The sequence below is a fragment of the Kribbella sp. NPDC006257 genome (assembly GCF_040613535.1).
In the GTDB taxonomy this organism is placed as follows: Bacteria; Actinomycetota; Actinomycetes; order Propionibacteriales; family Kribbellaceae; genus Kribbella.
The window spans coordinates 1-86171 of sequence record NZ_JBEXSJ010000038.1; the positions used below are offsets into that span (position 1 = coordinate 1).

At 67.6% G+C, this 86171-nt stretch carries 74 protein-coding genes; 39 read left to right on the forward strand and 35 right to left on the reverse strand.

What is annotated here, in order from left to right; translation table 11 throughout:
* The first annotated feature begins 681 nt into the window (after positions 1-681).
* The 6 genes from ABZ004_RS33105 to ABZ004_RS33130 all read left to right on the forward strand — a co-directional run bounded on the left by ABZ004_RS33105 (position 682) and on the right by ABZ004_RS33130 (position 7408).
* Positions 682-2109: an extracellular solute-binding protein gene (locus ABZ004_RS33105; protein ID WP_355685170.1), complete on the forward strand. Its 1428-nt coding sequence runs from the start codon at positions 682-684 to the stop codon at positions 2107-2109.
* The gene (locus ABZ004_RS33110; RefSeq protein ID WP_355685171.1) at positions 2109-3032 is read left to right on the forward strand and encodes a sugar ABC transporter permease; all 924 of its coding nucleotides are present in this window, start codon (positions 2109-2111) and stop codon (positions 3030-3032) included. The genes ABZ004_RS33105 and ABZ004_RS33110 overlap by 1 nt, the downstream gene beginning before the upstream one ends.
* A complete protein-coding gene (locus ABZ004_RS33115) occupies positions 3029-3850 on the forward strand; it encodes a carbohydrate ABC transporter permease (RefSeq protein WP_355685173.1) in 822 nt (273 codons plus the stop codon). Before ABZ004_RS33110 ends, ABZ004_RS33115 begins: the two co-directional genes overlap by 4 nt.
* Entirely contained in the window at positions 3850-4938 is a 1089-nt protein-coding gene (locus ABZ004_RS33120; protein WP_355685174.1) for an ABC transporter ATP-binding protein, read from the forward strand. The genes ABZ004_RS33115 and ABZ004_RS33120 overlap by 1 nt, the downstream gene beginning before the upstream one ends.
* Entirely contained in the window at positions 4938-6188 is a 1251-nt protein-coding gene (locus tag ABZ004_RS33125; RefSeq protein WP_355685176.1) for a CehA/McbA family metallohydrolase, read from the forward strand. Before ABZ004_RS33120 ends, ABZ004_RS33125 begins: the two co-directional genes overlap by 1 nt.
* Positions 6189-6787: 599 nt before the next feature.
* Positions 6788-7408 (forward strand): response regulator transcription factor, encoded by a 621-nt coding sequence (locus ABZ004_RS33130; RefSeq protein WP_355685177.1) that lies wholly within the window; start codon positions 6788-6790, stop codon positions 7406-7408.
* A 228-nt stretch (positions 7409-7636) separates the two neighbouring features.
* Here the strand turns inward: ABZ004_RS33130 and ABZ004_RS33135 are convergent, their stop codons facing one another.
* From ABZ004_RS33135 to ABZ004_RS33150, 4 genes are all read right to left on the reverse strand, one after another.
* On the reverse strand, positions 7637-8041 hold the full coding sequence (locus tag ABZ004_RS33135; RefSeq protein WP_355685179.1) for an NYN domain-containing protein: 405 nt from the start codon (positions 8039-8041) through the stop codon (positions 7637-7639).
* 559 nt (positions 8042-8600) lie between these two features.
* The gene (locus tag ABZ004_RS33140) at positions 8601-8972 is read right to left on the reverse strand and encodes an Rv3654c family TadE-like protein (RefSeq protein ID WP_355685181.1); all 372 of its coding nucleotides are present in this window, start codon (positions 8970-8972) and stop codon (positions 8601-8603) included.
* Complete coding sequence (locus tag ABZ004_RS33145) at positions 8969-9316, reverse strand: TadE family type IV pilus minor pilin (RefSeq protein ID WP_355685182.1); 348 nt, start codon at positions 9314-9316, stop codon at positions 8969-8971. Before ABZ004_RS33145 ends, ABZ004_RS33140 begins: the two co-directional genes overlap by 4 nt.
* Positions 9317-9718: 402 nt before the next feature.
* Positions 9719-9925 (reverse strand): DUF4244 domain-containing protein, encoded by a 207-nt coding sequence (locus ABZ004_RS33150; protein WP_355685183.1) that lies wholly within the window; start codon positions 9923-9925, stop codon positions 9719-9721.
* Positions 9926-10407: 482 nt separating this feature from the next.
* On the opposite strand from ABZ004_RS33150, the gene ABZ004_RS33155 reads away from it, so the two are divergent.
* On the forward strand, positions 10408-13080 hold the full coding sequence (locus ABZ004_RS33155; RefSeq protein WP_355685185.1) for a DUF222 domain-containing protein: 2673 nt from the start codon (positions 10408-10410) through the stop codon (positions 13078-13080).
* A 779-nt stretch (positions 13081-13859) separates the two neighbouring features.
* Positions 13860-14156, forward strand: a complete 297-nt coding sequence (locus ABZ004_RS33160) for a YciI family protein (protein WP_355685186.1) — start codon at positions 13860-13862, stop codon at positions 14154-14156.
* Here the strand turns inward: ABZ004_RS33160 and ABZ004_RS33165 are convergent.
* From ABZ004_RS33165 to ssd, 4 genes are all read right to left on the reverse strand, one after another.
* Entirely contained in the window at positions 14149-14874 is a 726-nt protein-coding gene (locus ABZ004_RS33165; protein ID WP_355685188.1) for a type II secretion system F family protein, read from the reverse strand. The two genes, ABZ004_RS33160 and ABZ004_RS33165, sit on opposite strands and share 8 nt — an antisense overlap.
* Entirely contained in the window at positions 14874-15557 is a 684-nt protein-coding gene (locus ABZ004_RS33170) for a type II secretion system F family protein (protein ID WP_355685189.1), read from the reverse strand. The genes ABZ004_RS33165 and ABZ004_RS33170 overlap by 1 nt, the downstream gene beginning before the upstream one ends.
* Before the next feature lie 296 nt (positions 15558-15853).
* On the reverse strand, positions 15854-17011 hold the full coding sequence (locus tag ABZ004_RS33175; RefSeq protein WP_355685191.1) for a TadA family conjugal transfer-associated ATPase: 1158 nt from the start codon (positions 17009-17011) through the stop codon (positions 15854-15856).
* The gene (gene ssd, locus ABZ004_RS33180; RefSeq protein ID WP_355685192.1) at positions 17008-18087 is read right to left on the reverse strand and encodes a septum site-determining protein Ssd; all 1080 of its coding nucleotides are present in this window, start codon (positions 18085-18087) and stop codon (positions 17008-17010) included. The genes ABZ004_RS33175 and ssd overlap by 4 nt, the downstream gene beginning before the upstream one ends.
* A 199-nt stretch (positions 18088-18286) precedes the next feature.
* Between ssd and ABZ004_RS33185 the strand changes: the two genes are divergently transcribed.
* Positions 18287-20038 carry a glycosyl hydrolase family 18 protein gene (locus ABZ004_RS33185; protein WP_355685194.1) on the forward strand — a complete coding sequence of 584 codons (1752 nt, stop codon included), beginning with the start codon at positions 18287-18289 and terminating at the stop codon, positions 20036-20038.
* A gap of 28 nt (positions 20039-20066) precedes the next feature.
* The gene (locus ABZ004_RS33190) at positions 20067-21623 is read left to right on the forward strand and encodes a cellulose binding domain-containing protein (RefSeq protein WP_355685196.1); all 1557 of its coding nucleotides are present in this window, start codon (positions 20067-20069) and stop codon (positions 21621-21623) included.
* Between the two features lie 66 nt (positions 21624-21689).
* Here ABZ004_RS33190 and ABZ004_RS33195 read toward each other — a convergent pair whose 3' ends face one another.
* Complete coding sequence (locus tag ABZ004_RS33195; RefSeq protein WP_355685197.1) at positions 21690-22424, reverse strand: hypothetical protein; 735 nt, start codon at positions 22422-22424, stop codon at positions 21690-21692.
* A gap of 63 nt (positions 22425-22487) precedes the next feature.
* Positions 22488-23360, reverse strand: coding sequence for a LysR family transcriptional regulator (locus ABZ004_RS33200; RefSeq protein ID WP_355685199.1), 873 nt, complete (start codon positions 23358-23360; stop codon positions 22488-22490).
* 71 nt (positions 23361-23431) lie between these two features.
* Between ABZ004_RS33200 and ABZ004_RS33205 the strand changes: the two genes are divergently transcribed.
* The gene (locus ABZ004_RS33205) at positions 23432-24655 is read left to right on the forward strand and encodes an MFS transporter (RefSeq protein ID WP_355685200.1); all 1224 of its coding nucleotides are present in this window, start codon (positions 23432-23434) and stop codon (positions 24653-24655) included.
* Here the strand turns inward: ABZ004_RS33205 and ABZ004_RS33210 are convergent.
* On the reverse strand, positions 24644-25573 hold the full coding sequence (locus tag ABZ004_RS33210; RefSeq protein WP_355685202.1) for a helix-turn-helix domain-containing protein: 930 nt from the start codon (positions 25571-25573) through the stop codon (positions 24644-24646). The two genes, ABZ004_RS33205 and ABZ004_RS33210, sit on opposite strands and share 12 nt — an antisense overlap.
* 5 nt (positions 25574-25578) lie before the next feature.
* A complete protein-coding gene (locus ABZ004_RS33215) occupies positions 25579-27300 on the reverse strand; it encodes a glycoside hydrolase family 18 protein (RefSeq protein WP_355685204.1) in 1722 nt (573 codons plus the stop codon).
* Positions 27301-27731: 431 nt separating this feature from the next.
* Between ABZ004_RS33215 and ABZ004_RS33220 the strand changes: the two genes are divergently transcribed.
* Positions 27732-28553: an HAD-IB family hydrolase gene (locus ABZ004_RS33220; protein ID WP_355685206.1), complete on the forward strand. Its 822-nt coding sequence runs from the start codon at positions 27732-27734 to the stop codon at positions 28551-28553.
* 303 nt (positions 28554-28856) lie between these two features.
* Here ABZ004_RS33220 and ABZ004_RS33225 read toward each other — a convergent pair whose 3' ends face one another.
* A complete protein-coding gene (locus tag ABZ004_RS33225) occupies positions 28857-29648 on the reverse strand; it encodes a cell filamentation protein Fic (protein ID WP_355685208.1) in 792 nt (263 codons plus the stop codon).
* Between the two features lie 26 nt (positions 29649-29674).
* On the opposite strand from ABZ004_RS33225, the gene ABZ004_RS33230 reads away from it, so the two are divergent.
* Together ABZ004_RS33230 and argS are read left to right on the forward strand one after the other, a co-directional pair.
* Complete coding sequence (locus tag ABZ004_RS33230) at positions 29675-31909, forward strand: CDP-glycerol glycerophosphotransferase family protein (RefSeq protein ID WP_355685210.1); 2235 nt, start codon at positions 29675-29677, stop codon at positions 31907-31909.
* A gap of 135 nt (positions 31910-32044) precedes the next feature.
* Positions 32045-33745 carry an arginine--tRNA ligase gene (gene argS, locus ABZ004_RS33235; RefSeq protein WP_355685212.1) on the forward strand — a complete coding sequence of 567 codons (1701 nt, stop codon included), beginning with the start codon at positions 32045-32047 and terminating at the stop codon, positions 33743-33745.
* A gap of 11 nt (positions 33746-33756) precedes the next feature.
* On the opposite strand, the gene ABZ004_RS33240 is transcribed toward argS, so the two are convergent.
* Positions 33757-34920: a serine hydrolase domain-containing protein gene (locus ABZ004_RS33240; RefSeq protein ID WP_355685214.1), complete on the reverse strand. Its 1164-nt coding sequence runs from the start codon at positions 34918-34920 to the stop codon at positions 33757-33759.
* Between the two features lie 176 nt (positions 34921-35096).
* Here ABZ004_RS33240 and ABZ004_RS33245 point away from each other — a divergent pair, with 176 nt between their 5' ends.
* Entirely contained in the window at positions 35097-36080 is a 984-nt protein-coding gene (locus ABZ004_RS33245; protein WP_355685216.1) for a GNAT family N-acetyltransferase, read from the forward strand.
* 61 nt (positions 36081-36141) lie between these two features.
* Here ABZ004_RS33245 and ABZ004_RS33250 read toward each other — a convergent pair whose 3' ends face one another.
* Positions 36142-37659, reverse strand: coding sequence for an MFS transporter (locus ABZ004_RS33250; protein WP_355685218.1), 1518 nt, complete (start codon positions 37657-37659; stop codon positions 36142-36144).
* A 134-nt stretch (positions 37660-37793) separates the two neighbouring features.
* Here ABZ004_RS33250 and ABZ004_RS33255 point away from each other — a divergent pair, with 134 nt between their 5' ends.
* Complete coding sequence (locus ABZ004_RS33255; protein WP_355685220.1) at positions 37794-38390, forward strand: helix-turn-helix domain-containing protein; 597 nt, start codon at positions 37794-37796, stop codon at positions 38388-38390.
* Here the strand turns inward: ABZ004_RS33255 and ABZ004_RS33260 are convergent.
* The 3 genes from ABZ004_RS33260 to ABZ004_RS33270 are packed head-to-tail and all read right to left on the reverse strand — an operon-like array spanning position 38361 to position 42003.
* Positions 38361-39575: a DUF2786 domain-containing protein gene (locus ABZ004_RS33260; protein ID WP_355685221.1), complete on the reverse strand. Its 1215-nt coding sequence runs from the start codon at positions 39573-39575 to the stop codon at positions 38361-38363. The two genes, ABZ004_RS33255 and ABZ004_RS33260, sit on opposite strands and share 30 nt — an antisense overlap.
* 47 nt (positions 39576-39622) lie before the next feature.
* The gene (locus ABZ004_RS33265) at positions 39623-40576 is read right to left on the reverse strand and encodes a sigma-70 family RNA polymerase sigma factor (protein WP_355685223.1); all 954 of its coding nucleotides are present in this window, start codon (positions 40574-40576) and stop codon (positions 39623-39625) included.
* Complete coding sequence (locus tag ABZ004_RS33270; RefSeq protein ID WP_355685225.1) at positions 40573-42003, reverse strand: MFS transporter; 1431 nt, start codon at positions 42001-42003, stop codon at positions 40573-40575. Before ABZ004_RS33270 ends, ABZ004_RS33265 begins: the two co-directional genes overlap by 4 nt.
* A 246-nt stretch (positions 42004-42249) precedes the next feature.
* Here ABZ004_RS33270 and ABZ004_RS33275 point away from each other — a divergent pair, with 246 nt between their 5' ends.
* A complete protein-coding gene (locus ABZ004_RS33275; protein ID WP_355685227.1) occupies positions 42250-43644 on the forward strand; it encodes an FAD-binding oxidoreductase in 1395 nt (464 codons plus the stop codon).
* Positions 43645-43752: 108 nt separating this feature from the next.
* On the forward strand, positions 43753-45147 hold the full coding sequence (locus tag ABZ004_RS33280) for an FAD-binding oxidoreductase (protein ID WP_355685228.1): 1395 nt from the start codon (positions 43753-43755) through the stop codon (positions 45145-45147).
* Here the strand turns inward: ABZ004_RS33280 and ABZ004_RS33285 are convergent.
* From ABZ004_RS33285 to ABZ004_RS33300, 4 genes are read right to left on the reverse strand one after another with little or no spacing between them, the layout of a single operon-like run.
* Positions 45134-45529 carry a hypothetical protein gene (locus ABZ004_RS33285; RefSeq protein ID WP_355685230.1) on the reverse strand — a complete coding sequence of 132 codons (396 nt, stop codon included), beginning with the start codon at positions 45527-45529 and terminating at the stop codon, positions 45134-45136. The genes ABZ004_RS33280 and ABZ004_RS33285 overlap by 14 nt on opposite strands.
* A complete protein-coding gene (locus tag ABZ004_RS33290; RefSeq protein WP_112241448.1) occupies positions 45510-46256 on the reverse strand; it encodes an SDR family NAD(P)-dependent oxidoreductase in 747 nt (248 codons plus the stop codon). Before ABZ004_RS33290 ends, ABZ004_RS33285 begins: the two co-directional genes overlap by 20 nt.
* Entirely contained in the window at positions 46249-47517 is a 1269-nt protein-coding gene (locus ABZ004_RS33295; protein ID WP_355685232.1) for a class I adenylate-forming enzyme family protein, read from the reverse strand. The genes ABZ004_RS33290 and ABZ004_RS33295 overlap by 8 nt, the downstream gene beginning before the upstream one ends.
* Positions 47514-47765: an acyl carrier protein gene (locus ABZ004_RS33300; protein ID WP_185442428.1), complete on the reverse strand. Its 252-nt coding sequence runs from the start codon at positions 47763-47765 to the stop codon at positions 47514-47516. Before ABZ004_RS33300 ends, ABZ004_RS33295 begins: the two co-directional genes overlap by 4 nt.
* 178 nt (positions 47766-47943) lie before the next feature.
* Here ABZ004_RS33300 and ABZ004_RS33305 point away from each other — a divergent pair, with 178 nt between their 5' ends.
* Positions 47944-50202 carry a hypothetical protein gene (locus tag ABZ004_RS33305; protein ID WP_355685234.1) on the forward strand — a complete coding sequence of 753 codons (2259 nt, stop codon included), beginning with the start codon at positions 47944-47946 and terminating at the stop codon, positions 50200-50202.
* Here the strand turns inward: ABZ004_RS33305 and ABZ004_RS33310 are convergent.
* A complete protein-coding gene (locus ABZ004_RS33310) occupies positions 50199-51749 on the reverse strand; it encodes a family 10 glycosylhydrolase (RefSeq protein ID WP_355685235.1) in 1551 nt (516 codons plus the stop codon). The two genes, ABZ004_RS33305 and ABZ004_RS33310, sit on opposite strands and share 4 nt — an antisense overlap.
* 89 nt (positions 51750-51838) lie before the next feature.
* Between ABZ004_RS33310 and ABZ004_RS33315 the strand changes: the two genes are divergently transcribed.
* Complete coding sequence (locus ABZ004_RS33315) at positions 51839-52459, forward strand: GNAT family N-acetyltransferase (protein WP_355685237.1); 621 nt, start codon at positions 51839-51841, stop codon at positions 52457-52459.
* Positions 52456-53514, forward strand: a complete 1059-nt coding sequence (gene pseI / locus ABZ004_RS33320) for a pseudaminic acid synthase (RefSeq protein ID WP_355685239.1) — start codon at positions 52456-52458, stop codon at positions 53512-53514. Before ABZ004_RS33315 ends, pseI begins: the two co-directional genes overlap by 4 nt.
* 44 nt (positions 53515-53558) lie before the next feature.
* Here pseI and ABZ004_RS33325 read toward each other — a convergent pair whose 3' ends face one another.
* Genes ABZ004_RS33325 through ABZ004_RS33335 form a run of 3 tightly spaced genes read right to left on the reverse strand, consistent with a single transcriptional unit; the run spans position 53559 to position 55252 of the window.
* On the reverse strand, positions 53559-54050 hold the full coding sequence (locus ABZ004_RS33325) for a hypothetical protein (protein WP_355685240.1): 492 nt from the start codon (positions 54048-54050) through the stop codon (positions 53559-53561).
* Positions 54050-54772: a hypothetical protein gene (locus ABZ004_RS33330; protein WP_355685241.1), complete on the reverse strand. Its 723-nt coding sequence runs from the start codon at positions 54770-54772 to the stop codon at positions 54050-54052. The genes ABZ004_RS33325 and ABZ004_RS33330 overlap by 1 nt, the downstream gene beginning before the upstream one ends.
* Before the next feature lie 3 nt (positions 54773-54775).
* Complete coding sequence (locus ABZ004_RS33335; RefSeq protein WP_355685243.1) at positions 54776-55252, reverse strand: GtrA family protein; 477 nt, start codon at positions 55250-55252, stop codon at positions 54776-54778.
* 45 nt (positions 55253-55297) lie between these two features.
* Between ABZ004_RS33335 and ABZ004_RS33340 the strand changes: the two genes are divergently transcribed.
* Both ABZ004_RS33340 and ABZ004_RS33345 read left to right on the forward strand, forming a co-directional pair.
* Positions 55298-56251 (forward strand): glycosyltransferase family 2 protein, encoded by a 954-nt coding sequence (locus ABZ004_RS33340; protein ID WP_355685245.1) that lies wholly within the window; start codon positions 55298-55300, stop codon positions 56249-56251.
* Positions 56252-57742, forward strand: coding sequence for a class I SAM-dependent methyltransferase (locus ABZ004_RS33345; protein WP_355685247.1), 1491 nt, complete (start codon positions 56252-56254; stop codon positions 57740-57742).
* 5 nt (positions 57743-57747) lie between these two features.
* On the opposite strand, the gene ABZ004_RS33350 is transcribed toward ABZ004_RS33345, so the two are convergent.
* The 6 genes from ABZ004_RS33350 to ABZ004_RS33375 form a co-directional block, all read right to left on the reverse strand.
* On the reverse strand, positions 57748-59517 hold the full coding sequence (locus ABZ004_RS33350) for a hypothetical protein (protein WP_355685249.1): 1770 nt from the start codon (positions 59515-59517) through the stop codon (positions 57748-57750).
* Positions 59510-60340 (reverse strand): hypothetical protein, encoded by an 831-nt coding sequence (locus tag ABZ004_RS33355; RefSeq protein WP_355685251.1) that lies wholly within the window; start codon positions 60338-60340, stop codon positions 59510-59512. Before ABZ004_RS33355 ends, ABZ004_RS33350 begins: the two co-directional genes overlap by 8 nt.
* Positions 60340-62667, reverse strand: coding sequence for a glycosyltransferase family 2 protein (locus tag ABZ004_RS33360; protein ID WP_355685252.1), 2328 nt, complete (start codon positions 62665-62667; stop codon positions 60340-60342). The genes ABZ004_RS33355 and ABZ004_RS33360 overlap by 1 nt, the downstream gene beginning before the upstream one ends.
* 174 nt (positions 62668-62841) lie before the next feature.
* Positions 62842-63624 carry an N-acetyltransferase gene (locus ABZ004_RS33365; protein ID WP_355685253.1) on the reverse strand — a complete coding sequence of 261 codons (783 nt, stop codon included), beginning with the start codon at positions 63622-63624 and terminating at the stop codon, positions 62842-62844.
* Positions 63624-64769, reverse strand: coding sequence for a dTDP-4-amino-4,6-dideoxygalactose transaminase (rffA, locus tag ABZ004_RS33370; RefSeq protein ID WP_355685255.1), 1146 nt, complete (start codon positions 64767-64769; stop codon positions 63624-63626). The genes ABZ004_RS33365 and rffA overlap by 1 nt, the downstream gene beginning before the upstream one ends.
* Before the next feature lie 9 nt (positions 64770-64778).
* A complete protein-coding gene (locus tag ABZ004_RS33375) occupies positions 64779-65786 on the reverse strand; it encodes a glycosyltransferase family 2 protein (RefSeq protein WP_355685257.1) in 1008 nt (335 codons plus the stop codon).
* 198 nt (positions 65787-65984) lie between these two features.
* On the opposite strand from ABZ004_RS33375, the gene ABZ004_RS33380 reads away from it, so the two are divergent.
* Positions 65985-68201 (forward strand): hypothetical protein, encoded by a 2217-nt coding sequence (locus ABZ004_RS33380; protein WP_355685259.1) that lies wholly within the window; start codon positions 65985-65987, stop codon positions 68199-68201.
* Here the strand turns inward: ABZ004_RS33380 and ABZ004_RS33385 are convergent.
* Entirely contained in the window at positions 68186-69214 is a 1029-nt protein-coding gene (locus ABZ004_RS33385; RefSeq protein WP_355685261.1) for a spore coat protein, read from the reverse strand. The two genes, ABZ004_RS33380 and ABZ004_RS33385, sit on opposite strands and share 16 nt — an antisense overlap.
* Before the next feature lie 70 nt (positions 69215-69284).
* Between ABZ004_RS33385 and ABZ004_RS33390 the strand changes: the two genes are divergently transcribed.
* The 10 genes from ABZ004_RS33390 to ABZ004_RS33435 all read left to right on the forward strand — a co-directional run bounded on the left by ABZ004_RS33390 (position 69285) and on the right by ABZ004_RS33435 (position 78165).
* Complete coding sequence (locus ABZ004_RS33390; RefSeq protein ID WP_355685263.1) at positions 69285-69515, forward strand: AbrB/MazE/SpoVT family DNA-binding domain-containing protein; 231 nt, start codon at positions 69285-69287, stop codon at positions 69513-69515.
* Positions 69508-69942, forward strand: coding sequence for a type II toxin-antitoxin system VapC family toxin (locus ABZ004_RS33395; protein WP_355685264.1), 435 nt, complete (start codon positions 69508-69510; stop codon positions 69940-69942). The genes ABZ004_RS33390 and ABZ004_RS33395 overlap by 8 nt, the downstream gene beginning before the upstream one ends.
* Before the next feature lie 127 nt (positions 69943-70069).
* The gene (gene pseB / locus ABZ004_RS33400; RefSeq protein WP_355685266.1) at positions 70070-71053 is read left to right on the forward strand and encodes a UDP-N-acetylglucosamine 4,6-dehydratase (inverting); all 984 of its coding nucleotides are present in this window, start codon (positions 70070-70072) and stop codon (positions 71051-71053) included.
* A 5-nt stretch (positions 71054-71058) separates the two neighbouring features.
* Positions 71059-72183: a UDP-4-amino-4,6-dideoxy-N-acetyl-beta-L-altrosamine transaminase gene (pseC, locus tag ABZ004_RS33405; protein ID WP_355685267.1), complete on the forward strand. Its 1125-nt coding sequence runs from the start codon at positions 71059-71061 to the stop codon at positions 72181-72183.
* A gap of 34 nt (positions 72184-72217) precedes the next feature.
* The gene (locus tag ABZ004_RS33410) at positions 72218-73675 is read left to right on the forward strand and encodes a hypothetical protein (RefSeq protein WP_355685269.1); all 1458 of its coding nucleotides are present in this window, start codon (positions 72218-72220) and stop codon (positions 73673-73675) included.
* Entirely contained in the window at positions 73675-74517 is an 843-nt protein-coding gene (locus tag ABZ004_RS33415; protein ID WP_355685271.1) for a hypothetical protein, read from the forward strand. Before ABZ004_RS33410 ends, ABZ004_RS33415 begins: the two co-directional genes overlap by 1 nt.
* Complete coding sequence (locus ABZ004_RS33420; RefSeq protein ID WP_355685273.1) at positions 74514-75242, forward strand: glycosyltransferase family protein; 729 nt, start codon at positions 74514-74516, stop codon at positions 75240-75242. The genes ABZ004_RS33415 and ABZ004_RS33420 overlap by 4 nt, the downstream gene beginning before the upstream one ends.
* 38 nt (positions 75243-75280) lie before the next feature.
* Positions 75281-76075 (forward strand): class I SAM-dependent methyltransferase, encoded by a 795-nt coding sequence (locus ABZ004_RS33425; protein ID WP_355685274.1) that lies wholly within the window; start codon positions 75281-75283, stop codon positions 76073-76075.
* 108 nt (positions 76076-76183) lie between these two features.
* The gene (locus ABZ004_RS33430; protein WP_355685276.1) at positions 76184-76528 is read left to right on the forward strand and encodes a DUF485 domain-containing protein; all 345 of its coding nucleotides are present in this window, start codon (positions 76184-76186) and stop codon (positions 76526-76528) included.
* On the forward strand, positions 76525-78165 hold the full coding sequence (locus ABZ004_RS33435) for a cation acetate symporter (protein ID WP_355685277.1): 1641 nt from the start codon (positions 76525-76527) through the stop codon (positions 78163-78165). The genes ABZ004_RS33430 and ABZ004_RS33435 overlap by 4 nt, the downstream gene beginning before the upstream one ends.
* Before the next feature lie 4 nt (positions 78166-78169).
* Here ABZ004_RS33435 and ABZ004_RS33440 read toward each other — a convergent pair whose 3' ends face one another.
* Positions 78170-78793 carry a helix-turn-helix domain-containing protein gene (locus tag ABZ004_RS33440; RefSeq protein ID WP_355685279.1) on the reverse strand — a complete coding sequence of 208 codons (624 nt, stop codon included), beginning with the start codon at positions 78791-78793 and terminating at the stop codon, positions 78170-78172.
* Between the two features lie 80 nt (positions 78794-78873).
* On the opposite strand from ABZ004_RS33440, the gene ABZ004_RS33445 reads away from it, so the two are divergent.
* The 5 genes from ABZ004_RS33445 (at position 78874) to ABZ004_RS33465 (ending at position 85201) form a co-directional block, all read left to right on the forward strand.
* On the forward strand, positions 78874-79311 hold the full coding sequence (locus ABZ004_RS33445) for a pyridoxamine 5'-phosphate oxidase (protein ID WP_355685281.1): 438 nt from the start codon (positions 78874-78876) through the stop codon (positions 79309-79311).
* Positions 79312-79338: 27 nt separating this feature from the next.
* Entirely contained in the window at positions 79339-80538 is a 1200-nt protein-coding gene (locus ABZ004_RS33450) for a hypothetical protein (protein ID WP_355685282.1), read from the forward strand.
* A gap of 191 nt (positions 80539-80729) precedes the next feature.
* Positions 80730-84326 carry a discoidin domain-containing protein gene (locus ABZ004_RS33455; protein ID WP_355685284.1) on the forward strand — a complete coding sequence of 1199 codons (3597 nt, stop codon included), beginning with the start codon at positions 80730-80732 and terminating at the stop codon, positions 84324-84326.
* 149 nt (positions 84327-84475) lie between these two features.
* Complete coding sequence (locus ABZ004_RS33460; protein WP_355685286.1) at positions 84476-84775, forward strand: hypothetical protein; 300 nt, start codon at positions 84476-84478, stop codon at positions 84773-84775.
* A 276-nt stretch (positions 84776-85051) separates the two neighbouring features.
* On the forward strand, positions 85052-85201 hold the full coding sequence (locus tag ABZ004_RS33465) for a hypothetical protein (protein WP_355685287.1): 150 nt from the start codon (positions 85052-85054) through the stop codon (positions 85199-85201).
* 108 nt (positions 85202-85309) lie between these two features.
* Here ABZ004_RS33465 and ABZ004_RS33470 read toward each other — a convergent pair.
* A partial coding sequence (locus ABZ004_RS33470; protein ID WP_355685289.1) for a winged helix-turn-helix domain-containing protein occupies positions 85310-86171 on the reverse strand: 862 nt, incomplete at its 5' end.

Below are 86171 nucleotides of genomic sequence, written 5' to 3' on the forward strand. Positions count from 1 at the left end.
TCTCCCCCGCGGGGCGGGCTCCCGGGGGGCGCGCGGCCCCCGCTCCCCCCCCCCCCCCCCATTATCTGCCTGGTGCCCGGCCTTTCTCGAACACCAAACCCCCCCACCCCCTCCGCCGGCCCGCCCCCCCCACCGGGGCGCCCGGCCGCTTCTTTTCGGTCCTTTCTGTGCGAACCGTTGTCTTCAGTTGTGAACCGTTGCGGGTTCGAGTTGTGGAGCGGTGGGTCCGGCCGGCATCCGCTGCTTGCGCGTCAGCGGAGACTCCCGATCACCGCCGGGCGATCACCACCAGCAGTGGTGGTGCCAGTGGTGCCAGTAGTGGCCACACCCGAGAAGGTCGTCCAGAAGTCCGAGCAACATTTCGTCACCTCCGTTCCAGGGAACCCGATCGGCACTGACGCTACCTCCCGCTGTCACCCTGTGTATCTAGCCCTGAACCCTTTGTGACGGAACCGCGAGCTAACTTCAACTTCACCGCAATGCTTGCCGCCTGCATCCGATTTGACGGAATCCCGCTGATCCGGGAAGTGGCCACCGGCAACGGTCGGTGACTGCAACCGAGGGCCACGGTAAGAAAGTCACAACATTTTGCCGATCGCCGTAGTTATTGTCTTCACATAGTTCCCCGCTAGTGCCAAGGTGGACCGGCATCGCCTGCACCGACCCGCAAGGAGCCCCCTGATGCGACGAATCTCGCGGTTGTCCCGGCTGGCCGTCCTCGGCTCGGCCGCCACCCTGCTGCTCACCGGCTGCCTCGGTTCGTCCGGTGACAAATCCGGCGACCAGGACGCGAACCGGAACGCCGATGCCAAGAAGGTCGAGCTGACGATCGGCGCCAACTCGATCAAAGGCGGCAAGGGCAGCGCCGGCGCGACCTTCACCGAGGACGTGCTGATCCCCAAGTTCGTCGCCGACCAGAAGGCCAAGGGCGTCGACGTCACGGTGAAGTTCCAGGGCGACGGCTCGGACGACGAGGTCTACAAGCAGAAGCTTGCACTCGGCCTCTCCCAGAAGACCGGTCCCGACCTGTTCAGCGTCGACGGCATCTGGGTGGGTGAGTTCGCCCAGGCCGGCTACATCAAGCCGTTGACCGACACGGTCGGCGACGCCGCCAAGGTGAACGACTGGGACGGCTGGAAGCAGATCCCGGAGTCGGTCCAGCAGCTCGGCTCGTACGACGGCAAGCGGTACGGCGTACCGGGTGGCACCGACGGCCGCGTGCTGTTCTTCAACAAGAAGCTCTTTCAGCAGGCCGGGTTGCCAGCCGACTGGCAACCCAAGTCGTGGGACGAGATCATCAGCGCCGGCCAGGTGCTGAAGAAGCTCCCCGGCGTCACCCCGATCCAGCTCAACGCCGGTACGGCGATGGGCGAGGCAACCACGATGCAGGGCGTGCTGCCGCTCCTGGTGGGCACCGGCGCCACCATCAACAGCGACGGCAAGTGGCTCGGCAACAGCCCGCAGATCCGGCAGGTGCTCGACTTCTACAAGAGCATCTACAGCAGCGGACTCGGTGACCCGGTGCTGCAGCGTGAGGCCAAGGGGCGGGACAAGTCGTTCAGCGAGTTCGCCGCGAACAAGATCGGCATCCTGCTCGAGAGCGACTATTTCTGGCGTGGTGTCGTGGAGCCCAAGGAAGGCGTGGCCAAGATGGCCGACCGGAACACCGCGGTGGGCTACGCGCTGATCCCGGCCAGCAAGCCGGGCAGCGGCATCAAGGGGCAGGACTTCGTCTCGATGTCCGGTGGCGGCGCGACCGCGATCAACCCGAACACCAAGTTCCCACAGCAGGCCTGGGAGCTGCTGCAGTTCATGAACTCGGCGGAGATGGTCAAGGCCTCCCTGAACGGCGCCGCGAAGATCACCCAGCGCACGGACGTCAACACCGAGGTGCTGGCGAGCGACCCGATGCTCAACTTCGTGGCAACCAAGGTGCTGCCGATCACGCAGTACCGGCCGGGCCTGGCGGAGTACCCGAAGATCTCTGCCGCGCTCCAGCAGGCCACCGCGGACGTGGTCGGTGGCAAGTCGACGGACGCCGCAGCGAAGAGCTACGAGACGGCGGTCGAGGCCGCCGCGGGTAGCAAGGACAAGGTCACCACCAGCTGATGGCGACGACGACCGCACCCGCGCCGGAACGCCCGGCGCGGGTCCGGGCTCCGGCCCAGGACGTCGCGGGTCTCGGCATCGGCCGGGCCTTCGGCTTCCTGGCCCCGGCCCTGCTGCTGATCGGTGCGTTCCTGGTCTTCCCGGCCCTGTGGACGATCTACATCGGCATCACCAACTACCGGCTGACCGGTGTCGAGGCGGTGTCGCCGTCGATCGTCGGGCTGGCCAACTACACGAAGGCCCTGAACGACGCGCTGTTCCACAACGCGCTCTGGCTGACGGTGCTCTTCGTACTCGGCTCGGCGATCGTCGGCCAGAACATCCTCGGGTTCGCGCTGGCCTGGACGATGCGGCGCGCCCGACCGGCCGTACGCCGTACGGTGGAAGCCCTTGTCCTGCTGGCCTGGATCCTGCCGTCCACGGTTGTGGCGTACTTGTGGATCGCCTTCTTCGACCGCGACACCGGCACGTTGAACAGCATCCTCGGGACGCAGGGTACGGCGTGGTTGATCGACTACCCGATGGTCTGCTTGATCGTGTTCAACACGTGGCGCGGTACGGCGTTCTCGATGATGCTCTACTCGTCAGCACTGCAGGCGGTGCCACCGTCGCAACTGGAGTCGGCCCGAATGGTGGGCGCCTCTGGATGGCAGACGCTGCGGGACGTGGTGTTTCCGCACATCCGCGGGCACGTGCTGACGAACACGCTGCTGATCTCTTTGTGGACCGCCAACGACTTCTCGCCGTTCCTGCTTACCAAGGGCGGCCCGAACCACGAGTCGGAGACAGTACCGGTCTACATCTACAACGTCGCGCTTCAAGGCGGTGAGCTCGGCTACTCGTCGGCCATCTCGTTCCTGCTGCTGATTGCGAACCTGCTGGTTGCACTGCTCTACCTGCGACTGCTGAGGAGGAGGTCATGACGCCTGCCTTCGTCGTACGCCGGATCGGCTTCTACGTGTTGATCTGTGCGATCACGCTGTTCTTCGCAGTACCGATGCTGTGGGTCGCCTCGGCGCCGTTCGACAAGTCGCCCGGACTGGGAGTGCGCTGGCCGGACTGGACGCTCGACAACGTCCGCAAGACGCTGGACCATCCGTATGCGATGCACTCGATGGTGAACTCACTACTGATCTGCATCACTACGGCAGTAGCTGTCACTGCCTTTGCTGCTTTGGCTAGCTATGCACTGTCACGCGTGCGGATCCCGGGGCGGGATGCCTTGCTGTACGGACTCCTGCTGCTGTCCTCTGTAGTCACCGGTACCGCAGCGATGGTGCCGATCTTCGTGATGATGTTCCAGCTCGGGCTGATCGACTCCCGGTTCGGTGTGGCTTTGGTGATGACTGGTGGGCTGTTGCCGGCAGCAATCTTCATCCTGAAGGACTTCGTCGACGCCGTACCGAAGAGCTATGAGGAGTCGGCTCGGGTGTTCGGCGCCTCGACGCTGCAGATCCTGCGGGACGTCGTACTGCCGGTCGCCCGGCCCGGGCTGGCCACGATCATGGTCTGGGCTTTCGTGAACTCGTGGGGCAACTTCCTGGTGCCGTTCCTGTTGATCCGGTCGATCGACAAGCAGCCGGGCGCGGTGCTGCTGCAGACCTTCACCGATGAGGGCGGCAGCGCCAATCTCTCGGTGATCCCGGTGTTCTCGTTGCTGTTCTCGATCCCGGTGGTCGTGCTTTATCTGTTGGTGAACTCGCGGTATGGGTTCCGCTTCCATGGAGGGATCAAGAGCTGATGGCGGGCATCGACATCGAAGGTCTGGCGACGGTCTACCCCAACGGCGTCCGCGCCGTCGACGGGCTGGACCTGACAGTTGCCGACGGCGAGTTCTTCGCCCTCCTGGGTCCGTCCGGCTGCGGCAAAACGACTCTCCTGCGGACCATCGCCGGGCTGGAGTCCGCCTCTGAGGGAACAGTTCGGATCGACTCTTCGGATGTGACTCGGGTAGAGCCCGGCAAGCGTGGGGTCGCGATGGTCTTCCAGGACTACGCGCTCTTCCCGCACATGACCGTCTCGGAGAACATCACCTATCCCCTGAAGGTACGACGTGTTGCCGCGGCGACGCGTGCTTCGGTCGCCTCGAAGACCGGCGACGAACTGTCGCTTCAGGGCCTGCTCGAGCGGCGACCTGGACAGCTGTCGGGCGGTCAGCAACAGCGGGTCGCTCTGGCTCGGGCGATCGCTTCCGAAGGCAAGGTGTTGCTGCTCGACGAGCCGCTGTCGAACCTCGACGCACGACTCCGGCTCGAAGCGCGAACGTTCCTCAAGAAGCTGCAGAAGGATCTGGGCATCACCACGGTCTTCGTCACGCACGACCAGGCCGAGGCGCTCGCCCTCGCCGACCGGATCGCCGTGATGCAGTCGGGGAAGCTGCGGCAGCTCGGCAGCCCGCGCGAGGTGTTCGCCCGGCCGGCCAACACGTTCGTGGCCAACTTCATCGGGTCGACGCCGATGAACCTGCTGCCCGGGACGGTCGCGTCTGCCGGAGTGTTGGTCGCCGGCGGATCGTTGCCTGCGGCTACTGGTTCGGTGCCGGTCGGTGCGGAGGTGACGGTCGGCGTGCGGCCGGAGTACCTGACCTTGTCTGTTGGTGACGTGAGCGGGCCGGCGATTCGCGGGACGGTGGTCGTGACCGAGAACCTCGGGACGCAGTCGCTCGTCAGTGTGGATTGCTCGGGCACATTGATCGGCGCCACCGTGCCGGAGGAGGACGAGCCGCCGCCTGGCACTCCGGTCGCCCTCACTGCTTCGGTGCAGCGCGTGCTGCTGTACGACAAGGAGTCCGGCGAGCTGCTGGCCCGGCAACCGGTTGCGGCTGCCTGATGGCTGTCACGACCTACCGCCAGCGCTGGACCCTCGACGATCGCGCGGCGTCGGTCTGGCATTCGTTGCCGGTCGATATCCCACCTGGCTGCCCTGGCCTCTCGGTGACTCTGACTGTGCCTGCTGTCGAGGGTGCGGTGATCGATCTGGGGTGCGAAGGTGCCGGCGGCTGGCGTGGGTGGTCCGGCGGTGCGCGACAGTCCTTCGCGATCACTCCTGCTGCTGCGACGCCAGGTTATGTGGCCGGTGAGTTGGAGGCCGGGACCTGGTTCGTGGTCATCGGATTGCACCGGATCCCTGTCGAAGGGGTCGAGCTGGTCGTCGAGGCAGTGACCGGCCCGGCCTCGGTGATCCCAGGACTGGACGAGTACGCGGCGTTGACGGCTGCTGTCGGCGTACCGGCTCGTCCGCCGCGCCGAGTGTTGCCCGCCGCCGACGGGCTTCGGTGGGTCGCGGGTGACTTCCATGCGCACTCGTTGCATTCGGACGGCTCGACGCCTGTGGCCAACCTTGCGGCCCTCGCAGTCTCGGCCGGGCTCGACGTACTGGCGATCACCGACCACAACACCGAAGCGCATCACGGCGAGTTGCCCGGGCTCGGACGACAATTCGGCGTTGGGCTCATTCCGGGGCAGGAAGTGACCACCGACACCGGTCACGCGAATGCCTTCGGCCCGATCGGCGTCATCGACTTCCGCCAGCCGGCTTCGACCTGGGTTACCGAGGTCGCTCGTCGCGGCGGCTTGCTGTCGATCAACCACCCACTCGGCGGCGATTGCTCGTGGCGCCAGCTGCTGCCCGAGCATCCACCGCTGGCCGAGATCTGGCATTCGTCCTGGCTCGACCACACCTGGGGCGGACCGGTCGCCTGGTGGCAGGCGTGGGGTCTTGAGTCGACCACTCCCATCGGTGGCAGCGACTTCCACAACCCGTCTTCGCTGACGACGCCCGGAATCCCCACCACCTGGATCGCCATCGACGCATCGGCCGAGGGTCCGGACGAACTGGTCCCCGCCGTACTGGAGGGCCTGGCCGCCGGCCGCACCGCCATCTCCGCCGGCTACGACGCCCCCGTTGTCCTCCGCAACGGCAACGACCTGGTCGTGATCGACGCCCCCAACACCCTGCTCCTGACCGCAGACGGCGACCGCCACGCCATCCGCACCCCCTACGAGACCATCCCCGCCCCCACCCCCTCCGGCACCGCCCTGATAACCCACAACAACCGCTTCCTCTCCCTCACCACCTAATCCACTCCTCACCCGCCTCGCCAGCACCCCTTCTCGCCCGCTCGGCCGCCTCACCAGCCCGTCGCTCTCGGCCGCCCGGCCCGTCACGCCAAGCCGGTCAATCCCCCCTGGCCACATCCGCTCGCCCCCGCCACGCCACACTCCACTCACCAACCTCGCCACCCTCGCCCGGCCCCTCACCAGCTTCGCCTCCTCACTCAGCCCCCGCCACCTCGTCCGCCCCTCACCAGCGCCACGTCCGTTCGCCCCGCCATACCCGCTCGCCTCAACTCACCCGCTGGCGTCACCTCCCCCGCTCGCCCCGCCGCCCGCACGCCCGCTCGCCCTGCTCCGTCCGCCCCGCACCAAGAGCCCGCGCGCTGCAGATCCCCCACCGCCTGTCAGTCCGTGCTGTTGTCCTCACACCACCGTCACCCAAGCGGTTTGTTGCTACGGGCCCGAGGCCGAGGTCATGCTGATCGGGTCGCGATCTGGTCGCAATCTGATAGAGATGGGGCGTTCATGTGGACGGCACCAACCGGCTGCGTTCATGATCTGTCCTGCCCAACTCCTCCCGGACGCACTTCCCCGGCGCCCGGACGGTCACCCCGGAGGCTCGTTTGCCCGACCGCATCCGGCTGCTCCTGGTCGACGACCAGATCCTCAGCCGAGGCGTCCTCAGAAGCGGTCTGGAACGCGAACGTGATCTGGAGATCGTCGCCGAGATGAACCGGACCGACGACGTCGTCGGTGCCGCCAAACGCCACCGCGCGAACGTCGCCTTGCTGGACGCCGCCGGACCGGGGTACGACAGCATCCACGTGACGACCGAGCTGCGTACCTCGATGCCCGAGTGCCGGGTTCTGATGCTCACCACCTACGGTCGCCCCGGCCACCTCCGCCGCGGTCTCGAAGCCGGCGCCAAAGGTTTCGCCCTCAAAGGCTCCCCGACCCCACAGCTGGCCGACGCCGTACGCCGGGTGCATCTCGGCCTCCGCGTCGTCGACGCCAACCTGGCCGCCGAGACCCTCCAGTACACCGAGACCCCTTTGAACGAAGGCGAGACCGACACCCTCCGGGCCGCCCGCGACGGCGGCTCGGTCGCCCTGATGGCCCAGAAACTCGCCGTCTCCGAACGCGTTGTCCGCACCCGCCTCTGGTCCGCCATCGGCAAAACCGGCGCCCGCACCCGAGCCGACGCCATCCAAATAGCCGAACACAACGGCTGGCTAGCCGACTAGCCGACAGGGTTCGCCGGAGCTGCTGATCCTCGACCGCCGATCACGGACCACCGATCATCGACCGCCAGCACGGAATGCCGATCATCGACCGCCAGCACGGAATGCCGATCATCGACCGCCAGCACGGAATGCCGATCATCGACCGCTGAGCGCGGGCTACCGATCGTCGGCCGCTGATCATGGACTTCTGATGATCGACTGGTGATAGCGGACTACTTCACAGCGCCCCTACTGATCCAGGAGCTCCCATAGCCAGCGGGGACCTACCGATTCGGCGCCGTAGGCATCAATCCGTTCGCGCAGCCCTCGATCGGCCGTCACCACTGTGATAGCCCGGTCCGAATCTTCGGCGGCCGCGTCTCGCACGACATCAACAATGGCGTCATCACCGGACCCGTCAGCGAGCACGACCCGCACCTCACCAAGTTGTGGCGCATCGTCCACCGCCCTCCGCGCGGCCCCTTCGAATACGACGACGACCTCGATCGCTTCAGACACCTTCTGATCGAGAACCGCCAACTTCTCCAGCAGCCGACGCGCAGCCCCAGCCCGATCACGCCACCACCCATCCGGCCGCGACCCCACCACATTCGCCGCGTCCACCACGATCAACCGCTCCCGCTCACCCGTCACCCTCCCAAGTCTCCTCCTCCACTACTCAACCGTCACGGCCAGCCGCAGCACAGACGACCAAACCAAGTCACCAGCCCCACGGCGACACCCGCCGGCCACGCACGCAACAAGGTGGGACGCTGCCGCGGTGGGCAGGAGGCCCGCCACCTGCACGGGACCTCTCCTTGCGGATAGCTACCGGACCGACCACAGATGCCAAACGAGTCGCCCGACAAGCGCGAGCGAACACGATCATGGATCGAGTACCGAACCAACCGAGCCCGCGCGACGGACAAGCGACGGCAGCCAAACCAAATCCCGATCAAGTCGTCCAACCAACCCCAGGCGCCACGCCCAGCGTCGGGAACCGACCGAACCCCGCGTCGCACCAGCCCCAGGTAGTAGGCGATGCCGAAGCCGGAACAACCAGGAAGCCTTCATCGGGAGGCCGCTGGCAGAGAGTGGCCTGGCGACGAGTGGCCTGGCGACGCGCCGCGGCGAACGGGATCAGATGAGTGAGCCCTCGACTGCGAAGTCTCCCCCTATAGGTCTTCGTCGTCCGGCGTTGGCTTCGGCGAACCTAACCGGAAGGGCCTGCGCGGGCGAGGCTGGTGACAACCGGCGAACCGAGTACACCGAGTCGGACGATCACTCCCACCTCGACAGCAACCGTTTCGCCTTCGACCTGGCAGCGTCGCAGGTCGACCCGCTGAGCCGCGGCGATCCGCTGAGCGGTAAGGCATGGATCACCTGCCCCGACTTGCAGGGCTTGCGCCGCACTCAGGGCAACCAAATCCGCAGCAGTGGCTACTCGATGATTACCGACCGAGATCACTCCCCAGATAACAACGACCGCACCAGCCCCGAGGATCATCACTGCTACCCACAAGGCCATCAACGTTCCGGCACCATCCTCCGAACGACGAGTCCACCCCAAAGACTGCCTTCTCATGGCGCGGCACCGGAAATGCTCGGCTCGGCTTGGATCGTTGCCTTGCCCTCGACCTTGATGGGCGGGAGTTTGGCGAGCAACGGCCAGTGCGGAGTGACGTCAGCAGTGACCGCGACGTGGATGTCTGGACCATCCCTGGTGATGGAGAAGGTAGCCCCCTCCGGCGCAGTACGTCTGACCAGTTGCTGGGCCGACTCAGGCGGTTCGCCTCTAGCTACTGCTCGAGCTACGTCCCTCGCCGCGTCGATACAGCGGATGTTCTCTATCACCACCCCTGCCATCCAGACACCCAACACCACCATTGCCAACAGCACCGGCAGCACCATCGCAACCTCAGCCGTCACAGCACCACACTCATCCCGCCTCGCAAACCGCATCCTGCGCCCTACCGACATCTCCGTCACCCCCGCCATCTCAAACACCTCGCCAATTCGTCATCCCATAACCCGGCCAACCGTCAGCAAACACCCCACAAACCTCCAACCGTCGAGCTACTCAGCCACCCAGCACATCGTCAGCACACGCGCCCCGCCAGACCGCTGACCGACGCATCCGGCGCACCGGTGGCATGCGCATTTCTTCCACGTCACCCCAGGCATCCAGCTCACTCCGGCCTCGCAGCTTCAGGACGTCGGGACTAGCCGAGGCGAGCCCAGGTATCCGTGTCTCTCTCGGGAACATCCGGGCGGTCTCCGTCTTCCGGACCCGCCGCGGCGTCAAGGGGTTTCGCCGCGGCGGGTCCTCGGTCAGATCTGGACGTCGAGACCGGCGGCCTTGAGGGCGAAGTTGATGATTGCCTTGAGCAAAGACAGCATCGCGGGCGATTTCAGCAGTGCAATGAGGATGCCGCCGATCCCGCAGGCAGCGACCATCGTCACCGCGTACTCGGCGGTCGCCGCGCCACGCTCATTGAGCTTGCGGAGACGACGGAAGGGCACCAACGCCTTGGACATGTGAAACCTCCTGATCTGCCGACCGGCCGTTCCGATCGACTCACTGACAAGGTGCCGTCGTCGAACCCCTTGCAGGGAAAGAGATTTCAACCTGGGGAAAACTACCTCGCCGAGGATCTCTGGCGAGGCTCCGCGGCCCCACCGATGCCAAGCACCTACGTTGTTAGAAACGAACAGGCGACCGCGAGACCACCCGAAGCAGGACGACGCCGTCGCGACACATTCAGAAGCTAAAGGTGCTCAACGAACCTCAGCTCCGCACCTACCTGAGCGAGATCGCAGAACCACTCGATCTACACCGCGAGTGCCCCGGTCGCCGAGCATCGATGCTTAAGGCAACCATCGTGTCAACCGGGTGGAACTCACCTGAACACCAACGCTGCTACTACTCACGGCAACTTTCATCCGGCGACATCCGCCCTTGATCACATCGCCCGACAACTGATTTGCTACTGAGTGTATTCGAACATAGTATCGATTGCATGAGCAGACTACCCGGCGACGAACCAGCAGACAGGCCGCACCTCGCGGTCCCGCTGAGGCCTGCCCGGCTGGGTCCTGCCGGGCAGTCTGCTGAGGATCGGCGCCGCCGGAGTCTGCTGTGTCATGACATCGCCGATGATCCTGCTGGCGGGGTCGCGTTGTATGAGGCGGTCGCGTCGCAGGACACGACCGGGTTGTCGGCGGATGGGTGGGCGGATCGGCTCGAGGCGCTGGCACGGATGAACTCACGCGTAGCGGCATGGAAGTCCGAAGCGATCGCCGGGTTCGATGACGCCCTGCACGGTGTCTCGGCTGATCTCGGCCACCGTCACCCGCGGCCCGGCGACCGGGCAGCGGCCCCGGGGGAGCGCCGCTGGCACGCCGGTGACCTGCGTTCGGTCGCCGACGAGATCGCGCTGATCCTCAACCTCCGCAAGCCGCACGCCACCACCCGGATCCACACCTCGTGCGAACTCGTCCACAACTTCCCCGCCACCCTCCACGCGCTGCGGGAAGGGTGGCTGACCGAACGCGCCGCCTTCACCATCGTTGACCAGCTATCGGTCCTGGACGGCCTCGATGATCTCCGCGCCGCCGAGACCGCCGTCCTGGCCTGGGCCCGCATCCACCCGTTGGCCGACCTCAAGCAGGAATGCCGACGCGAAACCGCGCGCCGCTGCCCGGCCGCCAGCAGCAGGCGCCACCAACGCGCCCACGACGAACGCTCCGTGCGGATGATTCCCGACGGCGACGGCCGCGCGGTGCTGATCCTCGACCAAGACGCCATCGACGCCGCCGCGGTCTCCACCAGCCTGTCGCGTGCAGCCGCCCGAGCCCGCCGCAACGGCGACCCCCGCACCACCGGCCAACTCCGCGCCGACATCGCCCTCAACCGCCTCCTCCCACGCACCCAACGCCAAACCCCAGATCCCGCCGCCGGCACCGCCACCCGCGCGGGCGAACAGGCCTCGGCTGAACCCGGCGCCAACACCACCCACGAACCACGTCACCGCAACCAACGAACCCACACCGCCTCCAACAGCCACCCCCACGACTCCAAGCCACCCACCGCCACCGAACCACCCCACCACCCCAGCACCGAACCGCCCGACGACTGCCGCTACGACCCGTTCGACGGCCTCAGCAGCGGACAGCCCACCGACCCGCGCAGTGAACCGTTTGATGCCGCCACCGGCGAACCCTTCCACGACCCTGCCCACGAGCCAGCCGACGCCAAAGACGAGGATCCGTTCGACGACCGTGGCCACCAGTCGCCCCGCGAGCGTGACCACGAGCCGTTCCACGACGGGGAACACGAGCCGCCCCACGACCTTGGCGACGAGCCGCCTCATGACCCTGGCCAGGATCCGTTCGACGACCGCGCAGACGAGCCGCCCCACGACCGGGGACACGAGCCGCCCCACGACCTCGGACACGAGCCGTCCCGCGACCCTGGCCAGGATCCGTTCGACGACCGTGGCCACCGGCCGCCCCGCGAGCGTGATCACGAGTCGCCCGACCTCGGGCACGAGCCGTCCCGCGACCCTGGCCAGGATCCGTTCGATCACGGTGGCCACCAGTCGCTCGACAATCGCGGTTATGAGCCGTTCGACGACGCCGGCGGCGATCCGTGCGGCGATCGCGACTACGAGCCTGAGGACTACTCGGCGGCCGAGCACCCCGACGACGACCGCGCCGACGACCTTGGTGAGGCCACAGCCCGGCCGGATCCCGAGATACCGGACGAGGCATCGATCGGTGCCGAAGCCCTGGTGGTGATCCACGCCACCGCCGCCGAAGTGACCGCATTGATCAACGGCGAACCAGCAACCGGTGGAGAAGCAGACCACCACGGCCCCATCCCGCGAAGCTCCCTGCGCAAGCACCTCATCAAAGCCCTCACCCAAGCCCTCCTACCGAACCTCCCCACCACCCCCAACAGCCCCCACCCCGGCGCCACCACCCGCCGCCCCCGCACCAACACCACCACGGCAACCGCGCCACATGACACCCGCCCCACCAACACCACCACGCCGCACGACCCGCACCCCAGCAACACCCGCGCCGGTACCACCGCGACGCACGACCCGCACTCCACCAATACCCAGGCCGACACCACCGCGGCGCAGGACAGCCACCCCACGAACGCCCACGCCAACCCCGAGACGGACACCGACGCCGACATCGGCTTCGACACCGACGCCGGCGCCGGCGCCGATGGTGCTGCTACTGGCTCCGTCGAGACCCGCGGTACGGGTGCGGGTACGCGGATCGAGTTGCGGATCACCGACCGGCCACCACCCAGTGACCCTGACCGGTACACGCCATCGGCTGCGCTGGACAGGTATGTCCGGTGGCGGGATCGCACCTGCCAATTCCCGGGCTGCAACCGGCCCGCGGAATTCACTGACCTTGACCATCGGACGGCGTTCGCGGCCGGTGGGCGGACGACCGCGGCCAACTCATGGTGCCTGTGCCGGCATCATCACCGCCTCAAGCACGAAGGCGGCTGGGAGATCGCCGCCAACCCGGATGGCAGTTGGACCTGGACCAGCCCCACCGGTCGCAGCTACCGCAACAACCCCACGATCTACCATCCGCCGCCACGGCCATCCGGGCAGCCTCGCGCTTCCGATCCCGCCGAACATGGTCGCCCGCCCGACACAGCATGACCATCCGACCTTCACGCGCCGATGCAAGCGAACCAGAACGGCCTCGCAGGACGGGGAGGACGAACAGGACGCCCGGGACGCGGGACCGCGGGATCCGCGGGATGGTCGGGGTGGGCTGGGATGCGCGGGACGGCGATGGTTCGAGAGATTGTGGCGATCCGGGACGAGACGGGGTGGGCGCGCTGTCGAGGTTGGACTGGCCGTACCAGCTTGAGCCTTGGCTTCGGCCCTGCGCGGGCTTCGGCTAGGTCCACTGGCCTTGAGCTTTAGATCTGGTCTGGCGGTCGTGCGGGATCGCAAGGGGTCGCGCCGTGGGGGCTATTAGCGGGTGTCATCGCTGGCGTCGAGCGGGTCGGGCGGGGTCGCAGCGGTTGGCTTCGAGCCGGCCATCGCGGGGCGGGAGGAAGGCGTCGAGCGGGTTCGGGCGAGGTCGCGACGGTTGGCTTCGAGCCGGCCATCGCGGGGCGGGAGGAAAAGGCGTCGAGCGGGTTCGGGCGAGGTCGCGACGGTTGGCTTCGAGCCGGCCATCGCGGGGCGGAGGAAGGGCGTCGAGTGGGCCATCGCGGGGCGGGAGGGATTGGTGTGGGGGCGGGCTGTCGCGGGCGGGAGGGGTTGCGTGGGCGGGAATCGTGCAGGGTCGGGCTGGTGCCGGGTGAGGGCAGCGGGTTGGGTGGGGTAGGGGGCTTCTTGGGTGGGACGGGGGCCTGTTGGGTGGGGATGGCTGGGACTGGGGGCTTAGGCAGGACGGGGTGGGATGGTGGGCGAATTAGGGTGGGGGGATGTTTGTTTTGGAGTTGAGTTATGTGGCGGCGTTGGAGCGGGTGGAAGAGGTGTTGGGTGAGCATTTGGTGTGGTTGAGGGGGCAGTACGAGGCGGGGGTGTTTCTGGCTTCTGGGCGGAAGGAGCCTCGGGACGGTGGCATTATTCTTGCTGTGGGCAACGATGTGGCGGCGGTGCGGGAATTGGTGAAGAGTGATCCGTTCATGGTTGCGGGAGTCTGCGAGTACCGGGTGACGCAGTTCTACGCGACTAATGTGGCTGCCGGGCTGGAGCAGTATCGCGAGACGGTCAGCTGAACAGGTGCAGGATTCCGTGGAGGGATCCTGCGACTGTTGGCAGTACGCCGAGGAGGACGAAGGCGGGGAGGAAGCACAAGCCGAGGGGTACGACGGCTCGGGATTCGACGGCTCGGGCGTGTTCTTCTACGGTCCAGCGTCGTGCTTGGCGGGCGTCGTCGGCCAGGTGTTCGAGGGATCGCGCCAAGGGGGCACCGGAGCGAAGGGCGCGGCGTACGGCGCGGGCCAGAGGTGCGCAAGCTGGTTCTTTGAGGAGATCGGACCAGGCGTCGATCGGGTCGATTCCTAGGGCTAGTCGGTGACCTACTCCGGCCAGTAGGTCAGCCAGAGGGCCGACGGCGGTTGCGGTGGCGACTGTTGCCACGGCGGCTTGGGGTGGGCGGCCGGCTCGTAGGCAGGCCGCCAGGAGGTCGACGGTCAGGGGTAGGTCGGCTGCGATTCGGGCTCGGCGTCGGCGGACGGCGGCGGGCTCCAACCGGTTGAGGGCGAGCGGGAGGCCGACGGCGATGGCGGGAGCGATCACGAGGCCTAGGGGGAAACCGAAGAGCAGTAGCGCGGCGAGTGCTGCGACTGCGGCTGACCAACGATGGATGGGTGGGGAAGCCGGACAGTTGAATCGTTGGGTCAGTCGACTGCGGCGGTTCAGGCGTCGTGAGGCTGGTTTGCTGGGCATCAAGAGGGCGACTGTTAGGCCCGCGAAGAAGACTGGTGTCAGCATCAGAGTGCCTTGTCTTCGGCGAGGCGATCGGTCCAGGCTAGGCCGGCGATGGAGAGAGTGAGGCCGGCGGCTAGGGCGATCCAACCTATCTTGGTGTCGGTGAGGAACGCGATGGGGTCGGCGCCTAAGGCATAGCCGAGGGCTGCTCCGAAGAAGGGCAGGACGGCGAGGAGTCGGGCGGTTGAGCGGGCGCCGGCGAGACTTGCTGCGGTTTGGCGGCGTATGGCTTCGTCGGCTCGCAGGGAGTCGGAGAGACGATCGACGATGCCTGCGAAGGCGGCGCCGGATTCCTCGGCTACGCGCCAGGCGGAGGCGAGGGCGCGGAGGCCTTCTGCACCGGGGGATTCGGCGGCTAGGTCGAGGGTGGCGGGGACGTCGCCGCCGAGTCGGCAGGCTGCTGAGGCGATCTTGAGGTCGGGGCAGATCGTGGCCGCGCCTTCGAGGGCTTCGGCTGGTGGGCGGCCTGCGGTGAGGTCTGCACTGAGAACGTCGCAGGCCTCGATGATCTGGGCTCGTAGGGCTGCGCCGGCTGAGCGACGGCGATGCTCAGACCGTTGCCAGAGCACGGTCCATGTGATGGCGGTCAGAGCTGCGACGACTACGAGCACCTGCATTCCGAGTGAGCTCACGAGAAGCGCTGCGATGACGAGAGCCGCGGTGAGGATGCCAAGCCGCCGAGTCACCGTGCGGGCGAGATCAGCTCGGCCGGTAGACAACACTTGACGTCGCTCTACCACCCCGGATGTCCATCCAGGCGCCGCGACCGGGCCCGGCCGGGCGCTGTCGGGGCGAGCGGAGGTGGGGCGGCCGGCGGCGGGGTGGCCGGGGGCGGCGCGGGAAGGGGTGGGGTGGGCGGAGGTGGCTCGGGAGGGGGTGGGGTGGCGGCTGGCTGCGGTTAGGCGGTGGGTGCCTTGGGTGGGGGGTGGGCGGAGGATGAGGATGGTTAGGAGGATTAGGGCTGCTGCGGCGGCTGTGGGGGTCATGCGGCGCCTGCCAGGAGTTTGGTGAAGCGGTTGGCTCCGTCGCAGAGTTCGAGGTTGCCGTCGGCAACGAATCGGACGGCGGGCAAGGTGGTTGCGTGGCCGGTGGGGGTTCGGCCGATGACGCGTACTTCCGAGATGCGTCGTCTGCCGTCGGGGGCACGTACTAGGTGGATCACGGCCTGCAGGGCTGACGACAGCTGGCTGTGGAGGGCATCACGGTTCAGGCCGGCCATGGCGCCCAGCGCCTCCAGTCGAGTTGGTACGTCGGAGGCCGAGTTCGCGTGCACGGTGCCGCAGCCACCCTCGTGGCCGGTGTTCAGGGCACTCAGCAGATCGACCACTTCGGCGCCACGGACCTCGCCGACGACGAGGCGATCCGGGCGCATTCGGAGTGCCTGGCGCACCAGGTCGCGCATGGTGATCTCGCCGGTTCCCTCGACGTTGGGCGGTCGAGCCTCCAGCCGGATCACGTGCGGATGGTCCGGACGCAACTCACTCGAATCCTCGACAAGCACCAGCCGCTCGCTCTCGTCCACCAATGACAGAAGGCAGTTGAGTAGCGTCGTCTTCCCCGTACCGGTGCCGCCGCTGACCAAGAAGGCCAGTCGCGCATCCAGCAGATCTCGCAGAACCGAAGCGCCTGCGGGAGGAATGGACCCGGCGGAAATCAAGTCGTCCAGGTGGAAGAGATGACGTGAGGGCACTCGCAGCGACAGGCATGTCCCGGGTGCGGCGATCGGCGATAGCACTGCATGGAAGCGTGTTCCGTCTGGCAGCCGGACGTCGACGTACGGCGATGCGTCGTCCAACCGGCGGCCGGCCGAGGCGGCGAGGCGAGCTGCGAGTTTGCGTACGGCGGCCTCGTCGCCGGTGCGGAGGACTATTTGTTCGAGGCCGGAACCGCGGTCGACGTAGACCTCGTCCGCACCGTTGACCAGGATGTCGGTGATGTCGGGCTCGGACAGCAAGCCCTCGAGTGGTCCGGCTCCCATGGCCTCCCGACGAAGGGCCTCGACCACCTCGAGGACGATGGGGCCTCCGGCGATGCCGCCGTTGGCTCGAAGGACAGCGGCGACTCGCGTGGGGGTCGGCTCGGCTCCCTCTGCCGCAAGCGTTGCGCGGACCCGCTCCAGCAGGTCGGGCGAGACGGTCATGCGGCCATCGATCCGTGCAGGCCGAAGTGTTCGAGCAGTTCGGCGGAGGCGCGTCCGAGGCTGGTGCGTGGTCGTGGATCGAACTGGCCCTCGTCCATCTTGCTGGGCAGATCCCGGTCCTGGGCGACCTTGGCGGCCAGCGGTAGCGAGAGGTGATCGGCGACGTCCAGGGCCGTCATGCCGTTGAGACCGGGCTCCCGCGCCACTACCCGCAGATCGGTGGCGACCTCTCGCAGCGGAGCGATCAGCCGGGCCGCCGCGGCGCAGGACCGCACGTCTCGGGGCACGACGACCAACGTCGAGGTCGCCTGGAGGAAGCCCTCGTCGCCGGCCGGATCCACCTGGCGCGGCAGATCGAGCACCACCAGGTCGCTGCTTCGTTGCGCCGCTCCCAGCACCGAACGCATCGCCTCGGGCGGCAACGTGGTCACACCGGATCGGTCCCAGGACAGAACGGCCAGCTCGTCCAGCAGGGGAAGAGCAGCTCGGAGAGCGCTGGCGCTGACCCGGCCGGCGGCGTTGAGCAGCTCCGGCCAGCGGGACCCGATGTCGGCCTCGCTGCCGAGTGCCAGGTCGATGCCACCGCCGAGGGGGTCGCCGTCGATCAGCATCGTTCGCAGGCCGCGACGGCTTGCGGTCAAGGCGACGGCCGCGGCCAGCGTGGTCGTCCCGGCGCCGCCACAGCCGCCGACGAAGGCCAGCGTCACCGCCGAGCGGATGCCACCGTCCAGGGTGTCGGCGAGCTTGTCACCGAGGGCAGCCTCCTCGTCCGGCAACGGGAAGACGGCTTCGGCGCCGATCGCGAGGGCACGGCGGTAGGCCTCGGGGTCGTTCGCGTCCACGCCGGCCACGACGACGCCGGCCCGGCGTACTGGTTGGGTCCGGGCGAGTGGCTCGACCAGGTCCTGGCCGACGACGACCAGGGTGGGTGACTGCCAGCAACGGCGCAGGCCAAGCAGGTCGTTCTCCACCTGAGGGGTCACCGCGGCGGCCGCGGCCAGGCGCAGCAGGTCGTCGAGCAGTATCTCGTCGGCGGTGGCGAACAGGACCGCCGGCGGCAGGGATGTGTTGTCCATGCCTAGAACGTGCCGGGATCGGGCGGCCCCGCCGGGGTGGATCCAAACCTGTGGACAACTGGTGTCGGATTTCCGTCAGCTGCGGCAACCCGCCAGCCCGACCCAGCGACCAATGGGCGGCAAAACGCTACCGTTCGTTTTTGAAGCGTCTTTAACTAAGTCGCCGTACCACTCCGCTCCTGACCGGAGGACCGCCCCCATGAGTCGAACGCGCAGCCTTGCCGCCGCGGCCACAGTGGCCGCAACCGCCCTGATCGCCGTTGCCGGCGTCAACATCGCCGCTGCCGGGCCACCCGAACCACAAGCCGCGCCGCTCGCCGCTGCTGCCACCAGCGGTGGAGTGAAGACGGCGTACTTCACCCAGTGGGGCATCTACCAGAACGCCTTCTACCCCAAGAACCTGATCACCACCGGCGCGGCGAGCAAGCTGGACTTCGTCAACTATGCCTTCGCAAACATCCACCCGAGCAGCCACACCTGCTTCATGGCCAACCAGGCCGCCTCGCAGGACGAGAGCAACCCGAACGCCGGTGACGGTGCGGGCGACGCGTTCGCCGACTACGGCAAGTCGTACGGCGCGGACATCAGCGTCGACGGTGTCGGCGACGTCTGGAACCAGCCGATCCAGGGCAACTTCAACCAGTTGAAGAAGCTGAAGGCCAAGCAGCCGAACCTGAAGATCCTGATCTCGATCGGCGGCTGGACCTATTCGAAGTACTTCTCCGACGCGGCCGCCACCGACGCGTCCCGCAAAGCACTGGTCACCTCCTGCGTCGACATGTTCATCAAGGGCAACCTGCCGATGGTCGATGGCTTCGGCGGCCCCGGCAGCGCGGCCGGCATCTTCGACGGTGTCGACATCGACTGGGAGTACCCGGGCTCGCCCAACGGCCACACCGGTAACCACTACAGCGCAGCGGACAAGCAGAACTTCACCCTGCTGCTGGCCGAATTCCGCCGCCAGCTGGACGCGTTCGGATCGACCGCCGGCAAGAAGATGTGGCTGACCGCCGCGACGCCGGCCGGGCAGGACAAGATCAAGACGATCGAGACCGACAAGATCGGTCAGTACCTCGACTACAACAACGTGATGACGTACGACATGCACGGCGGCTGGGAGGCCACCGGCCCGACGAACTTCCAGGACCCGCTGTACCAGGCGCCGAACGACCCGAGCACGCCGATTCCGCCGGGCACCAAGAAGTACTCGATCGACGGTGCCGTGACGGCCTGGACCACCGGCGATGCGGCGTACGGGATTCCTGGTGGGTTCCCGGCGAACAAGCTGAGCATCGGCTACCCCTTCTACTACAGGGGATGGAAGGGTGTGCCGACCACAGCGAATGGCAAGTACCAGACCGCTACCGGTCCGGCCGACGGCCATGCGCTGAGCGGGAACGTGCCCGGCGTCTCCTTCTACAAGGAGCTGACCGGCTTCGTCGACAACCCGTCGGCGACGTACTTCGACGACGCGACCAAGTCCTCCTGGTTCTACAGCAACGGCACCTTCTGGTCCGGTGACAACGCCCAGTCGATCAAGGCGAAGGCCGATTACCAGCACTGCAAGGGTTTGGCCGGCGCGATGATGTATTCGATGGAGGCGCTGGACCCCGGCGTCACGCTCTTCAACAACGTCGTCAACTCGGTCAACGCAGACACCGCCGGCTGCACCGGGCCTCCGACCACCCCGCCCACCACACCGCCGACAACCCCGCCCACGACGCCGCCGACGACTCCTCCGACGACGCCGCCTACCACTCCCCCGACCACGCCCCCGACCACGCCGCCGCCGAGCACCCCTCCGACGGCAACTCCGTGGGCGCCGAACACGGCGTACGCGACCGGTGCGCTGGTGTCTTACAACGGCATCACCTACCGCTGCATCCAGGGTCACACCTCCCTGACCGGCTGGGAGCCCCCGAACGTCCCTGCACTGTGGGGACGGGTCTGATCACGTACCGCCCACTGATCGGAGCATCATGAAACGCAAGAAGTACCTGTCCGTAGCAATAGCAGCGATCGCAGCAGTAGTGGCATCGCTGATCGTCATCCCGGCTGCTCAGGCCGCCGGTGTGAGTGCCTCCTTCACCAAGGTGTCCGACTGGGGTAGCGGATTCGAAGGCAAGGTCACCGTCACCAACGGCACGACCAGTTCAGTCAGCACCTGGTCGGTGGCGCTGGACTTCCCGTCCGGCTACACCATCAGCAGCTCGTGGGACGCCACCAGGAGCAGCAGTGGCCAGACGCACACCTTCACTCCGCCAAGCTGGGCGGGACCGTTGGCACCTGGCGCCAGCGTCACCTTCGGCTTCAACGGCAGTCCAGGGAACTTCCCAGGGATCGCGGCATGTCGCCTGAACGGCGGTTCCTGTGCAGGAGGCGGTGGTGGTGGCACTGTGCCGGGGGCGCCCGCAGGACTCTCCGGTACGTCGACTTCGTCGTCCGTGAGTTTGTCTTGGTCGGCCGCTAGCGGGGCCACCAGCTACAACGTCTACCGCAACGGTTCGAAGGTGGGCAGCCCGACCGGTACGTCGTACACCGACTCCGGTCTGACCGCGAGCACCAGCTACAGCTACCAGGTCAGCGCATCCAACGCGGCAGGTGAAGGCGCCAAGAGCGGCGCCATCTCGGTCACGACGCAGTCGGGCGGCACCACGCCCCCTGCCAGTAAGAAGGCCGCGCCGTACATCTACATGGGCTGGGGCGACCCGCCGAACCCGGCGACGGTCATGAACGCCACCGGCATCAAGTGGTTCACGATGGCCTTCATCCTGTCCTCCGGTGGCTGCAACGCCGCCTGGGACGGCAGCAGGCCGTTGCAGGGCAGCGCCGACGCCAACGCGATCGCAGCAATCCGTGCGGCCGGCGGCGATATCGTGCCGTCGATCGGCGGCTGGAGCGGCAACAAGCTCGGCCCGAACTGCAGTACGCCGGAGGCTCTGGCCGGCGCCTACCAGCAGGTGATCAGCGCCTACGGCCTGAAGGCGATCGACATCGACATCGAGAACTCCGACGAGTTCGAGAACGAGGCCGTCCAGGACCGGATCCTGAACGCGCTGAAGATCGTCAAGCAGAACAACCCCGGGATCCAGACGATCCTGACCTTCGGCACCTCGACCACCGGCCCGAACTACTACGGCAACCGGCTGATCGAGCGTTCGCAGGCACTCGGTGCGAACATCGACATCTTCACGCTGATGCCGTTCGACTTCGGCAGCGGCAACATCTACAACGACACGGTCGGCGCTTCCACCGGTCTGAACAACAAGCTGAAGGCGACCTTCGGCTGGACCACCGCGCAGGCCTACGCCCACCAGGGCATCTCCGGGATGAACGGCCTGTCCGACCAGCAGGAGATGACCACGACGGCGACCTGGCAGAACATCACCAACTGGGCCAGGACCAACGGGCTCGGCCGGCTGGCGTTCTGGTCGGTGAACCGCGACCGCGGCTGCGCGGGCGGCGGCGTCGTCTCCAACTGCAGCGGGATCGCCCAGGGCGACTGGGACTTCACCCGGATCACTGCAGGTTTCTAGCGGCCTGAGTACGGCGGGCGGTCGCCCCCTCCGCCCGCCGTACAGGGTTCAGCAAAGTACGAGAGTTCAGAAGATGGTCTGGACGATCAGCTCATTGCGCGCGTTCTGGCCGAGCGGCTCGGTGGTGTGGACACCGTCACGCAAGTACATCGTCGGCGACATCCGCGACGGCTTGGCGGCCAGAAACTCCGCCCAGTGCACGATCTTCAGGTTCGGGTACCGCTTCTGCGCGTCGGCGAGCTGCAGGTTGATCCACCCGCTGTTGCGCTGATCGGCTAGCTGGATCGCGGCGCTGTACTTGGTCCGGCACGCCTGGACGTTGACCCAGTAGACGGTGCGAGTGGAGCCGACGATGCTCATCGTCCGATCGACCTGAGCAGCGAACACGGGCGGGTTGAAGATGTCGTTCGTACCGGTTGCCATCAGGATCCGCGACGGCAACCCATAGGTGGCTGACCAGTCCTCCAGGACATCGACGCTGGGGGCCGTCGGGCGGCCGTTCCAGTTGTTGACCGCGAGCAGGGTGTCGAAATCGTGCAGCCGCTCGGCCAGTGCATGCCCGTCCTGGACAGAGATGCTGTCGCCGAACATGTAGATGCCGCCCGCGTTCCGCACTGCACGGATGATCTCCGGCGTGGAGATCGCGTTGCCCCACTCCTGCCACGGGCCGAGCTCACCCGAGCCGTAGTCGTCGGCCGCGTAGGCGTTGGTGGTTGAGGCAACCGAGGCGACGGTCGCTACCGCGCCGGCTGCGAACAGTTGCCTTCTGCTGGGCTTCAAGGACTTCCATGACTTCTCCACGCGAAGACCTTGCCTGTCAGAAGTCCGCCACGCCAAGGGTTCTTGCAGCAACCTGCAGAGAAGTCACCAGGCGCGCACGAAAGCCCGGAAGCGTTCTGCTGCTGGGGAAAGCTCCCGGTGCAGCCGCCACGTCAGGCCGATGTCACGACGAGCCCGTACGCCGGCCAGCGGCACCGGCGTCGCTCCGCTCTCACTCCCTCGTACTGCGCCGCCCGGCAGCACCGCGACGCCGAGGCCCGCGCCGACCAGCCGATCCATGATCCCCAGGTCGGTGGTCTCGAACGCCACCTGCGGAGTGAACCCGGCGGCGTGGCAGAGCTCGTCCGTGACCCGGCGGAAGCCGAAGTCGGGTCGTAGCGCGATGAACTGCTCGTCAGCCGCCTCCGCCAGCGAGACCCGCTTCAGCCCGGCTAGCCGGTGATCCGGTGGAACGTAGAGACACAGCCGCTGCCGCTCGAGTAGATGCCAGCCGAAGAGCTCCGTCGACGGTCGCGGCCCGGTGATACCGAGCTCCGCCTCACCGGACTCGAGGTCGCGGACGATCTCGTGGGACGGCTCCTCCCGCAGGGCGAAGCGAAGCGAAGGAGCCTCGCGCCGGAACGCCGTGAGCAGATCCGGCACGACCCCGGTGCCCACGGAGTGCATGAAAGCCAACCGCACAGTGCCCGACTCGGGATCGGCCAGCGCGTCGATCCGCTGCTGCGCCGCATCCACTGCGGCAACGCCAGCCCGTGCCGCCTCGAGCACGATCCGGCCGGAGGGATTGAGCACCAGGCCGCGGTGCTCACGCTCGAACAGCCGTACGCCGAAAGCGTCCTCGACCCGGCGGAGCGATCGGGACAGATTCGGCTGGCTGGTGCCCAGAGCAGCCGCGGCATCGGTCAGCCGCTCGGCCTCGGCCAGCACCACGAACCAGCGCAGATCCTCGACGTGCATACGGATAACGTATCAATTCATGCTGATCTTGACATTTTACGTATGCCAGCGGATTTGAGACCGTCGATCATGTGCAGACAATTCCGGAGACCACCACGGCGGGCTACCTGCCAGGTGATCCCGGGTACCGTCGGCTGTCTATCGCTCTGTTCGCAGCAGGCCTGGCCACCTTCGCCATGCTCTACAGCACTCAGGCACTACTTCCGGAGCTGGCCCAAGAGTTCCACGTGTCGCCCGGCGAAAGCGCCTTCACCGTCTCCCTCGCGACCCTCGGGCTCGGCATCGCGCTGCTGGTCGCTGGACCACTCTCAGAGGTCGTCGGCCGCACCAAGCTGATGCGGTGGTCCGTGGCGATCGCTGCAGGTATTGCGGTGCTTTGCACCTTCGCGCCGAACTGGCCGACCCTGCTGGCGTTTCGAGGTATCCAGGGCGTCGCGTTGGCCGGCCTCCCCGCAGTCGCGATGGCGTACCTGAGGGAAGAGGTCCACGAGAGCCGCCACGCTCGAGCCAGCGGGTTGTACGTCGCCGGGACCGCAGTAGGAGGTATGACGGGACGCCTGGTCGCCGGTGGCCTCGCGGACCTCGGAGGCTGGCGGTTAGCACTCGGCGGGGCCGCTGTGCTCGGTGTGATCTGCGCAGCGCTCGTCGGCCGGCTGTTGCCCGCGTCGCGGAACTTCGTGGCGACTCCGCCGAGGATGCGGCGATTGGTGGAGCAGACGGTCCGGGTCTTGAGGGATCCTGCTCTGCTTGCGCTCTACGGCATCGCTGCGACGTCCATGGGAGCGTTCGTCGCGGTCTACAACGCCACCGGGTTCCGGCTCGCAGCAGCGCCGTACGGGCTCGGCCCTGGATTGGCAGGGCTGGTGTTCACCGTCTATCTGGTCGGCTCGGCCGCCTCCGCAGTGGCAGGCAGACTGGCGGATCGCTATGGACGACGTGCTGTTGTTCCGGTCGGAGGCCTGATCACCCTGGCCGGAGTCGCGACCACCTTGGCGGGGCCGCTACCACTGATCGTCCTGGGGCTCGCAGTGATGACAGCCGGGTTCTTCGCAGTCCACGGTGTTGCGAGCGGCTGGGTCGCCGTCCGCGCCCACGCAGGCGGTGGCGGAACAGGGCAGGCAGCAAGCCTCTACCTGTTCGCCTACTATCTCGGCTCCTCGGTCTTCGGCGGCGTGGCCGGTACTGCGTGGACGCACGCCGCCTGGCCCGGTGTCGTCGTGGAAGCCACTGGCCTCCTGCTCATCACCCTGTTGCTGACTCTCCTCCTGCGTCGGACCCCGAAGCTAGATCAGTAGGCCGCGTTGGCCTGCTCGTAGACCCGCTTGGAAGCGGGTCGTGGCATCCAGGGACTTCAGAATGCGCTGCATACGGCGTTCGACAGTTCGCTGGGCGACACCAAGGCGGCGGGCGATCGCCTGATCGGTGAGCCCAGCAGCGGCGAGCGCCAGCAACTGGTGATCCTCCGCACTGAGCGGCCCGTCGCCGGACGACTCAGGAGTGAGCGACGTCGCCTGTTGCCAGAGCAGTTCGAACAACCGGATCAGTGCATCGAGCAGACTGGACGCGCCCAACTCGATGACCTCCTGCCCGGTCTGCAACAACCCCGTACGCCGGTCGGCAACCACCAGCTTCAGGGGCACGTCGCTGAGCATCCGGCAACTCGCTCCAGCACTCCGAGCAGCAGCCAGCTCGGCCGGGTTGCCGAGGGCAGCCATGTCGTAGATCGTCCGGTAGCTCACCCCGTATGCCCGACGAGGCTCCACCGGCAGTACGACGTACGGCGGTTTGTCGAGCACCAGCACTTCGCTCTGGGCGCTCTGCTGCGCCTGGTAGAACCGCTGGGCGATCGCCTGCTCCCCACGGATCACGGTGAACGGTCCGGACTCATGCGCAGCCCGGAACTCCTGGGTGAGGACGGAAGCGCTGAGCCGCGCCTGAACGATCGCGGCCTGCTTGCGGAGAGCCAGGAGCTCCACCGCTGCTTCTGGGACGGCAGGGGTGTACTGGGCCGGGCGCCCCGCAGTACGGGATGCCAGGCCCAGCGACAGCAAAGACCTCAGGTGCCGGGCCACCTTCGCGGTGGCCCAGCCCGTCTCACTGACGAGGTCGGTAGTAGTGGCTTCCGGCCGGGCCAGAAGCGCTCGGTAGAGCTGCTCGTCCTCGTAGCAGACTCCGAGCGCTTCAAGCACCTGCACGGGTCGGTAGTTGTGCATACCGGTCAGGGGAGTGCGTGGACGTGGGGACCGACCGAGTTGGAGAACCCGTTGCCGTTCGAGGCGTCCCAGTTGGTCGACCAGGTCATCGCGCCGCGCAGCGTCGGCCACGTGGTGCTCGGCTTGAAGCTGCCGCAGTTGGTGCCCCGGGCGAGGCAGTCCAGTGCGTTGTTGACGATCGTCGGCGAGACATAGCCGCTACCGGCCGCCTGAGACGAAGCAGGCAGACCGAGACCGACCTGGTCCGGCCGCAGCCCGTTCTGCAGCATGATGCAGGCCTGCGCGGTGATGAAGTCGACACTGCCCTGGGAGTAGACCTGCCCGTTGCAACCGTTCATCGCGCCCGAGTTGTAGTACTGCACGTTGACGATGGACAGGATGTCCTTGATGTTCAGCGCCAGCTTGAAGTACTCGAACGAGGTGCTCTGCATGTCGATCGTCTGCGGCGCCATGGTGATCACCAGCCCGGTACCGAAGCTGCTGCGCAGGCTCTGCAGCGCCTGACCCATGTACTGCGCGTTGACGCCGTTCTCCAGGTCGATGTCGACCCCGTCGAAGCCGTAGTCGCGCAAGATCGACAGCGCACTGCTCGCGAAGTTCGAGGCGGCCGTGGAGTTGGTTACCGAGATGGTGCCGTTCTGGCCACCGACGGACAGGATGACCTTCTTGCCGGCCGTGTGCTTGGCAGCGATGTCGGACTTGAAGTCAGCCACTGTGTAGCCACCCAGCCGGCTCGAGAGGCCCGAGTCCAGAGTGAAGGTGATGCCACCCGGCCGGCTCGGGTCGGTGTCGGCGAAGGCCACCGCGATCAGGTCGTAGTTGGCCGGTACATCCCGGATCCGCTGCGGCGTGGCGCCGTTGTCGAAGTTGTGCCAGTAGCCGGTCAGTACGTGCTTGGGCAGGCTGCCGGTCGGTGGCGGGTCGGTCGGGCCGCTGGACGTCGTACCGGACACGGTCGCGCCGTACGCCGAGCAGTTGCCGGCTGCGTCACAGGCACGCACCTTGAAGCTGTAGCTGGTACTCGGGCTGAGACCAGTGGCTGTCCAGCCGGTGACGTTCCCCACGCTCTGCGGGGCGCTGCTACCGCGAACCACGTCGTAGTGGTCTACACCAATGGCGTCGGATGAAGCCGACCAGTGGAGAGCCAACGAGTTGGAGGTGGGACTGCCCACAGTGAGGCCAGCGGGCACGGTCGGCGCGGTGGTGTCCGGCGGAGGGCCGGTGCCACCAGGACCGTCCAAGACGATGTCGTCCGCCTGGTACGCCGGTACGCCGTACCAGCCGTGGACGTAGATCGTCACCGTGCTCGCCGAGGAGCTCGTGGTGAACGTGGTGGTCAGCTGATTCCAGGAGCTGTTGGTGCTCCACGTGCTGGTGCCGCCATCGGCACCGATGTACACGTTCGAGCCCTTGACCCAGGCCGACAGCGTGTACGCCGTACTCGGCTTCACCGAGATCGTCTGGCTGCAGTGGGCGGTGTCGCCCGAGGTGGGGGTGCCCTGGAGCGCCCAGGTGCCGCCGTGCGCCGAGCCGCTGACGGCGGCGCCGGTACCGGCCGAGCAGGACCAGCCGGCCAGGGTGCCGGTTTCGAAGGTCCCGTTCGTGACGAGGTTGGTCGCAGCGGAGCTGGTGCCGGTGAGCAGGAGTACGCCGGCGACGGCGAGGACGGTGGACAGCAGAGTGGAGATGATCGCGACGGTGGTGCGGGGGCGGGTTCGCGGGTTCATGACTCACAAAGTGTGACCAGTCAACTACATTGTCAAGACCCTACATAAAGTGGGAGCGCTCTCACGCCCAGGAAAAGAAAAAATGAACAATTCTCTAACCCTGAGCGGGTGAGAACTGGAAGAGGAAAGGCGACGGCCCCCGGCGGGGGGGTGACCGGGGGCCGTCTTCGGCCACGGGCTCGGGGGGAGGAGCCGGGGGCCGATCAGGAGGCGACAGTCTGCCACTGTCGAGGAGTATGTACCCCCCGAAACCGGATCCCACACATCTCAGTTCCGTAAAACTGAGACCGCTTTCTCCGGGCATCCGGACGTCCTGAAGAGGCCGCCCGAACCAGTGTCACTGTCACACTGCTCATCAGTCTAACGGGAGAGTAGGCCACACGAAAGACCGGGCCCCTGGGCGTTTCGCCGGACCCCCTATTCTCGACCCCATGGAGCACCTGGGGAGATCCCGATCGGCCGCCTTCTTCGACCTGGACAAGACGATCATCGCCCGCTCCAGCACGCTGGCCTTCTCCCGCCCGTTCTACGCCGGCGGGCTGATCAACCGGCGGACGGTCCTGCGCAGTGCCTACGCCCAGTTCGTCTACCTGCTCGGTGGCGCCGACCACGACCAGATGGAGCGGATGCGGGACTACCTGTCCGCTATGTGCACAGGCTGGGACGTCGAAACGGTCCGCTCGATCGTCGCCGACACCCTGCACCACATCGTCGACCCGATCGTCTACGACGAGGCGGTCACGCTGATCGAGGAGCACCGGGCGGCCGGCCGGGACGTGGTGATCGTGTCCTCCTCGGGCTTCGAAGTGGTCGAGCCGATCGGTGCGATGCTCGGCGCCGACAAGGTGATCGCCACCCGGATGGTCGTTGCTGAAGGCAAGTACACCGGCGAGGTCGAGGAGTACGTCTACGGCCCACACAAGGCGACCGCGATCACCGCGCTGGCCGCGGCGGAAGGCTATGACCTGAAGGATTCCTACGGCTACTCCGACTCGATCACCGACGAGCCGATGCTGGCCGCCGTCGGGCACCCGTTCGCGGTGAACCCCGATCGCGCCCTCCGCCGGGTGGCGGTTTCGCGCGGCTGGCCGGTGCTCGACTTCAGCAAGCCGGTCGCCCTGGCCGAGCGCACCCGCTTCCATGAGGTACGCCGTCCCGCGGTCGCCGCGACGCTGGTCGGCGCCGGCCTGGCGGCAGCCGGAGCGTTGCTCTACGTGGCCCGCCGACGCACGCGCGGCCACGACGCTGGGTGACAGATCCTCAATTCCTACAGCTTCATGCTGCAATTTCACAGCTTCATGAAGGCGCTTCAACCCCTTCCCAGGAAGGGCTTTGCGGAGTACAAATGAACCATAACGGACGAGGCCTTCCAGCCGAAGTCCTGTAGAGATTGCACGGCAGCCAGGCACCCACGCGGCGACCAGCCCATCCCAACCGGGCAGCACGACCTCATGGCCGAACCCAACGGATCGGACCGAGGCGGCAGACAAGGTGCACGCTTGGTAACCCGGATGGCGTGCCAGCGACGGCGCTCTCGCAAGAGAGCGCCGTTCGCATTACTTCTCTTGTTGCGTAGAGATGTTGAGCGGTGAACGTTCCGCCCCGAGTGCGACGACCTCACACGACCGCAACAGCCAGTCCCGGACGCCGACCAGGCCGCCACCGGCATATTCCCGCAATCCCTGCGGATACGTACCGGCCAGTTCGCAATGCCCCACCTCCGGCACCGTCACCGACACCGGATCGATGCCTCGGGCAACCAACAGCACTCGCTCGGCAGCCCGGGCGACCAGGCCGTTGGCGGTCGGGAAAGGCCGCAGTACCGCCAGTTCCGCGTGCACGATCGCGGCGACGACGATCCCCGGCGCACTCGTCGGCCGGGTCAGCGCCTGGGCCAGGCCGTGCAGCCTCTCCCACATCTCGTCGGCACCGGGCGCCGGCGGGAGACCGGGGATGTCATCGGGCAGCGGCTCGCGACTGGTGCGCAGGTGACCCAGCTGGTCCTCGTCGCCGAGTTCGGCAGCGGCCAGCTGGTGCAGTCTGGTCCAGACCTGTACCGGCGTTTTGTCGACCGACGGTGCGAGGCTCATCAGCTCGCCGGTCATCCGGACGGCTCCGAGCCCACGAGGGTCAGCGGGCCCCCGGCGTACCTGGTCCAAGGTCTCGGGGCTGCCGGCCAGCTTCGCGGAGGCATGGGCGCCTCGGAGCAGGGCCTCGGCGGTCATGTCGGCGCCGACCTTGCGCAGGCCGCGGTCGCGGAGCAGGACGTCGACGGCATCCCGGGCGGCCCGCGCGGCCGACCCGACGCCTTCCAGCGTCGCCAGCGGCTCGAACACGTCGGTGGTCATGGTCCCAGACCCTAGGATGGCGTCTCATGGCCGCCAGCACCGACCCCGCCGGGGTCCCCAGGTTCAGCATCGTGGTCCCGTGTCACAACGCACGGGCCTGGCTGCGAGCCTGCCTGGATTCGGTGCTCGGCCAGTCCTTCACCGACCTCGAGGTGATCGGGGTGGACGGCGCCAGCACGGACGGCTCCGGCCGGATCCTCGACGAGTACGCCGCGGCCGATCCCCGGGTCCGTGCGGTGCACCTGACCGAGGACATCGGGCTGGGACTGACCCGGAACGCCGGTCTCAAGGAGTGCCGCGGCGAGTACGTGCTGTTCCTGGACGCCGACGACGTCTACCTGCCCGGCTCGCTGGAGGCGATCTGGGCCCGGATCACCGACACGAACCGGCCGGACCTGGTGATGTTCGACTACGAGCGGATCTTCTGGGACGGCAAGGTGGTCCGCAACCAGCGGCACGACGCGTTCGCCCGGGAGGGCCAGGGCGTCTTCACCGCGGCCGAGCGGCCGGTCTTCCTGACCTTCCTCGAGGTGATCTGGAACAAGGCGTACCGGCGCGACTACCTCAGCCTGCACGGCTTCGTCTTCACCGCCGGGTACTACGAGGACGTGCCCTGGACGTACTCCACGATGCTCACGGCCGGCCGGATCGCCACCCTCGACCGGGTCGTGGTGCACTACCGGCAGCACCGGACCGGCGGGAACATCCACGCCACCCGGACCCGGCGGCAGTTCGACATCTTCGACCAGTACGACCGGGTGCACGCGTTCATCACCGCCGATCCCGAGCTGGCCGGCTGGCGCAAGTTCGCCTTCGATCGCTCGCTGGACCACATCCTGGCCGTGCTGGCCAAGCCCGAGCGGGTCTCCCCCGACGACCGGGCCGAGTTCTTCCATGCGGGCGCCGCCTTCGCGAAGCGGTGGAAGCCGGAGGGGTACACCGCCGAACGGACCGGCCGGGGCCTGCGCCGCTGGCAGCTGATCCACGACGACTACGCGACGTACGCGACGCTGAAGGTCAGCGGCAAGGTGCTGCGCGGGAGCACCCTGATCCCGAGTCCGCGCAAGGCGGTCGACAAGCTGCTGCACCGCGAGCTGGATCCGAACCTGGCGCTCTACTGCGCGTACTGGTTCAAGCAGTACGCCTGCAACCCGCGGGCGATCTTCGAGAAGGCGGCCGAGCTCGCTCCGCAGATCCGGGGAGTCTGGGTGATCGATGCGGACCACGTCGCCGCGATCCCGGACGGCGTGGAGTACGTGGTGGCCGGCTCCCCGGCGTACGAGAAGCTGTTGAACAAGGCGACGTACTTCGTGAGCAACATGAACCTGCCGGCTGCGGTCGAGAAGCGTGAGGGGCAGATCCACATCCAGACCCAGCACGGCACTCCACTGAAGACGATGGGCACGGATCTGCGGCACTTCCCGGTCGCGGCGAAGGATCTGGATCTGGAGGAGCTGATGCGCCAGGTCGATCGGTGGGACTACAACATCTCGTCCAACCGGTACTCCTCGGAGATCTGGGAGCGGACCTATCCCTCGCACTTCGAGGAGCTCGAGTACGGGTTCCCGCGCAACGACCGGCTGCTCACGGCGACGCTGGACGAGGTGCGCGCGATCCGGGCGTCGTTCGGGTTCGACGACTCGCATCTGGTGGTGCTCTACGCACCGACCTGGCGGGACGGACTGGACGCCGTACGGACTCCGACCGGTCTTGTCGATCTTGGCGGCACCGGGATCCATCTGGATCTGGATCGACTGGCGGCCGCTGTCGGTGAGCATGGGCGGGTGCTGGTCCGGACGCACTACTCGCTGTCGAAGCACCCGTCGGTGCACTCGGATCGGGTTGTGGACGCGTCGGACTACCCGCGGGTGGAGGACCTGATGCTCGCGGCCGACGTGCTGATCTCGGACTACTCGTCGATCAGCTTCGACTACGCGAACCTGGACCGGCCGATCATGCTGCTGGTCGACGACAAGGGAACGTACGAGAACACCCGCGGCACCTACTTCGACATCACCGAGTTTCCGCCGGGTCTGGTGGCGCGGTCGGCGGAGGAGTTGCTGTCCGCGTTGCAGACCGGCCGGTTCGCCTCGGCGGAGGCGGCCAAGCACCGGCAACTGTTCCGGGAGAAGTTCTGCGAGTTCGACGACGGGCGGGCGGCCGAACGCGTCGTACGGCGGATCTATCTCGGCGAGACCGACCTGCCACCGGTGACCCCGTTGGCGGATCGGCGACCGGCCCCTTCGCCACATCGGCTCTGAATCATGCATACTTGAGCCATGTCGACCTCACCGGTGATCGCAAGCGCCCTTCGCGCTGCCGCCGGCCTGCGACGACGACGCACTGTCTGAACACCTCAGTCCTGTTCCAGTGCTTCGTTTCAAAGGATCTTCGTCATGTCTGCCTTCCTGCCTGTTCTCGCTGCCCGGTTGTCCGCTGCCGCAGGCGTTGCCTTCGGTACGCCGTACGCGGAGGTCGACCCGGAGTTGCGGGCGGCAACGAAACCCGAGTTCGGCCATTTCCAGACCAGCCTCGCGCTGAAACTCGCCAAGTCGCTCGGACTGCCGCCTCGCGTCGTCGCCACACAGTTGGCGGCCGCGGTCGACCTGGAGGAGCTCTGTTCGGTGTCGATCGCGGGGCCGGGTTTCGTCAACCTGACAATGCATTCCGCGGTGCTCGCTTCGGCTGTGAACTCGCTGCCTGGGCCGTTGGAGAAGCGGGGCGAGTTGGTCGTGGTGGACTACTCCCAGCCCAACGTGGCCAAGCAGATGCACGTGGGGCACCTGCGGTCCACGGTGATCGGGGACGCGCTGTGCAACGTGCTGAGTTATGTCGGCTACGAGGTTGTCCGGCAGAACCATGTGGGTGACTGGGGTACGCAGTTCGGGATGATGGTCGAGCAGGTGCTGTTCGAGGGGTTGCAGGTGGAATCCCTCGATATCGAGGGGTTGCAGCAGCTTTACCAGCGGGGGCGGAAGCATTTCGACAGCGAGCCCGGGTTCGCGGATCAGTCGCGGGCGCGGGTGGTGTTGCTGCAGTCCGGCGACGCCGAAACCCTCGCGATCTGGGAGCAGATGGTCGAGGTGTCGCTGGTGGAGTTCGACCGGCTGTACGCCGTACTGGGGTCGCCTTTGAAACGGTCGGATGTCGTTGGGGAGAGTGCTTACAACGACCAGCTGCCAGGGATTGTGGAGGATCTGGCGGCGGCTGGGTTGTTGACGGAGTCGGAGGGGGCGCAGTGTGCGTTCCTGCCGGGGTTCGTGGGGCGGGACGGGTCGCCGCTGCCGGTGATTGTGCGGAAGTCCGATGGTGGGTTCGGGTACAGCGCGACGGATCTCGCGGCGGTGCGGTATCGGGTGGCGGAGCTGCACGCGGATCGGATCATTTACGTGGTGGACCATCGGCAGGGGCTGCATTTCCAGCAGATCTTCGCGCTGGCTCGGAGCGCGGGGTGGCTTCCGGAGGACGTTCCTGCTGAACATGTTGCCTTTGGCACTGTGCTCGGGCCGGACGGGAAGCCCTTCAAAACAAGGGATGGCGGCACTGTTCGGCTGGCCGCGTTGCTGTCGGATGCGGTGGCGAAGGCCGCTGCCTTGCTGGCTGAGCGGGACCTGGCGGAGGTGGAGCGGGCGGCCATCGCAAAGGCGGTGGGGATCGGAGCGGTGAAGTACGCGGATCTGTCGAGCGACCGGATCAACGACTACGTGTTCGACCTCGACCGGATGGTGGCGATGTCGGGGAACACCGGGCCGTACCTGCAGTACGCGCATGCGCGGCTGACGCGGCTGCTCTCGAAGGCTGACGAGGCACCTGGTCCGGTGACGGTGCTGACGGGGCCGGCGGAGCAGCGGCTTGCGTTGCTGCTGACCGGCTTCCGCGACGTCGTAGTACAGGTTGCTGAAACGCTGCAGCCCCACAAGCTCTGCACGTATCTGTATGAGGTCGCTAGTGCGCTGTCATCCTTCTACGAGACCTGTCCGGTGCTCACGAGCACTGGTGAGACGCGGGCCAGCCGGCTAGGCCTCTGCGCCGCGACCCGGCAGGTGTTGCAGGATGGTCTGGGCCTACTCGGCATCAAGGCCCCCGACTCCATGTGAGGTTGCTGATCTCAGCTAGGGCAGAGGGACTTTTCTAGGAGGGTGTCGACGGCCTGGTCGGTGGAGTTGCGGTCGGGGCCCCAGGGGGTGAGGGAGACGGTGAGCTGGCGGCGGCCGTCTTCGGTGGTGAAGGAGTAGGTCAGGTAGGTCAGCGCGTCACCGTCGTTGCCGTACGCCGTGATGCCGCAGGTCAGCGTGCGTTGGCGGAGCCCCAGGCCGTAGGTGCTGCCGGCCGGCGGCTTCTTCATCAACTCCAGCAGGTCGCGCCGAACCAGCTTGCCGTGCAGCAGCGCGTCGAAGAAGCGGTTCAGATCCCTAGTGGACGAGACGAGCTCGCCGGGCGCCCCGAAGACGGAGGGGTTCATGACGGTCAGGTCGAACGGCTGACCGTCGACCGGTAGGTAGCCGTGCAGATGCGGGCCGTGGATGAACGGGTCGGTGCCGGGCATCGTGGTTCCTTGCAGGCCTAGGCGATCGATCACCCGGTGCTTGATCTCGGAGCCGTAGGAGTGCCCGGTGACGCGCTCGATGATCATGCCGAGAAGCTGGTAGCCGGCGTTGGAGTACTTGTACTTTCCTTGCTCCGTGCTCGGGTGGGCGGCCGCGAGTTTCACCATCTCCCACGGGTCCCAGGTCTTCCAGCGGACGGCGAGGAAGGCCGACGGCGGGTTGAGCGGGAGGTCGCGCATGTAGTCGGCGAGACCACTGGTGTGGGTCAGCAGTTGCTGGACCGTGATGGTCTCCGCATTCGGTACGACGCCGGCGGTCTGCGGTAGCAGGTTCACGAGTTTGTCGTCGAGACCGATCTTGTGCTCCTGGACCAACTGCAGAACGACTGTGGCGACGAAGGTCTTGCTGACACTGCCCGCCCGGAAGAGGTCTTGATGCTCCGGCTTGCTGCCGTTGAACTCGGCAGCTCCGCTCGCGCTGCGCCAGACGCCATGGTCGGTGCGGACTTCCGCGACCGCGCCGACGGCGCCGGCCGCAACGACGGCGTCCAGCGCCTGCTGCAGACGGGCCGGTTGCTTGGCGGCCGGTTCCTGGACAGCCGGTTCAGGGGCAGCCGGTTCAGGGGCAGCCGGGGCTGAGGTGGCAGTAGCCAGGGAGGTTGCGACGGTGAGAGCTGCGGTCGAGATCGCAAGAGCGGCGGTGAGGATCCGGCGCGGGGTGGGCATCGTACGGGTCCCGTCTGTGGGTGATCGATTGCCCACCTATGCTCGCGATCCTGAGCCCCTACCCACATCCGGCAGCACCCTCGCCATTCCCCTGACCGACCTCCGCCAAGCCCTGACCTGCGTGATGAGGCAAATTGGAATGCCGTTGGCACAGGCCGGCGCTACCGTCGGTGGGTATGGCGACATTCGAGGGGTGGCCGGCCGGGATCGAGGCCCGGCCGATCGGCAAGGCGGATACGCAGGCGTGGGCGGAGCTGCTGGCGGCCAAGGAGAAGGTCGAGCAGGCCGGCGAGAACTACGACGCCGAGGACTTGCAGGAGGAGCTCGAAGATCCGGGACTGGATCCCGGACTCGACACGATCGGGCTGTGGGCCGACGGGGTGATGGTCGGCTACGGCAAGGTGCAGGCGCCGGACAGCGTCGTCGACCTGCATCGGGTCCGCTCCGAGGGGACCATCCATCCCGAGTGGCGCGGGCGGGGACTTGGTGCCGCACTCCTCGGCTGGATCGAAGGTCGGGCCGCCGAGCTCCATGCGGAGCGTCGCCCCGGTACGGCCGGCGAGATCAACACCATGGCACTCGCGACGAACACGGCCGCCGGCGAGTTGCTCACGAGTCGCGGCTTCGAGGCCTGCCGCTACTTCTTCCACATGCAGCGGCCGTTCGACACCGCGATCCCCGGCCTCGAGGCACCGGCCGGGCTACGGACGGTCGGCTACGACCCGGCGTACGACGAGGCGCTCCGGCTGACCCACAACGAGGTGTTCCTGGACCACTGGGGTTCCAGCCCGCACGACCCGGATTCCTGGAAGACCTGGTTCACCGGAAGCCGGGCCTTCCGGCCGAACCTGTCGTTCCTGGTCCTCGACGGCGAGGAGATCGTGTCCTACTCGCTCGGCTACGAATGGGTCGCCGACACCGCGGTGACCGGCATCCGCGAGGTGTACGTCGGCCAGGTCGGTACTCGTCGTACCCACCGCGGCCGCGGCCTGGCCGGCGTCACCCTGTCCAAGGTGATGGCCGCGGCCGCAGCCGGCGGATTCCAGCGGGCTTCACTGGGCGTCGACGCGGAGAATCCGACCGGCGCCCTCGGCCTCTACGAAAGCCTTGGCTTCACCGTCGAGTCCAAGACCATCAGCTACCGCCGCCCGCTCGGCTGAGGATGTAGCCGGCAGCGGCGGCCGGACCCCTCAGACCGGTCGCCGCTGCCCGTTGGTGACATCAGACGTGCGTGTCGAGTACTGCGTCCTCGATGGTGGCCGGGTCGATCCTGGTCGCCGGAGCCTGGTTGCGCCGGACCCACGGGCGGACGCCCAGGATGATGACGGTGAGCGTCAGGGCGGCGTAGATCGCGGAGCCGATGAAGGCCGCGTGGACACCGTCGGTGAGGACCTCGCGGGCACGTTCGGTGGCGTCGCCCGAGCCGCCGTGGGCGATCGACGAGCGGCTCGCGGTCCCGAAGATGGTGACCAGGATGCCGAGGCCGAGGGCGCCGCCGACCTGCTGGAGGACATTCAGCAGACCCGATGCGGCGCCGGCGTTCTCCGGCTGTACGCCGGCCAGCGCCCGGCCGGTCAGTGGGATGAAGATCATCCCGGCGCCCAGCCCGAACAGCACCAGCGGACCGACGACCCCGGTCAGGTAGTGGCTGTCGGTGGTCAGGCGGGTCAGCCACAGCATGCCGACCGTCACCGAGATCCCACCGGCGATCATCAGCTTGCCGCCGTCGACCTTGCCCAGCAGGCGCGGCACGATGCGGGACGCGGTGAAGAGCAGACCGGTCAGCGGCAGGAAGGACAGTCCGGCGGCCAGCGGGCTGAGCCCGAGCACACCTTGCAGGTACTGGGTGAGGAAGAAGAACATCCCGAACATCGTGCCGACGACCAGCAGCATGGTCAGGTACGCCGCCACCCGGTCCCGGTCGCGGAACAACCGCAGCGGCACGATCGGGTGGCTGACCCGGCGCTCGATCAGCACGAAGGTGACCAGCAGGACCAGGCCGGCGGCGAAGGCGACCAGCACCTCGGCCGAACCCCAGCCGGCCTCGGCGACCCGGATGAAGCCGTAGACCAGCGAGGTGATGCCCAGGGTCGAGGTCAGGGCACCCGCGATGTCGAACTTGCCGGTCTCCCGCGGGGTCTCCGCGAGCACCTGACGGGCGGCGATGACGAGTCCGATCCCGATCGGCACGTTGATGAACAGGCCCCAGCGCCAGGAGACCCAGTCGGTCAACATGCCGCCGACGACCAGGCCGACGCTCGCGCCACCGGAGGAGACCAGGCTGTAGAGGCCGAGTGCCTTCAGCCGCTCCGGGCCTTCCTTGAAGGTCAGCATCAAGAGGGTGAGGGCGGCCGGGGCCGCGATCGCGCCACCGATGCCCTGCAGGACACGGGCGGCGAGCAGCAGTTCGGCGGTCGGGGCGAGACCACCGAGAAGGGACGCACCGGTGAAGACGCTGACACCGGTGATGAAGACCCGGCGGCGGCCGAGCAGGTCGCCGGCGCGGGCGCCGAGCAGGAGCAGACCGCCGAAGGCGAGTGCGTAGGCGTTCTGCACCCAGGACAGGTTGGACGGGCTGAAGTCGAGGGCGTGCTGGATCTTGGGCATCGCGATGTTCACCACGGTGCCGTCCAGGATCACCATCAACTGGGTGACCAGGATGACTGCGAGGACCACCGACGGCCGCCGCGCAGGCGTACCGGTGGAGGCGCCGCTCGGCGCCGCAGATGTTGCCGACATAAGAGTGACTTGCTCCTTCCCCCGGAGGGGCTAGAGTTGAGAACAGCAGAAGTGGAGTGCTCCTCCGGATACAATACGGAGGGTACCTCCGCTTTATCAAGTGATTTGTCGTGACGACTTTCGAGGAGGCCCGCATGAGCACCCAGCCGTTGCCGTGTACGCGGCCGTCCAGGGCGGATGCGGCACGGAACTACGACCGGTTGGTGGCGGCGGCGCGCGAGGCCTTCGCCGAGCACGGGACCGACACGTCGCTCGAGGAGATCGCCAAGCGCGCAGGAGTCGGCATCGGGACGCTGTACCGGCGGTTCCCGAGCCGGACCGCCCTGCTCGAAGCTGTCTACGTGGACGAGATCCAGTCGGTCTGCGACCGGGCTTACGGATTCGCCGACAAGCTGGGACCGTTCGACGCGCTCGAGGCGTGGCTGCGCAGTTTCGTCGGCTACAGCATCTCGAAGAAGAGCCTGGCCGGCGAGCTAACGCTTGCCCTGGGCAAGGATTCGGAGTTCTTCACGGCCTGCAAGGTGAATGTGAACGAAGCCGGCAGCCTGCTGCTGAACCGCGCGAAGGCCGCCGGAACCGTGCGGCCCGAGCTGGAGTTGATGGACATCCTGCGGCTGGTCGGCGGCATCACGATGGGTCGCGAGATGTCCGCCGAGCAGGCCAACCGCCTGCTCGACATCGTCATGGCCGGCCTCAAGCCGTCAACGGCTGACCGGGCGGCGAGTCTGTAGCTGGGCCTGGTCGGCGGCGCTCAGCCCGGCGGCCCAGCCGGCCCCGTTGGATACTCTCGTACGCCGCGTGGTCGTGGTGGGGAACAGCTTCACGAAGAGCGCCTCGACCTGTTCCTCGCGTTTGCTCAGCACCGGCAACAGCCGATCCGCATCAGCCTCCGGTACGGCGGCGCGCGTCGTCTCCGCCGCCGCTTGGAGTCGCTCGCCGATGCGTTGCGCGTAGGCCATCAGGAACGACTGCCGGAACGACCGGGTCCTGGACTCGCCGCGATGACCGAAATGCTTGCCAGCAGCAAGCATCGCGCGATTCGCCTGCACCAGCAGGGAAGTGCTGAGCAACTCCGTCAGCTGCAGGTCCAGCTCGGCGCCCACGATCGTGACCACGGCGAGCTGCTCCATCGAGACCGTCCGGCAGTTGTTCGCGAACGCCACCACCCCGACCAGCTGCGCCTTCGCCGACACGTACGGCGTATCGACCCAGATCCGCCGCGCGCCGGAGTCGTCGTCGAACTCATGCTCGGGCCCGGCCTCCACCAGCGCGCGATCGAGGGAGAACTTCGCCATCAGCTCCTGTGCCTTGGCCGACAACGCCTCGGCCTCGTCCGGGAAGTCGGTCGCCTCGGCCTTCGCCAGCAGGCCACGGATCCGGGCGAGCATCTTGCCGCTGGCCGGTGTGGCATGGACGGGGCGACCCGGTAACGCAGCACCGGGAAGTGGATACAGCCGGGCGATCGCGGGCAAGGCCTGGAGGAACCCGGCCAGCGCCAGCGCGTGGTGGAGCGCCAGGTAGCGCGGGAGCCGGCGATCGGCCGCCCACGCGGTCAACCGGAGCTCGGCGTACGGCGTACTGATGCCCAGGTCGGTCAGTTGATCGAGCCAGCGGGGGTCGATCGACTTCGCCGGGTAGGAGCGGTGCTCCGAGGCGATTGCCGCGAGCAGCAGGGACTCGACAACCTGGTCGAGCTTGCGGCGGCTGTGCTGGACGACATCGCCGGGCGCCCAGCCGCGCGACCAGGCCGTCTTGAGCAGACCTTCCAGGGCGCTCTGGAGACAACGATCCACCTGCGCCTGGTCGCGTTCGTCGTACTGGCCGAGCTGGGCCAGGTAATGATCGGCCAGTCGCTCGTCCAGGGCGATCGCAGCCGCCGCCATCGGCAGCATCCGCAGGATTTCGTCGTCGGTCACGCTCCGAAGTCTCCCATCCCGGAGCAAAGGCCCGCTCGCCGTTGGACTCAGCCTGTGGACAACCGGCTCACCGGCAAGCCGAACGAGGGGAACAAGTCCGGCTGATGGAAGGAGAAGACGGACGACACCCCGGCCTTGGTGAGCGTCAGTACCGACAGCGAATGCGCATGGAACACGTCGTCGCGGCCTCGCACGTACCAGGCGAACGCGGGTTGGCCGTTCGCCGACGTCTCCACCAGGATTCGGCGCCCCTCCCCCTTGAGGACCTTTGCCTCGAGCAACCGCCGAACGTCCGCGCGTCCGTGGAACCAGGTGGGAATAGGTGGCATCTCCCAGCGCGTGTCCTGAGTCAGCAGACCTTCCAGCGCGACCAGGTCAGCCTTCTCGAACGCTTTGGCGTACTGGTCGAGCAGCGCACGGCGTACGGGCTCGTCCGGTTCGCTGAACTCCTCCTCGGCGGGTGCGAGCCGGGCAATCTCGGCACGGGCGCGCTGCAGCGAACTGTTGACCGCTGTAGTCGACATGTCCAGGAACTCGGCCACATCACCTGCAGGCCAGGCCAGCACTTCCCTTAGTACCAGTACTGCGCGCTGCCGCGGCGGGAGATGCTGCAGTGCAGCCACCATCGCCAGCCGGAGACTCTGTCGAGTACCGACGACAGCAGCCGGGTCCGCGTTGACCATGAGGTCAGGGAACGGCTCCAGCCAGCTGACCTCCAGTGCCTGCGGCACTATGTCCTCGGGGTCGGCACCAGGTGCGCCGAGCGCGGACGGAATCATCCGGCGGCTGCTGTGCTGCAAGGCGTTCAGGCAGACGCGGGTAGCGATCCGGTAGAGCCAGGTCTTCACCGAGGACCGGCCCTCGAAGTCCGCGAAGCCTCGCCAGGCCCGCAGGTACGTCTCCTGCACGGAGTCCTCCGCATCGTGCAGCGACCCGAGCATCCGGTAGCAATGCGCGACCAGCTCCCCGCGGTGCAGGGCGAACTCCTCCTCGAGATTCATCCCACCTCCTCCACCTCTACCGAACGCGCCGCGGCCGGCACAACGACGGCCGCCGTACGCCGGCCGGTGAGCCCGAGTCCCGCGACAGCCCCGATCACCGACAGTACGCCGCAGACCACCATCGCCCGGCTGAACCCGGAACTGAACAACGCCGGCGATCCGTAGCCGCCGCCGGCCGCGAACACGGCAGCCAGCACCGCGACTCCGACCACCCCGCCGAGCTGCCGCATCATGCCGTAGATCCCCGACGCGATCCCGACCGCCTCCCGCGGCACCGAGCCGGTACCGGCACTCTGCGCGGCCGGCATCGCCATCGAGATCCCGCACCCCGCCACGATCATCGGAGCCACCAGCGCGAGGTAGTGCACGCCCGGATCCGCGACCAGTCCGATCCACGCCATGCCGAGCCCGTTCAGGACCAGCCCGGTCACCACCAGGGGACGTTCGCCGATCCGGTCCACCAGGCGCCCGGCGATCGGCGCCACCACGAACAGCGTCGCGGTCCAGGGCAACAGCTGCAGACCCGCCAGGAGCGGTCCCGACCCGAGGACGGCCTGCATGAACTGGGAGACGAAGAACACCGCGCTGAAGAGCGCCGCGGAGAGGAAGAAGCCGGCCGCGTTCCCGGCCGAGAACGCCCGGATCCGGAACAGGGCGAGCGGCACCATCGGCTGCGGAGCCCGCTTCTCCCAGGCGAGGAATCCCAACAGCAGCAGGGATCCGAACACGAACGAGCCGATCACCTCGACGCTGCTCCAGCCCACCACCGCAACACGGATCACACCCCAGACCAGGCCGAGAACCGCCAGCGTGATCAGCGTCGCGCCGCGCGGATCCAGCCGGCGTACGACGCCCTTGCTCTCCGGGATCCGCCGCAGCACCAGGGGAATCGCGACCAGGCCGACCGGGACGTTGATCCAGAAGATCCATTGCCAGGCCAGGCCTTCGGTGACGGCTCCGCCGATCATCGGGCCGCCGAGGACCGCCAGGCCGGTGATCCCGCTGAAGACTCCGATCGCCCAGCCCCGGCGCTCGGCCGGGAAGGCGGCGCCGAGGATTCCCATCGCCAGCGGCATCACCACGGCCGCGCCGGCCCCTTGCAGCGCCCGGGCGGCGATCAGCCACGGGACCGAGGTCGCCATCGCGCAGCCGATCGACGCGAGCGTGAACAGCGCGAGGCCGGCCGCGAAGGTGCGGCGCCGGCCGAGCCGGTCGCCGAGGGCCGCGGCGGTCATCAGCAGCATGGCGAAGCTCAGGCTGTAGGCGTTCACCGTCCATTCCAGTTGTTCCATCGAGGCGCCCAGATCGCGCCGGATCGTGGTCAGCGCCGCGGCCACCACGAGCACGTCCAGGGCCACCATCACCGAGCCGATCGAGGTCAGCGTCAGCACCCAGCGCTGCTCGACGGTGGATCGTTCGTTACTCAAAGCTCCTCCAGAAAATCGCTGTCACTGGTACTGACCAGCTACAGCGGGCGGAATCATCGGTGCGATGAGTTCCGGTCCTCGGCGCGGTCTGAAGAAGTGAGAACAACCGATGGAGCGCACCGGGGCCACCCAGGTCGGTGGTTACGCCGGGAACCAGCGCCGCGCGATGGCTTGCCCGAAAGGACGCTGTCAGGACATCGGAGCCGCCGTAGGGTGACTGTGAGTAGTCAATCCGGGAGGACTCTTGTGACTCAGACGGCCAGTAGCGGGATCGAGGAGCTACGGACACGGTTCGGTGGGCAGGTGCTCGGCCCGGACGACGCGCGGTACGACGAGGCGCGCAAGGTCTGGAATGCCGACATCGATCGCCGGCCGGCCGTGATCGCACGCTGCCAGAGCGCGGCCGATGTCCAGGCCGCCGTGCTGTACGCGACCGAGCACGCTCTGGAGATCTCCGTGCGTGGGGGTGCGCACAGCATGTCCGGGGCGGCCGTCGTGGATGACGGGCTGATGATCGATGTCAGCGGCCTCAAGGCGATCACCGTCAGCCCGTCGAGCAAGCGGGCTCTCGTCGGTGGCGGTGCGACGCTGGCCGAGCTCGATGCGGCCACCCAGGCGCACGGACTCGCCGTACCGGCCGGGGCGATCAGCCACACCGGCGTCGCCGGGCTCACTCTCGGCGGCGGGATGGGGTGGCTGACCCGCAAGCACGGGCTCAGCCTCGACAACCTGGAGTCGGTGCAGATCGTCACCGCGGACGGGGAACTGCGCCGAGCTGCGGGGGACGAGAACCCTGAGCTGTTCTGGGCCGTCCGGGGTGGTGGCGGGAACTTCGGTGTGGTGACCGAGTTCGAGTTCCGGCTGCACGAGGTCGGGCCGATCGTCCAGTACGGCCTGCAATTCTGGGGACTTGATGAAGGCGCCGACGTACTGCGGTTGGCCCGCGACCTCATCCCGGCGCTACCTCGTGAGTTCAACGTGGTGATCGGTTGCGTCAGTGCGCCGCCTGCGCCGTTCGTCCCCGAAGAGCTCCGGGGCCAGCCTGGCTACGCATTGATCGTCGTCGGCGTGACCAGTCCGGAAGCACACGAAGAGGTGCTGGCGACGATCCGCGAGACGCTGCCGCCGTTGTTCGAGGTGGCGACGCCGATGCCCTACACGGAGCTGCAGAAGTCGATCGACGAGGGCAATGCCTGGGGATTCCACTGCTACGACAAGGGTTCGTACCTCGAGGACCTGTCGGACGAGGCGATCCAGGTGATCACCGAGCAGTGGCCGCTGCGCCGGTCGCCCTTGTCCAACACGCTGTTCTATCGCCTGGACGAGGCCTACTCCGAGGTCGGCGAAGACGACACCGCGTTCGGCGGCGGCCGCTCCCCGCGGTACGCGGTCTTCATCGTGGCGATCTGCCCGACCCCTGAACTGCTGGATCACGACCGCGCCTGGGTCCGGTCCTTCTGGGAGGCACTGCGCCCGCATGCGATCGGCATCGGCGGCTACGTCAACGCGATGGCCGAGAGCGAGGACGCCCGCGTCCGGGCGACGTACGGGCCGAAGTACGAACGGCTGGCACGGATCAAGGCGATCTACGACCCGGGGAACGTGTTCCACCGGAACGCGAACATCAGGCCCGCGTCTTAAGGCTGGTTTAAGGGGCCGGGGCAAGGATCTCCCTCAAGGGCACTATCACTTTGGCCGCAACGGGTCCATGGTGAAAGTGATCGAACAACCGAGGGGGAGGTCCAGCTCATGACCCAACTTGCCGGCAGCGGCATCGAGGACCTGAGAACAATGATTGGCGGGCCGGTGGTGGGACCGGCCGATCCCGGCTACGACGACAGCCGCAAAGTGTGGAACGCGACCATCGACCAGCGTCCGGCGGTGATCGTCCAGGCACGCAGCGTCGAGGACGTCAGCCGGGCGGTCGGCTTCGCGCGCGAGAACGGCCTGGAGATCGCGGTCCGCGGCGGTGCGCACAGCCCCGGCGGCTCCTGCACGGTGGCGGACGGCCTGGTGATCGACCTGAGCGGGCTCAACGCCGTCACCATCGACCCGGTGGCGAAGCGGGCCCGGGTCGGCGGCGGCGCCCTGCTCGCCGATCTCGACGCCGCGGCCCAGCAGTACGGCCTGGCGGTACCGGCCGGCATGGTCAGCCACACCGGCGTCGGCGGGCTCACGCTCGGCGGCGGGATGGGCTGGCTGACCCGCAAGTTCGGGCTCAGCATCGACAACCTCGTCGCGGCGCAGGTGGTCACGGCCGACGGCCGGATCCTGCGGGCCGCCGAGGACGAGAACCCCGACCTGCACTGGGCTCTGCGCGGCGGCGGGGGCAACTTCGGCGTGGTGACCGAGTTCGAGTTCCAGCTGCACGAGGTCGACCCGATCATCCGCTTCGGCCTGCTCTTCTGGGACCTGGACAAAGGTCCGGAGATGTTCCGGCTGGCCCGCGAAGTGATGGCGAAACTGCCCCGCGAGGTGAACATCGTGCTCGGCGGGCTGAACGCGCCGCCGGCCCCGTTCGTCCCCGCGGAGCACCAGTTCAAGCCCGGTTACGCAATGATCGTGACCGGCTTCGGCGAGGCCGAGGAGCACGAGCAGGTGCTGGACGAGATCCGTCTCTCGCTGCCGCCGCTGTTCGAGTTCGCCACCCCGATGCCGTACGTCGCGCTGCAGCAGATGCTCGACGAGGCGAACGCGTGGGGGCAGCACGCCTACGACAAGGGCCTCTACCTCGACGACCTGAGTGACGAGGCCATCGAGGTGCTCACGGACCAGTTGCCGCGCAAGCAGTCGCCGCTGTCGGTGATGCTGTTCTACCGCCTGGACCAAGCGTATTCGGAGGTCGCCGACGACGCGACCGCCTTCAGCGGCAGCCGCGCACCCGGGTACGCGCTGTTCCTGGTCGCGATCGCCCCGACGCCGGAACTGCTCGAGCAGGACCGGGCCTGGGTGCGGTCGTTCTGGACCGCACTGCAGCCCCACAGCCGGGGCATCGGGAGCTACGTCAACGCGATCAGCGACGACGAGGCCGACGATCGGGTGCGGGCTTCGTACGGCGCGAAGTACGAGCGGCTGGCGGCGATCAAGGCGATCTACGACCCGGGGAACGTGTTCCACCGCAATGCGAACATCAGGCCCGCGTAGGGGCCAGCGCGACCGAGACGATGAGCGGGCCGAGCTCCAGGGTCCGCCATCGTCCGGTGAAATCGGCCGGTACGTCGAGGCCGTGCTCCGGCCACCAGGCGAGCATCGGGACGTCGGCGAGCTTGCAGAGGCACTCCGCGCGGGTCCAGCGCTGCCAGAACTCGTCGACTCCGAACCGGCGGGCGAGCGGCGCCGGGACCACTTGATCGGCGTACTCGGCATCGATCACGACGGACCAGCCGGGCGGCGGTACGGCGTACCAGCCGACGCAGCGGAAGTCCGGTAGGTGCGAGCGGGTGACGGCGTCCGCCATCTCGGCGACCGAGCCGACCCGCAGGTACGACTCGGCGCCTTCGAGCAGGTCAGATGGAGGCAGCGCCATCGATGACGAGGACCTGGCCGTTGATGTTGGTGTTCTCCAGCAGCAGCATCCGGACCACCGGGACGACCTCTTCCGGCTCGGTCAGGTGACCGGTCGGCGTACGCCGAACGATCTGGTCGAGCTGGGTCTGGCCGAGCACCGCGGACATGTCCGAAGCGAAGAAGCCCGGCGCGACCGAGTTGACCAGCACGCGGCCGCCGAGTTCGCGGGCCATCGAGCGGGTCGCGGAGTCCATCCCGCCCTTGGTCGCGGAGTAGGCGACCAGACCCGGGTAGCCGCGCTGGGCGCAGATCGAGGTGACGTTGACGATCCGGCCCTTCAGGCCCTTGGCCATCATCCGGCGGAGCACGAACCGGGTCAGCACCAGCGGCGCGGTCAGGTTCGTGTGGATGATGTTGGCGATCTGCTCGGCCGAGGTGTGCACGTGCAGCGAGTCCTGGCCGACGGCGGCGTTGTTCACCAGGCCGTCGATCGGGCCGAGCTTGGCCTCGACCTCCTTGACGAACGCCTGGGCGCCCTTCTCGTCGGTGACGTCGACGGAGCCGACATGCACCTGGTCCGGGTACTTCTCGGCCAGCGCGGTCAGCTCAGGGGTGACCGTGCGGGCGAAGGCGGCCACCTTCACGCCGGCGTCGATCAGGTCGTTCACGAAGGCCAGGCCGAGGCCCTTGGATCCACCGGAGACGAGGACCACCTTCGAGGGCGGCACCAGAGTTGGTTCAGACATCGCTTTTCAGGGTCTCCTTCTGCGGAATCTCGTCCAGGAAGCGGATCCGGCGCGGTACGCCGTAGTCCGGCAGCCGGTTCGTGCACCACTGCACCAGGTCGGCGTCCGTGGTCGGGCCGAGCGCGGGGTCGATGACCACCTCGGCCGCCACCATCCGGCCGACCAGCGGTGCCTTCCGGGCGAACACCCGGGCCCAGGCCACCGAGGGGTGCGCCATCAGCACGTTGCGGACCAGGCCGGCCGACACCTTGGAGCCGCCGACGTTGATCTCGTCGGTGTCGAGGCGGCCGGTGATCAGCACCCGGTCGTCGACGAACTCGACCCGGTCGCCGGTCCGGTGCGCTCCTTCGAGGCCGGCACCGTGGTGCGGGGAGCTGATCACGAGCTCGTCGTTCTCGACGTGCAGGATCGGCCGCTCGACCTCGGGCTGTGACACGGATTGGGGATCGCGGTCCAGCCAGGCCTTCGGGAAGCCGGCCTTGCCGTCGTGGACGACGATCGAGGCGCCGACCTCGGAGGAGGCGTAGATCCAGGAGATCCGGGCGTCCGGGAAGATCTCGTGCAGCTGGTCCAGGATCGCCTGGTCGACCGGCTCGCCGCCGAGGGTGATCTGCTCCAGCGGCACCTTGGCCAGCGCCTCGGTGTCGCGGAAGATCGTCTGCCGCCAGAAGGTCGGCGTACCGGAGGCTGCCGTGACGCCGTGCTCGGCCGCGATGGCCGGCCAGGTGTCCAGCTCGGAAGGCTCGATCACGACCAGGCCCTGGTCGGCCTGGGTGAGTGAGATCGTGATGACCTGCCACCAGGCGTAGGTGCCCGGGGAGTACGGGACCAGCCAGGTGCGCGGCTGCTGCTGCCCGCGCACGGTGGTCAGCGACTCGAGGGTGTGACCGATCCGCTTGGGCCGTCCGGTGGAGCCGGAGGTGAGCAGCCAGACCCGGCCGGATTCCTCCACCCGCTTGAGCTTCGCGGGCGTGACGGAGTGCTCGTCGCCGTTCGCGATGACGACCGCGAAACCGGATTCGCCGAGCTCCTCGCGCATCGCGAGGTCGACCCGGGACGAGGTGGCGACCAGCAGCTCGGTGCCGTGCACGGCGTGGTGCCGGACGGCCGCCAGCGCGTCGGCGCCGTTGTCCACCAGGACAGCGGCAGGCGAGGGCAGCTGCGGCAGCTTGTGCAGGGTCCGCCAGGTCAGCGTCTTGCCACCGACGACGACCCGGTTGTCGTCACCGATCAAGGCGGTCGTACGACGCGACGCGGTCACGCCGACTGGAGCTGCTCGATGAAGTCGAGGACGTCACCGACCTTGGCGATCTGCCGGAGCCCGGGGGCGTCGAAGTTCAGCTCGTCGCCGATCTCGTCCTCGACCCGCAGCGCGAGCTCGGAGAAGTCCAGCGAACGGAAGCCGATCTCTCGCAGGTCGGCGCTGTCCTCGCTCGGCAGCGTCTTGCCCTGCGCCTTCATCACCTCGCCCATCAGGTCCCGGATCTGGGCGCGCGTCAACTCACTCATGAAGCCAGAGCCTAGCGGCTCCCGCCCCGGCGGCCGACTTCGCGGCAGGACAGCAGTGGTCCAGGTCACTCGGCAGGCAGCTGAACCGGTCGACCTATCATCGCGTTGAGTAGGAAGCGGGAACTTTCTGCCACCGCCGGTCCTCTTTCTGAACAGGGACGCGAACGAGGGGATCTGGATGAGCAAGGGTGGGCGCGCGGCGGTGATCGCGGCACTCGCGAGCGTGCCGGTGCTGCCGCTGGGCTGGTTCGCCGGGTTGCAGGCGCAGGATGCCTGGATCCCGGCCGCCTACCTCGGTTATCTGCTCGTCGTCATCGCCATCCCCGGCACGCTGTTCTGGCGCAGACTCACTGGTGGGACAGGCTGGTTCGCCGTCGACGCAGTACTCGGTACGACGTTCGGCCTGGCTTGTGAGGCGCTGATCTATCCGTTGGGCCGCTGGCTCGACATCCCGCTGCTCGCCCTCGTGATGCCGGCCCTGGCCTTCGGCATGGTGATCGGCCTGCCGCGGCGGAAAGAGAGCGACCGGCCGACCCCTTGGTGGGCGGTCGCCGGCGTGATGGTGTCGGTCGGCGTGGTGTCGGCCTGGTTCATCCGGGTCGGTTCGCGGCTGATCGCGCTCGACGGCCCGGCCGCGCTCCGGCCGAACTCCGATTCGCCGTTCCAGCTCTCGCTCGCGGCCGAGCTGACCCATCACTTCCCGCCACAGGTGCCGTATGTCGCCGGTGAGCCGCTCACCTATCACTGGATGGTCTACAACCACATCGCCTCCGCGCACTGGATCACCGGTATCGAGCTCGATGTCCTGACCCAGCGGGTGGTCCCGTTCGCCTTCATGCTGCTCACCGCGATGGGCGCCGCCGCGGTCGGCATGGTGCTGACCGGGCGCGCGGTCGCCGCCCCGATCGCGGCCGCATTGACCGTGATGGCCGGCGACCTGGCGCCGTGGTCCTGGACGACGACGAACACGCTCTACAACGACGGCCCGCTCTCGATGGGCCAGCTGATCAGCCCCACGCAGGCGTTCTCGACCGTGCTCATGCTGCCGCTGATCGCGGTCACGGCCCTGATCCTGCGCCGGCCGCCCGGTCGCAGGCGAGGCGGACAATCCCGCAGCCGGCTCGCCGGACTCTTCGTGGCCGCGGCAGTACTCATCGCGGTGCTGTCGATCTCGAAGGCAACAGCGCTCCCGGTGTACGCCGCTGGGCTGCCGGCCGCGTGGATCTACCTCTCGGTGCGCGGCCGCCGGATCAATCTGCGGGCACTCGTCCTCGCCGTGCTGGTCGTCATCTGCTACGGCTTCAACTATCTGGTGATCCTGCGCGCCGAGAGCCAAGGGATGACGGTCAAGCCGGCCGGAACCTTCCGGTCCATGCTGCAGACGATGCTGACCGGGATCAGTCCCGACGTACAGCAAGGCCCGTCGGTACTGGTGATCTTCTCGGCCGCGATCGTCATCGGCTGGCTGATGCCGGTCGTCGGCGCGCTGCTGATCCGGCGCCGGGTGCCGCGCGACCCGATGGCGGTCCTGCTGGTCTTCGCGTTCGTGCTGGCGATCGCGGCGGCCTCGATCCTCTACCACTTCAGCCAGTCACAGGTCTTCTTCGCCCGGAACGCCTTTATTTACGGGGTTCTGATCGCGACCTGGGGGTTGTCGTCACTGGAGCGACGCCGGTACTACGCGGTCGCGCCCGCCCTCGCCTTGGGAGTCGCGGCGATCTACTACGCCAGATCCCGCCCGCACGGGTTGATCCGGGACTGCCGAGACACCAGTTGCCTCGACCGGATCTTCGCCGAGCCGCTGGTGGTAGCGCTGATCATCGTTGCCGTGGGCACCGTCGTGCTGGGATTGGTCTTCCGATCGGGACGCACCTGGGCGGCGATCGCCGTGGCGGCCCTGGTCGGCCTGACCGTATCGCCGACCATCGTCAGCCTGCAGAAGTTCGCGACGCCCGGCGGTTCGACGTACGAGTCGATCGCTCCCGGTGGGATCGAGGCGGCGCGCTTCATCCGGCGCCAATCCGGGCCCGACGACCTGATCGCGACCAACATCCACTGCCACCGGCCGCCCGCCGGTACGTCGGGAGGCGGGCTCAGCCTGCCCGACGAGCGGTGCCACAGCGGCTCCTTCTGGATCCCCGGGTACGCCGAACGCCGCGTGCTGGTCGAAGGCTGGGCGTACACGGCCAAGGCCAACAGCCACGCCTACACCTCCGCCGAGGCCCTCTACAGCCCCTTCTGGGACCAGGAGAAGCTCCGCATCAACGACGCGGCGTTCACCGCGCCGACCCGGGAAGGCCTGGACACCTTGCGTACGAAGTACGGCGTCCGCTGGCTGTTCGCTGACTCGCGGATCAACCCGATCCCCGAGGAGCTCGGCAAACTGGCCGAACTGCGCTTCCAGTCCGGCACAGTCAGCGTCTACCAGTTGCGCTAGCCGATGGTCGGGATGGGGACGGACTGGTTCCAGGTGCGGTCCAGGGCGGTTACTGAGTAGAGGTAGTGGTGGCCGGGGAGGGCCGTGGGGTCTGTGTAGGTGGTGGTGCGCTGGGTGGCGAGGAGGTTGCGGGCGTCATTGTCGGGGCACCAGTCGCCGGCGGTAAGGTCGCGGCGGTAGATCGCGTACGACGTGGTGTCGGCTGATGTCGGGCGCCACTGGAGGCGTACGCCGGTTGACGTCTTGGCGGCTTGCAGCGCGTGCACCGGAAGAGGCGGGCGCGCGTCGAGGTGGGGCATGGCGGGGATGAGGGCTGGGCGCGTGTACCAGTTGCTGTTGAGCAGTGTGGTGGCACCAAGGCGGTCTGCGCGGACGTCCTTGGCAGAGAAGTAGATGTCGCCCTTGACCTCAGGAATCGTTGTATTGAAGGCCAGATGGTCACTCAGCTCGGCAGGGTCGGACCAGTCGGGTGACTGCGTCGACGTACCGACCTTGTACGTCGCCTGGCCGATGTAGAGGTGTACGTCGGTGCCGCGAACCTGCTCGGCCCACCAGGGCACGATCTTGTTGTAGTCGGCAGGAGCGAAGCCGCCCGCCCAGTAGACCTGCGGAACGATGTAGTCGATCCACTCCTCACGCACCCAGCGCCGGGTGTCGGCCGCGAGGTCGTCGTACGTCTGCACCCCAGCAGTGGTGTCGGAACCGAGTGGGTCGGTCGCCTTGTTCCGCCAGACCGCGAACGGGGAGATGCCGAACTTCACCCACGGCTTGGCCGCCTTGATCCGGTGCTGCAACTCCTGGATCAGCAGGTTGATGTTGTTGCGCCGCCACTCGGCCAACGTGGGGAAGCCTGCTCCGTACTGCGCGTAGGTGGCCGCGTCGTCGAAGACCTGGCCGGCTACCGGATACGGGTAGAAGTAGTCGTCGAAGTGGACACCGTCGATGTCGTAGTTCGACACCGCGTCCATGATCGCGTCCTCCACCAGCTTGCGGACTGCTGGGATTCCCGGGTTGTAGTAGAGCTTCCCGCCGTACGGGAGAACCCAGTCGGGGTGCTGCCGGGCCGGGTGCTCCGGGACAAGCTTGCTGAGGTCGGTGCCCATCGACACTCGGTACGGGTTGAACCAGGCGTGTAGCTCCAGGTTCCGCTTGTGCGCCTCGGTCACTGCAAAGGCCAGCGGGTCGTAGCCGGGATCACCGCCCTGTACGCCGGTCAGGTACTGCGACCAGGGCTCCACCTTGGAGGGCCAGAACGCGTCTGCCGTCGGGCGCACCTGCAGTACTACGGCGTTGTGGTGCTGCCGTACTGCGTCGTCGAACCACCCGACCAGCTCTGCCTGCTGCTGGGCCGCTGTGAGCCCTGTCCTGGACGGCCAGTCGATATTCACCACGGAGGCGACCCAGCTGGCTCTGAACTGCCGCAGCGGCGTACTGGGGGCAGCCGCACAGCTCGCCTCGGCCTCCGTCGTACGGGCTGTGGCTGGTAGTGCACCGAAGATCAGGCCGGCTGTCGCTCCGAGTACGCCGACGATCCGCAAGACACTCATGTCACTCTCCGACCGGTCTATAAATGAAGTCGAAAGATAGTTACACGACCCGGCCGCGGCACAGAAGAGTTCGGCGGCGATTCGATTCGGTGATCACCCCATGCGGTGACGGTCTGGCGACCGAATGGCTGGCGACGGGGGCCAGCCAGTACCGTGGGGACCGGATCAACCAGGGATCGAGAGGGCGGAAAGTGCTGCGTACGGCCACCGACGGCGACGTCGACATCATCCGGGTCCTGCGCAACCAGGAGCCCAACCGCGAGGTCAGTATCAACGCCCACGAGATCTCGGTGGACGAGCACGCCGGCTGGTGGAAGAAGGCCAGCGCGGACCCGACCCGCCGGGTGCTGATCTACGAACGCGACGGCGTGACGGCCGGCGTGGTGAACTTCTTCGACCTGGACTTCGAGGCGAAGACCGGCGCCTGGGGGTTCTTCCTGGACGCCGAGGGCCTGGCCGAGCGGGGCGAGACGCTGCCCGCGTGGATCGAGGTCATGAAGGACGCCACCGGGTACGCGTTCGACGAACTCGGGCTGGACGAGCTGCATGGTGAGGTGCTCGAGCACAACACCGTGGTCCGGCAGATGAACCGGCGGTTCCGCTTCGTCGAGGGCGAGCCGGAGACCCGGTCCGCCGACGGCCGCGAGATCACCGTGTTCCCCATCAGCCTGCACAAAGACAACCGGCGGAAGCCGAAGGGACAAGCATGAGTGCCAGTAAGACGATCAACTTCGGCGACGTACCGGTCGGTCCGGACCACCAGCCGTTCATCATCGCGGAGATGTCGGGCAACCACAACGGAGACCTGGAGCGGGCGAAGGACATCGTTCGCGCGATGGCCGAGACCGGCGTACAGGCGCTGAAGCTGCAGACCTACACGGCCGACACGATCACCCTCGACGTCGACCTGCCGGCCTTCCGGCTGCCGTCGGAGCACGAGCTGTGGGGCGGCGCCCGGCTGTACGACCTCTACCAGGAGGCACACACGCCGTGGGAGTGGCACGAGCCGCTGTTCGAGCTGGCCAACTCGCTCGGCATGCTGGCCTTCTCGTCGCCGTTCGACCCCACCGCGATCGACTTCCTGGAGAAGCTGAACGTGCCGGCGTACAAGGTCGCCTCGAACGAGATCGGCGATCTGCCGCTGGTCCGCGGGATGGCCGAGACCGGCAAGCCGATCATCATCTCCACCGGTTCGGCGACCCTGATGGACATCGACGCGGCGGTCCGCGCGGCCCGGTCCACCGGCAACGAGCAGATCATCGTGCTGTCCTGTACGGCGAGCTACCCGGCGCCGGCCGACCAGTCCAACCTGCGCTCGATCCCCGTACTACGCGACGCTCTGGGCGTCCAGATCGGTCTGTCCGACCACACCATGGGCATCGGCGCCTCGATCGCGGCCGTCGCCCTCGGCGCGACCGTGATCGAGAAGCACGTCACGCTGTCCCGCGCCGACGGCGGCGTCGACTCCGCCTTCTCCCTGGAGCCGTTCGAGGTGAAGCTCCTGGTCGAAGGCACCAAGGTCGCCCAGCAGGCGCTCGGTGAGCCGATCGTCGGCCCGAAGGAGGCGGAGCAGAACGTCCTGCGCTTCCGCCGCTCCCTCTACATCACCCGCGACGTCAAGGCCGGCGAAAAGGTGGCCCCCGACAACGTCCGCTCCGTCCGCCCCGCCGGCGGCCTGGCCCCCGACGCCTTCACCTCCGTCGAAGGCCGAGAATTCCGCGTAGACGCAGTAGCCGGCACCCCCCTCACCTGGGACGTCCTGTAAACCCCAGCCACTGACAACAGGCCCGGCGACAGTCGGGCCTGTTGTCATTTGAGCCTCGACGCCGCCAGCTGCCAAACGGATCGCTTGACGACAGAGGCACGATCAGAGCTGTCGCCGAAGGTGATGCTCGCGCACGCCGGCTGGATAGCTGGCAGTTGGGTCATGTACCGATCCGCAACAGCGCCGGTGGCTTCAGCAACCACGACCGATACGAACGCATCCGGTTCAGCAAGCCCCGCCTCCGGAGAGATCTTCCGGCCGGCCAGCGGGTCCGGGCGAAGCGTTGGAGTCAGATTCGGGAAGAAGATGAAGGTATCCGGGTTCAGGTCGTGACCGTGGTAGCTGGCGGGAACAGCTTTGGCCATCTGGAATACGTCGTACCGGTAGCTGACCGGGGCCGAAGGTGTGCTGGGCGGGGCCGAGGGGGAACGCGTGGGGATCGGCGTCGCATCCGGCGCGTAGTTCACGGCTGGATCACAGGCGATGAGCGTGAAACCGGCGACGATGATCGCGGTCGCGGACAGGAGGCGCCGCATCAGTGGAGCTTTCGGGTGGTGGTGGCCTCGAGGGACTTGGCGAAGGTTAGGAGTTGCTGTTCGTTGAAGGTCGGGCCGGAGAGGCGGAGGTCCGCCACGTAGGTCTGGGTGCGGAACAGGACGATGGCTTCGTGGACCTGTTGGCCGTGGTTCAGGTAGGTGCGAAGGATGTAACGGGACCGGACGCCGAGACCGGGGACGGCGCGCTCGACGATCGAGGCGGGGTCGTGGTCGTCGGTGCGCATGGTGGCGCACTGGGGCGCCGCCTGGACGAGCAGGTCAAGGTACTTGTCGGAGTACGGCGTCGGGAGTGAGGTCAGCTCGACCTGCACGGGGAATGCGTTGGTCTTCGGATCGGCCACCGCGTACGGCAGGTGCGGGAATTCTGCGAAGGTGTCGACCTTGCGGCCGCCGGTACGAAGGATGTCGCGGCAGGACTCGGGGTCGACCTTGCGGCCTTCGAACGGGTCGTCGCGCGGGGACCAACCGAAGGCTTCCTTGTTGGTGCGGCGGTCGAACTGCTCCTTGCCGTACGCCGTCGGCAGCGCGTCGCGAAGCTGCTCGGTCGTGTTGGGCGAGCTGATCTTCAGCGGCGTCACGCTCTGGCTCGGGCTCACTGTCGAGGCAACCGGCGACGGCTCGGAGGTTGCCTGCGGCCCACTACAGGCAGTGAGGGCAACAAGAGTCAGCAGGGCGGACAACTTGCGGGTGGGGTTGCGCATCTATCAGTTGTGGGTGGCGCGGAAGGTCCAGAAGTGGTGGAGGAGGTAGGAGGCTACCGGGATGGCCGCGATCAGGAGGGCCTGGGCGAGCAGGACCGGGAGGCCTACCAGCTCGATCAGCAGCGGCATGCCGAGCAGGGAGCAGCCGAGGCCGAAGAGGTAGACCGTGTAGAACTTGGCGAAACCGCGCAGCCAGCTCGCGTTCGTGGAGCCGAAGACGAAGTCCCGGTAGAGCGGGTAGACCACCAACGCGGTGCTGAAGTTCGCCGCCGCGGTGACCGCGAGGTACGGGACCGAGTCGTGCAGGAAGTGCCAGCCGAGCCAGAACAGGCCGAAGTACAGGACGTTCGTGCCGGCGCCGACGATCAGGTAGCGGACCCGGTGGTCACCGGCGACCTTGGAAACAAGGCTCGGGGCGGGCTTGGTGTCGAGCTCGGCGACGCTAATGGCAGTGCCTTTTCTGTTCAGTGGAATAATCACGACGGAACCGCATCCCCCGCATCGGTATCAGCTGAAGGGCCCGCAGTGTTCGTCTCCGTCGTCGTGCCATGTTATCGGTCGGCAGCCACCCTCCCGCGCCTCGTCGAAAATCTGACCCAGGTCTTACCCGAGGTCACCTCCGGGTACGAGATCGTTCTGGTGGTCGACGGCAGCCCCGACGACACCTGGCAGGTGGCCAGCGAGCTGGCGAACAAGTACACCGAGACCCGGGCGATGCGGCTGGCCCGCAACTACGGGCAGCACAACGCGCTGATCGCCGGCGTCCGGAACGCGCGGTACGAGGTGGTCGTCACGATGGACGACGACCTGCAGCACCCTGCCGACCAGGTCCCGGTCCTGCTCAGGGCACTCACCGACGACATCGACCTGGTGTACGGCGTACCGATCGACGAGGAGCACGGGTTCTTCCGCAGTCTCTCCTCCCGGATGGTCAAGGCGGCGATGTCGACCACGCTGTCGGTCAAGGGCGCCAAGTCGATCAGCGCCTTCCGGGCCTTCCGGACCTTCCTGCGGGACGGTTTCGACGGGCTCGACGGACCGCACGCCTCGGTCGACGTGGCGCTGTCCTGGTCCACCACGCGGATCGCGCAGACCACCGTGCGGATGGAAGATCGTGCCGAGGGCAAGTCGAACTACTCCACCTGGATGCTGATGAAGCATGCCCTGACGCTGATCACCGGCTACTCGACCGAGCCGTTGCGGCTGGTCGGCTACCTCGGCTTCATCTGCGCGGCCTTCGGGGTCGGGCTGTTCGGCGTGATCATCTACAAGTACGCCGCCGGCGCGACGACCGTGGCCGGTTTCACCACGATCGCCTCGATGGTCGCGCTCTTCTCGGGCGCTCAGATGCTGGCGCTCGGAGTGCTCGGCGAGTACGTCGGGCGTTTGCACTCCGGTTCGATGGGCCGGCCGACGTACGTGATCCGGGAGCGCACGGACGTCGACGCGCACCCCGACATCACCAGCGAGAGCGACTGAATGAGCCAGTACCTGCTGTTCCCGGGGCGCCACCACGTCCTGACCCGGTTCCAGGCGGCCTTCCTCAAGGAGCACGTGGACCGCACGGTGATCTGGGCCGTCACGTCCGCGAATCACCACACCACCAAGCGGAACCCGATCCCCTTCGATCGGCGTGAGGCTGCGATCGAGCGACTCAGCCTGCAGGAAGGTCTCCGCTCGCTGGTGATCGGCGTCGTCGACACGCCACCGACCGACGATTTCGCCGACGTCACGATCAAGGCGATCGAGGCCGGCACCGACGACCAGGTCCAGCTCGATCCCGCGAACACCGTGGTCGCCTGCTCGACCCCCGAGGTAGCGAAACTCTACGAACAGTTGGGCTATCAGGTCATCGGCGTCGAGCCCGACAGTGAGCCGCGACCCTGGGACGTCCTGCTGATGATTGCCGCAGGCAACGAGGATTGGCGTGCGCTGGCGCATCCCGGCACCGTCGACGTCTTCGACCGGTACGCCCTGGACGCGCAGATCCGGCGCTGTGTGAACGACCCGGTGGTCGGCGACGACGGCGGGCTCACCACGACCCGCGACTACAAGACGTATGCCGATGCCTTCGAGACCGCCGCCGACCGGAAATGGCTGCAGATCAAGGACTTCGTCCGCCCCGGCCGGATCCTCGACATCGGCTGCGCGACCGGCGCGACCCTGCAACTCATCGACGCGGATCCGCGTTTCCACGAGTCCGACCTGATCGGCGTCGAGGTCGCCCGGCACCTGTACGCCGAATGCGTGCACAAGAAGGAGCAAGGGCTCTTCCACAACCCGAACGTCTACTTCTACCAGCGGAACATGCTCGGCTCGACCGTCTTCGCGCCGCGCTCGATCGACACCACGCTGACCCTGGCGCTGACACACGAGATCTGGTCGTACGCCGACGGCTCGCGACCCGCCACGGTCCAGCGCTTCGCCGACGCCCTCTTCGCGCACACGGCACCCGGTGGCGTCTGGGTGAACTCGGACGTCTGCGGACCGGCCGAGCCCGAGCGCGCCGTAGTACTGGCTCTGGATGACAGTGACGGGGCGAATCCATCGGCTGTCAGTGAACTCGAAGCCTTGCAGGATCCAGCGGAGTACGTCGGGAAACTCTCAACCAGGGCACGGTTCTTCCAGTTCGCGCACGACTTCCGGCGGAACGCGAACGTCCCCTTCGAGTATGAAGAGCACGGCGGCAAGCTCGTACTGCGGCTGGCCGACGCGATGGACTTCCTGACCCGCAAGGACTACGTCGACAACTGGCTCAGCGAGACCCACGAGCAGTTCTGCGGCCTCACCTTCGACGGCTGGTCAACGATCGCCAAGCAGGCCGGGTTCACCATCGACCCCGCCTCCAAGGCATGGCGCAACGACTGGGTGATCACGAACCGGATCGCACCGGTAGCAAGCATCACCGCGCCCAGCGGCGAGCCGATCGACTGGCCGGACACGCACCAGCTACTGATCGCCCGCCGCTGACGCGATCAGCCGAGCTTGTTGCGGATCTGGCGGTTGACCTTGCGCTTGACCTTGCCGGCGAACTTGCGTGGGTTGCGGATCTGAGCGGCCTTGCGGATCAGCGTCACCGCGGTGTACGCCTTGGAGTTGCGCAGCCGGGTGCGTTCCGCGTTCGCCTTCTGGACCTGGGTGCGCATCTCGCGGATCCGGGTCTCGCGGGTCTTCAGTGCCTTGTCCCGGAAGCCCAGGGTCCGTTCCAGGCCGAAGATCTGGCCGGCCAGCTCGAAGGACTCCTTCTTCGCCCGCTCGGCCTCGGCCAGCGCGGTCCGGACGTCCGGTGTCTGCGAGGCGTCCGACGGAATACCCAGTACGCCGGCCAGCGCGGCCGCGAGTTCCTTGCCGCGGGCAACATGGGCGACCGAGGCGGACGGGGTGTCCACTGCGGTGGCCGGCACCTGCTTCGGCGCGTCGATCCCGGACATCGCGACCCACGCGGAGACGAGGTCGTCACCGACCATCCACGGCGGCCACGGGTGCCGGCGGTGCGCACCGATCAACCGGTCGTGGAACCGCGCCCACGCTGCCGCGAGCCGGTCCTTGTCGCTCTCCTCCGCAACGGTCTGCCAGCCAGAGACCCCGAACGCGAAGCTGTCACCGTCGACGACCACGTCGTCCCAGCGCAGCAGCGTCCGCGAACCGGTCTGCGAGCGCGCCCAGTCCCCCAGCCGCGCGGCAAGGTCCCGGAAGCCCGGAACGTCCTCGGCAGCAGCCAAACGGAACAACAGCGTCTCAGCGGTCACGCCACCCGGCACTGAAGCGGGCACCGCAGCTGCATCGAACTGCAGCAACCCGTCAACCACAGGAGCTTCAGCAGAGACAGCGACAGCCCAGCCACCCTCAGCAGCATCCGCAGTCAGTACTGCGGTGTGCGCCTTCGCGTAGACGCCATGACCAGCCGTAGCTCCTGCAACCGCGATCCAGCCGCTGGAAGTAGCACCGAGCAGACCAGCGCGCGCAGCGGACTCTGCACCCTCGGAGATCGGAGCCAGCAGCGGTACTGCGACTGACGACGCCTCCAAGGCCTCCACAGCGAGCCGTGCCGGGAGCTGGCCGGGACGTGCGGCAGCAGCAATCTCTGCACTCACCAGTGCGTACGGCGTCTCTTCGACCGAGTACGCCGCGTAGGCAGCCGCGTCCTCGAAGCCGACCCGGGCCAGCTCAGCCTTGAACTGCTCCGTGGAAACCGGACGCGACGGGTCGTCGTGCAGCGGACGCCACTCGTCATCGGCGTGCCGCTCGTCCGCAGGCCGCCGGTCGAGCAGGTTCGTCAGGGAGAACTCGTTCTCCAGCCCCAGCACCAGCACAGCGCCCGGAGCGGTCACCGCGGCCAGTGCATCCAGCCGCTGCGACCAGTTCAGCTCGTTGCTGTCGTAGCCGAGCACCCGGTCCAGGCCGTCGGCGGCAACGACGACGTCGAAGGCCGGCCGGCCGGCGTCCGCCAGCCCGTCCAGAGCGCCCGCAACGACCTGCAGCTTGTCGCCGAACTGCTCCGTGAGCCCAGTGGCGTCGGAGACGGACCGGACCAGTACCGTCGCGTCGGACGCCTTGGCGATCACGGTCTCGACCAGGTCCGCAGCGTGCGGACCGAGGATCAGGGCGCGTCCCGCGTCGGGCAGTACGTCGGCCAGGAGCGCGCGCAGCACCGGTCCCTGGACGGCTCCCCGCTTGCCGCTGTAGTCGCTCCACGGCTGCATCTCGCCGCGGACCACATCGACGGCCAGCTGGTTGTCAGACACGCTCTCTCCAATCGAACAACATGCGCAGTTCCTCGGCCGGCATCATCCACGGGACGCCGAGCTCCAGGTCGGTGGTCGCGCGGGCGGCGGCCAGGTCGATCTCCTTGCCGAGCATCTCAGGCCAGAGCCGTTCGATCCGGCTCTGCCCGCCGAACAGCGGATTCTCGCCCTCCATCTCCATCGGGTCGCCGTACACGGCCGGTTCGCAGCCGGCGGCGATGCCGTAGAAGATCGCGGTAGACAGCCGGTTGGCGGCCACCCGCTTGTGCTTGCGGAGCTCGGTCAGCTGCTTGTACAGGAACCGCGGATCCGTGCCCTCGTAGGAGAACCCACGGCGGCCGAACGAGACCACCCGGAAGCCGGCGTCCTCGTAGGACTTGCGCACCTCGGGCCGGTCGTACTCGGTGTAGTACAGGCTGAAGGTGACCGGGCCGGGCTCGGTCTCCCGGATCTCGTCGATCAGGCGCTTGTGATCACCCTGGATCTTGCCGCCCTCCCAGCCGTGGAAGAGGAACCACAGAGTGCCCTCCCGCTCTTCCTCCGGTACTACGCCGAGCGTGGGCTCCAGCTCCTGCAGGTACAGGAAGGGGGCGCCGATGCTGTGGTAGTTCCGCCGGCCGAGTGCGTGCCCGCGGCGGCGCGGGGCGTCGCTCCAGGTGAACCGCCAGGCGCCGTCGTAGAACTCGTGCACCGGGTTCCAGCCGTCCGCGATATTCCAGCCGTGCTGGAGATAGCCGCGCAGGCGGGGCGGGTACTCGTCGTCCAGACCGGCGTACCGGGCGAGGATGTGCGCCTGACCGTAGTAGTGGTTGTGGTGATGCATCAGCGGACCTCGACGTGGAGTGTGCCGGCGTGCGGGCGCAACGCGGCGGTGTGGCCCTCGGCCTCGAGCTCGACCGGCAACTTGCTGGACAGGAACGGCTCGCACTGGACGGCGTGCGCGGAGCCGTCCGGCGCGACCGCGAACAGGATCCAGTCCGCCAGGCTGGCCAGCGGATCGGCCGAGTTGGTGGTCACCTCGGCCGGGACCAGTTCGGCCAGTCCGACGGTCGCGGACCAGACGCCGTCCTCGACGGTCTGCCGGCACTCGACGTCCACGTGGTCGTCGTTGTCGTCGATGTAGCGCCGCCAGCTGTACTTGTACGCCGCTTCGCCGTCCGCGACCGCACCGGTGATCCGCAGCTCGTTGCTACCGGCAACTTCTTCGGCATGGTCGGCGGTGACCCGGAAGGGCGTCTCATGCAGGTTCACGTAGCCACCCGTCGACCGGGTGAGCGTCACCAGCCGGCCCTGCTCCGCATGGGCGGCGGCCCGGGGTGGCGCCGTCCAGAGCATCAGCTTCTCCTGGTCGTTCGAGCCGAGCAGGCGGAACGCCCAGGTGGTCCGCTGGGTGAACGGGTCGTCAGGGTTGGTGTCCTCGATGATCGGCCGGAACGGGATCCGGACCGAGAAGTCGCGGCCGTCGCCGGACAGCGTGAGCGGCAGCAGCTGGTCCTGGCCGGACAACGGCCGGGTCACCTGCAGCTTCGGGTTCTCCACCTCGGTGGAGACCCGGCCGGTCAGCACCAGCGCGTCGGCGGTCGTCTCCACCCCGGTCAGCCGGCACGGGTCGACCATCTTTCGCAGTACGAAGGCACCGTCGGCACCCGGACCCGGCTGGATCCAGCTGGTGGTGTCGATCCAGGCACCCGGCGGCCAGCCCGGGCTGCCGGGGCGCTGGCCACGGAGCTTGCCGTGCCGCCGGAGCCGGCCCGACCGCAACCGGACGACGAAATGCGCCGGGGCCGCGGTGTCCTTGAGCTGGGCCAGCAGGTCCTTGCCGAGGCGGACCTCGAAGCCGACCAGTGCCGGGTCGCCGTGCGTGTCGGTCGCGTCGAACCGGCGTACCGGCAGGGCGGTCTCGGCGCCGCCGATGACGAGGGCCATCCGCAGGCTGGACGAGGTCTTGGTCTCCAGGTGCCGGATCTCGGCGGTGCCCTTCACGGACAGCTCGTCGCCGTGCCAGCTCACCTCGGTCACGCTGGTCGCCAGTGTGAGGTCCTTCATCGGCAGCCGGTAGAGCTCCCGCGGAACCGCGCTGTTCTGGTCGTGCACGCCGGGGTAGTTGTGCTCGAACTGCCACGAGCGGCGCGGCCGGGCCAGCGCCCGGGCGCCACCGCGCAGGCCGCCGTCGTTGCGGAAGGTGGCCAGCCGGCGGAGCAGGTCGACGTCGCCGGCCCGCAGCGCGGAGTGCTGCAACCGGTCGTACGGGTGCGCCTTGTCCAGCACCTTGTCGTCGAGGCGGTCCATCAGCCGGCGGGCCAGCTTGATCAGGTTCTGCTCGTCCTCGGGCGGCGCCGCGCCGAACGCCATCATCAGCGTCAGCATGTCGATCTGGGTCAGGTGCCCGTGCACCCGCCGGCGGACCTCGGTCAGCACCTGGCCGTCCTCGACCAGGTCCATCACCAGCTCCGCGGACCGGACCCGGTCCTCGAGGTTCCCGAACTGGAACTTCTGCTGGGTGATCGACTCGCCGGACTCGCGCTCGCGCCAGTAGTAGACCGGGACCGCCAGCGCGTCCACGGTGACGGCGTCCAGGTGCGTCTTCAGCGTGACCGGGTAGTCCTCGTAGCGGATCGCGGGGAACTCGTAGCCGTACTCGTCCCAGAACGAGCGCCGGTAGACCTTGTTCCAGGCCATCCGGTCCAGGATCAGGTCCGGGGTCTCGATCACGTGGGTGGCCAGCCGCTCCTTGGCGAACGGCAGCCGGTGGATCCAGGACGGCCGGACCCCGGAGGAGTTGTTGAACCGCCGGGCGTTACCGGCCGCGAACGACGAACCGGTCTCGTCCAGCGTCCGCACCAGCTTCTCGAAGCCGTGCCGGGTGACCAGGTCGTCGCTGTCGACGAAGGTGAGGTACTCGCCCTCGGCGTTGCGGACCCCGGTGTTGCGGGCCGGGCCGAGGCCCTGGTTCTCCTGCGTCACGATCCGGAAGCGTGGGTCGCGGTCGCAGAACTCCTTGGCGATCGCGGCGCTGTCGTCCGGGGATCCGTCGTCGACCAGGATCGCCTCGAAGTCGGTCCACGTCTGCCGGGCGATCGAGTCCAGACACTCCCCGATGTAGTCGCGGACGTTGTAGAAAGGCACAACGACACTCAGCCGCGGCGTCACAACGGCGTTCTCCTCGGCTCAGTCGGCAGTACGGTCGGCATCGACATCCCGGTCGGCATCACGCCGGACCCGATGCTGCTGCGGCACGCGCGCTCCGAGCAACCAAAGGCCGGGCGGCGACCAAAGATCTCGCGGTCAGCTTAGCACCGGGCGTGGTCGCTCCGGACGCCTGCGTCACCTCTCCCGGCCGGGTTCACCGGGTAGTAATCCAGGCGTTACGAGATGGACCGTCAGCAGGGTGTGCACAGGCTCGAAACCGTACCGGGCCCATGCTCTTTGGACCCCTGTGTTGTGCCCTTGCGTGGAAATCACCAGCCGCCGCGAGGAGGCCGCGTCCTCCACCGCCGCGAGCAGGTGCCCGTAGCGCCCACGCCCCTGCTCGGCCGGTACGACGCCGGCGAGCTCGATCTCGGTCCAGGAACCCGCCTGGTCGACGGTTGCCAGCGCGAGCACCCGGCGATCCGGTCCCCGCAGTACGACGGCGCCCTGGTCGGCGATGCTCCGCCTGGCCCACTCCTGGTAGCCGGCCAGCGCCAGCGTCCTGTCGAACAACGGGTTCGCGCAGTAGTGATTGCCGTAGTCACCGAAGATGTCCCCGACCAGGTCGTCCACCAGGTCGTCGTCGATCTCCCGCTCCAGGCCGGCGTTGAACCCCGCTAGCGGAGCCGGGCGACGACCTTTACCGACCGGGAGCGACCAGTAGATCAAGCTGTCGGCCAGCAGTGCCGTCCTTGCACCAGTGGCCAGCGCTGCGAACCAGTGCACCTCGCGAGCGGGATAACGCAGTACGACGACGTCTGCCGTCGACTTGTCGATCGCAGTGAGCACCTCGGACAGTTGCGTTCCGGCCGAGGCCGACACGGTCACCCGGTCGACCGAGACTCCGAACCGCTTCGATTCGTACTCCGAAGGGACGCTGGTCAGCTCCCCTGCCTCCAGCGCGTCGTACCAGCCCATCAGAGCGGGTACGTGAGCAGACCGTCGACCACACGGTCCTGTTCGTGCTCGGTGAGCTGGCTGAACAACGGCAACCTGACCAACCGGCCGCTGATGTCGTCGGTGACGTCACAGCCACCGGGGCCGACGCGGCCGTACTTCTCACCGGCCGGAGCGGAGTGCAGCGGCACGTAGTGGAAGGTCGCGGTGATGTTGCGCTCGCGCAGGTAGGCGATCAGGCCGAGCTGGTGCTCGTGCGACGGCATCAGCACGTAGTACATGTGTGCCGGGTGCACGCAGCCTGCTGGGATCGTCGGCCGGCTGACGCCGTTCGTAGTCGCCCAGTCGGTCAGGAGCTCGTCATAGCGCTGCCACCTAGCTAGCCGCGGCGCCTGGATCTGATCGAAGAGCTCGAGCTGGGCGGTGAGGAAGGCAGCGAGGGGGTCGGCCAGCAGGTAGCTGGACCCGATGTCGACCCAGCGGTACTTGTCGACCTGGCCCCGGAAGAACTGGCTCCGGTTGGTGCCCTTCTCCCGGATCACTTCGGCCCGGTGCAGCAGGTCGGCGTCGTTCAGCACCAGCGCGCCACCCTCGCCGCAGTGCACGTTCTTGGTGCCGTGGAAGGACTGCGTCGCCATCTGCCCGATCGAACCGAGCGGGCGGCCCTTGTAGGAGCCACCGAGGCCGTGCGCGTTGTCCTCGATCACCTTGAGTTCGTGCTTGTCAGCGATAGCCAGTACTGCGTCCATCTCGACCGCGACCCCGGCATAGTGGACGACCACGATCGCCTTTGTCCGCGAAGTGATCGCGGCTTCGATCTGGGTCTCGTCCAGGTTCAGCGTGTCCGGCCGGACGTCCACGAACACCGGTACGGCGCCGCGCAGCGCGTAGGCGTTGGCGGTGGAGACGAAGGTGAACGACGGCATGATCACCTCGTCGCCCGGCTCCAGATCGAGCAGCAGCGCGGTCATCTCCAGCGCGTGTGTGCAGGACGGCGTCAGCAGTGTCCCCACACCACCGGCCAGCTTGGTGATCAGCTCGGCAGCACGTGCCGTGAAGGGACCGTCCCCGACGACGGAGGCCGAGGAGAAGGACTGCGTGACGTAGGCGAGTTCGTCGCCCGCCGCGTAGGCCTTGACGAACGGGATGGGTGACAGGTCCGGCATGGCAGGAGCCTACCGTCGGTCGGGCCCCTGCTCCGGCAGAGCGTCATCCACGGTCTCGGCGTACGAGTGGTGACCGGGATCCTCGAGGCTGTCGTAGCCGATCATGAACTGCGGCCGCCGCTGGCTCGCCTGGAACAGCCGGGCGACGTACTCGCCGAGCAGCCCGAGACAGAGCAGTTGCAGGGCCCCGATCGTGCCGACGGCGAGCACCGTGGAGGTCCAGCCGGGGACGCTCTTGCCGGCCAGCTTGATCGCCAGCGCGGCGATCACGACCAGCACCGACACGAACCCACCGGCCAGCCCGAGCCAGGTCGCCAGCCGCAGCGGCGCCGCCGAGAACGCGGTCACACTGTCGAACGCCAGCCGGAACATCTTCGAGACCGTGTACTTCGTACTCCCGGCCGCCCGCTCCGCCCGGACGTACTTCACCTCGGCGCTCGGGAAACCAAGCCACGGGATCACCAGCCGGAAGACCCGGCCGTCCTCGGGCAGCTGGTTCACCGCGTCCACCACGCGCCGGGAGACCAGCCGGAAGTCACCGGCGTCGAACGGAAGGTCGCGGCCGACCAGCCGGCACATCAGCCGGTAGTACATCCGTGCGGTGGTCCGCTTCGCCCAGCTGTCGCTGGAGCGGTCGGAGCGTACGCCGTACACGACATCGACGTCGTCCTTCTTGGCAGTGGCGAGCAGCTCGGCGATCACCTCGGGAGGATCCTGCAGATCGGCGTCGATGGTGACCAGGTATTCGCCGCGGGCCAGCTGGAAACCGGCCGACTGTGCGGCCTGGTGCCCACTGTTGCGGAGCAGCCGGATCAACCGGAGCTGCGGCCAGTCGGCGGTGGCCGCGGTCAGCATCGCCGCCGTGGCGTCGCGGCTGCCGTCGTCGACCACCACCAGCTCGTAGCTGATGCCGAGACCGTCCAGCAGCGGGTGCATCCGCTCGAAGAAGAGTGGCAGCACCTCTTCCTCGTCGTACATCGGTACGACGACGGACAAAACGGGCCGAGTAGTTTCCATGCGAGTAGCCCTCCCAGATGCAGAGGCTAACGCGGATCGGGTCACCGGCCGACACGGGCACGCGCCGACCCTGCGACAGGATGTCCGGACACGTTCGGTGATGTTCCGGGTACGTACCGATGTCGTCACGGCATTAAGGTTGCGCGCATGCACTCGAGGGCAAGGCGGCGGGGACCGAGGCCTCGTGGTCTCGGAACGGTGGCCGGGCGGACCGCCGTACTGCCCCTCGCCGTGCTCGCGATCGGGCTGATGCTGGCCGCGCACGCGCCGGTCTTCGACGTGCTGACGTTCCTCGGCTTCGTGCTGGCCGGGATCACCCTGCCGGGCTTCGTACTCTGGCGGCTGGTCGGTGGCTACCGGCGGAACCTGGTCGAGGACTGCGCCGCCGGCTTCGCGGTCGGGGTGTCGGTCCAGCTGATCGTCTACCTGGCCAGCGCGTCGGTCGGGTTGCAGCGCTGGTCGTGGGCCTGGGTTCCGGTCGTCCTCGTCCTCGGCATCCTGGACACCGACGTCCGGGCCCGGGTCTGGCGCCGGGTCGAGGCTCCGCTGGCTCCCCTGACGGCCTGGTTGCTGTCCGGGTCGAGCGCATTGGTGCTGGTCGTCCTCTTCCTCACCGGGCCGGCCCGGCTCACCCCGGCGTACGCGAATCCGGGCCGGGACAGCCCCGATCTGGCGTTCCACCAGGCGCTGGCGGTGAGCGCGAAGTTCGACGTACCGATCGTGCCGCGATGGGTGTCCGGCGAGCCGATGAAGTACCACACGTTCTTCCACCAGTTCGCGGCCGCGACCTCGTGGGCGACCGGGATCGACCTGACCCAGCTGATCTTCGCGCTGCTCTGGCTGCCGCTCGCGCTGGCCGGCTGTGCCCTGGTTTTCGTTCTCACCCAGCGGTTCCTGACGCCGCCCGCCAAGGGCATCGACGGTCCGCATCCCGCGGTGGCGTGGGCCGGACCGCTGGCCGTGGTGGTGGCGGGGATCGGCGGGACCCTCCAGCCGCTGCGCAACTTCGCGCTGGGCGGAGTCTCAATGACGTCGACCGACTACGCGAACCCGACCCAGAACCTCGGCGTACTGCTCGCGTTGCTGCTGGTGATCCTCGGCGTCGACCTGCTCCGGCATCAACCGCCGAAGACCCGCTGGGTGCTGTTCTTCCTGATCGCCTTGGCCTCGGCCGGCAGCAAGGCGACCATCCTGCCGATGGTGGCCTGCGGATTCGGGCTGGTCTACTTCGCGACAGCGCTGACCCGGCGTACGACGCGGACCGCGATGACCGGCGGGCTGTCCACGCTGGCGATCTTCATTGGTGCGCTGATCGTCGTCTACGGCGGCCAGACGTCCGGGCTGAAGTTCAAGCTGGGCGATGTATTCGTGCAGCTGCAGCCGTACCCGTCACTCCACCACGGCGCTGGTCTGGACCGTCCTGCGCAGCTCTTGACCGTGGGAACGGTTCTGCTGGGCTGGGGACTCGCGGTGGCCGGTGTCTTGTTCCTGCGCCGGTTCTGGCGGGACCAGGGGACGATTTTCCTGGCCGGCTTCGCGATCGCGGGGGTGGCGGCAACGCTTTTGACCAGCCAGCCGGACATTGGGCAGCTGTACTTCTACCGGACCGCTTTCCCTGTGCTGGCTGTGCTTTCCTGTCTGGGCCTGGCCCGGTTGGCCGATCGGCTCGGTGATCTCCGGGCTGGTGTTTTGGTCGCGGTCGCGGCGGTTCTGGGCCTGGTCGGTTGCAGCTTGACCCGGATGGGTTCCGCGGATCTTCGTGGTGTGAAGGCGCCGGTGTTGTGGATGGTCGGCGGCCTCGTCGCTGTCGCGGTGGTGACGGCGGTCGGCTGGCGGATCGGTCGTCGCGACGGCAGCCTGGTGACGGCGTTCCTGGCTGCTCTCGTCGCGGCGTCGATGGCCGGGGCGACAACGCTGCCGCTGGCCGGTCTGGTGTCGGAGCATGCCGAGTTGGTGATGTACGGACCGCGGGATGCCGGCCACGGTCCTACCAAGGCCGAGGCAGATGCGGCCCGCTGGCTTCGGGACAACAGTGCGACCGGCGACCTGATCGCGACCAACGCGCACTGCATCTTCAGCAGCGGTGACGTCTGCGACAGCCGTCACTTCTGGATCGCGGCGCTGTCCGAGCGCAAGGTTCTGGTCGAAGGCTGGGCCTACACCAACCATGCGAACCGGATCTACGCCACGACCGGCGTCGATCCGGCCGCGGTGCCGTTCTGGAACAGCGAACTGCTGGACACCAACGACGCCGTCTTCACCGCGCCCTCGCCCGCCGTGATCGAACGGCTGCGCCGGTGGGGCGTGCGCTGGCTGTACGCCGACAACCGGGCCGGCCCGATCTCGCCGGATCTCCGTCAATACGTGCAGCTCCGGCAGGCGACCCTGGACGCGACGATCTACGAGATCAGGTGAAAGAGAGCGTCGGCGACCCGGACCCGGCCCCGACCGTCGACGAGTTGCCAGCCGGCCGCCGCCACCCGGGCGCGCTCGACCGGATCGGTGAGGAGCTTCCGTAGTACGGCGGCAGCTTCGGTCGGGTCGGCCTTGAGATCCGACAGGACGCCGACACCGACGGCGGCACCGGTGGCGACGGCTCGTTCGTAGCCCATCACCTGGTTGTCCACGACGCAGACGAGGCCGGCGGTCGCGCCGAGGCAGAGCAGCTCCCAGGTCGACGTACCGGAGGCACTGACGGCCAGGTCCGAGGCCACCACGGCCTTGGCGAGCTGCGAGGTCGGGCCGATCACCTCGACGTACTGACCCTCGCCCAGCTCGACAGCACCGATCGCCTTGGCCAGCTCCTCACCGGGTGCGACCACGGTCGCCTCGAACGGCACCCCGGTCGCCGCGAGCGCCTTGACCACATGCGGCCCGGCGCCGAACGCATCCGTCCCACCGAAAAAGGCGAAAACCTTCGGTACGCCGTTCGCTCGCGGGCCCGGCGCTTCGCTGGGACGCAGCGAGAGCACCTCGTCGCGCAACAGCACGTAGTCGAGCCCCGCGAGCCTGATCGCCCCGGCCGGCAACTCCGGCTCATCCAGCTCGGACCCAAGATTCTGGTCCACGAACACGTCCGCCTCGGCCCCGCGCAACTCCCCGTCGACAATCGCCAGCGTCGGCACCCCCGATGCCCGAACGGCCGTGAACACCTCGCCGTCCAAGTCGTAGGAGTCGAAAACCACCGCATCGAGGTCGAGCCGCGCGAACAGCTCCAGATGCTCCTCCGCCGTCCAGACCGCCGGCTCCACCGGAATATCCCGGGCCAGAATCTGATCGTTCGCCCACGGCACCGTGTGGCTGTCACACACGAACACCACCTCGGCCCCGCGCCCCTTCAACTCCTCAGCCAGCGCCAGACTCCGCATCACATGCCCGACCCCCCGCAGAGGCCCCACATCACACCTGATCCCGATCCGCAAAGTCACACCCCAGACCGTAACCAACTTGCGGTAAGTTGGTTGTAATACGTGTCAGGCGTAGTACATAGGAGGAACTATGCGCATGAACAGCAAGGGACAGGTGACCATCCCCGCCGAGCTCCGGCACAAGCACCACCTGCACGAGGGCGACGAACTCGAGGTGATGGAGGGACCGAACGGCGAGCTGACCATCGTCCGGGTCCAAGACAGCGAGACCCGCGGCCAGCGGCTGGTGCGCGAGATGCGGGGCCGGGCCACGACAAATCTCAGCACCGACGAATTGATGGAGCTTCTTCGCGGTGAGTGAACGCCATCTGCGCAGTGTCCGGCCGGCGAAGGCGCTGGTGGACACTTGTGTCCTACTCGACATTCTGACCGTGGATCCCGATTGGTCCGAGTGGTCGGCCAACGCGGTCGCCGACGCCCGGGACACCGGCGAACTGGCCATCAACCCGATCATCTACGCGGAAGTCGCGGCCGGCTTCGACCGGATCGAGGACCTCGACGCGGCGCTGCCGGGCGACTTCCTGCGCGAGCCGCTTCCTTACCCAGCGGGGTTCCTGGCTGCGAAGGCCTTCACGGACTACCGCCGTCGAGGCGGCACCCGGCACGCTCCGCTACCGGACTTCTACATCGGCGCCCACGCCACGGTGAACGGATACACACTGATCACGCGGGACGTCGCGCGGTTCCGGACGTATTTTCCGGGGCTCGAACTAGTCACGCCGAACTGACGTCTATCCCCAGGCAGGCTGCCGGGCGGTCCCTGGGATTGAGGGTTCCGTGGTGGGGCCCGCTATCGTACGGAGTTGCGCTCCGTGCGCTGTCCGGAACTGTCCCCTCAGAAGGGTCCTACAAGACGTGTCCATCCTCACCGGCTCCGACATCCTCGTCACCGGCGGTACCGGCTCCTTCGGCAAGGCGTTCATCCGCTACGCACTGGACAACCTGGACCCGCGCCGGATCATCATCTTCAGCCGCGACGAACTGAAGCAGTGGGAGGTCCGCCAGCTGTTCGGCGACGACCCCCGGCTGCGGTTCTTCATCGGCGACATCCGTGACCGCCAGCGCCTCAACCGCGCGATGCACAAGGTCGACTACGTCGTGCACGCGGCCGCGCTGAAGCAGGTCGACACCGCGGAGTACAACCCGTGGGAGTTCGTCCAGACGAACATCGTCGGTTCGCAGAACGTCATCGAGGCCAGCATCGACTCGGGCGTGAAGAAGGTCGTCGCGCTGTCCACCGACAAGGCGTCCAGCCCGATCAACCTGTACGGCGCGACGAAGCTGACCGCCGACAAGCTGTTCATCACCGGCAACCACTACGCCGCGGCGTACGAGACCCGGTTCTGCGTGGTCCGGTACGGCAACGTGATGGGCTCGCGCGGCTCGATCATCCCGAAGTTCCGCGCGCTGCACGAGGCCGGCCAGTCGCTGCCGATCACCGACCTGCGCTGCACCCGGTTCCTGATCACGCTGCCCGAGGCGGTCCAGTTCGTGGTCGACTCGTTCGAGCAGATGATGGGCGGCGAGCTGTACGTGCCGCGGATCCCGTCGATGAAGATCACCGACCTGGCCCAGGCGATCGCGCCGGGCGCCAAGATGCACGACATGGGCCTGCGCCCGGGCGAGAAGCTGCACGAGGAGATGATCAGCCCGGAGGAAGGCCGCCGCGCGCTGGCGATCGGCGACCGCTACGTGCTGCAGCCGGACCTGGCGACCTGGGGCTACACGCCGCCGACGAACGGCGTACCGGTGGCCGACGGGTTCCACTACACCTCGGACAACAACGACCAGTGGTACTCCATCGAGGAGATCACCAAGATTCTCGAGAGTGACGTCTGAGCCCGATGCTGCCCTACGGACGTCAGTCGATCTCCGAAGAAGACATCGAAGCGGTCTCCGCGATCCTGCGCGGTGACTGGCTGACCACCGGCCCGGCGGTGACCGCGTTCGAGAACGCGATCTCCGAGCTGACCGGTGGGCACCGGGCGGTCTCCTGCACGTCGGGAACCGCGGCGCTGCACATGGCGTACGCCGGTCTGCGCGTCGGCCCCGGTGACGAGGTCGTCACCACGCCGATGACGTTCGTCGCCACCGCCTCCTGCGCCGCGCTGCTGGGCGCCAAGATCGTCTTCGCGGACGTCGAGGAGGACACCGCGCTGATCGACCCGGCCGCGGTGGAGGCGGTCGTCACCGACCGCACCAAGGTGATCGCGGCCGTCGACTACGCGGGTCACCCGGCCGACTACGACGCCCTGCAACCGATCGCGGACCGGGTCGGCGCGAAGACACTGGACGACGCCGCGCACTCGGTCGGGGGTTTCTACAAGGGCCGTCCGGTCGGCGACCTGGCCGACGTGACGACGCTGTCCTTCTTCCCGACCAAGAACCTGACCACCGGTGAGGGCGGCGCCGTCGTCGCCAAGGACCCGGCGGTCGCCCAGCTGGCGCACGAGTTCCACCACATCGGCGTGGTCCGCGATGCCGAGCGGTTCGAGACCTCCGACGAGGGCTCCTGGTACTACGAGGTCCACGAGCACGGCCTGAACTACCGGCTGACCGACATCGCCAGCGCCCTCGGGCTGTCCCAGCTCAAGCGGCTCGCCGACTTCAAGAAGCGCCGCACCGAGATCACCGCGCGCTACAACGAGGCGCTCGCGGGCGTCGACGGCCTCCGGAGGCCGGCCCAGCGCGACAACGTCGACCCGGCCTGGCACCTCTACCCGGTGCGCGTGCTCGGCGGCCGTCGCCGCGAGGTGTTCGACGGTCTGCGGGCAGCGGGCATCCTGGTCCAGGTGAACTACATCCCGGTCCACTGGCACCCGGTCTTCGCGAACGCGGGCTACCAGCGCGGCCTGTGCCCGAACGCGGAGCAGTTCTACCGCGAGGAGATCTCGCTGCCGATGTACCCGGACCTGACCGACAGCGACGTCGACCGGGTCATCGAGACCCTCACGAAGCTGGTCTCCTAACTTCACCCTGTGGAAAGTCAGAGAATTGACCACTGTGACACCTGATCGGTCCTCGCAAGACTCCGGCGGCGAGCCGCTGGCGCGGTCGGTGATGATCGCCGGGGAGATGCTCAACTGGTCCGATCTGCACCCGGAGGACGGGGCACCCGCCACCGGCGGGCCGATCCCGTCGAGCCTGCTCGATGCGGTCCTGCGGCCGGACCACAAGGTCCTGGTCGCCGGACCGCACTCGCTCGACGTGCTGGCCCTGATCGCCGGCCGGGTCACCTCGGTCGACGTGCTGGTCCGGTCCGCGCCGGATGCCGAGGAGATCGCCGACCAGCTCGAGAGCGACCCCGTGCGCGTGTTCTGCGGATCCCTCGACCACTTCGGCCCGGAGCACGGCGAGCCGCAGTACGACGTTGTGGTGGCCCTCGACGGTCTACCGCGCCTGGTCGGTCCGGACACTCTCGTCCTCTCCTGGGCCGATGCACTCGCGGCTTTGAAGTCCCGGCTGGCTCCGCAAGGACAGCTGCTGATCGCCGCGGCAAACCCCTTCGGCATCGAGCGCCTGGTGCTCCCAGGTGTGAGCAACACCGTTCCGTCCGACGAGGCCTGGCCCCGGGACATCCGCGGGAGTCTTGAAGCACCTGCTGGCCTCAAGGCAGTCCAAGCCGCACTAGGTGACTCCGGTACGGCGTACGCGGTCTACCCCTCGCTGGTCGAGGCGAAGGTCGCGGTGGTTGACGCCAGCAACTCGCTGGCCGGCGTAGTCGCGGCTAGGTCTGTCGCCGAGCTGTACCCCGACATGACACTGATGGATCCGTACCGCGTGGTGCAGGACGCCTTCGCAGCAGGACTTGGTGCCGAGCTGGCTCCCGGGTGGTACTTCGCCGTCGGCAGCACCGACCTCCCCGGCGTACTGGGTGAGGTGCCGGAGGGTCCTGGTGTGCTGCTGGAGGAGATTCTCCTGGCTGCGTTGAAGATCGACGACCACGCGGCACTTCGGCGTACGGTGCCTGACTACGTCGCCTGGCTGCGGTCCCTCGATGTGGCGGCACTCGCTTCGCCCGACAACGTGCTGGTCGACGGTACGGCGTACCGGCTGTTCGGCGAGAGCGAGCCGGTTGACGGCAGCGGGGACGCCCTGGTCGTCGCGCAGCTGGCGCGGTTCGTCCGCCGGTCGATGGAGTTCGCGTCGCGAGAGCCCTGGGCCGGCAGCGTTCATGACGTGACGGCCCGGCTGGCCTCGATGGCCGGAATCACTGTCACGGAAGAGCTTTGGGCATCCGTTGCTGATGGCAACGAGCCGGTGGCACCGACCGGGTACGCCGAGCAGCAGGCGACGATCGTCCGGCTCTCCGAGGAGCTGGCCGACGCGAGCGCGCAGGCGTCCTGGTTCGAGAGCCAACTGGACGGGATCCGCCGGTCGCGGCCCTACCGGATCGGCCAGGCGGTGCTGAACCCGGCGCGGGTCGTGGTGAAGCGCGTCCGCCGGACGACGGGTCGCTGATGCACCACGCCAACCACTTCTACGGCCACGCGCACATCATGGCCAGGTACGCCGGGGCGCCGACGCCCGGCGGCGACGCACCGCGGATCTGGGGCTACCTCCAACACGGCTGGAACATTCTGGACGGGTTCGCGTACAACACCGCGTTCGTCGACGGGATGCCGAAGTTCGTCTGGTCGGACACCGTCCGCCGGCGCGGCTGGTCGATGGGCCTGCGCAACTACGAGGTGATCGGCGCGGCCTGGCTCTACCTGCTGGAGCTCTACCCGGACCTGGCGAAGCCCGCGACCGACGCCGCCGGCACCATCTTCTATCCGTTCCACGGCTGGGAAGGCCAGAACGTGCTCGGCGACCACGGCCGGATCGTTGCCTCGATCAACGAGCACGAGACAGGCCCGATCACGGTCTGCCTGTACTGGAACGAGTTCGAGAACGAGGCCATCCGCAAGGTCTACACCGACGCCGGCTTCCGGGTGATCACGCACGGGTACCGCGGCCTGCACTGGCGCAAGACCGACGAGGACTTCCTGCTCAAGCAGCTCAAGGAGATCCGCAAGCACCGGCGGGTCGCCTCCAACCGGCTGAGTTCCGCCGTTCTGTACGGCGCGTCGATCGGCCTGCAGCCCGGTGTCTACGGTGACCCTATGCTGTTGGAGAACGAGCACCCCTCGTTCGGCGGCCAGGCGCGGATCAAGCGGCTGTGGCCGGAGATGAATCAGGCGTACGTCCCGCTCGACCAGGCGAAGGCGTTCACCGATCTCGAGCTCGGCGTCGACCACGTCGCCCGGCCGGAAGAGATCCGCGAGATGTTCCGCTGGAATACTGCAAAGGTTGCCTCATGAAGATCGGCATCATCACCCAGGCGCGGGCCACCAGCACGCGGCTGCCCGCCAAGGTGCTGCTCACCGCCGGCGGCCGGACGTACCTCGAGCACCACCTGGACCGGCTGCAGGCGACCGGCCTGCCGGTCATCGTCGCCACCACGACCAACGCGGCCGACGAGCAGATCGTGGAGATCGCGGAGAAGGCCGGCGTACCGGTGTTCCGCGGCAGCGAGCTGGACGTGCTCAGCCGGTACGCCGGCGCGATCCGCGAGCACGCGCTCGAAGGCGTCGTCCGGGTCACCTCCGACTGCCCACTGATCGACCCCGAGGTCGTTGCCGAGGGCGTCGAGGTGTTCGAGCGGGAAGCCGCCGAGAACCTGTACGTGTCGAACTGCCTCGAGCGGACCTACCCGCGCGGGATGGACTACGAGATCTTCTCCGGTCCGCGGCTGCTCCGGGCCGACACCGACGCGACGCTGCCGGCCGACCGCGAGCACGTCACGGCGTACCTGCACCAGAACCGGACCGGCGACATGCGGCTGGTGAACATGCCGTGGACCGAGAGCGGTGCGCAGTACCGGCTCACGCTGGACACCGAGGACGACCGGAAACTGCTCGCCACGCTGATCGAGGACTTCGGCGCGGCGGAGCTGAACGTGCACGATCTGGTCGCGATCATGGACAAGCATCCGGAGCTGCACGCGCTCAACGAGCACATCGAACAGAAGAAGCTCGGCGAGTAACGACGCTGCGGGGCGTGCCTACGGCATGATTTACGGTGATGACCACCGATGAATCAGCTCGCGCGCACTCGTTCGGTGCCGTCGCGGCCGCGTACGACGCGGGCCGGCCGACGTTCCCTGCCGACGCGCTGACCTGGATCCTCGGTCCCGGGCGGCTCCAGATCCTCGATCTCGGGGCGGGTACCGGCAAGCTGGCGGCCGTCGCCGCCGGGCTCGGGCACGACGTGGTGGCGGTCGATCCGTCCGAAGAGATGCTGTCGGTCTGCCGCCGGATCCCCGGGGTGGACACGATGGTCGGCGCGGCCGAGTCCATCCCGCTGGCGCATGCCTCGGTCGACGCGGTGATCGTCGGGCAGGCCTTCCACTGGTTCGAGCACGCCCGGGCATTGCCGGAGATCGCCCGCGTACTCCGCCCGCACGGCGTCCTCGGGCTGCTCTGGAACAACCACGACACGGTCGTCCCCTGGGTCCGCCGGATCCACCGGGCGATGATGGGCGAGGAGGCGCTGCCCGGCGCCGACAAGTTCGACCCGATGCCGATCCTGCTCCAGTCGGACCTTTTCGCGATGGTGGAGACGGCCCGGTTCCGGCACTGGCACGACCTGGACCGGACCGGCCTGCGGCAACTGGCCCAGTCGCATTCGCGGGTCGCCGTGCTGACCGAATCGCGCCGGGACGCCGTGCTCGAGCAGATCGACGCGATCTACGACAGCACCGCCCGGCCGCCCGAGCCGCTCCGGATGCCGTACCTGACGAGCTGCTACCGGGCCCGCCCGAGCGACCTCGCCAACTACCAGCGAACCCTCGACGCACCACTCGCTCCGCCGCTCTGAGCGGGGTTGTCAACTTTTTGCACCCGAATTGTTGCCGTCGCATTCGGTCACAAACGTGCAACCAGCCGCTAACGTGCACCTGATCGCAATCCCACTCGAGGAGTGCAGATGGTGGATGAGGAAGCGGGGCACGAGCGAGAGGCTCGGGCCTATGAAGCGGTGCATGAGGCGGCGGACTTCACCGAGCTGAAGCGCCGGTACAAGAACTTCGTCGTGCCGTGGACGATCGCGTTCATGGCCTGGTACCTGGCATATGTGGCCTGCAACAACTGGGCCCGTGACTTCATGAGTCACAAGGTGATCGGGCACGTCAACGTGGCGCTGATCTTCGGCCTGCTGCAGTTCGTCTCGACCTTCGTGATCGCCGCCGTCTACGGCCGGTTCGCGAACCGCAAGCTCGACCCGCTGGCGAGCGGGCTGAACGCCAAGTACAAGAGGGAGCGTAGAAGGTGACCGCGCTACTGCTGCCACTGGCCGACTCGGAGCCCGGCAACCAGGCCCTGACCATCTCGCTGTTCACCGCGGTCGTTGCCGTGACGCTGTACATCACCTGGTGGGCGTCCCGGCAGAACAAGACCACGGCGGACTACTACGCCGGCGGCCGCTCCTTCAGCGGCGCCCAGAACGGCCTGGCGGTGGCCGGCGACTACATGTCGGCAGCCTCCTTCCTGGGCATCTCCGGCCAGATCGCCCTCTACGGGTACGACGGCTTCCTCTACTCGATCGGCTTCCTGGTCGCCTGGCTGGTGGCCCTGCTGCTGGTCGCCGAACTGCTCCGGAACTCCGGCCGGTTCACGATGGCCGACCAGCTGGCCTTCCGGATGAAGCAGCGGCCGGTCCGGACCGCCGCATCGACCTCGACGATCGTCGTGTCGATCTTCTACCTGCTCGCCCAGATGGTCGGTGCGGGCTCGCTCGTCGGCCTGCTGCTCGGCGTCAAGGGCGACGGCGTGAAGGCCGCGGTGATCGTGCTGGTCGGCGCGCTGATGATCGTCTACGTGACGATCGGCGGCATGCGCGGCACCACCTGGGTGCAGATCGTCAAAGCCGTGCTGCTGATGTCCGGCACGCTGCTGATCACCTTCCTGGTGCTGCTGAAGTTCGACTTCAACCCGTCGAAGCTGCTCGGTGCGGCCGCGGCCCACTCGGGCAAGGGCGAGGCGTTCCTGCAGCCCGGTCTGCTCTACGGCAAGGACCTGACCGGCCAGATCGACTTCCTGTCGCTCGGCCTGGCGCTGGTCCTCGGTACGGCGGGTCTGCCGCACATCCTGATCCGCTTCTACACCGTGCCGGACTCCCGCTCCGCGCGGCGGTCGGTGCAGTGGGCGATCGGCCTGATCGGCGCGTTCTACCTGATGACGCTGGCCCTGGGCTTCGGCGCCGCGGCGCTGCTGGACACCGGCAAGGGCAGCGCGGTCGCCGCCTCGAAGGGCAACACCGCTTCGGTGCTGCTGGCCGAAGTCGTCGGTGGCGGGGCGGACTCGATCGGCGGTGCGATCCTGCTCGCGCTGATCGCGGCCGTTGCCTTCGCCACCATCCTCGCGGTGGTCGCCGGCCTGACGCTGACCTCGGCGTCCTCGTTCGCGCACGACCTCTACGTCAATGTGATTGCCAAGGGCAAGGTCACCGAGAAGAACGAGATCAAGGTGGCCCGGTTCGCGGCGATCGGGATCGGCGCGGTCGCGATCGGGCTGGCGATCCCGGCCCAGAAGCTGAACATCGCGTTCCTGGTCGCGCTGGCCTTCGCGGTTGCGGCCTCAGCGAACCTGCCTGCGTTGCTGTTCAACCTGTTCTGGAAGAAGTTCAACACCTCGGGCGCGGTCTGGAGCATCTACGGCGGCCTGATCTCCGCCGTCGTGCTGGTGGTCTTCTCACCGGTCGTCTCCGGCAAGCCGACGTCGATGATCACCGGCGCCGACTTCGCCTGGTTCCCGCTGTCGAACCCGGGCATCATCTCGATCCCGCTCGGCTTCCTCTTCGGCGTCGTCGGGACCTACCTGGGTCGCGACAAGTCCAGCGAGAACCGCTACAACGAGCTCTCCGTCCGCGCCCTCACCGGCGCCGGCGCGGAAGGCCCCGGCAAGCACTGATCGGTCAGCCGATCCGGAAAAGACGGGCGAAACGGTCGAGATCCTCGGCCGTTCCGCCCGTTTTCATCAGGCCTGTTCTGAGTGCCTCGGCGCCGTCGATCGCGCCGGTGAGGAGCGGCCCGATCGGCGCGAACGCCTCCACCACAGTGGCGTTCTCCAGCGGTCCGGTCTCCACAGTGAGCTCGTCGCGGTCGACGATCGCGTGGATGACGATCTCGCCGAACCGCAGCTCGTACTTCGCGCGCTCCTTGCCCGGCCGGAACGTCGAGCGCAGCGCCATCACCAGGATGTCCGGGGTGATGATCTCCCCCGGCCTCAGCTCCCCCAGCGACCGCGCACCCCACGCCCCGAGCGCCAGCACGACGGGCTCGAGGTCCGCGCCGTACGACGTGAGTTCATAGACGACCGCCCGTGCTTCGAGCCGGCGCTCGACCAGCCCGGCTTCTTCGAATTCCTTGAGCCGGGTGGCCAGCACGTTCGTCGGGATCTTCGGCAGCCCGGCGCGCAGGTCCGTGTAGCGCTTCGGGCCGACCAGGAGGTCCCGGACGATCAGCAACGCCCACCGTTCCCCGACGAGTTCGAGCGCGCGGGCGACCCCGCAGTACTGGCCGTAGGTCTTCGTCGTCATATTCCTGCTCTTCCTCCCTTTACAGACGTCTCAGTCTACTCCACTTGACAAAGCTTACTTGTTTTTATGAAGCTTAGTGCATGGCGAAGATGACCGAGCAAGAGCGCGAAGAGTTCCTGGCCGGCACCCACGTGGGCGTCCTGAGTGTGGCGGGCGGTCCAGGGCGGCCGCCGACGAGCGTTCCGACGTTCTATGCGTACGAGCCGGGCGGTGAGATCACGATGTTCACCGGCACGCAGCGGCGGGCGCCGAAGCGGATCGAGCTGATCAAGGAGGCCGGCGTGGTGACGCTCGTGGTGCAACGCGAGCAGATGCCACCGGCGTACGTGACCGTCGAGGCCGAACTGGTCGAGGTCGGGAAGCCCACACCCGAGCAGATGCTCACCATCGCCCGGCGCTACATGCCGGAGGAGCACGCCCAGGGCTACGTCCAGACCGAGCTCGGCGACCCGGAGAACATCGTCACCCTCTTCACCTTCCGCCCGACCCGCTGGTTCACCTCAGACACCTCCCGCTGACCCAGCCGCCAACTAGCGTGGCCGCTCGTGAATCGATTGCTTGCGGCGACAGTGGTTCTGTTCTTGTCCATCACCGGATGCACGAAGGGCGCACCGGTGGACGCGCCGAAAGGCCCAGCCGGGCAGGCATTCGAGATTCTCGCCGGGGGTGGGAAGAGCGCCTCGGCCGAGCGGGCGGTGGACCTCGAACTGAGCGGCACGGTGCGCGATCTGGAGGTGGCACCGGACGGTACGGCGTACCTGCTGATGTCGGACGGTGCTACCGCGAGACTCGAGCGGATCCGTCCGGACGGCACCCACGCCACGATCAGCCTGCTGAACGGGCGGCACATCGGCACCCAGCTCGCGGTCGGGCCGGACGGGTCGGTGTACGTGAATCTCTACTGGGGTGAGGAGAAGAAGGACGCCATCTACCGGATCCGGCCGGACGGCAGCCGGCAGCCGGTGATCACCTACAACGCCGGGGCAGTGGCTCCTGGCAACCGGTCGATCGGCGTCTTCAGCGCTTTGACTGTCGATCCGCAGGGCCGGCTCGTGTTCGCCGTGGACGTCAGCACGCGAGGAACGGCCGGCGTGCTGATCCGACGGCTCGAAGCGGACGGCACCGTCCGCACGATCGCCGGCCGGGCCACCCGATTCACCGATCTCGGCGCCGCCCAGGAGGCGACGCCGGCCGCAGTCCATCCACCGGCGAGCGGCAAGGCGCTGGACTGGGGTACGACAGCGGCGATGCACGTCCCGGAACTCGCCGCCCGGCCGGACGGCACGATCGTGCTCGCCACCACCGACCTGACGTCGGGCGCGTCCGCCCGGACGATCCTGGCCGTCACGCCCGACGGATCGCTGCGCGAGCTCGCCGAAGGCACCCCCGACGGCCTGCCGGTGGCCCCGGCGCCCTTCACCCGCGAGGGTGACGTGCGGAAGGTCGGCAATCTCATCACCGGCTTGTCGGCCAGCGGCGATCTACTGGCTGTCGCAACCATGAACGGGAGCGGCAAACCGCCTGCAGGCGGCAACTACGACTGGGCCGGTGAGCACACCGCCGGACAGCGGGCGGTGCTGGAGAACCTGCGCGGTTTCGAGATCCGGTTGGTCAAGCCGGACGGCTCGGTCAGTACCGCGGCCTTCGGCGACCGGTTCGCGCTACACGGCGACCAGCTGTACGTCGTCGTCCGCAATCTGGCCGGCGGCAGCCTGCTGCTCGGCCGGATCAAAATTCCCGCCTGAAGCCGGGCCGGATTCCCCGCTCGGAGGAACAGCCACGTGACGAACCGTTGACGCTCGCGTAGCGCTGCCGTAACAATGAGCCAGCGCTGCGCAAGAAGTTGACAAACTCTAAGAAACTTTCAGAGCAACCGTGCAATTTCTTGGCAGCTGGATCTCCTCACCACCCGCCCACCAGGAGAGGCCCGGATGCCATGAGAACCAAATCCCAGAAGTGGCGGCTGCTGGCCGCGTTGCTCGCCGGCAGCCTGGCGCTGTCGGCCGGCCCGATGATCTCCGCGGCAGCGCCCGGGACCACCGCCTCGGCCGCCGTCCTGGCCGGACCCAACCTCGCGGCCGGCAAGTCGGCCTCGGCGAGCAGCAACACCCAGAACTACACCTCGGGCAACGTGACCGACGGCAACCAGGGCACCTATTGGGAGAGCAACAACAACGCCTTCCCGCAGTGGGTCCAGGTCGACCTCGGCTCCTCGGTGAGCACCAACCAGGTGGTGCTGAAGCTGCCGACCTCGGGCTGGGGCTCCCGCAACCAGACCCTCGCCGTCCAGGGCAGCACCGACGGCCAGAACTTCAACGACCTGTCCGCCTCCGCATCGCGTGCGTTCAACACCCCGAACAACACCGCGACCATCGACTACGGCGCCTCCACCACCCGGTACATCCGGATCCTGATCACCGCCAACACCGGCTGGCCCGCGGGTCAGCTGTCCGAGCTCGAGGTCTACGGCCCGGCCACCGGTGACACCCAGGCTCCCACCGCCCCGGGCAGCCTGGCCTACACCGAACCGGCTGCCGGTCAGATCCGGCTCACCTGGAACGCTTCGACGGACAACGTCGGCGTCACCGGGTACGACGTGTACGCGAACGGGGCGCTCCGGACCAGCGTCGCGGGCAACGTGCTCACCTACACCGACACCCAGCCGGCCAGTACGGCGGTCAGCTACTACGTCCGCGCGAAGGATGCCGCTGGCAACCAATCACCGAATAGCAACACAGTCACCCGGCCCGGTAGCGGCGGTCCCGGCAGCAACCTCGCCGTCGGCAAGCCGATCACCGCGTCCGGTTCGGTCTTCACCTTCGTCGCCACCAACGCGAACGACGACAACGTCCAGACCTACTGGGAGGGCAACGCCAACCCGGCCACGCTGACCACCCAGCTCGGCGCGAACGCGGACCTCAGCTCGATCGTGATCCGGCTGAACCCGGACTCCGCGTGGGGCAACCGCACCCAGACCTTCTCGATCCTCGGCCGCGAGCAGAGCGCGACCGGGTTCACCACGATCGTCGGCTCGGCGGCGTACAACTTCAGCCCGTCGACCGGCAACACCGTGACGATCCCGGTCAGCGCGCGAGTGGCCGACGTACGGCTGAACTTCACCGCCAACACCGGTGCACCGGCCGGCCAGGTGGCCGAACTCCAGGTGATGGGCGTCCCCGCCCCGAACCCGGACCTGACCGTCTCGGGCGTCGCCTGGACACCGGCCTCACCGGTCGAGACCGACGCGATCACCTTGCGCGCAACGGTGAACAACACCGGCAACGCGGCCTCCCCGGCGTCCGGCGTGAACTTCTACCTCGGCACCACCAAGGTCGGCACCGCCGCCGTCTCCGCCTTGGCAGCAGGTGCTTCCACGACGGTCACCGCGTCGATCGGCGCTCGTGACGCGGGCAGCTACCCGGTCAGCGCAAAGGTTGACGAAGGCAACAGTGTCATCGAGCAGAACGACTCCAACAACACGGCCAACAGCGCGACCCCGCTGGTGGTCACACCGGTCGCGAGTTCTGACCTGATCGCATCCTCGGTCAGCTGGTCGCCAGGCAACCCGTCGGCCGGCAACACCGTGACATTCTCGGTCGCCATCAAGAACCAGGGCAGCATCGCCTCGGCTTCCGGTGCACACGGGATCACGTTGACGGTGCTGAACGGCTCAACCGTCGTACGGACACTGACCGGCTCGTACTCCGGTGCGATTGCGGCCGGCGCCACCACTGCGCCGATCAGCCTCGGCACCTGGCCGGCCGCGAACGGCCGCTACACGGTTCGCGTCGTACTGGCCGACGACGCGAACGAACTGCCGGTGAAGCGGACGAACAACACCAGCGAGAAGCCGCTGTTCGTCGGCCGCGGCGCGAACATGCCGTACGACCACCTCGAGGCCGAGGACGCCTCGGTTGGCGGCGGCGCGACCGTGATCGGCCCGAACCGGACCATCGGCGACCTCGCCGGCGAGGCCTCCGGCCGCAAGGCGGTCACGCTGAACTCGAACGGTTCGTTCGTCGAGTTCACCACCCGGGCGAGCACGAACACCCTGGTCACCCGGTTCTCCATCCCGGACTCCTCCGGTGGTGGCGGGATCGATTCGACCATCAACGTGTACGTCAACGGCACCTTCCACAAGGCGTTGCCGCTGACCTCGAAGTACAGCTGGCTGTACGGCGCGGAAGCCGGACCGGGCAACTCCCCCGGCGGCCAGGCGCGCCACATCTACGACGAGGCGAGCATCATGCTCGACTCCTCCTTCCCCGCCGGGACCAAGATCAAGCTGCAGAAGGACCCGGCGAACACCACCAACTACTCGATCGACTTCGTCGACACCGAGCAGGTGGCGCCGATCGCCAACCCGGGCGCCGGATACGCCGTACCGGCTGGTTTCACCCAGCAGGACGTGCAGAACGCGTTCGACAAGGTGCGTCAGGACACCACGCTGACAGGGGTTTATCTGCCGGCCGGTGACTACCAGACGACGGGCAAGTTCAACGTCTACGGCAAGCCGATCAAGGTGGTCGGGGCCGGACCTTGGTACACCAAGTTCCACGCGCCATCGACGCAGGAGAACAGCGATGTCGGCATCGACTCGCAGTCGAGCGCGAACGGGTCGACGTTCAGCGGCTTCTCGTACTTCGGCAACTACACCTCGCGGATCGACGGCCCGGGCAAGGTGTTCAACTTCGCCGGTACGTCGAACATGACGATCGACAACGTGTGGGTCGAGCACATGATCTGCATGTACTGGGGTGCGAACACCGACAACTCCACGATCAAGAACTCGCGGATCCGGGACACCTTTGCCGACGGCATCAACATGACGAACGGGTCGGCCGGCAACACGGTCAGCAACAACGACGCCCGGTCCACCGGTGACGACTCGTTCGCCCTCTTCAACGCGACCGACAACGGTGGCGGCGAGGTCCGGGACAACGTCTTCGAGAACCTCTCGGCGACGCTGACCTGGCGGGCGGCCGGCTTCGCGGTCTACGGCGGCACCAACAACATCTTCCGCAACCTGTACGTCGCGGACATGCTGGTGTACTCCGGGATCACGATCAGCTCGCTCGACTTCGGCATCCCGATGAACGGCTTCGGCGCGACCCCGCCGACGCAGTTCCAGAACATCTCCGTGGTGCGATCCGGCGGGCACTTCTGGGGCAACCAGACGTTCCCGGGAATCTGGATCTTCTCCGCTTCGAAGATCTTCCAGGGCATCAGAGTCTCTGATGTGGACATCGTCGATCCGACGTACTCCGGGATCATGTTCCAGACCAACTACGTCGGCGGGCAACCGCAGTTCCCGGTCGCCGACACGATCCTGACCAACGTCACCATCTCCGGCGCCCAGAAGAGCGGCGACGCCTTCGACGCCAAGTCCGGCTTCGGCATCTGGGCCAACGAACTCCCCGAACCCAACCAGGGCCCCGCCGTAGGCAACGTCACCTTCACCAACCTGACCCTCACCAACAACGCCACCGACATCCGCAACACCACCACCACTTTCACCATCACCCGCAACTAACCCTCCGACAAAACGGCGGGCGCCGGGCCTTCCCGGTGCCCGCCGGGCATTTGCAACTGCCCCGCCCTGCCCCTCAAATCCCCAACGCCACAAGGCTTCCCTCAGGCAACGGTCGACCTTTGCAGTCCGTTCGCCTGGGGGATCCACGCATGCCAATCCACGTCTTCGTCGACGAGACCAAAGCAAAGGGTCTCCTGATGGCCGCCGCGCGCTGCCCTGCAGGCGACCTCAACGTCAACCGCAAAGCCCTCCGAGCCCTTCTCCTACCAGGCCAGGAACACTTGCACTTCAACAACGAAAGTGATGCCCGACGAAAGAAGATCCTGGCCACGATCAGCGCATTCCACCTGCTGGTGGACCTCTATCAGACACAACGGCACGATGTCGGCGCCCGACAGCGGCAGATCCGCTCTTGTGGATTCCGGATGCGGTCGCCTGGTCCTGGATGAAGGGCGGCGATTGGCGGCGGCGCGTGTCGCCGTACTGCCAGCTGCGACCGACATGAAACGCGAGACCCGGCTCGCCCACCGTCCGGTAGGCTGCCGGGTCCACTTCGGGGGACTATTCTGTCCCGCGCATCGCCAACTATACGACCCGGATCACCAACTGTCCCTCATTTTCCTGGGGCAGATCGATCTGCCCCGGGATGCCCCAGTTTCTGGGGCTGGACGGCGTTTCGGCCTAGCAGGTAGGCGAGGACGCTGATGGCGGCGAGGGTGGTGGAGGTGAGGGTCAGGGTGCGGTCGAAGGTGATGTCGGAGTGGGCCGAGGAAGAAGATCGCCATCAGGGCGAAGAAGCCTGCCAGGGAAGCAGGAACGAGCGGATCGCGACCTCGACGCCGCCAGCCGAGCTCCTCGGACGGACGCGCGTGTGAAGACGGCTCGGCCTCAGCGAGGCTTCGCCGTACAGGTAGAGACGGCACGGTCCGACAAGGAACAGCCAGCGGAGGGTTCTCATCGCGGCTTTGGCTCGCGGCTGGAGGTCATGCCTTGCCTAGGCGGTTGGTGAGGTGGATTGCGGTGGGAGTGGTGAGGAGGCGGTGGGCGGTGGGGGTGAGGGAGTGGTGGGCGGTGCCGGCTGTTCGGTGGGTGGTGATGAGGCCGGCGTTGCGTAGTACGCGGGCGTGTTCGCTGGCTGAGGCGAGGGAGATGCCGGTGCGGCGGGCCAGCTGGGTGGTGCTGGCGGACGCGGTGAGGGTTCGGAGTACGGCGGCTCGGGTGCGGCCCAGCAGGTCGGCCAGGGCGTCCGTGGTGTCGTCGAGATCCGCAAGGGGGAGTTCGGCGCAGGGATAGACGAGGACCGGGCGGCGATGCGGCAGGTCGAGGAGCAGGCATTCGGTCGTGAGGGGTGACGGGTAGAGCTGGATGCCGCGGCCGTTCAGCTGCGTGTCGTACACAGGCGAGCAGTCCGATCCGTACGTCGTCAGCGTCTGCCCGGACCAACTGATGTCGGGGTGCAGCGTCCCGAGCAACTGGTCGAGCCCACCATGCAGCAGGGACCGCGACCTGATCGCGAGGTCGGCGCCGTGATGCTGCTCCAGCTCAGCGGCAGCAGGCGCAAGGACCTCGGAATGAAACGCCCGTACGGCGTTGCCGAGCGCGCGCCGTGCCCCCGCCCGGCCGGCCAGCAGGCCCTGCATGAACCGATCCGGCTGCGGTATCCACGGCCCGAGCTCGTCCTGGATGAGCTCTACCGGCGCATCCATCAGTACGTCGATCGCCGCGTCCAGCCCCGGCGCGCCGACCTCGGGCGTGAGGAAGTCCGGGAACTGCCCGGTCGGCGCGAACAGCTTGAACAGCTGACCCAGCGTCGGCCGGATAATCCGCACAGCCTGCCCGCGCCAC

What these genes read in the sequence shown, in the direction of transcription:
- ABZ004_RS33155 (WP_355685185.1), top strand. Translation starts at nt 10,408, where the DNA reads ATGAGCAGACTACCCGGCGACGAACCAGCAGACAGGCCGCACCTCGCG.
- ABZ004_RS33440 (WP_355685279.1), bottom strand. Translation starts at nt 78,793, where the DNA reads ATGACGACGAAGACCTACGGCCAGTACTGCGGGGTCGCCCGCGCGCTC.
- ABZ004_RS33330 (WP_355685241.1), bottom strand. Translation starts at nt 54,772, where the DNA reads ATGCGCAACCCCACCCGCAAGTTGTCCGCCCTGCTGACTCTTGTTGCC.
- ABZ004_RS33455 (WP_355685284.1), top strand. Translation starts at nt 80,730, where the DNA reads ATGAGAACCAAATCCCAGAAGTGGCGGCTGCTGGCCGCGTTGCTCGCC.
- ABZ004_RS33365 (WP_355685253.1), bottom strand. Translation starts at nt 63,624, where the DNA reads ATGGGCTGGTACGACGCGCTGGAGGCAGGGGAGCTGACCAGCGTCCCT.
- rffA (WP_355685255.1), bottom strand. Translation starts at nt 64,769, where the DNA reads ATGCCGGACCTGTCACCCATCCCGTTCGTCAAGGCCTACGCGGCGGGC.
- ssd (WP_355685192.1), bottom strand. Translation starts at nt 18,087, where the DNA reads ATGGACAACACATCCCTGCCGCCGGCGGTCCTGTTCGCCACCGCCGAC.
- ABZ004_RS33230 (WP_355685210.1), top strand. Translation starts at nt 29,675, where the DNA reads ATGGCCGCCAGCACCGACCCCGCCGGGGTCCCCAGGTTCAGCATCGTG.
- ABZ004_RS33115 (WP_355685173.1), top strand. Translation starts at nt 3,029, where the DNA reads ATGACGCCTGCCTTCGTCGTACGCCGGATCGGCTTCTACGTGTTGATC.
- ABZ004_RS33290 (WP_112241448.1), bottom strand. Translation starts at nt 46,256, where the DNA reads ATGTCTGAACCAACTCTGGTGCCGCCCTCGAAGGTGGTCCTCGTCTCC.
- ABZ004_RS33310 (WP_355685235.1), bottom strand. Translation starts at nt 51,749, where the DNA reads ATGAGTGTCTTGCGGATCGTCGGCGTACTCGGAGCGACAGCCGGCCTG.
- ABZ004_RS33280 (WP_355685228.1), top strand. Translation starts at nt 43,753, where the DNA reads ATGACCCAACTTGCCGGCAGCGGCATCGAGGACCTGAGAACAATGATT.
- ABZ004_RS33460 (WP_355685286.1), top strand. Translation starts at nt 84,476, where the DNA reads ATGCCAATCCACGTCTTCGTCGACGAGACCAAAGCAAAGGGTCTCCTG.
- ABZ004_RS33265 (WP_355685223.1), bottom strand. Translation starts at nt 40,576, where the DNA reads ATGAATCTCGAGGAGGAGTTCGCCCTGCACCGCGGGGAGCTGGTCGCG.
- ABZ004_RS33420 (WP_355685273.1), top strand. Translation starts at nt 74,514, where the DNA reads ATGAAGATCGGCATCATCACCCAGGCGCGGGCCACCAGCACGCGGCTG.
- ABZ004_RS33390 (WP_355685263.1), top strand. Translation starts at nt 69,285, where the DNA reads ATGCGCATGAACAGCAAGGGACAGGTGACCATCCCCGCCGAGCTCCGG.
- ABZ004_RS33225 (WP_355685208.1), bottom strand. Translation starts at nt 29,648, where the DNA reads ATGACCACCGACGTGTTCGAGCCGCTGGCGACGCTGGAAGGCGTCGGG.
- ABZ004_RS33150 (WP_355685183.1), bottom strand. Translation starts at nt 9,925, where the DNA reads ATGTCCAAGGCGTTGGTGCCCTTCCGTCGTCTCCGCAAGCTCAATGAG.
- ABZ004_RS33215 (WP_355685204.1), bottom strand. Translation starts at nt 27,300, where the DNA reads ATGAACCCGCGAACCCGCCCCCGCACCACCGTCGCGATCATCTCCACT.
- ABZ004_RS33430 (WP_355685276.1), top strand. Translation starts at nt 76,184, where the DNA reads ATGGTGGATGAGGAAGCGGGGCACGAGCGAGAGGCTCGGGCCTATGAA.
- ABZ004_RS33110 (WP_355685171.1), top strand. Translation starts at nt 2,109, where the DNA reads ATGGCGACGACGACCGCACCCGCGCCGGAACGCCCGGCGCGGGTCCGG.
- ABZ004_RS33220 (WP_355685206.1), top strand. Translation starts at nt 27,732, where the DNA reads ATGGAGCACCTGGGGAGATCCCGATCGGCCGCCTTCTTCGACCTGGAC.
- ABZ004_RS33160 (WP_355685186.1), top strand. Translation starts at nt 13,860, where the DNA reads ATGTTTGTTTTGGAGTTGAGTTATGTGGCGGCGTTGGAGCGGGTGGAA.
- ABZ004_RS33415 (WP_355685271.1), top strand. Translation starts at nt 73,675, where the DNA reads ATGCACCACGCCAACCACTTCTACGGCCACGCGCACATCATGGCCAGG.
- pseC (WP_355685267.1), top strand. Translation starts at nt 71,059, where the DNA reads ATGCTGCCCTACGGACGTCAGTCGATCTCCGAAGAAGACATCGAAGCG.
- ABZ004_RS33445 (WP_355685281.1), top strand. Translation starts at nt 78,874, where the DNA reads ATGGCGAAGATGACCGAGCAAGAGCGCGAAGAGTTCCTGGCCGGCACC.
- ABZ004_RS33305 (WP_355685234.1), top strand. Translation starts at nt 47,944, where the DNA reads ATGAGCAAGGGTGGGCGCGCGGCGGTGATCGCGGCACTCGCGAGCGTG.
- ABZ004_RS33190 (WP_355685196.1), top strand. Translation starts at nt 20,067, where the DNA reads ATGAAACGCAAGAAGTACCTGTCCGTAGCAATAGCAGCGATCGCAGCA.
- ABZ004_RS33210 (WP_355685202.1), bottom strand. Translation starts at nt 25,573, where the DNA reads ATGCACAACTACCGACCCGTGCAGGTGCTTGAAGCGCTCGGAGTCTGC.
- ABZ004_RS33175 (WP_355685191.1), bottom strand. Translation starts at nt 17,011, where the DNA reads ATGACCGTCTCGCCCGACCTGCTGGAGCGGGTCCGCGCAACGCTTGCG.
- ABZ004_RS33345 (WP_355685247.1), top strand. Translation starts at nt 56,252, where the DNA reads ATGAGCCAGTACCTGCTGTTCCCGGGGCGCCACCACGTCCTGACCCGG.
- ABZ004_RS33255 (WP_355685220.1), top strand. Translation starts at nt 37,794, where the DNA reads ATGAGCACCCAGCCGTTGCCGTGTACGCGGCCGTCCAGGGCGGATGCG.
- ABZ004_RS33245 (WP_355685216.1), top strand. Translation starts at nt 35,097, where the DNA reads ATGGCGACATTCGAGGGGTGGCCGGCCGGGATCGAGGCCCGGCCGATC.
- ABZ004_RS33140 (WP_355685181.1), bottom strand. Translation starts at nt 8,972, where the DNA reads ATGAGAAGGCAGTCTTTGGGGTGGACTCGTCGTTCGGAGGATGGTGCC.
- ABZ004_RS33165 (WP_355685188.1), bottom strand. Translation starts at nt 14,874, where the DNA reads ATGCTGACACCAGTCTTCTTCGCGGGCCTAACAGTCGCCCTCTTGATG.
- ABZ004_RS33125 (WP_355685176.1), top strand. Translation starts at nt 4,938, where the DNA reads ATGGCTGTCACGACCTACCGCCAGCGCTGGACCCTCGACGATCGCGCG.
- ABZ004_RS33300 (WP_185442428.1), bottom strand. Translation starts at nt 47,765, where the DNA reads ATGAGTGAGTTGACGCGCGCCCAGATCCGGGACCTGATGGGCGAGGTG.
- ABZ004_RS33200 (WP_355685199.1), bottom strand. Translation starts at nt 23,360, where the DNA reads ATGCACGTCGAGGATCTGCGCTGGTTCGTGGTGCTGGCCGAGGCCGAG.
- ABZ004_RS33325 (WP_355685240.1), bottom strand. Translation starts at nt 54,050, where the DNA reads ATGCGGCGCCTCCTGTCCGCGACCGCGATCATCGTCGCCGGTTTCACG.
- ABZ004_RS33285 (WP_355685230.1), bottom strand. Translation starts at nt 45,529, where the DNA reads ATGGCGCTGCCTCCATCTGACCTGCTCGAAGGCGCCGAGTCGTACCTG.
- argS (WP_355685212.1), top strand. Translation starts at nt 32,045, where the DNA reads ATGTCTGCCTTCCTGCCTGTTCTCGCTGCCCGGTTGTCCGCTGCCGCA.
- ABZ004_RS33185 (WP_355685194.1), top strand. Translation starts at nt 18,287, where the DNA reads ATGAGTCGAACGCGCAGCCTTGCCGCCGCGGCCACAGTGGCCGCAACC.
- ABZ004_RS33120 (WP_355685174.1), top strand. Translation starts at nt 3,850, where the DNA reads ATGGCGGGCATCGACATCGAAGGTCTGGCGACGGTCTACCCCAACGGC.
- pseI (WP_355685239.1), top strand. Translation starts at nt 52,456, where the DNA reads ATGAGTGCCAGTAAGACGATCAACTTCGGCGACGTACCGGTCGGTCCG.
- ABZ004_RS33105 (WP_355685170.1), top strand. Translation starts at nt 682, where the DNA reads ATGCGACGAATCTCGCGGTTGTCCCGGCTGGCCGTCCTCGGCTCGGCC.
- ABZ004_RS33375 (WP_355685257.1), bottom strand. Translation starts at nt 65,786, where the DNA reads ATGGAAACTACTCGGCCCGTTTTGTCCGTCGTCGTACCGATGTACGAC.
- ABZ004_RS33425 (WP_355685274.1), top strand. Translation starts at nt 75,281, where the DNA reads ATGACCACCGATGAATCAGCTCGCGCGCACTCGTTCGGTGCCGTCGCG.
- ABZ004_RS33240 (WP_355685214.1), bottom strand. Translation starts at nt 34,920, where the DNA reads ATGCCCACCCCGCGCCGGATCCTCACCGCCGCTCTTGCGATCTCGACC.
- ABZ004_RS33250 (WP_355685218.1), bottom strand. Translation starts at nt 37,659, where the DNA reads ATGTCGGCAACATCTGCGGCGCCGAGCGGCGCCTCCACCGGTACGCCT.
- ABZ004_RS33355 (WP_355685251.1), bottom strand. Translation starts at nt 60,340, where the DNA reads ATGCATCACCACAACCACTACTACGGTCAGGCGCACATCCTCGCCCGG.